Source organism: Nocardioides sp. SR21, from assembly GCF_022761125.1.
Lineage (GTDB): Bacteria > Actinomycetota > Actinomycetes > Propionibacteriales > Nocardioidaceae > Nocardioides.
On sequence record NZ_JAKWJR010000004.1, the window covers coordinates 55705 to 168810 of the forward strand.

103 protein-coding genes, 1 pseudogene and 1 riboswitch (2 of these 105 cut by a window edge) are annotated in these 113106 nt (G+C 71.9%); of the genes and pseudogenes, 70 read left to right on the forward strand and 34 right to left on the reverse strand.

Annotated features, from left to right (window positions below):
* Window positions 1-14 carry the 3' portion of a CbtA family protein gene (locus MJ604_RS08625; protein ID WP_243057927.1) on the forward strand. The gene continues 787 nt to the left of window position 1, outside the view, so only the last 14 of its 801 coding nucleotides appear in the window; the start codon falls outside the window, past its left edge; it ends in the stop codon at window positions 12-14.
* Between the two features lie 57 nt (window positions 15-71).
* Here MJ604_RS08625 and MJ604_RS08630 read toward each other — a convergent pair whose 3' ends face one another.
* The 4 genes from MJ604_RS08630 to MJ604_RS08645 form a co-directional block, all read right to left on the reverse strand.
* Window positions 72-797: a cobalt-precorrin-6A reductase gene (locus MJ604_RS08630; RefSeq protein ID WP_243057928.1), complete on the reverse strand. Its 726-nt coding sequence runs from the start codon at window positions 795-797 to the stop codon at window positions 72-74.
* The gene (gene cobF / locus MJ604_RS08635; RefSeq protein ID WP_243057929.1) at window positions 794-1519 is read right to left on the reverse strand and encodes a precorrin-6A synthase (deacetylating); all 726 of its coding nucleotides are present in this window, start codon (window positions 1517-1519) and stop codon (window positions 794-796) included. The genes MJ604_RS08630 and cobF overlap by 4 nt, the downstream gene beginning before the upstream one ends.
* Window positions 1516-5115, reverse strand: coding sequence for a cobaltochelatase subunit CobN (cobN, locus tag MJ604_RS08640; protein ID WP_243057930.1), 3600 nt, complete (start codon window positions 5113-5115; stop codon window positions 1516-1518). The genes cobF and cobN overlap by 4 nt, the downstream gene beginning before the upstream one ends.
* A gap of 38 nt (window positions 5116-5153) precedes the next feature.
* Window positions 5154-5277, reverse strand: a riboswitch (cobalamin riboswitch).
* Window positions 5259-6158 carry a LysR family transcriptional regulator gene (locus MJ604_RS08645; RefSeq protein WP_243057931.1) on the reverse strand — a complete coding sequence of 300 codons (900 nt, stop codon included), beginning with the start codon at window positions 6156-6158 and terminating at the stop codon, window positions 5259-5261. It overlaps the preceding riboswitch by 19 nt.
* Window positions 6159-6239: 81 nt before the next feature.
* Here MJ604_RS08645 and MJ604_RS08650 point away from each other — a divergent pair, with 81 nt between their 5' ends.
* The 5 genes from MJ604_RS08650 (at window position 6240) to MJ604_RS08670 (ending at window position 9138) form a co-directional block, all read left to right on the forward strand.
* Window positions 6240-7364 carry a nuclear transport factor 2 family protein gene (locus MJ604_RS08650; protein ID WP_243057932.1) on the forward strand — a complete coding sequence of 375 codons (1125 nt, stop codon included), beginning with the start codon at window positions 6240-6242 and terminating at the stop codon, window positions 7362-7364.
* Between the two features lie 67 nt (window positions 7365-7431).
* Complete coding sequence (locus tag MJ604_RS08655; protein WP_243057933.1) at window positions 7432-7863, forward strand: hypothetical protein; 432 nt, start codon at window positions 7432-7434, stop codon at window positions 7861-7863.
* A gap of 132 nt (window positions 7864-7995) precedes the next feature.
* The gene (locus tag MJ604_RS08660; protein WP_243057934.1) at window positions 7996-8394 is read left to right on the forward strand and encodes an SHOCT domain-containing protein; all 399 of its coding nucleotides are present in this window, start codon (window positions 7996-7998) and stop codon (window positions 8392-8394) included.
* A gap of 44 nt (window positions 8395-8438) precedes the next feature.
* The gene (locus MJ604_RS08665; protein ID WP_243057935.1) at window positions 8439-8933 is read left to right on the forward strand and encodes a DUF6325 family protein; all 495 of its coding nucleotides are present in this window, start codon (window positions 8439-8441) and stop codon (window positions 8931-8933) included.
* 1 nt (window position 8934) lies between these two features.
* Window positions 8935-9138, forward strand: a complete 204-nt coding sequence (locus MJ604_RS08670) for a hypothetical protein (RefSeq protein ID WP_243057936.1) — start codon at window positions 8935-8937, stop codon at window positions 9136-9138.
* Between the two features lie 4 nt (window positions 9139-9142).
* On the opposite strand, the gene MJ604_RS08675 is transcribed toward MJ604_RS08670, so the two are convergent.
* The 3 genes from MJ604_RS08675 to MJ604_RS08685 form a co-directional block, all read right to left on the reverse strand.
* The gene (locus MJ604_RS08675) at window positions 9143-11767 is read right to left on the reverse strand and encodes a LuxR C-terminal-related transcriptional regulator (protein WP_243057937.1); all 2625 of its coding nucleotides are present in this window, start codon (window positions 11765-11767) and stop codon (window positions 9143-9145) included.
* A 78-nt stretch (window positions 11768-11845) separates the two neighbouring features.
* Complete coding sequence (locus tag MJ604_RS08680) at window positions 11846-12157, reverse strand: SHOCT domain-containing protein (RefSeq protein WP_243057938.1); 312 nt, start codon at window positions 12155-12157, stop codon at window positions 11846-11848.
* A gap of 20 nt (window positions 12158-12177) precedes the next feature.
* A complete protein-coding gene (locus MJ604_RS08685) occupies window positions 12178-12612 on the reverse strand; it encodes a DUF6325 family protein (RefSeq protein WP_243057939.1) in 435 nt (144 codons plus the stop codon).
* Window positions 12613-12786: 174 nt separating this feature from the next.
* On the opposite strand from MJ604_RS08685, the gene MJ604_RS08690 reads away from it, so the two are divergent.
* Genes MJ604_RS08690 through MJ604_RS08700 form a run of 3 tightly spaced genes read left to right on the forward strand, consistent with a single transcriptional unit; the run spans window position 12787 to window position 16397 of the window.
* Complete coding sequence (locus MJ604_RS08690; protein ID WP_243057940.1) at window positions 12787-15543, forward strand: cation-translocating P-type ATPase; 2757 nt, start codon at window positions 12787-12789, stop codon at window positions 15541-15543.
* Between the two features lie 19 nt (window positions 15544-15562).
* Window positions 15563-16051 (forward strand): DUF1269 domain-containing protein, encoded by a 489-nt coding sequence (locus MJ604_RS08695; protein ID WP_243057941.1) that lies wholly within the window; start codon window positions 15563-15565, stop codon window positions 16049-16051.
* 19 nt (window positions 16052-16070) lie between these two features.
* A complete protein-coding gene (locus MJ604_RS08700; RefSeq protein ID WP_243057942.1) occupies window positions 16071-16397 on the forward strand; it encodes a plasmid stabilization protein in 327 nt (108 codons plus the stop codon).
* Between the two features lie 35 nt (window positions 16398-16432).
* Here MJ604_RS08700 and MJ604_RS08705 read toward each other — a convergent pair whose 3' ends face one another.
* Window positions 16433-17299 carry a crotonase/enoyl-CoA hydratase family protein gene (locus MJ604_RS08705; RefSeq protein WP_243057943.1) on the reverse strand — a complete coding sequence of 289 codons (867 nt, stop codon included), beginning with the start codon at window positions 17297-17299 and terminating at the stop codon, window positions 16433-16435.
* Window positions 17296-18519: an LCP family protein gene (locus MJ604_RS08710; RefSeq protein ID WP_243057944.1), complete on the reverse strand. Its 1224-nt coding sequence runs from the start codon at window positions 18517-18519 to the stop codon at window positions 17296-17298. The genes MJ604_RS08705 and MJ604_RS08710 overlap by 4 nt, the downstream gene beginning before the upstream one ends.
* A gap of 146 nt (window positions 18520-18665) precedes the next feature.
* On the opposite strand from MJ604_RS08710, the gene MJ604_RS08715 reads away from it, so the two are divergent.
* The 9 genes from MJ604_RS08715 to MJ604_RS08755 all read left to right on the forward strand — a co-directional run bounded on the left by MJ604_RS08715 (window position 18666) and on the right by MJ604_RS08755 (window position 30946).
* Window positions 18666-20090: an LCP family protein gene (locus MJ604_RS08715; protein ID WP_243057945.1), complete on the forward strand. Its 1425-nt coding sequence runs from the start codon at window positions 18666-18668 to the stop codon at window positions 20088-20090.
* A 194-nt stretch (window positions 20091-20284) separates the two neighbouring features.
* A complete protein-coding gene (locus tag MJ604_RS08720; protein ID WP_243057946.1) occupies window positions 20285-20713 on the forward strand; it encodes a hypothetical protein in 429 nt (142 codons plus the stop codon).
* 287 nt (window positions 20714-21000) lie between these two features.
* Window positions 21001-21894, forward strand: a complete 894-nt coding sequence (locus MJ604_RS08725) for a glycosyltransferase (protein ID WP_243057947.1) — start codon at window positions 21001-21003, stop codon at window positions 21892-21894.
* Window positions 21891-22790 (forward strand): glycosyltransferase family 2 protein, encoded by a 900-nt coding sequence (locus tag MJ604_RS08730; protein WP_243057948.1) that lies wholly within the window; start codon window positions 21891-21893, stop codon window positions 22788-22790. Before MJ604_RS08725 ends, MJ604_RS08730 begins: the two co-directional genes overlap by 4 nt.
* 6 nt (window positions 22791-22796) lie before the next feature.
* Window positions 22797-23987: a UDP-galactopyranose mutase gene (glf, locus tag MJ604_RS08735; RefSeq protein ID WP_243057949.1), complete on the forward strand. Its 1191-nt coding sequence runs from the start codon at window positions 22797-22799 to the stop codon at window positions 23985-23987.
* Window positions 23984-26026: a glycosyltransferase gene (locus tag MJ604_RS08740; RefSeq protein WP_243057950.1), complete on the forward strand. Its 2043-nt coding sequence runs from the start codon at window positions 23984-23986 to the stop codon at window positions 26024-26026. Before glf ends, MJ604_RS08740 begins: the two co-directional genes overlap by 4 nt.
* Complete coding sequence (locus MJ604_RS08745) at window positions 26019-26900, forward strand: ABC transporter permease (RefSeq protein ID WP_243057951.1); 882 nt, start codon at window positions 26019-26021, stop codon at window positions 26898-26900. The genes MJ604_RS08740 and MJ604_RS08745 overlap by 8 nt, the downstream gene beginning before the upstream one ends.
* Entirely contained in the window at window positions 26900-27679 is a 780-nt protein-coding gene (locus MJ604_RS08750; RefSeq protein ID WP_243057952.1) for an ABC transporter ATP-binding protein, read from the forward strand. The genes MJ604_RS08745 and MJ604_RS08750 overlap by 1 nt, the downstream gene beginning before the upstream one ends.
* A 417-nt stretch (window positions 27680-28096) precedes the next feature.
* Entirely contained in the window at window positions 28097-30946 is a 2850-nt protein-coding gene (locus MJ604_RS08755) for an FG-GAP-like repeat-containing protein (protein ID WP_243057953.1), read from the forward strand.
* Window positions 30947-30977: 31 nt separating this feature from the next.
* Here MJ604_RS08755 and MJ604_RS08760 read toward each other — a convergent pair whose 3' ends face one another.
* Complete coding sequence (locus MJ604_RS08760; RefSeq protein ID WP_243057954.1) at window positions 30978-31691, reverse strand: TIGR03089 family protein; 714 nt, start codon at window positions 31689-31691, stop codon at window positions 30978-30980.
* A 17-nt stretch (window positions 31692-31708) separates the two neighbouring features.
* Between MJ604_RS08760 and MJ604_RS08765 the strand changes: the two genes are divergently transcribed.
* Entirely contained in the window at window positions 31709-32779 is a 1071-nt protein-coding gene (locus MJ604_RS08765; protein ID WP_243057955.1) for a mannose-1-phosphate guanylyltransferase, read from the forward strand.
* 59 nt (window positions 32780-32838) lie between these two features.
* Here MJ604_RS08765 and MJ604_RS08770 read toward each other — a convergent pair whose 3' ends face one another.
* From MJ604_RS08770 to cofD, 3 genes are read right to left on the reverse strand one after another with little or no spacing between them, the layout of a single operon-like run.
* Window positions 32839-33600: a DUF3105 domain-containing protein gene (locus MJ604_RS08770; protein ID WP_243057956.1), complete on the reverse strand. Its 762-nt coding sequence runs from the start codon at window positions 33598-33600 to the stop codon at window positions 32839-32841.
* 41 nt (window positions 33601-33641) lie between these two features.
* Window positions 33642-34604 (reverse strand): coenzyme F420-0:L-glutamate ligase, encoded by a 963-nt coding sequence (gene cofE, locus MJ604_RS08775; RefSeq protein ID WP_243057957.1) that lies wholly within the window; start codon window positions 34602-34604, stop codon window positions 33642-33644.
* Complete coding sequence (cofD, locus tag MJ604_RS08780) at window positions 34601-35614, reverse strand: 2-phospho-L-lactate transferase (RefSeq protein WP_243057958.1); 1014 nt, start codon at window positions 35612-35614, stop codon at window positions 34601-34603. The genes cofE and cofD overlap by 4 nt, the downstream gene beginning before the upstream one ends.
* Window positions 35615-35809: 195 nt before the next feature.
* Here cofD and MJ604_RS08785 point away from each other — a divergent pair, with 195 nt between their 5' ends.
* From MJ604_RS08785 to MJ604_RS08795, 3 genes are all read left to right on the forward strand, one after another.
* Window positions 35810-36100 carry a WhiB family transcriptional regulator gene (locus MJ604_RS08785; protein ID WP_243057959.1) on the forward strand — a complete coding sequence of 97 codons (291 nt, stop codon included), beginning with the start codon at window positions 35810-35812 and terminating at the stop codon, window positions 36098-36100.
* Between the two features lie 181 nt (window positions 36101-36281).
* Window positions 36282-39125, forward strand: a complete 2844-nt coding sequence (locus tag MJ604_RS08790; RefSeq protein WP_243057960.1) for a glycosyltransferase family 2 protein — start codon at window positions 36282-36284, stop codon at window positions 39123-39125.
* Complete coding sequence (locus MJ604_RS08795) at window positions 39125-40537, forward strand: DUF5719 family protein (RefSeq protein ID WP_243057961.1); 1413 nt, start codon at window positions 39125-39127, stop codon at window positions 40535-40537. Before MJ604_RS08790 ends, MJ604_RS08795 begins: the two co-directional genes overlap by 1 nt.
* Window positions 40538-40869: 332 nt before the next feature.
* Here MJ604_RS08795 and MJ604_RS08800 read toward each other — a convergent pair whose 3' ends face one another.
* A complete protein-coding gene (locus tag MJ604_RS08800; protein ID WP_243057962.1) occupies window positions 40870-41301 on the reverse strand; it encodes a metallopeptidase family protein in 432 nt (143 codons plus the stop codon).
* 78 nt (window positions 41302-41379) lie between these two features.
* On the opposite strand from MJ604_RS08800, the gene MJ604_RS08805 reads away from it, so the two are divergent.
* The 18 genes from MJ604_RS08805 (at window position 41380) to MJ604_RS08890 (ending at window position 63209) form a co-directional block, all read left to right on the forward strand.
* Window positions 41380-41739, forward strand: a complete 360-nt coding sequence (locus tag MJ604_RS08805) for a DUF3499 domain-containing protein (protein WP_243057963.1) — start codon at window positions 41380-41382, stop codon at window positions 41737-41739.
* 20 nt (window positions 41740-41759) lie between these two features.
* The gene (locus MJ604_RS08810; protein WP_243057964.1) at window positions 41760-43133 is read left to right on the forward strand and encodes a phosphomannomutase/phosphoglucomutase; all 1374 of its coding nucleotides are present in this window, start codon (window positions 41760-41762) and stop codon (window positions 43131-43133) included.
* Window positions 43130-43303 carry a Trm112 family protein gene (locus tag MJ604_RS08815; protein ID WP_243057965.1) on the forward strand — a complete coding sequence of 58 codons (174 nt, stop codon included), beginning with the start codon at window positions 43130-43132 and terminating at the stop codon, window positions 43301-43303. Before MJ604_RS08810 ends, MJ604_RS08815 begins: the two co-directional genes overlap by 4 nt.
* Before the next feature lie 9 nt (window positions 43304-43312).
* Window positions 43313-44344 carry an SIS domain-containing protein gene (locus tag MJ604_RS08820; RefSeq protein ID WP_243057966.1) on the forward strand — a complete coding sequence of 344 codons (1032 nt, stop codon included), beginning with the start codon at window positions 43313-43315 and terminating at the stop codon, window positions 44342-44344.
* 28 nt (window positions 44345-44372) lie between these two features.
* Window positions 44373-45464 carry an acyltransferase family protein gene (locus tag MJ604_RS08825; RefSeq protein ID WP_243057967.1) on the forward strand — a complete coding sequence of 364 codons (1092 nt, stop codon included), beginning with the start codon at window positions 44373-44375 and terminating at the stop codon, window positions 45462-45464.
* A gap of 9 nt (window positions 45465-45473) precedes the next feature.
* A complete protein-coding gene (locus MJ604_RS08830; protein WP_243057968.1) occupies window positions 45474-46409 on the forward strand; it encodes a DUF808 domain-containing protein in 936 nt (311 codons plus the stop codon).
* Window positions 46410-46445: 36 nt separating this feature from the next.
* Window positions 46446-47186, forward strand: a complete 741-nt coding sequence (locus tag MJ604_RS08835) for a hypothetical protein (RefSeq protein WP_243057969.1) — start codon at window positions 46446-46448, stop codon at window positions 47184-47186.
* A 91-nt stretch (window positions 47187-47277) separates the two neighbouring features.
* Entirely contained in the window at window positions 47278-49479 is a 2202-nt protein-coding gene (helR, locus tag MJ604_RS08840; RefSeq protein WP_243057970.1) for an RNA polymerase recycling motor ATPase HelR, read from the forward strand.
* A 17-nt stretch (window positions 49480-49496) separates the two neighbouring features.
* Window positions 49497-50924 (forward strand): adenosylhomocysteinase, encoded by a 1428-nt coding sequence (ahcY, locus tag MJ604_RS08845; RefSeq protein ID WP_243057971.1) that lies wholly within the window; start codon window positions 49497-49499, stop codon window positions 50922-50924.
* A gap of 142 nt (window positions 50925-51066) precedes the next feature.
* Window positions 51067-51792 (forward strand): MtrAB system response regulator MtrA, encoded by a 726-nt coding sequence (gene mtrA / locus MJ604_RS08850; protein ID WP_243057972.1) that lies wholly within the window; start codon window positions 51067-51069, stop codon window positions 51790-51792.
* Window positions 51793-51800: 8 nt separating this feature from the next.
* Window positions 51801-53426, forward strand: coding sequence for an MtrAB system histidine kinase MtrB (mtrB, locus tag MJ604_RS08855; protein WP_243057973.1), 1626 nt, complete (start codon window positions 51801-51803; stop codon window positions 53424-53426).
* Window positions 53423-55159, forward strand: a complete 1737-nt coding sequence (locus MJ604_RS08860) for an LpqB family beta-propeller domain-containing protein (RefSeq protein ID WP_243057974.1) — start codon at window positions 53423-53425, stop codon at window positions 55157-55159. Before mtrB ends, MJ604_RS08860 begins: the two co-directional genes overlap by 4 nt.
* A gap of 57 nt (window positions 55160-55216) precedes the next feature.
* A complete protein-coding gene (locus MJ604_RS08865; protein WP_243057975.1) occupies window positions 55217-55957 on the forward strand; it encodes a ComF family protein in 741 nt (246 codons plus the stop codon).
* 392 nt (window positions 55958-56349) lie between these two features.
* Entirely contained in the window at window positions 56350-56970 is a 621-nt protein-coding gene (hpf, locus tag MJ604_RS08870; protein ID WP_243057976.1) for a ribosome hibernation-promoting factor, HPF/YfiA family, read from the forward strand.
* Window positions 56971-57073: 103 nt separating this feature from the next.
* Window positions 57074-57757: a response regulator transcription factor gene (locus MJ604_RS08875; protein WP_243057977.1), complete on the forward strand. Its 684-nt coding sequence runs from the start codon at window positions 57074-57076 to the stop codon at window positions 57755-57757.
* A gap of 178 nt (window positions 57758-57935) precedes the next feature.
* Entirely contained in the window at window positions 57936-59117 is a 1182-nt protein-coding gene (locus MJ604_RS08880; protein ID WP_243057978.1) for a winged helix-turn-helix domain-containing protein, read from the forward strand.
* Window positions 59118-59200: 83 nt separating this feature from the next.
* On the forward strand, window positions 59201-59863 hold the full coding sequence (locus tag MJ604_RS08885; RefSeq protein WP_243057979.1) for a hypothetical protein: 663 nt from the start codon (window positions 59201-59203) through the stop codon (window positions 59861-59863).
* Between the two features lie 43 nt (window positions 59864-59906).
* Window positions 59907-63209 (forward strand): AfsR/SARP family transcriptional regulator, encoded by a 3303-nt coding sequence (locus tag MJ604_RS08890; RefSeq protein ID WP_243057980.1) that lies wholly within the window; start codon window positions 59907-59909, stop codon window positions 63207-63209.
* Window position 63210: 1 nt separating this feature from the next.
* On the opposite strand, the gene MJ604_RS08895 is transcribed toward MJ604_RS08890, so the two are convergent.
* From MJ604_RS08895 to MJ604_RS08905, 3 genes are read right to left on the reverse strand one after another with little or no spacing between them, the layout of a single operon-like run.
* Window positions 63211-63888 carry a hemerythrin domain-containing protein gene (locus MJ604_RS08895; protein WP_243057981.1) on the reverse strand — a complete coding sequence of 226 codons (678 nt, stop codon included), beginning with the start codon at window positions 63886-63888 and terminating at the stop codon, window positions 63211-63213.
* A 50-nt stretch (window positions 63889-63938) separates the two neighbouring features.
* A complete protein-coding gene (locus tag MJ604_RS24215) occupies window positions 63939-65063 on the reverse strand; it encodes a glycosyltransferase (protein WP_243057982.1) in 1125 nt (374 codons plus the stop codon).
* Window positions 65060-65635, reverse strand: a complete 576-nt coding sequence (locus MJ604_RS08905) for a TetR/AcrR family transcriptional regulator (protein WP_243057983.1) — start codon at window positions 65633-65635, stop codon at window positions 65060-65062. The genes MJ604_RS24215 and MJ604_RS08905 overlap by 4 nt, the downstream gene beginning before the upstream one ends.
* A 162-nt stretch (window positions 65636-65797) precedes the next feature.
* Between MJ604_RS08905 and secA the strand changes: the two genes are divergently transcribed.
* Window positions 65798-68593, forward strand: a complete 2796-nt coding sequence (gene secA, locus MJ604_RS08910; RefSeq protein WP_243057984.1) for a preprotein translocase subunit SecA — start codon at window positions 65798-65800, stop codon at window positions 68591-68593.
* Between the two features lie 685 nt (window positions 68594-69278).
* Here secA and MJ604_RS08915 read toward each other — a convergent pair.
* From MJ604_RS08915 to MJ604_RS08930, 4 genes are all read right to left on the reverse strand, one after another.
* Window positions 69279-69788, reverse strand: a complete 510-nt coding sequence (locus tag MJ604_RS08915; protein WP_243057985.1) for an Rv3235 family protein — start codon at window positions 69786-69788, stop codon at window positions 69279-69281.
* Between the two features lie 14 nt (window positions 69789-69802).
* Window positions 69803-70399: a LysM peptidoglycan-binding domain-containing protein gene (locus MJ604_RS08920; RefSeq protein ID WP_243057986.1), complete on the reverse strand. Its 597-nt coding sequence runs from the start codon at window positions 70397-70399 to the stop codon at window positions 69803-69805.
* Window positions 70400-70497: 98 nt separating this feature from the next.
* The gene (locus MJ604_RS08925) at window positions 70498-71640 is read right to left on the reverse strand and encodes a hypothetical protein (protein ID WP_243057987.1); all 1143 of its coding nucleotides are present in this window, start codon (window positions 71638-71640) and stop codon (window positions 70498-70500) included.
* Complete coding sequence (locus tag MJ604_RS08930) at window positions 71637-72359, reverse strand: bifunctional 2-polyprenyl-6-hydroxyphenol methylase/3-demethylubiquinol 3-O-methyltransferase UbiG (RefSeq protein ID WP_243057988.1); 723 nt, start codon at window positions 72357-72359, stop codon at window positions 71637-71639. The genes MJ604_RS08925 and MJ604_RS08930 overlap by 4 nt, the downstream gene beginning before the upstream one ends.
* Before the next feature lie 125 nt (window positions 72360-72484).
* On the opposite strand from MJ604_RS08930, the gene MJ604_RS24220 reads away from it, so the two are divergent.
* Together MJ604_RS24220 and MJ604_RS08940 are read left to right on the forward strand one after the other, a co-directional pair.
* A complete protein-coding gene (locus MJ604_RS24220) occupies window positions 72485-73225 on the forward strand; it encodes a response regulator transcription factor (protein ID WP_243057989.1) in 741 nt (246 codons plus the stop codon).
* A gap of 9 nt (window positions 73226-73234) precedes the next feature.
* Entirely contained in the window at window positions 73235-73768 is a 534-nt protein-coding gene (locus MJ604_RS08940; RefSeq protein ID WP_243057990.1) for a hypothetical protein, read from the forward strand.
* A gap of 14 nt (window positions 73769-73782) precedes the next feature.
* On the opposite strand, the gene MJ604_RS08945 is transcribed toward MJ604_RS08940, so the two are convergent.
* Genes MJ604_RS08945 through MJ604_RS08960 form a run of 4 tightly spaced genes read right to left on the reverse strand, consistent with a single transcriptional unit; the run spans window position 73783 to window position 77130 of the window.
* Complete coding sequence (locus tag MJ604_RS08945; RefSeq protein ID WP_308194125.1) at window positions 73783-74112, reverse strand: sec-independent translocase; 330 nt, start codon at window positions 74110-74112, stop codon at window positions 73783-73785.
* Between the two features lie 17 nt (window positions 74113-74129).
* The gene (locus MJ604_RS08950) at window positions 74130-75290 is read right to left on the reverse strand and encodes an Mrp/NBP35 family ATP-binding protein (protein ID WP_243057991.1); all 1161 of its coding nucleotides are present in this window, start codon (window positions 75288-75290) and stop codon (window positions 74130-74132) included.
* A gap of 11 nt (window positions 75291-75301) precedes the next feature.
* The gene (locus tag MJ604_RS08955; RefSeq protein ID WP_243057992.1) at window positions 75302-75850 is read right to left on the reverse strand and encodes a DUF1003 domain-containing protein; all 549 of its coding nucleotides are present in this window, start codon (window positions 75848-75850) and stop codon (window positions 75302-75304) included.
* The gene (locus MJ604_RS08960) at window positions 75847-77130 is read right to left on the reverse strand and encodes a magnesium transporter MgtE N-terminal domain-containing protein (protein WP_243057993.1); all 1284 of its coding nucleotides are present in this window, start codon (window positions 77128-77130) and stop codon (window positions 75847-75849) included. Before MJ604_RS08960 ends, MJ604_RS08955 begins: the two co-directional genes overlap by 4 nt.
* Before the next feature lie 30 nt (window positions 77131-77160).
* Between MJ604_RS08960 and MJ604_RS08965 the strand changes: the two genes are divergently transcribed.
* Genes MJ604_RS08965 through MJ604_RS08990 form a run of 6 tightly spaced genes read left to right on the forward strand, consistent with a single transcriptional unit; the run spans window position 77161 to window position 82895 of the window.
* Window positions 77161-78183: a hypothetical protein gene (locus MJ604_RS08965; protein WP_243057994.1), complete on the forward strand. Its 1023-nt coding sequence runs from the start codon at window positions 77161-77163 to the stop codon at window positions 78181-78183.
* 3 nt (window positions 78184-78186) lie between these two features.
* Window positions 78187-78582, forward strand: coding sequence for a hypothetical protein (locus tag MJ604_RS08970; protein WP_243057995.1), 396 nt, complete (start codon window positions 78187-78189; stop codon window positions 78580-78582).
* Window positions 78583-78625: 43 nt separating this feature from the next.
* The gene (locus MJ604_RS08975; protein ID WP_243057996.1) at window positions 78626-80032 is read left to right on the forward strand and encodes a phospholipase D-like domain-containing protein; all 1407 of its coding nucleotides are present in this window, start codon (window positions 78626-78628) and stop codon (window positions 80030-80032) included.
* Window positions 80029-81591, forward strand: a complete 1563-nt coding sequence (locus MJ604_RS08980) for a bifunctional 2-polyprenyl-6-hydroxyphenol methylase/3-demethylubiquinol 3-O-methyltransferase UbiG (RefSeq protein WP_243057997.1) — start codon at window positions 80029-80031, stop codon at window positions 81589-81591. Before MJ604_RS08975 ends, MJ604_RS08980 begins: the two co-directional genes overlap by 4 nt.
* Complete coding sequence (locus tag MJ604_RS08985; protein WP_243057998.1) at window positions 81588-81797, forward strand: DUF6752 domain-containing protein; 210 nt, start codon at window positions 81588-81590, stop codon at window positions 81795-81797. The genes MJ604_RS08980 and MJ604_RS08985 overlap by 4 nt, the downstream gene beginning before the upstream one ends.
* Before the next feature lie 12 nt (window positions 81798-81809).
* Window positions 81810-82895 (forward strand): hypothetical protein, encoded by a 1086-nt coding sequence (locus MJ604_RS08990; protein WP_243057999.1) that lies wholly within the window; start codon window positions 81810-81812, stop codon window positions 82893-82895.
* On the opposite strand, the gene MJ604_RS08995 is transcribed toward MJ604_RS08990, so the two are convergent.
* Window positions 82826-83869, reverse strand: coding sequence for a hypothetical protein (locus tag MJ604_RS08995; protein ID WP_243058000.1), 1044 nt, complete (start codon window positions 83867-83869; stop codon window positions 82826-82828). The genes MJ604_RS08990 and MJ604_RS08995 overlap by 70 nt on opposite strands.
* Window positions 83870-83957: 88 nt before the next feature.
* Between MJ604_RS08995 and MJ604_RS09000 the strand changes: the two genes are divergently transcribed.
* The 9 genes from MJ604_RS09000 (at window position 83958) to MJ604_RS09040 (ending at window position 94032) form a co-directional block, all read left to right on the forward strand.
* Entirely contained in the window at window positions 83958-85058 is a 1101-nt protein-coding gene (locus MJ604_RS09000) for an endonuclease/exonuclease/phosphatase family protein (protein WP_243058001.1), read from the forward strand.
* 27 nt (window positions 85059-85085) lie between these two features.
* Window positions 85086-86150: a hypothetical protein gene (locus MJ604_RS09005; RefSeq protein WP_243058002.1), complete on the forward strand. Its 1065-nt coding sequence runs from the start codon at window positions 85086-85088 to the stop codon at window positions 86148-86150.
* Between the two features lie 128 nt (window positions 86151-86278).
* On the forward strand, window positions 86279-87631 hold the full coding sequence (locus MJ604_RS09010) for an endonuclease/exonuclease/phosphatase family protein (protein WP_243058003.1): 1353 nt from the start codon (window positions 86279-86281) through the stop codon (window positions 87629-87631).
* Between the two features lie 60 nt (window positions 87632-87691).
* Window positions 87692-88792 (forward strand): hypothetical protein, encoded by a 1101-nt coding sequence (locus MJ604_RS09015; protein WP_243058004.1) that lies wholly within the window; start codon window positions 87692-87694, stop codon window positions 88790-88792.
* A gap of 94 nt (window positions 88793-88886) precedes the next feature.
* Window positions 88887-90092 (forward strand): acyl-CoA dehydrogenase family protein, encoded by a 1206-nt coding sequence (locus tag MJ604_RS09020; RefSeq protein WP_243058005.1) that lies wholly within the window; start codon window positions 88887-88889, stop codon window positions 90090-90092.
* Window positions 90093-90102: 10 nt separating this feature from the next.
* Window positions 90103-91275, forward strand: a complete 1173-nt coding sequence (locus MJ604_RS09025) for a hypothetical protein (RefSeq protein ID WP_243058006.1) — start codon at window positions 90103-90105, stop codon at window positions 91273-91275.
* A gap of 47 nt (window positions 91276-91322) precedes the next feature.
* Entirely contained in the window at window positions 91323-92321 is a 999-nt protein-coding gene (locus tag MJ604_RS09030) for a hypothetical protein (protein ID WP_243058007.1), read from the forward strand.
* Window positions 92322-92331: 10 nt separating this feature from the next.
* Complete coding sequence (locus tag MJ604_RS09035; RefSeq protein ID WP_243058008.1) at window positions 92332-93240, forward strand: glycosyltransferase family 2 protein; 909 nt, start codon at window positions 92332-92334, stop codon at window positions 93238-93240.
* Window positions 93241-93249: 9 nt separating this feature from the next.
* On the forward strand, window positions 93250-94032 hold the full coding sequence (locus MJ604_RS09040; RefSeq protein WP_243058009.1) for a sulfotransferase: 783 nt from the start codon (window positions 93250-93252) through the stop codon (window positions 94030-94032).
* A 3-nt stretch (window positions 94033-94035) separates the two neighbouring features.
* Here MJ604_RS09040 and MJ604_RS09045 read toward each other — a convergent pair whose 3' ends face one another.
* Complete coding sequence (locus MJ604_RS09045) at window positions 94036-95721, reverse strand: MFS transporter (protein ID WP_243058010.1); 1686 nt, start codon at window positions 95719-95721, stop codon at window positions 94036-94038.
* 139 nt (window positions 95722-95860) lie between these two features.
* Between MJ604_RS09045 and MJ604_RS09050 the strand changes: the two genes are divergently transcribed.
* Window positions 95861-96025 carry a hypothetical protein gene (locus MJ604_RS09050; RefSeq protein WP_243058011.1) on the forward strand — a complete coding sequence of 55 codons (165 nt, stop codon included), beginning with the start codon at window positions 95861-95863 and terminating at the stop codon, window positions 96023-96025.
* A 7-nt stretch (window positions 96026-96032) separates the two neighbouring features.
* Here MJ604_RS09050 and MJ604_RS09055 read toward each other — a convergent pair whose 3' ends face one another.
* Window positions 96033-97046, reverse strand: coding sequence for an endonuclease/exonuclease/phosphatase family protein (locus MJ604_RS09055; protein WP_243058012.1), 1014 nt, complete (start codon window positions 97044-97046; stop codon window positions 96033-96035).
* A gap of 126 nt (window positions 97047-97172) precedes the next feature.
* Here MJ604_RS09055 and MJ604_RS09060 point away from each other — a divergent pair, with 126 nt between their 5' ends.
* The 3 genes from MJ604_RS09060 to MJ604_RS09070 all read left to right on the forward strand — a co-directional run bounded on the left by MJ604_RS09060 (window position 97173) and on the right by MJ604_RS09070 (window position 99604).
* Window positions 97173-97355 (forward strand): DUF5302 domain-containing protein, encoded by a 183-nt coding sequence (locus MJ604_RS09060; protein ID WP_243058013.1) that lies wholly within the window; start codon window positions 97173-97175, stop codon window positions 97353-97355.
* Between the two features lie 116 nt (window positions 97356-97471).
* The gene (locus MJ604_RS09065; protein WP_243058014.1) at window positions 97472-98005 is read left to right on the forward strand and encodes a MaoC family dehydratase; all 534 of its coding nucleotides are present in this window, start codon (window positions 97472-97474) and stop codon (window positions 98003-98005) included.
* Between the two features lie 132 nt (window positions 98006-98137).
* Window positions 98138-99604: a peptide MFS transporter gene (locus MJ604_RS09070; protein ID WP_243058015.1), complete on the forward strand. Its 1467-nt coding sequence runs from the start codon at window positions 98138-98140 to the stop codon at window positions 99602-99604.
* Here the strand turns inward: MJ604_RS09070 and MJ604_RS09075 are convergent.
* Window positions 99576-100763, reverse strand: coding sequence for a sugar MFS transporter (locus tag MJ604_RS09075; RefSeq protein WP_374458342.1), 1188 nt, complete (start codon window positions 100761-100763; stop codon window positions 99576-99578). The two genes, MJ604_RS09070 and MJ604_RS09075, sit on opposite strands and share 29 nt — an antisense overlap.
* Window positions 100764-100873: 110 nt before the next feature.
* On the opposite strand from MJ604_RS09075, the gene MJ604_RS09080 reads away from it, so the two are divergent.
* From MJ604_RS09080 to MJ604_RS09090, 3 genes are all read left to right on the forward strand, one after another.
* A complete protein-coding gene (locus tag MJ604_RS09080; protein ID WP_243058017.1) occupies window positions 100874-102838 on the forward strand; it encodes an NAD-binding protein in 1965 nt (654 codons plus the stop codon).
* Between the two features lie 578 nt (window positions 102839-103416).
* The gene (locus MJ604_RS09085; protein WP_243058018.1) at window positions 103417-104034 is read left to right on the forward strand and encodes a DUF6758 family protein; all 618 of its coding nucleotides are present in this window, start codon (window positions 103417-103419) and stop codon (window positions 104032-104034) included.
* Between the two features lie 10 nt (window positions 104035-104044).
* The gene (locus MJ604_RS09090; protein ID WP_243058019.1) at window positions 104045-104905 is read left to right on the forward strand and encodes a PHP domain-containing protein; all 861 of its coding nucleotides are present in this window, start codon (window positions 104045-104047) and stop codon (window positions 104903-104905) included.
* Here the strand turns inward: MJ604_RS09090 and MJ604_RS09095 are convergent.
* A complete protein-coding gene (locus MJ604_RS09095; RefSeq protein ID WP_243058020.1) occupies window positions 104856-105617 on the reverse strand; it encodes an SDR family oxidoreductase in 762 nt (253 codons plus the stop codon). The two genes, MJ604_RS09090 and MJ604_RS09095, sit on opposite strands and share 50 nt — an antisense overlap.
* Before the next feature lie 61 nt (window positions 105618-105678).
* Here MJ604_RS09095 and MJ604_RS09100 point away from each other — a divergent pair, with 61 nt between their 5' ends.
* Both MJ604_RS09100 and MJ604_RS09105 read left to right on the forward strand, forming a co-directional pair.
* Window positions 105679-106509 carry a ParA family protein gene (locus MJ604_RS09100; RefSeq protein WP_243058021.1) on the forward strand — a complete coding sequence of 277 codons (831 nt, stop codon included), beginning with the start codon at window positions 105679-105681 and terminating at the stop codon, window positions 106507-106509.
* The gene (locus MJ604_RS09105; protein ID WP_243058022.1) at window positions 106506-107183 is read left to right on the forward strand and encodes a L,D-transpeptidase; all 678 of its coding nucleotides are present in this window, start codon (window positions 106506-106508) and stop codon (window positions 107181-107183) included. The genes MJ604_RS09100 and MJ604_RS09105 overlap by 4 nt, the downstream gene beginning before the upstream one ends.
* Before the next feature lie 6 nt (window positions 107184-107189).
* On the opposite strand, the pseudogene MJ604_RS09110 reads toward MJ604_RS09105, so the two are convergent.
* Window positions 107190-108524, reverse strand: a pseudogene (locus tag MJ604_RS09110) (DEAD/DEAH box helicase); the annotation flags it as partial.
* 223 nt (window positions 108525-108747) lie between these two features.
* Between MJ604_RS09110 and MJ604_RS09115 the strand changes: the two are divergent.
* Window positions 108748-109437, forward strand: a complete 690-nt coding sequence (locus tag MJ604_RS09115; RefSeq protein ID WP_243058024.1) for a ferritin-like fold-containing protein — start codon at window positions 108748-108750, stop codon at window positions 109435-109437.
* Between the two features lie 41 nt (window positions 109438-109478).
* On the opposite strand, the gene MJ604_RS09120 is transcribed toward MJ604_RS09115, so the two are convergent.
* The 3 genes from MJ604_RS09120 to MJ604_RS09130 all read right to left on the reverse strand — a co-directional run bounded on the left by MJ604_RS09120 (window position 109479) and on the right by MJ604_RS09130 (window position 110664).
* On the reverse strand, window positions 109479-109748 hold the full coding sequence (locus MJ604_RS09120; RefSeq protein WP_243058025.1) for a hypothetical protein: 270 nt from the start codon (window positions 109746-109748) through the stop codon (window positions 109479-109481).
* Between the two features lie 77 nt (window positions 109749-109825).
* Complete coding sequence (locus MJ604_RS09125; protein WP_243058026.1) at window positions 109826-110047, reverse strand: DUF3107 domain-containing protein; 222 nt, start codon at window positions 110045-110047, stop codon at window positions 109826-109828.
* Between the two features lie 35 nt (window positions 110048-110082).
* On the reverse strand, window positions 110083-110664 hold the full coding sequence (locus MJ604_RS09130; protein ID WP_279235715.1) for a TetR/AcrR family transcriptional regulator: 582 nt from the start codon (window positions 110662-110664) through the stop codon (window positions 110083-110085).
* Window positions 110665-110932: 268 nt separating this feature from the next.
* Here MJ604_RS09130 and moeZ point away from each other — a divergent pair, with 268 nt between their 5' ends.
* On the forward strand, window positions 110933-112132 hold the full coding sequence (gene moeZ / locus MJ604_RS09135) for an adenylyltransferase/sulfurtransferase MoeZ (protein WP_243058028.1): 1200 nt from the start codon (window positions 110933-110935) through the stop codon (window positions 112130-112132).
* A 48-nt stretch (window positions 112133-112180) separates the two neighbouring features.
* Window positions 112181-113106 carry the 5' portion of a hypothetical protein gene (locus tag MJ604_RS09140; protein ID WP_243058029.1) on the forward strand. The gene runs 334 nt beyond the window's last position, so 926 of the gene's 1260 nt are visible here — the first part of the coding sequence; it begins with the start codon at window positions 112181-112183; the stop codon falls past the right edge of the window.

Consider the following 113106-nt stretch of genomic DNA (forward strand, 5'->3'; position numbering starts at 1 on the left):
CCGCCAGCCTCTGACGGGGCGAAGCGGCGACACGACCCCGATGCCCAGCGCACGCGCCGCGGCCAGGACCGTCAGGCGCGCTCCGTCACCCAGGCGACCGCCTCGTCGACGGTGCTCACCGTGGCGACGCCCTCGGGGCCGGCAGGCCGCCGGACGACGACGACCGGCACCCCGAGGTAGGCGGCGGCCTGCATCTTCGGCCAGGTGAAGGTGCCGCCGGAGTCCTTGGTGACGAGCACGTCGCTGCCGTGCTCGCGCATCAGCGCCTCCTCGCCGTCGAGCGTGTAGGGGCCGCGGCTCGTGACCAGCCGCCACGCGGACGGCAGCGCTAGGTCCGGTACGTCGACCACGCGCGCCAGCGCCGGCCGGTCGGCGAGTGCCGGAACGAACCGGGCCAGCTCCTGGCGACCGACCGTGAGGAACGGCCGCGCGCCCAGCGACGCTGCCAGGGCGGCGGCGTCCTCGTGGGTGTCGACGTAGCGCCAGGCCGGGTCGGGCGCCCACCCGGGACGCTCCAGCCGGAGCAACGGGACGCCGTCGAGCCCGCAGGCCGCGGCGGCGTTGGCGGTCATGCCGAGGGCGAACGGGTGCGTCGCGTCGACGACCGCGTTGAAGTCGGCGAGGGCCGCGCGGAGACCGTCGACGCCGCCGAAGCCGCCGATGCGGACCGGGCCGACGGGCAGCCGTGGCCGGGCCACGCGGCCGGCCAGCGAGCTGGTCACGTCGACGCCGTCGTCGACCAGCCGGGCCGCGAGATCACGGGCCTCGCTGGTGCCGCCGAGCAGGAGCAGCCTCATGCCGGCGCCCGGAGCAGGTACACGTCCATCACCCAGCCGGCCGTCTCCTTGGCGGTCGCCCGGGCCGCCTCGATCGCACCGAGCACGTCGCCGACGCGACCTGCGACGAGCACCTCGTCGACCGTGCCGAGGTTCGCGCCCCACCAGATCGACCAGTCGTCGAGCCCGTCGAGGTCGAGCCGCGCGCCGAGCATCACGCAGAGGTTGGTCTGCCCGGCGGCGATGTCGTCGCGCAGCCGCCGCGCGGTGGTGACGTGCACCGCCATGCCGACGCCGTGCAGCACGATCCGGTGCCGGGCGGCCAGCAGCTGCGGCGCGCTGATGCCCGGAAGCACGTCGTAGTCGACCCCCAGCCGCTCGACGATGCGGATCGTCGAGTCGTACAGCGACGGGTCGCCCCACACGAGGAACGCCGCCGTACCCCCACGCTCGCGCAGCACCGTCTCGTACGCCGCCACCCGCGCCTCGTGCCAGTCCGCGACCGCGCGCTGGTAGGCGGCATCCTCGTTGGTCGATCCTGTCGAGACCCGGTCGCGCTCCGGGTCGGGGACCGCGACCACCTCGAGGCCGTACGCGTCCGCGATCGTCCGCCGGGCGGCGAGCAGGTCGTCGTCGGCGGACTTGGCCGCGGCGATCACGTAGTCGCAGGTGCGCAGCGCCTCGGCCACCTCGGCGGTGACGTGGTGGGCGCCCATGCCGACGCCGAGGACGCGGACCCTCACGCCTCGACGCCGTCCTCCAGGTCGCCCTCGACCTCGAGGTAGACCTGCTGCATCGCGGCCAGGGTGTCGGCGTCCGGCTCGGCCCACAGCCCGCGGTCCGCTGCCTCGTGCAGCCGCTCGACGATGCCGCGCAGGGCCCACGGGTTGGAGGTCCGCAGGAACTGCTGGTTGGTCTCGTCGAGGACGTACTCCTGGGCGAGCTTCTCGTACATCCAGTCGTGCACGACCCCGGCGGTCGCGTCGAAGCCGAACAGGTAGTCGACGGTCGCGGCCAGCTCGAACGCGCCCTTGTACCCGTGCCGCTGCATCGCCGAGATCCAGCGCGGGTTGACCACGCGGGCGCGGAAGACACGGGCGGTCTCCTCCGACAGCGTGCGGGTGCGGATCGCGTCCGGGGACGTGGAGTCGCCGACGTACGCCTTCGGGTCCGAGCCGGTCAGCGCGCGGACCGTCGCGATCATGCCGCCGTGGTACTGGAAGTAGTCGTCGGAGTCGGCGATGTCGTGCTCGGCCGAGTCGACGTTCTTCGCGGCCACCTTGATCCGGCGATAGTTGCTGCGCATGTCGTCGGCGGCCGGTACGCCGTCGAGGCCGCGGCCGTAGGCGAACCCGCCCCAGGCGGTGTAGACCTCGGCGAGGTCCGCGTCGTCGCGCCAGGTCCCCGACTCGATGACCTGGAGGATGCCCGCGCCGTACGAGCCCGGCTTGGAGCCGAAGATCCGGGTCGAGGCGCGGCGGGCGTCGCCGTGCTCGGCGAGGTCGGCGAGGTAGCTCGCGCGGACGTAGTTCACGTCCTCCGGCTCGTCGAGCTCGGCCACCATCTTCACGGCGTCGTCGAGCATCGCGACCACGTGCGGGAACGCATCGCGGAAGAAGCCGGAGATGCGGACCGTGACGTCGATGCGCGGACGGCCGAGCTCCTCCAGCGAGATCACGGTCAGCCTGCTGACCCGGCGGGACTCGGCGTCCCACTCCGGGCGGACGCCGAGCAGCGCGAGCACCTCGGCGACGTCGTCGCCCGACGTGCGCATCGCGGACGTGCCCCACACCGACAGGCCCACGGAGGTCGGGTAGTCGCCGGTCTCGGCGAGGTACTTGGCGACCAGCGAGTCGGCCATCCGCTGACCGGTCTCCCAGGCGAGCCGGGACGGTACGGCGCGGGGGTCGACGGTGTAGAAGTTGCGCCCGGTCGGCAGCACGTTGACCAGGCCGCGCAGTGGCGAGCCCGACGGGCCCGCGGGCACGTAGCCGCCGTCGAGCGCGTGCAGGACGGCGTCGAGCTCGTCGGTGGTGCGGGCCAGCCGGGGCACGACCTGGGTCGCGGCGAACGCCAGGACGCGGCGGACGTCCTCGTCGTCGTGGAGGTCGGCGACGAGCGCCGGGTCCCAGTCGGCCTTCTCCATCGCTTCGACGAGGCCACGGGCCTGGGCCTCGACCACGTCGGTCTCGGCCGAGGTGGCTCCCTCGGTCAGGCCGAGTGCCGCGCGCAGCCCGGGCACGGCGTTGCCGACGCCGCCCCACACCTGCGCGGCGCGCAGGATCGAGAGCACCAGGTTCACCCGCGCCTCGCCGGCGGGCGCGGCACCGAGGACGTGCAGCCCGTCGCGGATCTGGGCGTCCTTGATCTCGCAGAGCCAGCCGTCGACGTGCAGCAGGAAGTCGTCGAACTCCTCGTCCTCGGGTCGTTCCTCCAGGCCGAGGTCGCGGTGCAGCTGGGCCGCGTGCATGAGCTGCCAGATCTCGCCGCGGATCGCCGGCAGCTTGGCCGGGTCCATCGCCGAGATCTTGTCGTACTCCTCCAGCAGGCCCTCCAGCCGCGCGATGTCGCCGTACGACTCCGCGCGCGCCATCGGCGGCACCAGGTGGTCGACGATCGTGGCGTGCGCGCGGCGCTTCGCCTGCGCGCCCTCGCCCGGGTCGTTGACCAGGAACGGGTAGATCAGCGGCATGCTGCCGATCGCGGCGTCCGGGCCGCAGGACGCCGACAGCGCGGCGTTCTTGCCAGGCAGCCACTCCATCGAGCCGTGCTTGCCGAGGTGGACGACGGCGTCCGCCTCGAAGCCGTGCTCGAGCCAGCGGTAGGCGCCGAGGTAGTGATGGCTCGGCGGCAGGTCCGGGTCGTGGTAGATCGCGACCGGGTTCTCACCGAAGCCGCGGGGCGGCTGGATGAGGATGACGACGTTGCCCGCGCGGAGCGTGGCGAGCACCAGCTCGCCCTGGTCGTTGACGAACAGCGAGCCCGGGGAGGCGCCCCACTTCTCGGCCATCGCCTCCCGCAGGTCGGCGGGGAGGTCGGCGGTCCAGGCGTCGTACTCCGCCTTGGTGATGCGGACGTGCGCGTCGGTCAGCTGCGCCGACGTCAGCCACTCCTCGTCCTGGCCGCCGGCCGCGATCAGCGTGTGGATCAGCGCGTCGCCAGCGGCGGTGTCGTCGAGGTCGAGGAACGGCAGGTCGCCGACGTCGTAGCCCGCCTCGCGCAACCGGCGCAGCATCCGGATCGCCGAGACCGGGGTGTCGAGACCGACCGCGTTGCCGATCCGCGCGTGCTTGGTGGGGTACGCCGACAGCACCAGCGCCAGCCGCTTCTCGGCGTTCGGGATGTGCCGCAGACGGGCGTGGTTGACAGCGATCCGCGCCACGCGCGAGCAGCGCTCGGGGTCGGCGACGTACTGGGGGAGGCCCTCGTCGTCGATCTCCTTGAACGAGAACGGCGCCGTGCTGATCCGCCCGTCGAACTCGGGGATCGCGACCTGGCTGGCGTAGTCGAGGGGGCTGACCCCGTCGTCGGACTCCTCCCAGTCGGCGCGGCTGCTCGTGAGGCACAGCCCTTGCAGGACCGGGATGTCGAGCGCGGCCATCCGCTGGACGTCCCACGCCTCGTCGTCGCCACCGGCGCTGGCGCCGGCCGGCACCGAGCCGCCTGCGGCCAGTACGGTGACGACCAGGGCGTCGAGCGTGGCGAGAGCGGCGTACAGCTCGTCGGGCGCGGAGCGCAGCGAGCCCGCGAAGATCGGGACTCCTGTCGCCTGGCCGGTCGCGTCGATCGCGTCGCAGAGCGCGTGGGCGAAGGCGTTGTTGCCGCTGATCTCGTGAGCCCGGTAGTAGAGCACCCCGACGCGGACATCGGTGGTCGAGGAAGGCGCGCTGGCGCCTGTCTCGAGACCACCTTCGCGCTGTGAGAACCCCCAGACGGGCACGACCGACGGTGCCTCGAACCCCTCGCCGGTGAGCAGCACCGTGTCGGAGAGGAACGCGTGCAGCTGGCCGAGGTTCGCCGGCCCGCCCTCGGCGAGGTAGCGGTGGGCCTCGGCGGCGACGCCGATCGGCACCGTCGACAGCTCCATGAGCTCGGCGCTCGGCTGGGTCTCCCCGCCGAGCACCACGACCGGGCGGTCGCCGGCGAAGATCGCCGTACGCCACGGGTCGAGGTCGTGCGGCGACCCGAGCAGGCGGACGACGACGAGGTCGACGTCGTCGAGCGCCGGGATCGAGCGGGCGGGGTTCGCCCAGACCCAGTCGGCGCCGCTGGCGCGGGCGGACAGCAGGTCGGTGTCGGACGTGGACAGCAGTGCGATGCGCGCAGACGACGCGGCCATGGCCGGGTTTCCTCCTCCGGGGTTCTCGCCCCGTCAATCGGTCGGACTCACCCGTGAGCAGTGTCTGGCTGGTCGGAAGACATCACAGTGGCGGAACCGCCCCGGAATCGCACCGGGTTCCTGGTCCACAGGCAGGGCTGAGCCTACGGGACGGCGATGCGACCTTCGAGGGCGAGTCCGAGCTCGGCGACGAGGCCGTCGACGACCGGGTCCGGGTCGGTGCCCTCGAGCCGGCTCGCGTAGACGGTGCGCGCCGGGCCGTCGGCGAGCGTGCGTACGGCGACGCCGGGCGGCAGCGCGGCCACCAGCAGGCCCGGCACGAGCGCGACCGCGTGCCCCGCCGCGACCAGGGCGACCTTGCCCATCAGGTCGCCGGCCTCGAGGTCGACCCGCGGGGTGAAGCCGACCGCGGCCGCGGCCCGTTGGAGCACGGCCGCCGAGCCGGCGTTGTCCTCGACCCACGTCTCGTCCCGCAGCGCGGCGAGCTCCAGCGGGCCCTCGTCGGCTGCGAGCGGATGGTCGGCCGCCACGATCACCGACATCGGGTCGCGCAGCAGCGCGGTCCGGGTGATGCCTGCGCGCACCGACAGCCCGGGCGGGTAGTCGCTGATCACCGCGAGGTCGAGCAGTCCGGCCTCGAGCCGGTCCTCCAGCTCGGCCGACGAAGCGGAGCGCAAGGTCAGCTGCACGTCGGGGTGCGTGGCGCGGAGCGCGCGGAACGCCTGGGGGAGCAGCCACCCGGAGGCCGAGGGGATCGCCCCGATCGAGAGCCGGCGCCGGTCGCGCGCGTCGGTCGCCGCGCGCCTGGCCTGGGCCTCCGCGTGGACCATCGTCTGCGCGTGCCGGAGCACCTCGCGCCCGGCTGCGGTCGGCCGCACGCCGCGGGGCCGGCGCTCGAGGAGCTCGACCCCGAGGTCGCGCTCCAGCCCGGCCAGCTGCCGCGAGACCGCGGACTGGCTGTAGCCGAGCGCGGCACCGGCGGCCGAGAACGAGCCGAGCCGGCAGACCTCGACGTACGTCTGCCAGGCCGCGATCGTCGCCATGGTCGAAGTATGCACGTTCCGCATAGGTGACCGGCAAGACTTGCGCTTGTCGCACATCGCCGCCCCACCTACGGTCGCCGCATGACCAACGCAACGGTGGCCGTCGTCGGACTCGGCCGGATGGGGGCCGCCCTCCGGGACCGGCTCGTCGAGCAGGGCTTCGACACGGTCGGCTGGACCCGGTCCGCGGCGGGCGCCTCGCTCGCCGACACCGTGCGCGGCCGCGACGTGGTCGTGCTCGCGGTGTTCGACGCGGAGGCCTGCCGCGACGTGCTCGCCGAGATCGCCGACGTCGGGGTCGTCGTGAACACCGCGACCGTCGGACCGGAGGAGGCCACCGAGCTGGCGGCGAAGGCGAACGCCCCGTACGTGCACGCCCCCGTCCTGGGCTCCGTCGGCGCGGTCGCCGCCGGCACCCTCACGGTGATCGCGGGCGGTGACCTCGACGCCCCGGGAGTCGCGGCCGTGCTGGGCGGCATCTCGGCACGCGTCGTCACCGCGCCCGGCGTCGCCGAGGCCGCGGCGATGAAGCTGGTCGGCGCCGCCGCCCTGGCGAGCGCCCTCGACGGGATCCGCACCGCCTGGTCCGCCGCCCGCGCCCTGGGCGTGCCCGACGCCGACGCCGTCGAGGTCCTCTCGCACACGGCGTTCGGCGGGCTGGTCGCGGCCAAGCGGGGACAGCTCCTCGGCGATGCTCGAGAAGGGGAGGTGCCGGGCCGCGCCGACTTCGCGGTCGGTGCGCTCGCCAAGGACCTGGGGCTGATCCGCGCCGCGGCCACGGGTACGCCGCCCACGCTCGCGGCGGTGCTCGAGCGGGCGCCCGCCGGGTCCGACGAGGACGTCGCGGTGCTGGCGCTGCCGGGGACCGGCGTGACCGCGCCGCTCGAGGACTACGCGCGCGGCCACGCGACGCGCGACCCGGCGTACTTCCGCCGCGCGTTCCTGCCCACCGCGCACATCGAGGGCATCCGCGACGGGGCGTTCGCCTCGTGGAGCCTGGACGAGTTCACCGCGCTGTTCGACGGCCGGCCCGACCCGCGGGAGCCGGAGTTCTCGCGGACCATCGACGAGGTCCGCGTCGACGGGTCGGTCGCCACCGCGACGATGTCGCTGGACCACGGCGAGAACCGGTTCACCGACATGTTCGTGCTGGTGCGCACCGCCGACGGCTGGCGGATCGCGAACAAGGTCTACCACCGGCACTGAGGCGCCGGCGGGGCCCACCCCGCCCGGGGTGATGTGGCGCCACCCGCGGCGCGCGCAGCATGGCGTGATGAGCACTGACCCGTTCGACGGCCGGCCCGGGGGGTTCGAGTACTCCGCCAAGGGCGCCTTCACCGACTTCACGACGATGTTCGCGGGCGTGCTGATGCTGATCAGCGCGTCCTTCGAGATCCTGCAGGGGCTGTCCGCGATCGCCAACGACGACCTCTACGCCGCCGGGAGCGACTACCTCTACCGGTTCGACATGACCGTGTGGGGCTGGGTCCACCTGGTCGTCGGCGTGCTGACGGCCGTCGTCGCCGTCGGGATCCTGGCCGGCCGGTCGTGGGCGTGGCTCTGCGGCATCATCGTCGTCAGCCTCGCGATGCTCACCAACTTCGCCGCGCTCCCGAACTACCCGCTGTGGGCCCTGATCGTCATCGCGTCCAACGCGCTGATCATCTGGGCGCTCTGCCTGCAGATCGCGCACCGCCGGCCCTGACCAGCGGGTTCTACCCCGGCCGGGGTGGTGCGGACCTACCCGGACCGTCCCGAGGATGAGCCCACGCTGCCGTAGGAACGGCAGCCCCCGATGTCGGCGCGAGCGCCGACTGACAACGCTTGGAGGCGCAACGTGATCACTGCATGGGAGTTCGGCAACGGGGACGTGTTCCTGTCCATGCTCTGGTTCTTCCTGTTCTTCATCTGGATCTGGCTGCTCATCGCGGTCTTCAGCGACATCTTCCGCAGCGACGACCTGTCCGGCTGGGGCAAGGGCCTCTGGACGGTCTTCGTGATCGTGCTGCCGTACCTCGGTGTGTTCGTGTACCTCATCGCCCGCGGCAAGAAGATGGGTGAGCACGCGGTGCGCGATGCACAGGCGAGGGACGACCAGATGCGTGCGTACGTCCAGAACGTGACCGGTTCGTCGACGAGCACGGCCGAGGAGATCGAGAAGCTCCACGGGCTGCAGCAGAGCGGCGCGATCAGCGCCGAGGAGTTCGCTGCGGCGAAGGCCAAGCTGCTCGCCTGAGCGGCGTACGCCTGGGACAGGAGCAACGAGGGACGGGGGCGGGCATGGCTGACGACGACGCCGGAGTACGACGCGCTGTCGGCCTGCCCGCACCGGACCTCGACCTGGTCGAGTACGTCGTGATCACCCTGGGCGGTCTCTCGGGGGCCGTCACGGTGGCCCGCGCGCTCAAGGAGCTGGTCGAGGCGTCCCGGCTCCGGATCCTCGACCTGGTCGCCGTGGTGACCGACGCCGAGGGCCACTACACCTCGATCGAGCCGGAGTCCGTGCCCGGTCTCGCGGCGCTGCACGGCGTGGACGGCGAGGTGGGCGGCCTGCTGAGCGAGGACGACATCGCCCTCGCGTGCGGTGCCCTCAAGCCGTCGACCTCGGCCCTGATCCTCGTCGTCGAGGACCGCTGGGCCCAGCTGCTGTCCGACGCCGCTCGGGAGGGCGGCGGCCGGATCGTCGGGGGCGAACGGATCCCGCGGCACCGGATCGCGCAATCTCTGCGCGCGGCTGGGTACCGGACGGCAGACGTGTACCAGGAAGGGGTCTGACATGGAGCGGGTCGCGGCCTCTCGAGCCCAGCTGCTGGGCGTGCTGCGCCGTCGTCCCGTGGTGGACGTGACGGCCGACCAGTTCATGCCCGAGATCGACGTACGGCGTACGAACCAGGTCCGCGAGCTGCTGACGCTCGTCGACCGGGGGCTGCTCTCCGAGGAGGAGTTCGAGCAGCAGCAGCGCCGGCTGCACGGCAGCTAGGGCACTAGCCGATCGCGCTCCTGGGCAGCAGCCGCAGCTGTCGGGCCGCCTCGACGGCCTCGGCCCGGGAGTTCACGCCGAGCTTGCGGTAGATCACCCGCAGGTGGAACTTCAGCGTGTTCTGCGAGACGAACAGCTCGGCCGCGATCTCTCGCAGCGACAGCCGGCTGGGCAGCAGCCGCAGCACGTCCCGCTCCCGGTCGGTGAGGTCCTCGACCAGGCCGGTCCGGGGCGCCTGCACCTCCCACGAGGAGACCAGCAGCCGCCGGAGCCGGTCCATCCAGCCGTCCGGCACCGCCCACGCGGCGAGCTCGATCAGCTCGAGGACCGCGGCGCCCTCCGACGCCACCGACTGGAGCATGCCGTGCTCGGCGGCGAGCTCGACCGCGACCGCGACCGACTTGGCGGCGTCCTCGCGGCTCACCTCGGCGACCGCCTGGGCGAGCACCAGGTCGTGGAGGACGTGGTGGCGTACGCAGCGGGGGAGGGCACGGGCGAGCACCTCGACGGCGTCGGCGTTGCGGCCGTGCGCGATCTCGACCTTCGCCAGGCACCACGGCCCCCAGAACGGGTCGTCGACCCGGCCGGCCCACTGCCCGGCGGCGTCGAGGTCGTCGGTGGCGAGGCTCAGCAGCATGCCGGCCCGGGCCAGCCGTCCGGTGAGGCGCGACGGGCCGGGCTCGGGGCCGCCGTACTGCTCCTCGTGGGTGACCGTCGCCGCGGCGAACGCCGCCTGCGCCTCGGCCCGGCGCCCGTCGCCGAGCCGCATCTCGACCAGCTCGAGCTGGGCGAGGAGCGGGACGAACGAGAAGGGGTGGTTCTGCTGGGCTGCGAGGTGCGCCAGGCTCTCCTCGGCGCGCCGGTGGTCCCCGACCTCACGGGCGACGATCGCGTCAGCGAGGGCGAGCTCGGTGCGCAGCGTGGCGAGCGCGGCCGAGTCCGCGAGGTGGCGTACGCCGGCCGCCGACCGCAGCTCGTCGAGCGGGTGGCCGCTGAGGGCCAGGCCGAGCGCGCGCGTGCCCTCGAACGCCATCCGCCGGCCGGGGTCGTTGCTCACCGCGATCCGCGCCTCGCCGACCTGGTGCCCGGCGTCGTTCCAGCCCTCGTCGAGCGCGAGGCCGTGTGCCACGAGACTCCAGCCGGCCCGCCCGATCGGGTCCTGCCAGACCCGGTCGCCGAGCCCCTGCAACCCCTGCCGGGCCAGCGCCTCGCACCCGGGCCAGTCGCCGGCGAGGAAGCGCTCCGCCGCCGCCAGGATCAGCAGCCGCGGCCCGTCCATCGCCGACTGGGCGGCCGCGAGCGCGTCGAGGAACCCGGCCCGTTCGACGAACAGCCGACACCACGCGTACAGCACCAGGGACTCGGGATCGGCGCTGCTGACCTCCGCGGGGACGGCGTCGAGCACCCGGGCGATGGTGCCGGACCGGCCGCTCTCGGACAGGTCGATGGCGATCTCGGACAGCAGCCGCAGCGCGGCCCGGGCGTCACCCGCCGCGAGCCAGTGCTCCACCGCGGTCGGCCCGTCGCCCATGCTCTCGAACCACCGCGCCGCGCGGGTGTGCTGCTCGCGCAGCGTCTCGGGGGACCGGCGCTCGAGCTCGGCGAGCAGCATGTCGCGGACCAGGCCGTGCACCTCGAACCAGCCGCCCGCGTCGAGGCTGGTCACGAACAGCCCGCGCGCCCGCGCCTCCTCGAGCAGGTCACCGGCGTCCTGCCGGGCGGTCAGCGCCTCGGCGAGGCCGTAGTTCACGCGGTCGACGACCGCGATCGCGAGCAGCAGGCTGATCAGCTCGCGGCGCTCGGTCCGCAGCACCTCGCGCCAGACGTACTCGTCGACCAGCCGGTCGGACGCGCTCGTGGGGGCCGCCTCGGCCACCGCGAGCTGCCGGCCGCGCCGCGACCGGATCGAGAGCGCGGTCAGCTGCAGGGCCGCTGCCCAGCCACCGGCCCGGGCGGCGAGCCCCGGCAGCATCTCGGTGGGCGCGTCCGGGCAGAGCCGCGTCAGCATCGCCGTGGCCTCGTCGTCCTGGAAGCGCAACAGGTCGAACTCGACATCGGCCAGGACCCCCGCGGCGCGCAGCCGCTCGACCCGCAGCGGCAGCCGACGACGGCTCAGCAGCAGCACGTGGAGCCAGTCGGGCTTGTGCTCCACGAACGACGCGAGCGCGGCCTGGCTGTCCGGCTCGCCGTCGAGGAGGTGCACGTCGTCGACCACCAGGACGCTCGGCGTCGCGTCGACCTGCTCCAGGTCGTCGGCCAGCGCCCGCCCGATCTCGTCGAGCCCGGTGGCACCGATCACCGTGCCGATGCCGGGGGCGAGGGGTTCGAGGGCCGCCGTCAAGGCGGTCCAGAACTGCGCCGGGTCGCCGTCGGCCTCGTCGAGGGCGAGCCAGGCGCTGGGCCGGCGACCGCGGCGTACCCAGTCCGAGGCCAGGGCGGTCTTGCCCGCACCGGCCGGGGCGACGACCGCGGTCACGGCGTACCCGGACAGGTCGTCGAGCAGCTCGACCAGCCGCTCGCGCGGGACGAAGTGGTCGGGGACGGTCGGCACCCGGAACTTCGAGCGGAAGAACGGCGAGGCGACGCGCGCACCGGGAGACCCCGAGGGTGCCCGCCCAGCCTTCCGCATGACGAGAACGTAGAGCGGCGTGCGAACGGCTGTCGTCACCCGGATCGGGTGACGACAGCCGTTCGGTGCCTCGAGGTGCTACCCGTTCAGCAGCTTCGCCTTCTCGGCGTCGAACTCCGCCTGGGTGAGGATGCCCTTGTCGCGCAGGTCGCCGAGCTTCTCGAGCTGGGCGATCAGGTCGTCACCGCTCGGGGCGGCCGCCGCGACGGGTGCCGGCGGCGGCGGGGCGTACTGCTGCGGCGGCGGGGCGAACTGCTGTTGCTGGTAGGCCTGCGCGTCCGCCTGGTCGGCCCAGCGGCCGGCCTGTCGGCGCGAGACGCGGTTCGACACGGCGGTCGCCGTACCCGCCACGACGGCGGTGCGGGCCACTCCACGGATGAGTCCTGGCATGGTGCACTCCCTTTCTGGTGTCAGGCGTTCTCGAGGGCGTCGAGCGCCGCGATGACCTCGTCCGCGGGGATCCGGCCGCTCGCGATCACCTCCGCGTCCGCGCGGCGCAGGGCCGACACGAACGGGCCGGCCCAGGTGTTCTCGTAGACGAGCATCGCGACAGCGCCGCCGGCGCCGACGAGCGCGGCGCTCTCGGCGATGTCCTCCTCGCTCAGCAGCCCCGAGGACACCCCCTCGAACACCGCGAGGTCGAGCTCGCCGTCGCCGTCGAGGTCGGTGATCTCGACGACGGTGAAGTCCCCGTTGTCGCCGACCACGGCGACCGCGAGGTCGAGGATCCGGACGATGCCCCGCTCCACGAGGTTGACGAGCTCGGCCAGCGCTTCGCCCTTGAGCTGGGCTCCCGGGAACTCCACGACCAGGTAGTCGATGGGCCCCACGTCTTGCTCGGTCATCTCTCCCCTTCCACAGCTGTCAGGTCTGAGCCTCGAACGTGTCACGGGGGAGGGTGGTTCGCATTCACCCCGGACGGGGTGGGGTTGGAAACCCACCCTGAATCGGGTGAGGCGCCACCACCCGTGCAGTCCCAGAATCGGATCAGCCAGACAAGGACCCGACAGGAGCCGCCGATGACGCAGGACGCTGTCGCCACACCAGGACAGGTGGCGAACCCGGTAGCCGTCCCGGCCGACGAGGTCGCCCGCGGCCTCGGCGTCGACCCGGCCCAGGGGCTCTCGGCCGCGGAGGCCGCGTCCCGGCTCGCCTCGCACGGGCCGAACCAGCTGGCCGCCGCCAAGAAGGAGCCCGGCTGGAAGGCGTTCCTGCGTCAGTACCAGGACTTCATGCAGCTGATCCTGCTCGGCGCCGCGGTGGTCAACCAGGTCGTCGTCCAGGAGGTCGCCACCACGGTGCTGCTGGCCGGCCTGACGGTCTTCAACGCGGTGATCGGCCTGCGCCAGGAGGCCAAGGCCGAGGAGAGCGTCCAGGCCCTCGCCCAGATGATGAAGACGATCGCGCGGGTTCGCCGCGGTGGCCAGGCGGTCGAGATCGACGCCGGCGAGCTGGTGCCCGGCGACGTCGTCCTCGTCGAGGCCGGCAACCTCGTGCCCGCTGACGGGCGGGTGATCCTGGCGGCGACGCTGGAGATCGAGGAGGCCGCGCTCACCGGCGAGAGCCTCCCGGTCGGCAAGTCCGTCGACCCGGTGCCAGGTGACGACGTACCGCTCGGCGACCGCACCTGCATGGCGTACATGAACACCTCGGTCACCCGGGGCCGCGGCGAGCTGATCGTGACCTCCACCGGGATGGGCACCGAGATCGGCCACATCGCCGACATGCTCGCGAACACCGAGACCAGCAAGACGCCGCTGCAGCGCCAGCTGGACTCGCTCTCGAAGATCATCGCGTCGATCGCCGGCGTCGCGCTGGTGCTCGTCGTGCTGCTGGGCAGGGCCCAGGGGCTCGACTTCGACACCCTCTTCATCACCGGCGTCGCCCTCGCGGTCGCCGCGATCCCGACCGGCCTGCCCGCGGTCGTCACGGCGCTGCTGTCGATGGGGACCCGGGAGATCGCGAACCGCGGCGCGATCGTGAAGCGACTGCCTGCGGTGGAGACGCTGGGCTCGACCTCGGCGATCTGCTCGGACAAGACCGGCACGCTGACGCTCAACAAGATGACCGCCCGCGAGCTCGTGATCCCGGGGCAGAACCGCTACACCGTGACCGGCGAGGGCTACAGCACCGTCGGCGAGCTGAAGCACGTCGGTGGCCAGCGCATCGACCTCGACCCGTACCTGCTGCCGATGGTGCTCTGCGCGGACGCCGTGCTGGACGGCGAGGCACTGATCGGCGACCCGACCGAGGGCGCGTTGATCGTGCTCGGCGCCAAGGGTGGGCTGAACATCACCGAGACCCGCGCCGCGCTGCCGCGCGTCGCCGAGGTCCCGTTCGACTCCGACTACAAGTTCATGGCGACGTTCCACGAGATGACCGCGGACGACGGCCGCCCGGTCGTGCGCTGCTACGTCAAGGGAGCGCCGGACGTGCTGATCGCGCGCGCGACGACGTTCCGGCACCCCGACGGGTCGCTCATCCGGATCACCGAGGAGAACCGGCACCTCGCGCTCGAGGCGAACGACGCGATCGCCAACGCCGGCGAGCGGGTCATGGTGGTCGCCCAGCGCGACTTCGAGCCGGGCGTCGTACGAGCCGGGGGAGACCTGCTGCCTCTCGTGCAGGAGCTGACGCTGCTCGCGATGGTGGGCATCGTCGACCCGCCCCGACCCGAGGCGAAGGCCGCGATCGCCGAGTGCCGTACGGCCGGCATCCGGGTCCGGATGATCACCGGGGACCACGCCACCACCGCCGGCGCGATCGCGACCGAGCTCGGCATCGAGGGGCGCGCGATCACCGGAACCCAGTTCGCTGCGATGAGCGACGAGCAGCTGCGCACCGAGATCGACGACATCGGCGTCGTGGCCCGGGTCGCGCCCGAGGACAAGGTGCGCCTGGTCCGGATCCTCAAGGAGAAGGGCAACATCGTCGCGATGACCGGCGACGGCGTGAACGACGCGCCCGCGCTGAAGTCTGCCGACATCGGCGTCGCGATGGGCATCACCGGCACCGAGGTCTCCAAGCAGGCCGCGGTGATGATCCTGACCGACGACAACTTCGCGACGATCGTGGGCGCGGTCGCCTACGGCCGGACGCTGTACGACAACCTGCTGAAGTACCTGCGCTTCCAGATGTCCACGCTGGTCGCCTACATCGCGATCTTCATCGGGGCCGGGATCCTCGGCATCGCCAGCGGAGCGCCGCTCAACCCGTTCCAGATCCTGTGGCTGAACATGGTGGTCGACATCCCGCTGGCGATCGCGCTCGGCTTCGACCAGCCCGCGCGCGGCCTGATGAGCCGTCAGCCGCGACCGGTGAGCGCCCCGGTGCTGTCGCGCAACAACTGGATCCGGCTGTGCGTCCAGGGCGCGGTGATGACGGTCGGTGCGTTGATCGCCTACCAGATCGGCGACGGCGCGATCGGCGACATCGACGGCGATGCGGTCCTCGCCAGCACGATGCTGCTCACCACGCTCTCGGTGTTCCACCTGGCCGCGGCGCTGCTCAGCCGCGACCAGCGCAACACGATCTTCGACCGGGACGCCGTACCGGGGCTGGCCCAGCTGCGGCGCTACGGCATCGCGGTCCTCGCGATCATCGCGGTCACCGGCATCGACTTCCTGGCCGAGATCATGGGCACCACCTGGCTGACCTTCAACCAGTGGTGCATCTGCATCGGCATCGCGCTGTCGATCGTCGTCGTCGAGGAGCTGATCAAGGTGTTCGTGCGCCGCGCGGACCCCGACCCCGAGTCCGAGGCCGTTCCGGCCTGACCTGAGCAAGGAGCGCATCATGACCACGTTCACCGTCTGGAAGTTCGACGACCCCGCCGGCGCCGAGCACGCCGAGTCGATCCTGGAGGACGCCGCGGCCGACGGTCTCGTGAAGGTCGTCGACCACGCGATCGTCACCTGGCCCGTCGGGGAGTCGAAGCCGACCACCCACCACAAGCACGACGACCCGAAGCGCGGCGCCGGCTGGGGCGCCCTGTGGGGCGTGGTCGCCGGGTCGCTGTTCCTGGTCCCGGTCGTCGGCGGCGTCGTCGGTGCCGCGATCGGCGCGCTGAGCAAGGCCACCGACGGCACCGGCATCACCAAGGGCGACCTCGAGCGGATCCGCAAGGAGGTCGTGGAAGGGACGTCGGCGCTGTTCCTCGTCACCGACGAGGGCGAGCTCGACCGGCTCGGCGAGCGGTTCCGCGGCGTCGACAAGACGCTGGTCAGCACGAACCTCACCGAGGCCGAGCGCGAGACCCTGATGGAGACGTTCGGCGGTCAGTGAACCCGGGTACCGCTCGTGCATGCCTCAGCAACAGTGGTCGAAGAAGCGCGAACGGCAGTACGAGCACATCAAGGAAGGCCTCGAGGACCGCGGCCGCAGCGAGGACGTGGCCGAGGAGATCGCGGCGCGCACCGTGAACAAGGAGCGGGCGCGCCACGGTGAGGCCAAGCAGAGCAGCCGCACCTCGACCGACGACATCTCGTCGGGCCGTCGCGGTGGGCTGCGCTCGCACCAGGGATCGGGCGGCCGCACCCGTGACCAGCTCTACGAGGAGGCGCGCCGCAAGGGCATCAAGGGCCGCTCGAAGATGAACAAGGCCCAGCTCGAGAAGGCCGTCGGGCGCTGACGGTCGACCGGCGTGTCGAGACCCGGTCGTCCCCGCTAGAACACGTCAGGCAGGTCCGACGCGCGGCCGGTGAACTCCGGCGCCCGCTTCTCGAGGAACGCCGCGACGCCCTCCTTGCCGTCGCCGAGCGAGGACCAGTACATCGCCAGCGAGTCGGACAGGTGCGCCTCGAGCGGCTCCGCGGCCGCGCTGTTGCGATAGACCAGCCGCTTCGCGAGACCGAGCGCGGTCGCCGAGCGCCCGACGACGAACGACCGGGCCAGCTCCTGCGCCGCGGGCACCAGCTCGTCGGGCTCGTGCAGGCTGCGCACCAGCCGTCCGGCGAGCGCGGCCTCGGCGTCCAGGATGTCGGCGGAGTAGATCCACTCCAGCGCCTGCTGCACGCCGACGATGCGGGGGAGGAACCACGTCGACGCGGCCTCGGGCACGATGCCGAGCCGTCCGAACACGAACCCGATCCGCGCCTTCGTCGACGCCAGCCGCAGGTCCATCGCGAGCGTCATGGTCGCGCCGATCCCGACCGCAGGCCCGTTGATCGCGGCGATCACCGGCTTCGGCAGCGCGTGGATCGCGAGTGTCACCTTGCCGCCGGTGTCGCGGACCCCTGAGTCGTACGGCGCCTCGTCGTACGACTGCCGGAACTCGGCGACCGTCGGGCGCAGCGACTCGTCCAGGCCGAACACGTTGCCCTCGGCCGACAGGTCCATCCCGGCGCAGAACGCCCGGCCCGCGCCGGTGACCACGACCGCGCGGACGTCGTCGGCGTGCGCGTCGGCGCGGAAGACCTGCTCGAGCTCGCCGGCCATCGTCAGGTCGAAGGCGTTGAGCTGGTCGGGCCGGTTCAGCGTGAGGGTGGCGACGCCGTCGGCGTCGACGGTCCAGTCCAGGGTCTGGTAGCTCATCCCGTGACGCTCTTCGGCAGACCGGTCGGGGTGCAGAGGGCCTTGGGGATGTCGCCGGTCTTGTCCTCGCGGATGAAGCCGAACATCTGCTCCGAGCGGTCCGGGTCCCAGTGCACCGCGAGGTCCGAGATCGGGACGACGCAGCTGAGGTCGACGTTGGTCATCGCGAGCGCCCAGGTGCCGGCCTTGAACGGGCCCATGCCCTCGCCGAACGCGAAGAAGTCGGGCACCGCGTTCCAGAGCCGCCAGTAGCGGACCGGGTTGATGAACGTCCACGGCGAGAGCACCTCGTCGCCGACGGCGGCCACGACCTCGCGCTGGTGCTTGACCCGCGTGATGTCGCCGTACCGCGGGTCGGAGTGCCGCGAGCGGGCGTAGCCGAGCGCGACCTCGCCGTCGGCCTGCTGGCAGCCCTTCTCGATGTCCAGGTTCGCCAGCGGGTCCTTCATGTCGAACGTCGGGCAGATCTCGATGCCGCCGACGGCGTCGACCACGCCCGCCAGGCCGCCGAGGCCGATCTCGATGTACTCGTCGATCCGGATGCCGGTGTTGTTCTCGATCGTCTTCACGAGGAGCTTCGGCCCGCCGAAGGCGTACGCCCCGTTGATCTTCGTGGTGCCGTAGCCCGGGACGTCGACCAGCGAGTCGCGCGGGATCGACATCAGCAGGTTCGGGCCGTCACCGGTGTGCAGCAGCATGATCGTGTCGGTGCGCTGGCCCGAGGCGTTGCCGGTGCCGTACTTCTTGCGCTCCTCGGCCGAGAGGCCGGCCCGTGAGTCGCTGCCGACCATCAGGTACGTCGTACCCGGCTGATCGTCGGGGCGCTGGCCCTTGGGCTCGAACGCGACGCCGTCGACCTTGGTCCACGCCCAGAACGGCACCGCGACCAGGTAGACCAGCCAGGCGACGAGCAGGATCAGCAGGATCCGGACGACGCGCTTGACGCCCCCGCGGCGCCGCGGCGGGCGTGGCGCGCCGCCCGGCGTCGGACCCGGGGGCTGGCTCGGAGGCGGCGGCGGGAGCGGCGGCGGCTCGTACGTCGGCGCGGTCACGGCGGGGTCCCCCTGGGGCGACTGGTCGGGGCGCGGCTGCACCGGCATCATCCGGGTCTCGTCGGGACGCGGCTCGGACGGGGGCGTGCCGCCCTCGCTGCCGTACAGCCAGTGGAAGTCGGGCGACCCGTCCTCGGGCGTGCCGTCTCCCCGAGGACGATCGGTCATGGCGGTGACGGTACCGCGCGGCCGGGAACGCGATCCGGGGAGGGCTCCCCGGCGCGTCGCGCCCGGATGTGACGGGTGTGACTGGTGATACTGGCGGTCAGCACCACCACTTCCCCGTTCGGCATCTCTTGCATGGAGGCATCTCGATGCCACCCGTACCTTCCCCCGGGTCACCCCTCACCGCCGGCGACCGCGCCGCCCGCATCCGCTTCCGGCGCGCGATGGCGCTGATGCTCGCGACGCTCGTGCTGCCCGGCTCCGCGCAGATCGTCGCCGGCAACCGCCGGGTGGGCTGGATCGCGCTGCGGACGTGGTTCGTGGTCGTCGCGGCGTTCCTGGTCACGATGGTGGTGGGTCTGTTCGACCACCAGTTCCTCTACGGGCTCGGCACCGACCCGTCGACGCTGCTGTGGATGCGACTGGTCCTGATGGCGCTCGCCATCGGCTGGGCGCTGCTGTTCTTCGACGCCTGGCGGATCGGCCAGCCGCTCTCGCTCGCGATGGGCCACCGCCGCGCAGTCGTCGGGGTGAACGGCGTGCTGTGCCTCGCGGTCGCCGGCTCGCTGCTCTTCGGCGCCCACCTGGTCGGCGTCCAGCGCGACCTGATGCTGACGATGTTCGGCGACGGGCAGGCCTCCGACGCCCACCACGGCCGCTACAACGTGCTGCTGCTGGGTGGCGACTCCGGCGCCGGGCGCTGGGGGCTGCGCCCCGACTCGATGACGGTGGCCAGCATCGACGAGGAGACCGGCAAGACGGTCCTCATCTCGCTGCCGCGCAACATGCAGAACTTCCCGTTCGCCAAGGGCTCGGTGATGGCCGAGCAGTTCCCGGACGGCTTCGACGCCGACTACCTCAACGGCGTCGCCACCTGGGCCGGCGACAACACCGAGCTGTTCCCGGACTCGGAGAACCCGGGCATCGACGCGACGGTCATGGCGATCGAGGGGATCACCGGCCTGAAGATCAACTACTGGGCGATGGTGAACCTCGAGGGCTTCAAGGACCTCGTCGACGCCGTGGGTGGCGTGACGCTCAACGTCCGGCAGAGCATCCCGGTCGGCCTCCCGCACGACTCCTTCTACAGCCACATCGAGCCGGGCGTTCAGAAGCTCGACGGCTTCGAGACCCTGTGGTTCGCCCGGGCCCGCTACGACTCCGACGACTACTCGCGGATGGCGCGGCAGAAGTGCGTGATGAACGCGATGCTCCAGCAGATCAGCCCGCAGACCGCCGTACGCAACTTCCAGAAGATCGCCAAGGCGAGCTCGGCGATGATCTCCACGAACATCCCCGCCAGCGAGGTCGACCGCTTCATCGACCTCGCGCTGAAGGCCCGCGGCCAGAAGATCGCGACGCTGTCGCTGGTGCCGCCGATGATCAACACGGCCGACCCCGACATCCCGCTGGTCCGCGGCAAGGTCGCCGAGGCGATCGACCGGGCCGAGGGCGACCCCGCAGCGACCAAGAAGAAGCGCAAGGGCAGCGACAGCGTCACCGGGGGCTCGCTCGGCTCGCTCAGCGAGGGGTACGCCGCCAACCAGTCCGACGACCTCGGCACCGCCTGCTAGCGAGGACGCGACAGCGGACTCGCTGATGGTGGTCGAGCGAGCGGCGCGACTGAGCTCGCGAAGTCGCGACCCGCGTGTCGAGACCCAGTCGGATACGGATCGCCCCGTGGCTGCGGGGGTCTCGACAGGCTCGACCGACGGCGACTGGTCTCGACAGTCTCGACAGCCGGCGGTCCGTCCGGTTACGTGGACCCATGAAGCGATCCCTGCTGCTCGTGCCCGCGCTGGCCCTCTCCTTCGGCTTCCTCGCCGGGTGCGGCGGCTCCGACGAGGAGCCACTCAGCTCCGAGGAGTTCGTGAAGCAGGCCGACAAGATCTGCGCCGACGGCAACGCCGAGCTCGAGGAGGCGGCCGGCGACATCGACCCGAACAACGCGGAGGACGTCGAGGGGTTCGTCCAGGACGTGCTGGTCCCGAACATCCAGGGCCAGCACGACGACCTCGAGGAGCTCGTGCCGCCCGAGGACGACCAGGACACCTTCGACGACATGCTCGCCGCGCTCCAGGAGGGCCTCGACCAGCTGTCCGACGACCCGTCGCTGATCACCTCCGACTCCGACATCTTCGGCGACGCCAACGAGGAGGCCCAGGAGCTCGGCCTCACGGAGTGCGGCTCGTCCTGACGGATCCCGTGGTGGTCGAGGTGCGTGCGGAGCGAGCCTCGAGACCGCCGCGCTCGTCGGACGGTCCGGCTGGGTGTCGGTGGGACGCCGAGCTGCGGGCGGGTGCTGGGTGTCGCAGGTTCACCATGTGATGCAGACGAACCTGCACTTCTCACGGTGTGCACGCCATGAGAAGTGCAGGTTCACCTACATCACATGGTGAAACCGCGCCACAGGATCCCGGCGGGACCGGCCCCCCACCAGATCCCTCCGCGATCCACGTCGGGCCTCCCCCTAGGGTGGTCGCCGTGCGTGTCGCGGCGGTGGTGGTCACCTTCAACCGGCTCGAGCTGCTGCAGCGGCTGCTCGAGCGCCTGGGTGACGTCGCCGAGCTGACCGAGGTCCTCGTCGTCGACAACGCGTCGACCGACGGCACGGGGGAGTGGCTGGCCGGCCAGGGCGGGAGCGTCCACGCCCGCACGCTCACCGAGAACCGTGGCGGCGCCGGCGGGTTCCACGACGGTCTCGCGTGGGCGATGGAGCGCGGCGCCGACCTCGTGTGGCTGATGGACGACGACGGGCTGCCCGACGCGGGCTGCCTGGCGACCCTGCTGGAGCACGACGACCTCGACTTCTGGGGGCCGCTGGTCGTCGACGAGGCGCAGCCGGACCGGCTGGTGTTCCCGATCCGGCTCCCCGGCGGTACGTCGGTGGTGCACCGGCTGGCCGACGTGGAGGCGGCTGCCCGGAACGGGCGCATCGACGACATCGTGATCCCGTTCAACGGCGTGCTGGTGACCCGGGAGCTGGTCGAGCGGATCGGGCTGCCGCGCGCGGAGTTCTTCATCTGGGGCGACGACCACGAGTACCGGCTGCGGGCCGAGGCGGCGGGGGCGCGGATCGCCACGATCGTGGGCGCGCAGGTCCGGCACCCGTCCGTGGGCGACCTCGGGACGCCGATGATGTTCGGGCGGACGACGTACAACCACAGCCCGAGCGAGCTCAAGGCCTACTGCATGGCCCGCAACAACACCGTGAACCTGCGCGACTACCGCGGCTGGCCGCACGTGCTGATGTTCTGGGCGAAGACCATCTGGTTCTACCTGTTCACCCGGCGCCAGCCCGGCCGGATCGCGCTCAGCGCGCGCGGTGCGTACGCCGGACTGCGCGGCGACTTCACCGGGCACAGGAGGTTCCTGTGACCGAGACCGTCGCGGTCGTCGTCGTGACCTACAACCGCGCCGACCTGCTCGAGCGGATGCTGGCCGGCCTGCAGGCGCTGGACCGGCAGCCGGACGCCGTGATCGTCGTCGACAACGCCAGCTCCGACCACACCTCCGAGGTGCTCGCGGCGGCGACCAATCCCGGTCTCGACGTGATCCGCACCGCCGACAACCTCGGCGGTGCTGGGGGCTTCCAGGTCGGGGTGCGGGCGGCGTACGACGGCGGCTTCGACCGGATCTGGCTGATGGACGACGACGTCGTCCCCGCGCCGGACTGCCTCGACGTGCTGCTCGCCCAGGACGAGCCCTGCCTCACCGCGGTCCGCGAGGACCTGCGCGGGCGCCTGGTCGAGAAGGCCGCGACCCGCTTCGACCTGCGCAACCCGCTGGCGATCCGGCCCAAGACCGAGTCGGTCGAGTCCAGGTACGGCACCCGGGCGGCGATGCCGGCGCGGGTCGAGGTGCAGAACGTCGCCTTCGAGGGCTTCATGGTCCGCCGCGAGGTCGTGGCCGCGATCGGCCTGCCCGACCCGACGTACTTCATCTTCTACGACGACGTCGACTACGCGGTCCGCGCCCAGCGCGCCGGCTACCGCATCTGGGCGGTGCGTGACGCCGTCCTGGTCCGCCAGCTCGACTTCGACCAGCAGCACGACCTGAGCGGCTGGAAGGGGTACTACATGTACCGCAACCTGTTCGTCGTGCACCTGCGGTACGGCGAGAACGCGCTGGTCAGGCTCAAGCCGTGGCTCGTGACGGTCGCCGTCGTGCTGCTCAGCCCGGCCCGCGGGGGACGCGCCGAGGCGAGCAATGTGATCCGCGCCATGCGCGACGCGCGGGGAATGCGGGTCGGACCGTCTCGATCCGTAGACTGACCGATCGTGTCGTCCCTTCCCAAAGATGCCATTCAGCTCGTCGTCGTCGGGTCCGGTTTCTTCGGACTCACCATCGCTGAGCGCTGCGCCACCGAGCTCGGCCTGAAGGTCCTCGTGCTCGAGCGCCGCTCCCACCTCGGCGGGAACGCCTACAGCGAGTTCGACGAGGAGACGGGCATCGAGGTGCACGTCTACGGGACGCACCTGTTCCACACCTCGAACAAGAAGGTCTGGGACTACGTCAACCAGTTCACGGACTTCACCGGCTACCAGCACCGGGTCTTCGCGAAGTACGAGGGCCAGGTCTACTCGTTCCCGATGAACCTGGGTCTGATCAACCAGTTCTTCGGCAAGAGCCACACTCCCGACGAGGCGCGCGCGCTGATCGCCGAGCAGGCCAGCGAGATCGCCACGGCGGACGCGCAGAACCTCGAGGAGAAGGCGATCAGCCTGATCGGCCGCCCGCTCTACGAGGCGTTCGTGAAGGGCTACACCGCCAAGCAGTGGCAGACCGACCCCAAGGAGCTGAGCGCGGACATCATCACGCGCCTCCCGGTCCGCTACAACTTCGACAACCGCTACTTCAACGACACCTACGAGGGGCTGCCGGTCGACGGCTACACCGCGTGGCTGGAGAAGATGGCGGCGCACCCCAACATCGAGGTCCGGCTCGACACCGACTTCTTCGACGTGGCCGGCGAGTTCAAGGGCCAGGTCCCGATCGTCTACACCGGCCCGGTCGACGAGTACTTCGGCAACTCCGAGGGTCGCCTGTCGTGGCGCACGATCGACCTCGAGCGCGAGACCGTCGACGTCGACGACTACCAGGGCACCGGCGTGGTGAACGCCAACGACCAGGACCTTCCGTACACCCGTACGCTCGAGTTCAAGCATCTCCACCCGGAGCGCACGTACCTCCCGGGCAAGACGATCGTCGTGCACGAGTACTCCCGCTTCGCGGAGGAGGGCGACGAGCCGTACTACCCGATCAACACCGCCGAGGACCGCGAGAAGCTGCTGAAGTACCGCGAGCTCGCGAAGAAGGAGCCGATGGTGCTCTTCGGCGGCCGGCTCGGCACCTACAAGTACCTCGACATGCACATGGCGATCGGCTCGGCCCTCTCCATGTTCGAGAACAAGCTCCGGCCGCACTTCGCCGAAGGCGCGGCCCTCACCAGCGGAGGCGTCGACGAATGAGCGTCACCCACACCCTCGTCGAAGGGCAGCCTGAGGAGACCGCGGGTCTGGCCCGGGTGCTGCTGCAGCGCCAGATCATGCCCCAGGGCCGCGACACCGATGTCATCAAGCTGTACATCGACCCCGACCCCGCCGCGCTGGACGCCGACAAGTTCGAGATCGGGCACACGCGCGCCGCCCAGGAGGCGAACTCGATCACCCAGCGGATGCAGAACGCCGCTCGCGGGATCTCGAAGATCCACCCCGACCAGATCGAGTCCCGCACGGCCTTCCGGGTCGAGCACGGTGACAGCGTCTCGTTCGGGACCTACTTCAACGCCTTCCCGGCGTCGTACTGGCGTCGGCACACCATCGTCAGCGCGGTCCGGCTGACGGTCCGGCTGCGCGGTGACGGTGCCACCGTGACCGTCTACCGCTCGATGTCCGACGGCCGCTCCCAGCGCGTCGACTCGGCCACCCTCGACCAGGGACCCGGCGAGTTCTCGTTCGAGCTGTCCCTCAAGCCGTTCACGGACGGTGGCTGGTACTGGTACGACGTCGTCGCTGCGGACGAGGACGCGGTCGTCGAGTCCGCCGAGTGGACCGCCGAGGTGCCGCAGGAGAAGGCGACCCGCGGGACCGTCACCATCGGCATCACCACCATGAACCGGCAGGACTTCTGCGCCAAGCTGCTGGGCCAGCTCGGCGACGCCGACCAGCTCGACGGGGTCCTCGACGAGGTCGTCGTGATGGAGCAGGGCAAGGACAAGGTGGTCGACTCCACCTTCTTCGCCGATGCCCAGAAGGCCCTCGGCGACCGGCTCCGGATCATCGAGCAGGGCAACATCGGTGGCTCGGGCGGCTTCGCGCGAGCGCAGTACGAAGGCCTCCGCGCCGGCCGCTCGACGTACGTGATGATGCTCGACGACGACGTCGAGTGCGAGACCGAGAGCGTCCTGCGCGCGGTCACCTTCGGCGACCTGTGCCGGAAGCCGACCCTCGTCGGCGGCCACATGTTCAGCATCTACCGCAAGACGCAGCTCCACTCGTTCGGTGAGCGCGTCTCGCCGTGGACGTTCTGGTGGGGCTCGGCGCCCGGCGTGTTCGGCAACTGGGACTTCGCCGACCGGAACCTCCGCTCGACCCGGTGGCTGCACGCCCGGGTCGACGTCGACTACAACGGCTGGTTCATGTGCCTGATCCCTCGGGCCGTGATCGCCGACATCGGCCTCTCGCTGCCGATCTTCATCAAGTGGGACGACGCGGAGTACGGCCTGCGCGCCAAGGATGCGGGCTACCCGACCGTCAGCCTCCCCGGCGCCGCGGTCTGGCACGTGCCGTGGACCGACAAGAACGACGCCCTCGACTGGCAGTCGTACTTCCACGTGCGCAACCGCTTCATCTCGGCCCTGCTGCACTCGCCGTACCCGCGCGGCGGGCGCTTGGTCCGCGAGAGCTTCAACCACCAGATCAAGCACATGGTGTCGATGCAGTACTCCACGGTGGAGCTGCGCCACAAGGCGCTCGAGGACGTCCTCGCCGGCCCCGAGCTGCTGCACCCGTCGCTGCCGACGACGCTGCCCGAGATCCGGGAGATGGTGAAGGGGTACGACGACGCGACCTACCTCAGTGATCCCACTGAGCTGCCCGAGGTGAAGCGGCACCGGCTGCCGCGCAAGGGCAAGGACCCGTCGCCGGTCATCTCCGGCAAGGCGGCCACCCTGCAGGCACTGCTGCAGCCGCTGCGTCAGCTCCGCAAGCCGCGCGAGCTGGCACAGACCCACCCGGAGGCCGAGATCATGGCCCAGGACGCCAAGTGGCACAAGGTCGCCCGGTACGACTCGGCGCTCGTGACGCTGCCGGACCAGAGCTCGGCCGCGTTCTACCGCCGCGACCGCGACCGCTTCGTCGACCAGATGAAGCGGACGGTGGACATCCACCGCACCCTGTACACGCAGTGGGACGAGCTGGCGGAGCGCTACCGCGCTGCGTTGCCGCAGATCACCTCCCCGGAGGCATGGGAGGAGACCTTCCGGCCGTGGATGGACGCCGATGACTGAGGCGGGTCGACAGCACCTCGTCGACGCACCGCTGGTCTCGCCGGCGCCCAAGGCCGGGCTGATCGACGTCTTCCGGCGTCGGTACCTGCTCCGCATGCTGGTCCAGCGCGAGATCAGCGCGCGCTACCAGGGCTCGTTCCTCGGCCTGCTCTGGTCCTACATCAACCCGCTGTCGCAGCTGTTCATCTACTGGTTCGTGATGGGCAAGATCATGAACCGCGGGACCGAGAACTTCGCGATCCACGTGTTCTGTGGCCTGATCATCGTCCAGTTCTTCATCGAGACGTTCAACGCCGGCACCCGCTCGATCGTGCGGAACAAGGGTCTCGTGCAGAAGATGGCCGTCCCGCGGGAGATGTTCCCCGTCGCCTCGATGCTCGTGTCCTTCTACCACATGGGCCCGCAGCTGGTGATCCTCACGATCATCTCGCTGATCTCCGGCTGGACGCCGAACCCCGAGTACCTCGCCGGCGTCGTCCTGGCGATGATGATCATCGCCCTGCTCGGCACCTCGCTCGCGCTGATGTTCAGCGTCGCCAACGTCTTCCTGCGCGACGTCAGCAGCTTCGTCTCGATCCTGACGAACTTCGTGCGCTTCGGCGTCCCGATGATCTACCCGTACATCCTGGTCGACGCCCGCTTCGGCTGGTTCGCGCAGTTCTACCTGCTCAACCCGATCGCGGACGCCGTGCTCCTCATGCAGCAGGCGTTCTGGGTCGGTACGACGAACGACCCGGAGCTCATCCACGCGACCCACATCCCGGGCAACCTGTGGGCGTTCAGCTTCCTGGCGCTCGGCGTCTCGGCGGTGATGCTGCTGCTGGGGCAGTACATCTTCAAGCGGTTCGAGAACCGGATCCCGGAGCGCCTCTGATGACCTACCCGCCGAGCACCTCGATCGTGGTCGAGGACGTCACCAAGTCGTTCACGCTGCGCTACCACCGCACGCTGAAGCAGATGACCGTCGCCAAGATGCGCGGCCAGGAGATCAGCAACGAGTTCAACGCGCTCGACGGCGTCTCCTTCACCGTCGAGCAGGGCGAGTCGATCGGCCTGATGGGCCTGAACGGCTCCGGCAAGAGCACGCTGCTGAAGCTGATCAACGGCGTGATGCGGCCCGACGGGGGACAGGTGCTCACCCGCGGCCGGATCTCCGGCCTGATCGCCACCGGCGCCGGCTTCCACCCGCAGCTCACCGGCCGGGAGAACGTCTTCCTCAACGCGGCCGTCCTCGGCATGAGCGACGCCGAGACCCGCCGCAAGTTCGACGACATCGCGGACTTCGCCGACCTCGGCAAGTTCCTCGACTCCCCGGTCGGCCACTACTCCTCGGGCATGACCGCCCGCCTCGGCTTCTCGGTCGCGATCCACGTCGACTCCGACATCTTCCTCGCCGACGAGGTGCTCGCGGTGGGGGACAAGCCCTTCAAGAAGAAGTGCCTGGAGAAGATGCAGGAGATCCGCGACGGCGGCCGCACGCTCTTCTACGTCAGCCACGCCGCAGGCGCGGTCCGCCGGATGTGCGACCGCGTGCTCGTGCTCGAGAAGGGCAAGCTCGCCTTCGACGGCGGCGTCGACGAGGGCATCAAGTTCGTGAAGTACGACGGCGGGCCTGACGAGGAAGAGAACGTCGACGACGAGCAGGGGATCTGAGCTGCCTTGCGGGCCGAGCGGAGCTCGGATCGGAAGACGCTGCAGCCAGGTCGAGTAGCGGCGCGAGCGAGGGACGAGCTCGCGACCCGCGTACCGAGACTGAGTCGTGTCCGCGGTCAGTTCTCTGCAGCCGTGGCCGTTGTGTCTCCTGAGCGGACTGGGTCTCGATACGCCGGTCGCGGCCTCGTTCCTCGGCCGCGCGGCTACTCGACCTCGCCGCGGTCACCGGTCCGCGCAGGCTCGGCCCGGTGGCAGCAGAAACTACACGCGTGAAGTTTCTTGACAAATCTCGAGATCATCGGCGTGTCGAGTAGAAATTACACTCTTGTAGTTACTCACGAACTCTTCCGTGGTCGCTGTGACTCGTGTGAAAGTTGCGCTCTCGTGTGAACTTCCCCCACACATGGAGAACGACCAATGCCTCCCAGCAAGACCAGCTTCGTCACCGGCTGCCAGCAGATCCTGGCGCTCGGTGTCGTGCTCGCCGCACTCGCGCCGGCCGCGAGCGTCGTCAGCCTCGACGTCGTCCGTGAGACCCCCGGCACCGCTCCGTCGACCGTGGTCCAGGGCGACCTGGCCGCGTACACGCGGGTCGCCCGCCAGACGACGAAGGTGCCGACCGCGCCGGTCGACCCGATCGTCGACGAGTACGCGCTCACCGCCCCCGCGACGCCGGGCAACGCCCGAGGCAAGGTCGGCGCGCTGCCGAAGACCGTCACCAGCGCCCCCGAGGACGTCACGGGCTTCGGCGCCGTCGGCGTGACCTGGGCGCACGGGAGTGCGGAGGTCGAGGAGTCGGAGATCTCCTTCGAGGTGCGCACGATCACCGACGGGACCTGGAGCGACTGGACCGAGCTCGAGTACCACGACGACCACGGCCCCGACGCGGACAGCGCGGAGGCGCGGCACGCCCGCCCCGGCACCGACCCGCTGCTCGTCGGCAAGGTCGACCAGGTGCAGGTCCGCGTGGCCGGCACCGAGGCGCTGCCGGGCGACATGAAGCTCGCGGTCATCGACCCGGGCAAGGAGACCCAGACCGCCGAGGAGCGCCCGGCGCTCGACACGACGGCGATGGACGGTACGCCGGGCGACGCGGTCGCCCTTCCGGCCGCGGAGGTCGAGGGCGAGGAGCCCGAGGGTGACGAGCCCGAGGGCGAGATCGAGCTGTCGGCGGCGACGTACACGCCCAAGCCGCAGATCTTCTCCCGCTCGCAGTGGGGCGCCGACGAGAGCATGCGCGAGAAGAGCTCGCTGCACTACTACGAGGTGCACGCCGGCTTCGTCCACCACACGGTGAACGCCAACAACTACACGCGCCGCGAGGTGCCCGGGCTGCTGCGCAGCATCTACGCGTACCACACGCAGTCGCGCGGCTGGTCCGACATCGGCTACAACTTCCTCGTCGACCGCTTCGGCCGCATCTGGGAGGGCCGGTACGGCGGTGTCGACCGCCCGGTCGTCGGCGCGCACACGCTGAACTACAACGACTACTCGTTCGCGATGTCGGCGATCGGCAACTTCGAGCTGGTCCAGCCGTCGAAGGCGATGATCCAGGCGTACGGCGCGCTGTTCGCGTGGAAGCTCTCGCTGCACGGCGTCGCCGCCTCCTCGACCAAGCAGTGGGTCGGCTCGAAGGACTTCCCGGCGATCAACGGCCACCGCGACGCCGCGTCCACCGCGTGCCCGGGCAAGTACCTCTACGCCAAGATCCCCGAGATCCGGAAGCTCGCCGCGGAGGCGCAGCGCGGCTGGGACGGGCGCGAGCTCGAGTCCAACCTCGCGGGCACCCCGCATCCCGACCTGGTGGTCCGGCGCGCCAGCGACGGCAAGGGCTACATCATCCCGACCGGCGGCCTGACCGCGTTCGCCCCGGGTGTGTCCGCGCTGGCCGACGTCGACGAGGCCCAGATCGCGGTCGCGTCCCCGGACCTGACCGGCGACGGCGTCGGCGACCTGCTGATCCGCGGTGGCGGCGGCTCGGCCGTGGTCCGGCCCGGCACCGACACCGGCACGTTCGGCGCCAGCATCAAGCCGACCAAGGCGTTCAGCGGCCGTGACCTCATCACCGCCGTCGGCGACCTCAACGGCGACAGCCGCAACGACCTCGTCGCCCGCTACACCGCGACCGGCCGGCTCGACGTCTACCTCGGCCGCGGCGACGGCACGTTCCGCCTCAAGAAGCAGGGCACGACCTGGGCCGGCTACACGCTGCTCGTCGGACCCGGCGACGCGAACGGCGACGGCAAGACGGACCTCCTGGCGCGGGACAAGGCCGGCGCGATGTGGCTGTTCCCCGGCACCGGCAAGGGCGGCTTCGGCGAGGCGGTCTCGGTCTCGGGCAACTGGAAGCAGTACTCCGCGATCACCGGCGTCGGCGACTTCAACCAGGACGGCCGCTCCGACCTGTTCGTCCGCAGCACGTCGTCGAAGTACGGCTACGTGCTGCCCTCCAACGGCAACGGCAGCTACGGACACGCGCTCGGCCCGGTCACCCGGCTCGCCGTCGTGGGCGACCTGGTCGGCGCGACCAGCATGACCGGCGCCGGCGCCCCGGACCTCGTGACCCGCAGCGGCGCCCGGATCTCGGTGCTGCCCAACAGCGGCACGTACGAGACCGGCCGGCCGATCGCCACCGGCGCCGACTTCCGCCGGATGAACCAGGTCCTCAACGCGGGCGACTGGGACCGCGACGGCTTCGGCGACGTGATCGCCCGCCACAAGTCGACCGGCGCGCTGTTCCTCTGGCGCGGCGACGGCACCGGCAAGCTCGCGGCGCCGGTCAAGCTCGCCACCGGGTTCGGCAAGGTGGCGCTGCTCGCGGCGGTCGGCGACATGACCGGCGACGGCTTCCCGGACCTGATGGGCCAGCCGTCGGGCAGCTCCATGCGGATCTACCCGGGTCGCGGCCTGTCCGGGCTGGGCACGTCGTACGTCGCCTTCAGCCGGATCGAGGCGGCCCGCCAGATCGGCGTCGGCCGGTGGAACGCCGACGGCGCGCCGGACTCGCTGTTCCGCGTCGGCTCGAAGCTCTCGCTGTACCCGGGCAACGGCCCGGGCGGCCTGACGCGGCCGAAGAGCCTGGGCGCGAACCTCGCGCAGTACGACTGGGTGATCGGCGTCAGCGACGCGACGCTCACCGGCCACGCGGACGTGATCGTCCGCGAGAAGGCCACCGGCGACCTGTGGCTGCTCCAGGGGACGTCGACCGGCTTCCTGCCGCGCCGCTTCCTCGCCGAGGGGATGGGGGTCTACGACCTGGCTGGCTGAGAAGCCCGAGGACTGGCTGGTTCCCTCGTGATCAAGGGAAGCGGGCCGTGACGCGCTCGGCGACAGCTGTCGCTTCGAGACGCCCCGGCCCGGCGTGGGTGACCAGGACCAGCGAGCCGCCGCGAACGAGCGGCTCGGTGAAGGTGGCGATACCTGGTGGGGAAGCCGGGTTCGCCTCCGAGAGGAGGCGGCCGCCGTCGGTGAGGAGGCTCCCGGCGGCGGCCGCTCTCCACAGGTCTCCCTGGGTGGTCCCCGGCAGTGCCAGGTCGTCCGGCCCCGGCGGGTCGTACGCCGCGAACGCGTCCGGCTGCGACCAGACCTCGACGCCGACGTCGTGGACGCCGGCCGGCAGCGGGTCGGCGAAGCGCACGCCCAGCGGCAGCAGCGAGCACGCCAGCACCGGGACGTCGTCGGCCAGGGGCGCCCAGCGCTCCAGGCCGTCCGGGCCGCACACGACGGCGTCCGGGGCTGACCCCTCCGAGTCGTCCACCACCAGGCCGACGGACCACGCGGCGCCCAGGAACACCGGTCCGAGCCAGTGCGCCGGCAGGTCGACGCACAGCGTCTGGCCGCGCTCGAGGTCGTACTCCTCGACGAGGAGGCTGGACACCTTCGCGACCCAGTTCGCGTACGTCGTCACGGACAGCTCGACCCGCTCGCCGGTCGCGTCGTCGTAGAACGTGACGAACGGCCGGCCGGCATCGGACCTCAGCTGGCGAGTCAGGACCTCGGAGAACGTCTGCACGCCGCTAGCCTCGCAGCATGTCCTCGATCGACCACTTCTGGGCCGTCATCCCGGCCGGCGGGGCGGGGACGCGGCTGTGGCCGCTGTCGCGCCAGACGTCGCCCAAGTTCCTCCACGACCTCACCGGGGGCGGTCGCACGCTGCTCCAGGACACCGTGGACCGGCTCGCGCCGCTCGCCGAGGACCGGTTCGTCGTGGTGACCGGACGCGCCCACCGCCCGGCGGTCGTCGAGCAGCTCCCCGAGGTCGACGCGGGCTCGGTGCTCGCCGAGCCCTCCCCGCGCGACTCGATGGCCGCCATCGGGCTCGCCGCGGCGATCATCGAGCGCCAGGACCCCGACGCGGTGATGGGCTCCTTCGCCGCGGACCACGTGATCCCCGACCCGGGCGGCTTCGCGGACGCCGTCCGCCTCGCGGCCGAGGTCGCCCGCGACGACTGGCTGGTCACGCTCGGCATCGAGCCCGCCTTCCCCTCCTCGGCGTTCGGCTACATCCACCTCGGCGACGAACTCGAGGGCCACCCCGGCGCGCGGACCGTCCAGGAGTTCGTGGAGAAGCCGTCGGTCGCGGTCGCCACGGAGTACGTCGCGACCGGCCGCTACCGCTGGAACGCCGGCATGTTCGTCGTCCGCCCGACCGTGCTGCTCGACCTGCTGCACCGGTGGCACCCGGCGTTCGCGGACGCGCTGCGCGCGATCGCCGCGGCCCCGGACCGGCTCGACGAGCTGTGGCCCGACCTGCCGAAGATCGCGCTGGACCACGCGATCGCCGAGCCCGCGGCCGACGCCGGCCGGGTCGCGTGCGTGCCGTCGTCGTTCCACTGGGAGGACATCGGCGACTTCGACTCGCTGGCCGCGCTGCTCGGTGGGGACACCGCCGTGCTCGGCGACGCGGGTGACGTGCTCGCCGTCGACAGCACCGGACTCGTGGTGCCGTCGTCCGGACGCGTCGTCGCGGTGATCGGGCTGGACGACGTGGTGGTCGTGGACACCCCGGACGCGCTCCTGGTCACCACCAGGGCGCGCGCCCAGGACGTCAAGCAGATCGTGAACGACCTGAAGGAGAGTGGTCGCACCGAGCTCACGTAGCGCGGCTCCTCGACCTGGCCCCTGGTCATCTCTCCGAGCGAGCTCGGGGAGACGGGGACTCACATGGCAGACGGCTCCGGGGAGTCGAAGTACGGGTACTGCTTCATGAACTCCTGCAGCGCCTCGCCGCTGGGAGCCGAGCAGTACTGGAACGCACCGACCTGCTTGGTGGTGTCGGTCTCGCCCTCGCCGCCGATGGACCAGTGCGTGAACGCGACGTGCTGGCCGTCGGGGAACGCCTTGCCGTTCTCGTCGTCCGAGGTCCACGGCGCCGCGATGAACTTGTCACGCATGTTCGTGTCGGACTCGTCGAACTTCTCCGCCATGTCGCGGATCTCGGAGACCTGCGCGTCGGAGAGGGTGTCGTCGTACCAGAGGATCGTGTAGCCGTGCTCGAGGTTGTGCACCAGCGACTCGAGCGCCGGCCGGTCCGCCTCGGAGTAGAACTTCCGGTCGAACGGCGCCGGCGCGACGCCGGCCTCGTTCCAGTGGGCACCGAACGCCGGCGGGGCGGTGGTGTACTCGACCGGCGTGCCGGTGGGCACGTGGTTCTGGTTGCCGTCGGCCTTCTCGGTGGTGATGTCCTGGCACACCGAGGCGGCGGAGCCGATGTCGCTCAGCGCGAGCTTCTCGACCTCGCGGCCGTCCCACCAGTCCTTGATCGGCTTGTACGCGGCAGCGCCGATGATGACGACGGCGACCAGGACGCAGACACCGACGATGGCGAAGCCGCGCTTGCGCTCGGCGCCCTTCTGCTCCTTGCGGAGCTTGTCGATGACCGCCTGGCGGTCGGACTTCACGGTCTTGGAGGACTTGGCCACAGGTTCGGCTTTCCCTTGCTTCGGGTTACGACCGGGAGAGTCTACGGGCGCGCTGGTCGCAGCCGGACATCGCTGGCCGAATCCGTGTCGAACACGTCCCACCCGTGGGCGAAGGCGAGCGCGGCCAACGGGCGCTTCAGGCCGGGTGGCCGGGTCACGAGCAGCTCCTCGCCGTCCCGGCCGGCTCGGGACGCGATCAGCCCGATCGCGCTGGTGATCGCGGCGGCCAGGTCGGCCGCCGAGGCGGGTGCCCCGAACGGCAGCCGGTCGCCCGGGTCACCCCGCAGGGCGCGTACGACGGCCTCGCGGGCGCCGTACCCGAACAGGTCCGCGCCGTCGGCCCGGACCAGCGACCGTGCGCCGGGGCCGTTCACCTCGGCGGGCAGCACCAGGTCGCCGCGGCCGCGGATCACCGCGAACGGGCGGCCACCGAGCTTGCCCTGCGCGAGCTCGGCGGCGCCGGCGAGCTCGTCCGCGACGGCCGGCAGCGTCACCTCGAGCAGGTTGCCGTAGGCATCGACCCGGCCGGCGAAGTCCTCGGCCACCAGCAGCCCGGAGGCGCCGATCGCGATGTCGGTCTGGCCCTCGCGCCAGGCCCGGCCGGCGGTGTCGGTGACGATCACCGCGACGTTGCGGCTGGTCCGGTGCCGCAGCCCGGTGCGCAGCCCGCGCGCGGAGGCGTCGGGGTCCAGGGGCAGCAGCACGATGCTGCCGGCCTCGACGTTGGAGGCGTCGATCCCGGCCGCGGCCATGGTGAGTCCCTGCCGGGTGCGCACGATCGCGGTCTCGCCGCGGCGGGCGACGACCCGCACGGTCTCCTCGGCGAGCGCGGCGTCGCGGGTGCCGGACCGGACCCGGCCCTCGGCCTTGCTGATCACCTTGCTGGTCACCACGACGATGTCGCCGTCGGCGAGCTCCACCAACGGCACGACCATCTCCACCAGGTCGTCGCCCGGACGGATCTCCGGAGCGCCGTCGGGGGCGAAGACCTCGATGCGGCTCATGCGCGGGCGAGCTCCACGGCGGCGGCCGCCATCGCCGCGGTCGCGTCGACGTCGGTCATCATCAGGGGGACGGCGACGCAGGCGATGCCCGCCGCGGTCACCCGGTCCACCTCGGCGGCGTCGACGGTGTCGAGCAGCCAGCCGTCGAGGACCCCGCCGTTCGAGCGGGCGCCGTAGTGCAGGGCGACGCCGGAGGCGCTGACCTCCACGCCGATCGAGGTCAGCATCTGCTCGGCCATGCCGCGCACGTGCGTGCCGCCGACGATGGGGGAGAGGCCGACGACGGGCGCCTTCGTGGCCGCCAGCGCCTCGCGCACCCCCGGCACGCCGAGGATGGTGCCGACCGACACGACCGGGTTGGACGGCGGGAGCAGCACCAGGTCGGCGTCGGTGATCGCGTCGAGGACGCCGGGGCCGGGTGTCGAGTCGTCGAGGCCGACCACGACCACGGTCTCGGCCGGGACCTCGGCGCGCAGCCGCACCCAGTACTCCTGGAAGTGCACGACCCGGCGGCCGCTCGGCGCCTCGGGGTCGGTGATCGCGATGTGCGTCTCGACGCGGTCGTCGGTCATGGGAAGGAGGCGAACGCCCTGGCCGAGGGTCGGGGCCAGCCAGCGCTTGCAGAGGGCCTCGGTCACCTGGGAGAGCGGGTAGCCGGCGTCCAGCATCTGCGTGCGCACGAGGTGGGTGGCGATGTCCCGGTCGCCGAGGCCGAACCACGTCGGCTCCACGCCGTACGTCGCCAGCTCCTCCTTGACGCTCCACGTCTCGTCGCGCCGACCCCAGCCGCGGCCCGGGTCGATGCCGTCGCCTAGCGTGTACATCACGGTGTCGAGGTCGGGGCAGACCTTGAGCCCGTGGATCCAGAGGTCGTCGGCGGTGTTGGCGACCACCGTCACCGCTGCATCGGCCGCCACGCCGGGCAGTCGACCGGTCGCGATCGCGTGCAGGAGACCCTGGAGGAAGCGGGCGCCGCCCATGCCTCCGGAGAGCACCGTGATGTTGTGCATGCGAATACCTTGCCCCACCGGGGTCGCCTGCCGATGAGGGGGATGACCCGGCCGCCTATCTAGCCACGCTGCGCCCATAGCAGATCCGGGGTTGACTTCCGGGGTACGACAGGCATGTAATTCCCACAGTGTCGTTCGCGAGTCTTCACGGGGAACCAGGTCAGATCCGCTAGGGCCTCCCGTGCAGGTTCGGGGATGTGGGAGCAATACCGGGTCGAAAGGGCGAGTGCCGTGAGAGAACTCTTTCTCCTCGACGGGGACGCCGAGGAAGCGGGTTGGCAGGACCGTGCGCTGTGCGCACAGACCGACCCCGAGGCGTTCTTCCCCGAAAAGGGAGGGTCCACGAGGGAGGCCAAGAAGGTCTGCCTCACCTGTGAGGTGCGCGACGACTGCCTCGAGTCGGCCCTCATGAACGACGAGCGCTTCGGCATCTGGGGCGGTCTCTCCGAGCGAGAGCGCCGCAAGCTGAAGAAGCGGGCTGTCTGAGAATCGGGCAGCCGGCTCGAGGAGCCGCGCGACCGACGTACGAGGTCGCGACCGGCGTCTCGAGATCGATCAACCCATCGGCGTGGGCGCCCCGTAGGTCATCTTCCGACCGAGGGGCGCCCCGCCGGGATGGGTCTGCTTCACCGAGTCCCGGTTAGTGTTCGGGATCGTGGTTTCTTCGGTGTCGGCTCTGCTCGTCAGTCACGACGGCGGGCGCTGGCTCCCCGCCGTCATCGACGGCGTGCGCGCTCAGCGCACCCCGGTCGATGCGGTCGTCGCTGTCGACACCGGCAGCAAGGACGAGAGCGCCGACCTCCTCGACGCGGCCTTCGGCGCCGACTCCGGCGGGGTCCTCCGCGTCTCCAGCTCGACCTCGTTCCCCGAGGCGGTCGGGCTCGGCCTCGAGCGGCTGCGCCTGCAGGGCTCCACCAGCGAGTGGGTCTGGATCCTGCACGACGACGCGAACCCCGAGCCCGGCGCGCTCGCCGCGCTGCTCGCGGCCGCGGAGGCCGACCCCGGCGCCGACATCCTCGGCCCCAAGCTGCGCGAGTGGCCGTCGCTGCGCCGCCTGCTCGAGCTCGGCGTCACGATCTCCGGCACCGGCCGGCGCGAGACCGGCTTGGAGCGCGGCGAGTACGACCAGGGGCAGCACGACGAGGTCCGCGAGGTCCTCGCGGTGAACACCGCCGGCATGCTCGTGCGGCGGACCGTCCTGGAGGAGCTCGGCGGCTTCGACGCCCAGCTGCCGATCTTCGGCAACGACATCGACTTCGGGTGGCGAGCCGCTGCGGCCGGCCACCGCACGCTGATCGTGCCGGACGCGGTCGTCTTCCACGCCGAGGCGGCCCACCGGGGCGTACGCCGCACCGCGCTGACCGGACGCCACACGCACTACCAGGAGCGCCGGGCCGCGCTGTACACGCTGCTCGCCAACGCCCGCGGCCGCGCCCTGCCGTGGCTGGTCGTGCGGCTGGCGTTCGGGACCGTCCTGCGGATGCTCGGGTTCCTCGTCGTCCGCTCACCGGGCGAGGCGCTCGACGACCTCGCCGCGCTGCTGAACCTCTACGCCCACCCCGGCCAGGTCCGCGCCGCCCGCCGCGCGCGGCGCGAGCAGCGGCCGGCCGAGGAGCACGCCCGCTCGCTGCTGTCCCCGTGGTGGGTGCCCTACCGGCACGGGCTCGACTTCCTCGGCGACCTGGTCGCCGCGGCCACCAACCAGGCGCAGGACGTCGCCGAGCGGCGCCGGGTCGCAGCCGCCGCCGTGGCGCCCGCGAGCGCCGTCGCCCGGCCGCGGTCGGACGAGGACGAGCTGGTGGAGGACACCGGCATCGTCGCGCGGTTCCTGACCAACCCGGTCGCACTCGCGCTCGCCGCGTTCGTCCTGATCGCCCTGGTCGGCGCCCGCGACGCCTTCGACTCCCTGGCCGGCGGCGGCCTCTCGCCGGCACCGGCCGGGGTCGGCGACTGGTGGCGGCTCCAGGTCGACACCTGGCACCCGCTCGGGACCGGGACCGCGGTGCCGGCGCCGCCGTACGTCCTGCCGATGGCGCTGCTCGCGACCCTGCTCGGCGGCAGCCCGTCGCTCGCGGTATCGGTGGTCATGCTGCTCGCGGTGCCGTTCGGGCTCTGGGGAGCGTGGCGCTTCCTGCGGGTCGTCGGCCGGCTGGTGACGCCCACCGGTGCGCCGCGCAGCGCGCTGCTGTGGGGCGCCACGACGTGGGCGCTGGTGCCGGTGGTCAGCGGCGCGTGGAGCGACGGCCGCTTCGGCGCCGTCGTGGTCGCCGCGACCCTGCCCTGGCTCGCGCACGCCGCCCTCGGCTTCGCCGACCCGGCCGCCGACCGGCGCTGGCGCGCGGCCTGGCGCACCGGTCTGCTGCTCACGCTCGCCACTGCCTTCGCCGCCGTGCTGTGGCTGTTCGCGGCGTTGCTCGGTCTCGTGGTCGTGGCCGCCGCGCTCCTCATCGTGCGGGGCGCGGTCCGGGACCGCTCGATCTGGGGGCCGCCGGCCACCGCGCTCGCCGTGGTGCCCGCGTTGCTGTCGCCGTGGTGGATCCCGGCGGTGCAGCGCGGGGCGGCCGAGGGTCTGCTGCTCGACGTCGGCCGGCTCCCGTCGCCGGTGGCCGACGGCCTCGACCTCGCGACCGGCCGGCTGGCCGACCTCGGCGCGCCGTGGTGGCTGGGCGCGATCCTCGCGGTGCTGGCGCTGCTCGCCCTGGTGCCGCGGTCGACGCGGATCCCGGTCCTGGTGTGCTGGGTGATCGCCCTGGTCGCGGCCGTGCTCGCGCTCGTCCTCGGTGCCGGATCGCTCGCGCTCGCGGCGACCACGGTCTCGACCGGGCTCGCCGCGCTGGTCGTCGTCCTCCAGGGCGCGTTCGTCGTCGCCGCCACGATCGGCGCGATCGCGCTGGTCCACGACCTCCACTCCTGGCGCCGCGCGGTGGCGGCGGTCGTCGCCGTCGCTGCGGCCGTGGTGCCGATCGGCGGGCTCGCCTGGTGGCTGGGCGCCGCCGACAACACCGTCGCGGAGGGCATCGACACCGACATCCCGGTCTACATGGTCGAGAGCTCGCAGCAGGGCCCCGAGCACGGCATCCTCGTCGTCCGCGGCTCGATCGACGACGGCCTCACCTACTCCGTGCGCCGCGGTGACGGCGTGACGATGGGCGAGGACGAGATCCTCGGGCTCACCGCCGAGGACGAGGACTTCAGCGCCCAGGTGCGCGAGCTCGTCTCGCGCCCGACCCCGGAGGTCATCGACGCGCTCGGACAGAGCGGCATCGAGTACGTCGTGCTCCCGGCTCCGGCCGACGGTGGCGTCGCCGGCGTCCTCGACGCGGCGACCGGGCTGATCCAGGCGAGCGCCATCGCGCCGACCCGCGCGTGGGAGGTCGACCGCCCGCTGGACGCGTCCGGCCTCGAGGGACCGGCGTCGTGGCTGCGGATCGCGCTGCTGGTCCTCGCCGGGCTCGGGACCCTGGTGGTCGCCGTGCTCTGCCTCCCGACGAGCAGCAGGAGGAGGTCCTGATGAGCCACAGCGCACCCCCGGCCCCCGGCCGCCGCAGCGCCCGCGCGCCGAAGCGTCGCCTCGAAGTCACCGTGCTGCTCGCCGTGCTGCTGCCGCTGCTCGCGCTCGGCGCGCTCGCGCTGGTCGACCAGGGCGCCGCCACCGACCCCGTCGAGCCCCCGACCCGTACCGAGCTCACGCGGGCGACGCTGGTCTGCCCGACCGCGCCGGCCGAGGACGCCCGGGAGGTGGCGATCACCAGCGCCACCGAGGACGTCGACGGCACCGTGCAGGTCGGCCTGGGCGAGACCCAGGAGCCGGCCGACCTCGCCTCCGGCAGGGTCACGTTCGTGCCGGACCAGCCGGACGCGGTCGCGATCCTGGGCGAGGACGACACCGCCCCCGGCCTGGTCGCCGCCCGGTTCGGCGGCACCGAACCCGCCGCCCTGAGCTGCCCCGCCCCCATGCCGGTCACCTGGTTCACCGGCGTCGGCGCCGGCGCCGGGCACACGTCGGTGCTCGAGCTGATCAACCCCGACGCCGGCACCGCGATCGCGAACATCACCGTCTACGGCCGATCGGGCATCGTCGAGGCCGAGCGGCTGCGCGGCATCTCGGTGCCGGGCGGCACGAGCGTCCGGCTCGACCTCGCCACGCTGGTCCCGCGCCGCGACGAGCTCGCGCTCCAGGTCGCGACCGTGCGCGGCCGGATCGGCGCCGTGGTGCAGGACCGCTTCGACGGCATCGGCTCCGCCGAGCCGACCGCGGACTGGCTCCCGGACCAGCCCGAGCCGTCCACCTCCAACCTGCTGATGGGTCTCGCGCCCGGCGCCGGCCGGCGGACGCTGGTGATCGCCAACGGCGGCGACGACGAGGTGCGCGCCGACGTCAAGGTGGTCACCCGCCGCTCGGTGTTCGTCCCCGAGGGTGTCCCCGAGCTCCGGGTCGCCCCGCACAGCGTCCAGCGGATCGCGATCTCCAGCGCCCTCGAGGCCGCGCTGAAGGGCGGCGCGAACGGCCTGCTCGTCGACGCCACCGGCCCGGTCACCGCCACGGTCCGGTCGTACGTCGAGGGCGACCTCTCCCATGCCGTCCCCAGCGACCTCGTCGAGTCGTCGGCGACCGCGCTGCTGCCGGACATCCGCGAGGAGAAGAGCGTGCAGCTCGCCGGCGCCACCGGCCAGGGCGTGGTCACCGTCGTCGCCCGCTCGGCGTCGGGGGAGGAGCTCGACCGGACCGAGACCGAGATCTCTCCCGACCTCGGGGTCAGCGTGAAGGTGCCCGCCGACACGGTCCTGGTGACCGTCACGGTCGCGCGCACCACGGTCTCCGGCGCGGCGATGATGGCCGGCGAGGACGGCGCGGCGGTCGTCCCGCTCACGGTGCCGGCCTCCAACGGCCTGGTGCCGGCCGTGCGACCCGGGCTTCCCTAGCCGTGCTTCGCAGCCCTCGCAGGCTGGGTTGTGAGTCCCTCGATCTCGATACGCCGGTCGCGGCCTCCTTCGTCGGCCGCGCGGCTACTCGATCCAGCGCGTGCTTCGCAGCCCTCGCAGGCTGGGCTGTGAGTCCCTCGATCTCGATACGCCGGTCGCGGCCTCCTTCGTCGGCCGCGCGGCTACTCGATCCAGCGCGTGCTTCGCAGCCCTCGCAGGCTGGGCTGTGAGTCCCTCGATCTCGATACGCCGGTCGCGGCCTCCTTCGTCGGCCGCGCGGCTACTCGATCCAGCGCGTGCTTCGCAGCCCTCGCAGGCTCGGGCTGCGCGCCCTAGTCGGACTCGTAGCGCGGGTCGACCTGCTCGGCGTCGATGCCGAGCAGCTCGGCGACCTGCTCCACCACGATCGTGAGCACCAGCGCCTCGAGGTCGGTGCGGGTCTCGCAGCGCCGCTCGATCGGCCGGCGGAACAGCACCAGCCGGGTCGGCGTACCCCCGCTGCCACGCACCAGCGAGGACAGCGGCACGGTCGCCGAGCTCCAGTCGTCGGGGATCTGCGGGGTGTCCTCGACGGCGTACTCCACCAGCCCGAGCCGGTCCTGCCAGCGCGCGTCGATGTCGGTGACGATGCCGAGCGCGAGGTCGTCGAAGCGCTCGCGTGCCGTCCTCAGCGCGGGACGTCCGGGCGCCTCCGGGAGCACTGCGGGGCCGCGCATCCCGCGTCCGCGCCGGTCCCGGAGCCTGGGGCGCGTCTGGCGATTCATGGGCGGCGCCACCGCCGCGTGTCATCCACGCCGCGAGCCTAATCCGGACCGGGTCGAGCGCCGGGTACCGTCTGCCGCGTGAGTCCTGCCCGCCGGTGTTCGCGTACCGCCTGTAGCCGTACCGCGGTCACCACCCTGACCTACGTCTACAGCGACCAGACCGCTGTCCTGGGCCCGCTCGCGACGTACGCCGAGCCGCACGCCTACGACCTGTGCGACGTGCACAGCGAGCGGCTCTCGGCCCCGCGCGGCTGGGAGGTCCTGCGCCTCGCGACCGGCCCCGTCGACCAGGGCCCGTCGGGCGACGACCTGCTCGCGCTCGCCGACGCGGTGCGCGAGGCCGCCCGTCCGGCCCCGCCGGCCCGGGTCTCGCCCGCCGAGGAGACCGGCCGGGTCACCACGCGACGCGGCCACCTCCGCTCGCTGTCGACCGACTGACTGCTACTACGCTCGCCTCCATGGCCGACACCCTCGACCCGGCGAACCTGCGTGCGGTCTTCAAGGCGTACGACGTCCGCGGCACCGTCCCGGACCAGATCGACGACAACCTCGCCCGCGCCACCGGCTGCGCGTTCGTGCGCGTGACGGGTGCCGCGACCGTGGTCGTCGGCCACGACATGCGGCCCAGCTCGGCCGGCATGGCCGCCGCGTTCGCCGAGGGCGCCAGCACCGCCGGCGCCGACGTCGTGATGATCGGGCTGGCGTCGACCGACCAGCTCTACTTCGCCTCCGGTCACCTCGGTCACCCGGGCGCGATGTTCACCGCGAGCCACAACCCGGCGCAGTACAACGGCATCAAGATGTGCCGCACCGAGGCCCAGCCGATCGGCATGGAGACCGGCCTCGCCGACATCCGCGACCTGGTCGAGGAGGGCGAGCCGCCGCACGGCGCGGCGCACGGCGAGATCACCGAGCACGACGTGCTCGACGCGTACGCCGCCCACCTGCTCGGCCTCGCGCCGGTGACCGGTCGCCGGCTCAAGGTCGTGGTCGACGCCGGCAACGGGATGGCCGGGCACACCGCCCCCGCCGTCTTCGACCGGCTCGGCGACGCCGTCGAGCTGGTGCCGATGTACTTCGAGCTCGACGGCACGTTCCCGAACCACGAGGCCAACCCGATCGAGGCCGAGAACCTCCGCGACCTGCAGGCCAAGGTGCTCGAGGTCGGCGCGGACGTCGGGCTCGCCTTCGACGGCGACGCCGACCGCTGCTTCGTGGTCGACGAGCAGGGGCGGGCGGTCTCGCCGTCGACCCTCACCGCGCTGATCGCCACCCGCGAGCTGGCCAAGGAGCCCGGCGCCACGGTGATCCACAACCTGATCACCAGCCGCGCCGTACCCGAGATCGTCGTGGAGCAGGGCGGCACCGCCGTCCGCACCCGGGTCGGCCACTCCTACATCAAGGCGACGATGGCCGAGACCGGCGCGATCTTCGGCGGCGAGCACAGCGGTCACTTCTACTTCCGCGACTTCTGGCGCGCCGACTCCGGGATGCTCGCGGCGCTGCACACGCTCGCGGCGCTGGCCGAGACCGAGCGGCCGCTGTCGGACCTGCTGGCGGAGTACGAGCGGTACGTCGTCAGCGGCGAGATCAACAGCACCGTCGCCGACCAGCAGGCCGTGATGGCCGAGATCGAGGCGGCCTACGCCGGCACCGACGGCGTCACCACCGACCGCCTCGACGGGCTCACCGTCAGCCACGACGACTGGACGTTCAACGTCCGGCCGTCGAACACCGAACCGCTGCTCCGGCTCAATGCCGAGGGCCGCGACGACGCCACCATGGCCGAGGTGCGCGACCGCGTCCTCGCCGAGATCAGGAGAGACCGATGAACGCCCCGAACCTCGACCCCGCACTGCTCGCGATCATCGTCTGCCCGGCCTGCCGGTCCAGCCTCGACCTCGTCGCCGAGGAGCTGGTCTGCAGCGGCTGCGGTCTCGCCTACCCGGTCCGCGACGACATCCCCGTGCTGCTCGTCGACGAGGCCCGCAAGCCGGCCTGAGGCACGACGATGGCGACCTGGTTCGACGAGTCCCGTCTCGACGACGCGACGGTCCTGGAGTCCGTCGACGGTCCGCTCCGCGTGCTCGCGGAGTCCGGTGCCCGGGTCCGCCGCGCCGCGGGTGACGCCGCCGAGGCGACCGCCGCCGCGGTGACCCGCGCCGAGGAGCTGGCCCGCCCGCGCGCGGTGATCGCGGCCGGCCCCGACTCCCGCCTCCTGCGCGCGGTGCTGGAGCCGTGGTGCCCGGTGCCGTTCGTCGCCTGGCCCGGCCCCGCGCTGCCCGGCTGGGCGGGCAGCCTCGACCTCGTGGTGGTGCTCGCGCCCGAGGGCTCGGACCCCGGCACCGCCTCCGCCGTCGCCGAGGCGGTACGCCGCGGCTGCCAGGTCGTGGTCGCCTGCCCGCCGACCTCGATGGTCGCCGAGCACGCCGCCGGCCGGTGGACCACGATCCTCCCGACCACGACGCAGGACCAGCTCGCGACCGCCGTGGTCGTGCTCGAGTACCTCGACCGGGTCTCGCTCGGCCCCCGCGCCGACGCCGAGCAGGTCGCCGAGGCCCTCGACGCGGTGGCCATCGCCTGCTCGCCGCACCGCGACCTCGCCGTGAACCCCGCCAAGATGCTGGCGATCGCGCTGGCCGACACCAACCCGATCGTCTGGGGTGGCTCCGTGCTGGCGGCTCGGGCCGCACGCCGGGTGGCCGAGTCGGTCCGCCGCTCCAGCGGCCGCTCCGCGCTGGCGGGCGACGCCGAGCACCTGCTGCCGGTGCTGGAGGCGGCCCGGGCACGCGACGTGTTCGACGACCCGTTCGCCGAGGGCAGCGGTGAGCGCCGGCCGATGCTGCTGGTGCTCGACGACGGCGCCGAGGAGCACGTGGTGCGCGAGCAGCGCGGCCGGCTCCAGGCGGCCGCCGCGGCCCGCGGGCTGCGCGTGGAGACCGTCACCACCGACGCCGCCACCGAGGTCGGCCGGTACGCATCGCTGCTGCTTAGCGGCACCTACGCCGCCGAGTACCTGCGGATCGGGCTCGTGGAGGACTAAGGCGCCGTGCACCCGGGTAGGGTCCTGCGTGCCGACCTCCACCCGCGATCCCTGGTTCGACAACGCCAAGATGGCCCTGGTCACGCTGGTCGTGGTCGGCCACGCCTGGACGCTGCTTCCCCAGACGGGCATGGTCGAGCACCTCTACGACTTCCTCTACGCCTGGCACGTGCCGGCGTTCGTGTTCGTCACCGGCTACCTCTCCCAGCGCTTCGCCTACACCAAGGCGCGCACCTGGCAGCTGTTCCGCACCATCGTGGTGCCGTACATCATCTTCGAGACCGCGCTCGGCCTGTTCCGCGTGTACGTCGGCGGCGAGCAGCTCGACGATCTCTTCCGCGACCCGCACTGGCCGATGTGGTACCTCGCCGCGCTGTTCTTCTGGCGGCTGCTGACCCCGATCTTCCGGCCGATGTGGGGCGGCGTGGTCGTCGCGGTCGCGATCAGCCTGGTCGCCGGGATGTACGCCGGCGACACCCTCGACATCGCCCGCGTCCTGGGCCTGCTGCCGTTCTTCGTCATGGGTCTGAAGGCGACGCCGGAACGGCTCGAGTGGCTGCGCCGCAAGCCCGCCCAGGCGGCTGCTGCCTGCGTGCTGCTCGCGCTGTGGGTGCTGACCACGTGGACGGACGTCTGGGCGAGCACCGAGTGGCTCTACTACCGCTCGCGCTACGACGAGATGGGCTACGCCGACGATCTCAACGCGCTGCTCACCCGGGCGCTGGTGCTCGCGATCGGCACGCTCGGGGCCGCGGCGTTCCTCTCGCTGGTGCCGCGCACCTTCACCTGGTTCACCAAGCTCGGCGCCGCGACCCTGGTCGTCTACCTCTTCCACGGCTTCTTCGTGAAGGGGACGTCGTACGCCGGCTACGGCGACTGGGCCGACGAGCACGCCCTGCTCGCGTTCGGCGTGACCACGCTGGCCGCGCTGCTGCTGGCGCTGGGCCTGGCCTGGAAGCCGGTCTCCTCGCGCCTCGTCGACCTCGTCGACCCGTTCGGCTACGCCGAGCGCCACGTCCAGCACGCGGTCGACCTGACCGTCGCGAAGGACCAGGTCCAGCCGGAGGTGCAGGCCGAGGTCGAGGCGGCCGTGCGCGAGGAGCATCTGACCTCCCGCTAGCCTTCGGGCATGGCTGGAGGTCTGTTCGCGCTGCTCGACGACGTCGCCGCGCTCGCGCGGCTTGCCGCCGCCTCGGTGGACGACGTGGGGGCGGCCGCGGGCCGCGCGACCACGAAGGCCGCCGGTGTCGTCGTCGACGACACCGCGGTGACGCCGCAGTACGTCCACGGCGTCGCCGCCGAGCGCGAGCTCCCGATGATCCGCAGGATCGCGTGGGGCTCGATCCGCAACAAGCTGCTGTTCATCCTCCCGGCGGCGATGCTGCTCAGCCAGTTCCTGCCGTGGCTGCTGACCCCGATCCTCATGGTCGGCGGCAGCTACCTCTGCTACGAGGGTGCCGAGAAGATCTGGGGCCGGATCCGCGGGCACGACGACCACGGGGTGGTGCTCGCCGGCACCGGCGAGGAGGCCGAGAAGCAGATGGTCTCCGGCGCGATCCGGACCGACTTCATCCTGTCGGCCGAGATCATGGTGATCGCGCTCAACGAGGTCGCCGACGAGTCGTTCCTCAACCGGCTGCTGATCCTCGTCGTGGTCGCGATCGTCATCACCATCGCGGTGTACGGCGTGGTCGGCGTGATCGTGAAGATGGACGACGTCGGCCTGCACCTGGCCGGCCGGAGGTCGGCCGCCGCGCAGGCGATCGGCCGCGGCCTGGTCGCCGCGATGCCGCGCCTGCTCGCCGTGATCTCGGTGGTCGGCATCGCCGCGATGCTCTGGGTCGGTGGGCACATCCTGCTCAACGGCATGGAGGAGCTCGGCTTCCATGCGCCGTACGACTTCGTCCACGACCTCGAGCACGACGTCGAGCGCGCCGTGGAGAGCGGGTTCGGCAGCGTCCTGGCCTGGCTCACCAACACCGTGTTCTCGGCGATCCTCGGCGTGGTCGTCGGCGCGATCCTGGTCGCGGTCATGCACCTCGTGCCCAAGCGCGCCAAGCACTGACCGGAACCGGTCCCGGCCGGTCGTCGTCCGACCGGCATGCGCGTCGCCCTGCTCGCCCTGGTGCTGCTGCTCGTCGGCTGCACCCATGACCCCGGGGTCGTCATCGACGACCCGGTGCTGGAGCCGTACGACGGACCGCTGCACGTCGCGTTCGACGACGCTGAGTACGGCGCTGCCGGCCTCGCCCTCGGCTGCCAGTGGAACCCGCAGGACGGGGGCGTCCTCGACGTCTCGGCCACGGGGGACGACCCGGAGGCGGCGTTCGCCGCCTGGCTCGGTGCCGAGGCCCCGGTCGTCCCCGACAGCGGCTACCAGCTGGAGCAGGTCGAGAACGGGCGAGCGCTGTTCTCGTTCGTGCAGGTGCTCAGCCGGGTGGTCGTGGTGATCCTCGCGGAGGTCGAGTCCGGCTGGGGTGTGGAGTCCTGGGCGGCGTGCGACCCCTCCGAGCTCGGCGTCGACACCGCGGAGTCCCTCGGTGTCGGGGTGTGGACCGGCCCCGGCAGGCCCCAGGTCACCTCCGAGGTCGTCACGTTCCGCGGCTCGGAGTCCTGCGGCATGCAGGGGACGCCGATCCTGCGCGTGGGTCTCGACGAGTACGTCAGGGACGGCTCGTCCGGCCTGCCCGCCGGCGCGGTCAACCGCGAGCTCCAGCGCGACGGCCGGACGCTCTGGCTCGGGGAGCACCCGCGAGCGGCGTACCTGGTGCCGGGGAGCGGCAGCGAGGTCCAGCGGTGGCCGGCGCTCGACGGGCCGACGGGCTGCGACTTCCGGAAATGACGAAGGCGAGGGGAACCCCTCGCCACTACCAAGGTATAGCGGACCCCGGGGCTTGCGGCAAGGCCCCCGGGCTGCCTCAGAATCGCCCATCGTGACGTCTGCTTTCGCGCTTCCGGACCACCTGACCGCCAAGGCCGAACCGGCCCTGATCGCCGCCGACGAGCGGCACTTCGCGGCGATCGCCGACAGCCTCGAGCACGCGACCGCCGACCTCACCGAGCGGCTCGACGCGGCCCGCCGCGCGCCCGGCGGGACCGGCCAGGAGGCGATGGACCGCGACCAGGAGGTGCACCGGCTGACCGCCCGGCTGCGGGCGCTGCGCCGCTTCGGCCTCGACCTCTGCCTCGGCCACATGGTGGGGGAGGACGGGGATGCGGTGTACGTCGGCCGCCTCGGCCTCACCGACAGCGACGGGCACCGGCTGCTCGTCGACTGGCGCTCGCCGGTCGCCGAGCCGTTCTTCGGGGCCACGCACGCCGACCCGATGGGCCTGACGTTCCGCCGCCGCTACCGCTGGACCGGCGGACGGGTCAGCGACTACTGGGACGAGGTGTTCACCGCCGACGGGTTCGAGGGCCACGCCGCCGCACTCGACGACCAGTCCGCGTTCATCGCCAGCCTGGGCAGCAGCCGGTCGCCGCGGATGCGCGACGTGCTCGGCACCATCCAGGCCGACCAGGACGCGATCATCCGCGCCGGGTCGCGCGGCACCCTCGTCGTCGACGGCGGGCCCGGCACCGGCAAGACCGTGGTCGCGCTGCACCGCACGGCGTACCTGCTCTACTCCGACCCACGGCTCGGGCACCGGCGTGGTGGCGTGCTGTTCGTCGGGCCGCACCAGCCCTACCTCGCCTACGTCGCCGACGTGCTGCCCAGCCTCGGCGAGGAGGGCGTGCAGACCTGCACGCTGCGCGACCTGCTGCCCGAGGGCGGGGACGCGGTCGCCGAGGCCGACCCGGAGGTCGCGCGCCTCAAGGCGACCGCGGAGATGGTCCGCGCGATCGAGCCCGGGGTCCGGCTCTACGAGGAGGTGCCGACCGAGGGCATGGACGTCGAGACCCCGTGGGGCGACGTCTGGCTGGGCACCGCGGACTGGGCCGAGGCGTTCGAGGCGGCCGACCCCGGCACACCCCACAACGAGGCGCGCGACCAGATCTGGGACGCGCTGCTGACGATCCTGGTCGACAAGCACCACGCCGATCACGGGGACGAGGAGGCGTCGCCCGACCTCCTGCGCCGCTCGCTCGCGCAGAACCGCGAGCTGGCCACGGTGTTCGACAAGGCCTGGCCGCTGCTCGACCCCACCGAGGTCGTCGAGGACCTGTGGTCGGTGCCGGCGTACCTGCGGCTCTGCGCGCCCTGGCTGGCACCCGAGGAGGTACGCCGGCTCCAGCGCGCCGAGCCGCGCGCGTGGACCCTGTCGGACCTGCCGCTGCTCGACGCGGCGCGGCTGCGCGTCGGCGACCCCGAGGCGTCGCGCCGACGGCGCCGGCAGGAGGCGGCGATCGCGGCGGAGCGTCAGCGCATGGACCAGGTCGTCGACGAGATGCTCCAGCTCGACGACGAGGACGGGATGTGGGCCCAGCTGCGCCAGGAGGGCATCCGGGACGCGCTCGTCGACCCCGATGCCGTGCCCGCCGGCGACCCCGACCTGCTCGCCGGACCGTTCGCGCACGTCGTCGTGGACGAGGCCCAGGAGCTCACCGACGCGGAGTGGCAGATGCTGCTGCTGCGCTGCCCGTCGCGCAGCTTCACGATCGTGGGGGACCGCGCCCAGGCGCGGCACGGGTTCACGGAGACGTGGGAGGAGCGCCTCGCGCGGGCCGGCCTCGACCGGGTCACGATGGCGTCGCTGAGCATCAACTACCGGACGCCGGAGGAGGTGATGGCCGAGGCCGAGCCGGTGATCCGTGCCGCGCTGCCGGACGCCAACGTGCCGACCTCCGTGCGCAGCAGCGGCGTACCGGTCCACCACGGCTCGGCCGCCGAGCTCGACGCGATCCTCGAGGGCTGGCTCGCCGAGCACGTCGAGGGCACCGCCTGCGTGATCGGCGACCCGACGTTCGTCGCGACCTCGCGCGTCCGGTCGCTGCCCCCCTCCCTCGCCAAGGGGCTCGAGTTCGACCTCGTCGTGCTCGTCGACCCGGAGGCGTTCGGGGAGGGCATCGAGGGAGCCGTCGACCGGTACGTCGCGATGACCCGCGCGACCCAGCGGCTCGTGGTTCTTCGAGGATTCTCAGATTCCGCGAGGCAAGACCTACGCTCGGATTCCGCAGCCAGCACTTGTCGATGAGACCCGCAGGAGCAGACATGGACTACAAGGTCGCCGACCTCAGCCTGGCCGACTTCGGCCGCACCGAGATCCAGCTCGCCGAGCACGAGATGCCCGGCCTGATGGCGATGCGCGAGCGCTACGGCGCCGAGCAGCCCCTCAAGGGCGCGAAGATCGCCGGCTCGCTGCACATGACCATCCAGACCGCGGTGCTCATCGAGACCCTGGTCGCGCTCGGCGCCGAGGTGCGCTGGGCGTCGTGCAACATCTTCTCCACCCAGGACCACGCCGCCGCGGCCATCGCCGTCGGCCCGAACGGCACCGTCGACGACCCGCAGGGCGTCCCGGTGTTCGCGTGGAAGGGCGAGACCCTGGAGGAGTACTGGTGGTGCACCCGCCAGATCCTCGACTGGGGCACCGACCAGCCGAACATGATCCTCGACGACGGCGGCGACGCGACCCTGCTCGTCCACCTCGGCGTCCAGGCCGAGAAGACCGGCACCGCGCCCGACCCGGCCACCGCCACCAGCCACGAGCAGAAGGTCATCTTCGAGGTGCTCAACGAGCAGCTCGCGGCCAACGCGTCGTACTGGACCCCGAAGGCCAACAGCATCAAGGGCGTGACGGAGGAGACCACCACCGGTGTCCACCGTCTCTACGAGATGATGAAGGAAGGCTCGCTGCTCTTCCCGGCCATCAACGTCAACGACTCGGTCACCAAGTCGAAGTTCGACAACAAGTACGGCTGCCGCCACTCGCTCATCGACGGCATCAACCGCGCCACCGACGTCCTCATCGGCGGCAAGGTCGCGGTCGTCTGCGGCTACGGCGACGTCGGCAAGGGCTGCGCCGAGTCGCTGCGCGGCCAGGGCGCTCGGGTCATCGTCACCGAGATCGACCCGATCTGCGCGCTGCAGGCCGCGATGGACGGCTACCAGGTCACCACGCTCGAGGACGCCCTCCCGGTCGCGGACATCATCATCACCGCCACCGGCAACAAGGACGTCGTCACCGTCGACCAGATGTCGCGCATGAAGCACCAGGCGATCGTCGGCAACATCGGCCACTTCGACAACGAGATCGACATGGCCGGCCTCGAGGCGCCGGGCGTCGCCGAGCGCAAGAACGTCAAGCCGCAGGTCGACGTCTGGACCTTCCCGAAGGGCAACTCGATCATCGTGCTGTCCGAGGGCCGCCTGATGAACCTCGGCAACGCGACCGGCCACCCGTCGTTCGTCATGTCGAACTCCTTCACCAACCAGGTCCTCGCGCAGATCGAGATCTTCACGAAGCCCGAGGAGTACCCGGTCGGCGTCTATGTGCTGCCCAAGCACCTCGACGAGGAGGTCGCGCGCCTGCACCTCGACTCGCTCGGCGTGAAGCTCACGACGCTGACCGGCGACCAGGCGTCGTACCTCGGAATCGACGTGGCCGGCCCGTACAAGCCCGAGCAGTACCGGTACTAGGGCGCTCGGCCCGAGCTTGCGGGGCTGAGAGTCACGCGCTGGATCGAGTAGCGACCGGCGTATCGAGATCTGAGTGGTCTCGATACGCCGCTCGTTCCTCGCAGGGCCACTCGACCACCGATCACCTGTCACTATGGACGACATGAGCGAGCCCGTCGGCGCCCCCAGCGGCCCACCCGCCGAGACCGCCGGCAAGGGCCGGATCCTGGTCGTCGACGACGACGCCTCGCTGGCCGAGATGCTCACGATCGTCCTGCGCCAGGAGGGCTTCGACAGCCGGATGTGCGGTCGCGGCGACGAGGCGATGGACGAGTTCCGCGACTACAAGCCGGACCTCGTGCTGCTCGACCTGATGCTCCCGGGCAAGGACGGCATCGACGTCTGCAAGGAGATCCGCGCGGAGTCCGGCGTCCCGATCGTGATGCTGACCGCCAAGGGCGACACCGTCGACGTGGTCGTGGGTCTCGAGTCCGGCGCCGACGACTACGTCGTCAAGCCGTTCAAGCCCAAGGAGCTGATCGCCCGGATCCGCGCGCGGGTCCGCCGCTTCGACACGCCCTCGCAGGAGACGCTGACGATCGGCGACCTGGCGATCGACGTCGCCGGCCACGCGGTCACCCGTGCGGGCGCGCCGATCAGCCTGACGCCGCTCGAGTTCGATCTGCTGGTCTGCCTGGCCCGCCGGCCGTGGCAGGTGTTCACGCGCGAGGTCCTCCTCGAGCAGGTCTGGGGCTACCGGCACGCCGCCGACACCCGCCTGGTGAACGTGCACGTGCAGCGGCTGCGCTCCAAGGTCGAGCACGACCCGGAGAACCCGGAGATCGTCGTGACCGTGCGCGGCGTGGGGTACAAAGCCGGAACGGCGTAGGTTCGCGGATGGTCCACCTGGCCAGGCTCCCGCGGCTCCCGGAGCCCACCCGCCGGGCGCTCACCTTCTGGCGCCGCTCGATCCAAGCCCGCGTCGTGATCAGCACCGTCGTGCTGTCCGCGGTGGTGTTCAGCGTGGTCGGGTGGTTCCTGCTCCAGCAGACCCGCGACGGCCTGCTCGAGAACCGCGTGGACGCGGTGGTCACCGAGGCCAACGGGGGTACGGCGGCGGCCCGCAACCTCCTCGACTCGGCGGTCGGCACCGACAGCGACGCCGACACCCAGCGCCAGCAGCTCGCGGCGACGATCATCCAGCGCGGCGAGACCCGCGGCTTCTCCGCGGTGCTGTTCGGCCCGTCGGAGCCGGGCAGCCGGATCACCGACGGTGGCGCGACGTTCACGCCGGGCCTCGACACCCACAGCGTTCCCGAGGACCTCCAGGCCCACTTCGACCACGACACCTCGACGGCGTGGACCTACACGAACATCGAGACCACCGACAGCGACGGGTCCACGTCCGAGGAGCCCGGCATCGTGGTCGCCTCCCAGGTGACGCTGCCGGCGGACTCCGAGACCTACACGCTCTACTACCTCTTCCCGCTCGACGAGCAGGCGCAGACGCTCGCGCTGGTGACGCGGGCGCTGCTCACCGCCGCGGTGCTGCTGCTCGTGCTGGTGGCCGGCATGACCTGGCTGGTGACCCGGCAGGTGGTCACCCCGATCCGGCTGGCCCGCCGGGTCGCCGAGCGGCTCGCGGCCGGCCAGCTCCAGGAGCGGCTCAAGGTGGCCGGCGAGGACGACCTCGCCCGTCTGGCGACGTCGTTCAACCAGATGGCCAGCAACTTGCAGCGCCAGATCCGCCAGCTCGAGGAGCTGAGCCGAGTGCAGCGCCGGTTCGTCTCCGACGTCTCGCACGAGCTGCGCACCCCGCTCACCACGGTGCGGATGGCCAGCGACGTGCTGCACGACGCCCGCACCGACTTCGACCCGGTGACCGCCCGGGCCGCGGAGCTGCTGCAGACCGAGCTCGACCGCTTCGAGACGCTGCTCGCCGACCTGCTCGAGATCAGCCGCTTCGACGCCGGCGCCGCCGTGCTCGAGGTCGACAACCTCGACCTGAGCGCGGTCGCGCGCCGCGTCGTCGAGGCCACCGCGCCGCTCGCCCACCAGCGCGGGGTCCAGGTGGTCGTGCGCGCCCCCGACGAGCCGTGCCTGGCCGAGGGCGACGTACGCCGGGTCGAGCGGATCGTGCGCAACCTGGTCACCAACGCCATCGACCACGCCGCCGTCGACGGCGAGGACGCCGGGATCGTCGTCCAGGTCGCCGGCGACGACCACGCCGCCGCGATCGCGGTGCGTGACCACGGCATCGGCCTGGCGCCGGGGGAGTCCTCGATGGTGTTCAACCGGTTCTGGCGCGCCGACCCGGCCCGCGCCCGCACCAGCGGCGGCACCGGCCTCGGGCTGTCGATCGCGCTCGAGGACACCCACCTGCACGGCGGCTGGCTCCAGGCCTGGGGTCGCCCGGGCGAGGGTGCGCAGTTCCGCCTCACCCTGCCCCGGCACGCCGGCAGCGTCCTGCGCCACAGCCCACTGCCGCTGGTCCCGGCCGACGTCGCGGAGCCGGTCTCGTGAACCGCACGATCGCGACCGCGCTCGCCGCCGCCTGCCTGGTGCTGGTGTCCGGCTGCGTCCGGGTGCCCACCGGCGGGCCGGTCGAGGAGACCAGGTCGGAGGGCAAGGTCAGCTCCGACCCGGGCGTCTTCATCGACCCGCGACCGCCCCAGGACGGCGAGGGCCCGGTCGAGATCGTCGACCACTTCCTCGACGCCATGCAGGCCACGCCGATCCAGACCCAGACCGCGCGCCGGTTCCTCAGCGAGGACGCCGACGCCGCCTGGGACCCCGGCCTCGAGACCATCACGTACGCCGAGCCGCCCGCGCCCATCGAGACGCCGGACGGAGTCCTGGTGACGCTGACCGGGGCCGACCGGCTCGACGAGCGTGGTGCCTGGCAGGGCGCGCTGCCCGCCGACCAGCGCGACATCACGTTCCCGATGGTCATGGAGGACGGCGAGTGGCGCATCGACGCTGCGCCCGACGCGCTGATCGTCCCCGAGGACTGGTTCGAGTCCCGCTACGTCCCCGCGTCGCTGTACTTCTTCGACCCGACCCAGAGCATCCTCGCGCCGGAGCCGATCTACGTGCCGAAGGGCGAGCAGCTCGCGTCGTCGCTGATCAAGAAGCTCGTGAAGGGCCCGGGCGACCAGCTGCGCCGCGTCGTGCAGAGCGCCGTACCGGCCGGCCTGGAGGTCGTGGTCGGCGTCCGGGTCTCGGGCGAGGGCGAGGCGGTCATCCCGCTCGCAGGCGAGGCCCAGCTGACCGCCGCGACCATCGAGCTGATGATGGCCCAGTTCGCCTGGACGCTCCGCCAGGACGCTGCGATCGAGACCATCCGGGTCACGCTGAACGGGGACGCGGTGCCGCTCCCGGGCGGGGTGTCGGCGTACCGCGTCGACGGCGGCGACGAGTACGACCCCGCGGGCTTCCGGGCCAGCCCGCTGCTCTACGGCCTCCGCGACGGCAGGGTCGTCTCCGGCACCCCGAGCGGGCTCTCGCCGGTCGCCGGGCCGCTCGGCTCCCGCGACCTCGGCCTCCGTTCGATCGGCACCAGCCTCGACGCGACCGCCGTGGCCGGCGTCGGCGCCGAGGGCACCTCGCTGCTCATGGGCGAGCTCGGTGACAGCGCGGACTCGAACCGCGTCGAGACGATCGTCTCGAGCGCCACCGACCTGCTCCGGCCGTCGTGGGACTTCGCCGGCCGGACCTGGCTCGTCGACCGCACCACCGCGGGCGCCCGGGTGCTGTACGTCTACGAGGACCGGGTCCAGGGACTGCGCATCCCCGGGCTCACCGGCACGAACGTCCGCTCGTTCCAGGTCTCGCGCGACGGCACGCGGCTGGTCGCGGTCGTGCGCCGCGACGGCAGCGACCTGCTCGTGGTCAGCCGGATCGAGCACTCCGGGACGGGACGGGTCGTCGGCGCGACGCGCACCGAGCGGATCGGCACCGGCGGCGAGGCCAACCTGCCGATCCGGTCGATCACGTGGGCCTCGCCCGAACGGCTGGCGATGCTGATCCCGTTGACACCGACGCTGACCCACGTGCAGCTGGTCTCGGTCGACGGATCGCCCGCCGTACCGGAAGCCGCCTCGGTCTCGCTCGAGGAGCGGCTGCACTCGCTGGCCGGGTCGCCGTACCCCGACGAGCCGCTGTACGGGCTCGCACGCGACACCCTCGTGCGCGTCGTCGACCAGGACTCGACGTCGATCGACCCCGGCATCACCACGCTCGTGTACGTCGGCTGATCCACAGGCCGCGCCCACCGGGTTGAGCCGGCCCGGCCGGTGGGCTGCGATCGGTGCATGCTCCTCGACGGTGCCCTCGACCTGCTGCTCGGCGGTGCCTGCGTCGGCTGCGGCCGCCCGGGCCGGTCGCTGTGCCGCGCGTGCGCCGTCCTGCTCCGCGCGGAGCCGCGCCCCGCGTGGCCGGACCCGGTGCCGGCCGGCCTGGCCGTGCCCTGGACGGCGGGGGAGTACGACGGCGTCGTGCGCGCGCTGCTCCTCGCGCACAAGGAGCACCGGGTGCTGGCGCTGCGCCGCCCGCTCGCGGGGCTGCTCGCCGACGCGGTCGCAGGCCTGCTCGGCGAGACACCGCCCGGCCCGGTCGTGCTGGTCCCGGTGCCCTCGCGCCCGGGCGTGGCCCGCGCCCGCGGGCACGAGCCCACGACGGCGCTGACCACGACCGCCGCGGGCCTGCTGCGGGGGGCCGGCGCCGACGCGGTGGCCCGCTCGCTGCTGCGCAGCAGGCGGGGTGTCGCCGACCAGGCCGGACTCGGCGCCGGCGACCGCGCGGCGAACCTCGCCGGCTCCATGCGGTGCCCGCCCGGCCCGCTGCGCCGGCTCGCGAGGACCCGCCCGCGGGCACGGTTCGTGGTCTGCGACGACGTGCTCACCACCGGTGCGACCGCCCGCGAGGCCCAGCGGGCGCTGGAGTCGATGGGCCTCGTGGTGGCCGGCGTGGCGACCGTGGCGGCGACGCGCCGGCGGCTTCCGGGCCGCGCAGCGGCCGTGTCTGGAAGGTCACCCGAATCTGGTCCCACCTGACCCTTTTGTGAGTGACGGCAGGGGACTAACGTCTGTGCATGGAGTCCGTCCGGGTCCGTGGTTGCGTCGTCGGGACGCCCGAGCGGGAGCCCGAACGGCAAGCCGATGCCAGTCGCAGGCGAAACGGTCCACGTAACCACGTCCTGCTCACGCAGGCCGTGGGATCACGGTGCGGCTTAGTGGTAAGTCCTGCCTCGTCCCCGTCGCCAGATGCGACGACGGTCGGGAGAAGGCCAGTAGTGGCATGCAAGCTGCGAACGTCTCAGCAGGCGATTGTGGGGTCGAAGACCAGGTCGGCCGGACGGACTCCGCTCTCTCTCGTGACCTGTCCCGAGGAGGGCATGGCCGAGAGCTGAGGCATCGAGAAACCAACTGTTCAACGGGAGGTTCACATGGAAGTTGTCGTCACGGGTCGTCACTGCGAGCTGTCTGACCGGTTTCGCAGTCACGTCGAGGACAAGCTCACCAAGCTCGAGAAGCACGATCACCGGATCATCCGGGTGAACGTCGAGGTCGAGAACGAACGCAACCCGCGGCAGGCCGATCGCGCCGTACGCCTCCAGCTCACCGCACTCTCGAAGGGACCCGTGATCCGGGCCGAGGCCTGTGCCGCCGACAAGATGGCCGCACTGGACCTCGCTCTCGACAAGATGGCCGCGCAGATGCGCCGGGCCTCCGACCGGAGGCGCGTGCACCACGGCCGCCACACGCCTGTCTCCGTCGGCGAGGCGCTCGCCGCCACCGCCACGGTCGAGGAGACCGAGGACGACGTCACGACCACCGAACGCCGCGTCGGCCCGATCGACGTGACCGGTGACGGTCCGCTCGTGGTCCGGGAGAAGACCCACCCGGCCACGCCGATGACGCTCGACCAGGCGCTCTACGAGATGGAGCTCGTCGGGCACGACTTCTACCTGTTCGTGGACAAGGAGAGCGAGCGTCCGTCGGTCGTCTACCGCCGCCGCGGCTACGACTACGGCGTGATCTCGCTGGACCTCGAATCCGGGCTCTGAGCGCAGAGCGCAGCAGTGGGGGTGGCCCGAACGGGCCACCCCCACTGTCTTGCCACCACCCGCCTGGGAGCCATCCGGGGTCCGTTCGTGCCATGATGCCCACGTGGCCGACGCGACGACCGACGCCGAGCGCGAGCCGATCCGTGTGCTCGTGGTCGACGACCAGGAGTTGTTCCGTCGCGGCCTGACGATGCTGCTGACCGTCGAGACGGGCATCGAGGTGGTCGGCGAGGCCGGTGACGGCGTCGAGGGGACCAACCTCGCGACCAGCACCACCCCGGACGTCGTACTCCTCGACATCCGGATGCCGAAGCGCTCCGGCATCGAGGCCTGCCGCGCCATCAAGGACGCCGTGCCGTCCACCAAGATCATCATGCTCACCGTCTCCGACGAGGAGGCCGACCTCTACGAGGCCGTGAAGAGCGGGGCCGCCGGCTACCTGCTCAAGGACTCCTCGATCGAGGAGGTCGCCCAGGCGGTCCGCGTGGTCGCCGACGGGCAGTCGCTGATCAGCCCGTCGATGGCGGTGAAGCTGATCGACGAGTTCAAGCAGATGTCACGCCCCGAGCGCGACCACGTCCCCGGCCTCCGGCTCACCGAGCGCGAGCTCGAGGTGCTCCGGCTGGTCGCCAAGGGCATGAACAACCGCGAGATCGCGCGCGACCTGTTCATCAGCGAGAACACCGTCAAGAACCACGTGCGCAACATCCTCGAGAAGCTGCAGCTGCACTCGCGGATGGAGGCGGTCATGTACGCCGTCAAGGAGAAGCTGCTTGATCTGCCGTAGTCCGACCGAGGAACGAGGTCGGACCACGAAGCAGCAAACAGTCGAGTAGCCGCGCGATCGAGGAACGAGGTCGCGACCGGCGTATCGAGACCAGATCGAGCGCAGCGGTCTCGACGACGCTCGCTGGCGCTCGCTGCTCGACCAACGTCGTGTCGGTGACGCCCACTAGCCTCGCCGCATGGAGTCGCTGAGCGTCGCGCAGGCGCGCCGGATCGCGCTGGCCGCCCAGGGTTTCCTCGACAAGCGGCACGCGGTGCCCACGATGCGCACCTTCCAGCGCACGCTCGAGCGCACCGGCGTCCTGCAGGTCGACTCGGTCAACGTGCTGCAGCGCGCGCACTACATGCCGCTCTACTCCCGGATGGGCCCGTACGACGTCGACCTGCTGCGCCGTGCCGGCGAGCAGCGGCCGCGCCGGATCGTGGAGTACTGGGCGCACGTGCAGGCGTTCATGCCGGTCGAGCTGTGGCCGGTGATGCAGCACCGGATGGACGACTACCGCGCCAAGCGCGGCAAGTGGGGCTTCGTGCAGGCCGACGACGAGCTCGAGCAGCGCCTGCTCGCCGAGCTGGGCGAGCTGGGCGCCTCGACCGCGCGCGACCTCGACGACGGCCTGCCGCGGGCCAAGGACAACTGGGGCTGGAACTGGTCGAAGACCCGCCGCGTCCTCGACTACCTCTACACCTCCGGCCAGGTGGCGATCGCCGGCCGCAACTCCCAGTTCGAGATCCGCTACGACCTCCCCGAGCGGGTGATCCCGCCGGCGGTGCTCGCCCTGCCCGTGCCGTCGCGGGCCGACGCGGCCCGCGAGCTGGTCCGCCGTGCCGCCCGGTCCCACGGCGTCGCGACGGTCCAGGACCTGCGCGACTACTACCGGATGGAGGTCGTCGACACCGCGACCGCGGTCGCGGAGCTGGTGGAGTCGGGGGAGCTGCTCCCCGTGGCCGTGGAGGGCTGGAAGCGCCCCGGCTACCTCCATGCCGAGGCGCGACTGCCGCGGCGCGTGAACGCCCGGGCGCTGCTGAGCCCGTTCGACCCGGTGGTGTGGGAGCGGGCGCGCACGGAGTCGCTGTTCGACTTCCACTACCGCATCGAGATCTACGTGCCCGCCGAGAAGCGCGTGCACGGCTACTACGTGCTGCCGTTCCTCCTCGGCGACCGCGTCGTCGGGCGGGTCGACCTCAAGGCGGAGCGCAAGGAGAGCCGGCTGGTCGTCAAGGGTGCGTACGCCGAGCCGACCGCTCCGCCGGAGACCGCCGAGGAGCTGTCGGCCGAGCTGCGCCAGCTCGCGGACTGGCTCGGCCTCGCGACGATCACGGTCGAGCCGCGGGGCGACCTGGCGCCGCTGCTCCGTCCGTGAGGCCTCCCGCTTCCAGCGCACGTCAAGAGGGCTGCAAGCCGTCGGGACCACCGTGGGTCCACCCACCACGGAAAGGTTCTGACATGTTCACGTTGCGCACCCACGGCTGGCGCCTCGCCCTGATCGCCTCCGGGATCCTGCTCGTCCTCGGCGGCCGGCTGCACCCGAGCGCCGACGCGGAGGACAGCCTGGCCGAGGAGCTGGCCACGATGGCCGCCGACGACCGCTGGATCCCGGGCCACGCCCTCATCGCGGCCAGCGCCGTGCTCCTCGCGGTGGGGCTGTGGGCCGCGTGGGGCTCCCGGGCGTGGCCGGCGCGGGTGCAGCTCCCGCTCGCGTTCGCCGCCGCGGCGTTCACCGCCTACGTCTTCGAGACCATCGCCCACCTGTCGGCCGGCGCCGACGCCGCCGACCTGGCGGCCGGTGAGACGGCTCCGGTGGCGATGACCCACATCGGCCTCTCGATCGTGCTCTACCCGATCACCGGGTGGGCGCTGATCCTGCTCGCCTGGTCGTTCGGTCGTGCGTGGCGTGGCTGGCGGCGCGGCGTCGCCGTCGTCGGGGTGGTCGCGGGCGTGCTGCAGACCTTCTCGGTCCCGCTCAGCATCCTGCTCCCGGATGCCGAGCTGAGCCCCGTGTTCGCCGGTGCGGCGATGCTGCTCGCGGTGTTCTCGATCGGCACCGGGCTCGTCGGCGCGCCTCGGCGTAGCGTGACGACGCCGGTCCCGCAGCCCGCGGCCGTCTGAATTACCCGGGCCGGCCGGCCCGAACCCGTCTAGTGTCCTGCGCGTGCAGATCCAGGTGCTGGGCGACCTCGAGGTCCGAGTCGCGGGTGACGCGGTCGACCTCGGCGGACCGAAGCCCCGGGCCCTGCTGGCGCTCCTGGTCGCCGCCGGGGGCCGGCCGGTCCCGGTCGAGCAGCTCATCGACCAGATGTGGGGCGAGGAGCCGCCGGCGCGGGTCGAGGCCTCGCTCCAGTCGTACGTCGCCCGGCTGCGACGGGTGCTGGAGCCCGACCGCAACCCGCGGAGCCCGGCTCGACGCCTGCGCACCCATGCCGGCGGCTACTCGCTGGACCTGACCGACGTCGACGTCGACGCGCGTCGGTTCGCCGAGCTCGTCCGGAACGCCCGGGCGACGGCGACCACCGATCCCGGCGGCGCGGACGAGGGGCTCCGTGCCGCGCTGGCGATGTGGCACGGGGAGCCGTACGCCGGGTACGACAGTCCGTCCCTGCGGGCCGAGGCCACCCGGCTCGACGAGCTCCGGACCGGGGCGGTCGGTGACCTGTGGGAGCTGAGGCTCGCGGGTGGCGAGCACCCCGAGGCGGTCGCCGAGCTCGAGCAGCTGGTCCGGCTCTACCCGCTCCAGGAGCGGCTGTGGGGCCTGCTGGCGCTGGCGCTCTACCGGTCGGCTCGCCAGGGAGACGCGCTCGCAGCCCTGCGCCGGGCCCGCGACCACCTCGCCGACGAGCTCGGCGTCGACCCCGGCCCCGAGCTGCGACACCTGGAGGAGCAGGTGCTGCGGCAGGACCCGGCTCTCGACCGCGCGGTCGTGAGCACCCCGGCGCCGGAGCCGGCGCCCGCGGCCGGACCCGGCCCGGCGTCGCCCGGCCTCCCGGGCCGCGAGGACGCGCTGGCCGCCGTCGACGAGGCGCTGACGGAGGCCGCCGCCGGTCGCGGTGGCGTCGTGCTGGTGACTGGCGAGCCCGGGATCGGGAAGACCCGGCTCGCGGAGGCGGTCGTCGACCTCGCCCGCGAGCGGGGACTGCGCACCGGCTGGGGCGGGTGGGACGCCGACGCGGCCCCGGCCCTCCACGGATGGACCCACGCGCTGAGGGAGCTCCTCGGACGCGACGTCCTGACCGACGGCTCCACCGGCCCGGCGGGCGACGCGGCCGCGGCGAGCTACCAGCAGGCGGACCTGGTGCTCGACGCCCTGGACGACGGCAAGCCGTCGCTGCTGGTCCTCGACGACGCCCACTGGGCCGACCACGAGAGCCTGCGCCTGCTGCGGCGGATCGCGGGCCAGCTCGGTCGGAGGCCGGTGCTGCTGCTCGTGACCACCCGCCGGGCGGTGGCCGAGATCGACGACACCTGGGCCGAGGTGCTCGCCACGATCGCCCGGCTGGGACCGCTGCGGCTGGACCTCGCTGGCCTCACCGCCGCGGACGTGGCCTCCTGGGTGTCGGCGCAGGCCGGTCGGGACGTGCCCGACGAGGTGGCCGGTGAGCTGGTACGCCGCACGGACGGCAACCCGTTCTTCGTCAGCGAGCTCGTGCGCCTGCTCGTCCGCGAGGGCTCGCTGCTCGACCTGGCCGCCGAGGCCTGGCGCGCCGTTCCGGGTGGGGTCCGGGACGTGGTCCGGCAGCGCTCCCGGCTCCTGAGCGCACCGGCGGCGGACCTCCTCGCGAGTGCCGCTGTGGTCGGGCGCAGCGTGGACCTGGCGGTCCTGGACGTCCTCGGCCGCTCGGCGGAGAGCGACGTGGACCTGGCCGAGGCGATCGAGGACGCCCAGGTCCTCGGCCTGGTCGAGGAGGACGGGCCAGGCCGGGTCCGGTTCACGCACGCCCTGGTGCGCGACGCGCTCTACGAGTCCCTGCCGGCGCCGGTGCGGGTGCGGCGGCACGCTGAGGTCGGTGCCGCGCTCGAGACGACGTACGCCGGCCGGATCGCCGAGCACGCCGCCGAGCTCGCCGAGCACTACCGGCAGGCGGGGCCGGCGCACGTGCGGTCGGCATGGGTCTTCGCGCGCCGGGCCTCCGACGTGGCCGCCGAGCAGGCGGCGTACGACGAGTCGGCGCGGCTGGCGCGGCTGGCCGTCGAGCTGCAGGGCGACGACCCGACCGTCATCGTCACCGAGCGGGAGGACGCCCTGGTCGCCCAGGCCCGCTCCCTGAACCGGATCTCGCGGCCCATCGAGGCCTGGCCGCCCGCCGAGCGCGCGTGCCGCTCGGCCCTGGACCGGGGCGACGCGGCGGCCGCGGCCGCCTGCCTGTGCGAGGTGACCGACGGGCTCGGCTGGGGCTGGCGCACCGACGCCGCCTACGACGACGACGCGATCGCACTGTGGCGACGGGTCCTGGACCTGCAGCCCGAGGACGCCGTGCTGACGCGGGCCCACCTCACCGCAGGGCTGGCCTTCGAGCACCTCCAGCGGCCGGGCGACTCCACGGAGTCGACCCGGCTGGCCGACGAGGCGGTGGCGATGGTCCGCCGGGCGGGCCGGACGGGGGCAGAGGAGCTTCCGGTGCTGAGGCTGGCGCAGCAGGCGCTGCTCCGCCCCGAGCTGCTCCACCACCGGATCCCGCTGGCCGACGAGATCGTCGAGGCCGCGGCCCGCGCCGGTACGCCGCACGACCTGGCGGCGGCGCTGGTCGGTCGCGCCCAGGAGCGCGGCGAGCTCGGTCGGTTCGAGGACGCGCGGTCGGACCTGGTCCGCGCCCTGGAGCTGGCCACCCACCACCACCTCCCGGAGGTGAAGGTGATCGGCGGTTGGTCGGAGGCGGTGCTCCTGCTGCTCGCCGGCGACCTCGAGGGGTCGCGGCAGGCGACCGACGCCAACGAGCAGCTCCAAGCGAGCCTGGCGGTCTCGGGGGAGGGCATCGCGGTCGCGCACCGCGTCTTCCTCAGCGACGTCCAGGGACGGCTGCCGGAGCTGGAGCCACAGCTGCGCCAGCTGCGGCTCTTCCACCCGGCACTCCTCGAGGTGCACGCACTGAGCATGGTCCGGGCCGACCGGCTGGACGAGCTGCGCTCGATGCTGGGTGGATGGAGCGAACAGCAGCCGGTGCTGCGCGACTACCAGTTCCTGCTCATGAGCAGCGTGCGCGCCGAGACCTGGCTCGCCCTCGGCGACCAGGCGGCCGCCGCCGACCTCTACGCCGACCTGCTGCCGTTCGCCGACCGCCTCGCGATGACGATGCCGGTCGGCTTCCGCGGCAGCATGCGGCTGACGCTCGGCCGGCTGGCGGCGGCCTTGGACGACGACGACGCCGCCCGCGAGCACCTCGAACGGGCACGCGCGCGCCACGACGAGCTCGGGCTGCCGTACTGGGTCGAGGTCGCGGAGAGCGAGCTCGCCGCCCTCTGAGTCAGGGGGTCGGGGTGCCGTGCACCCGGACGGCGTACTGCCGGAACGTGCGCCGGGCCAGCTTCGGCACCAGCCACCGCACCGGGCGGGGGGCCTCCGCCAACATCAGCGCGGGGCCGTCCGGGCCGCCGTCGTGCAGGAACATCCCCATCACCAGCAGGCCCCGGCCCTTGGGCGCGGTGGTCCGGCCGATCTCTCCGAGCCGGTTCCACTCGGCCTGCGACAGGGTGCGGGCCGCGATCGGCAGCAGCCGCTGCTCCTCGGCGTCGAGGTGCTCGGCGAGGTGCACGTACAGCGTGTCGACGAGGTCCGCGAGCCGGTCCCGCACCTCCGGGTCCGCGGTGTCCCGCAGCCGCGGCGTCAGGTCGTCGATCTCCTCGATCAGCCCGTCGACCCGGGCGTGCTGCGACTCCATCAGGTGCACGATCGGTGCCAGCTCCTCGGGCACCCGCTCCAGGAGCAGCGGCCACAGGTAGTCGTCCTCGGTCGTGTGGTGGTGGTGCAGGGCGAGGGTCAGGAAGGCGAGGTGGTCGGCGACGACCTCGGCCCGGGCCCGGTCGCCGGCCGGGACGCAGCGGACGACGCCGCCCGCCAGCCGGAACTCGCGGCGGAAGAAGGTGTGGATGGTGTTCATCGCCCGGGTGTCGACGAGTGACTCGGGTGAGGGCGTGGTGGTCATGGTGGCTCCAGGTCGATCGCAGGGGTCGGATGCTGGTGCCCAGGCTGGTTCTAGGTGCTTGCAAAGGGCTTGGGGTCTGGTTGCACCCCGGCTGCCGCCGCTCCGTCCGTGAGCGCCTCGAGCGCGCTCGCGCCGTCGGCGACGGCGTCGGTCGCGCGGATCGCCGCGCCCAGCCGGGCGGCCGCGGTCCGGTAGGACGGCTGGTCGAGGAGCGCGGCGAGCGCCGTACGGAAGTCGTCGGCGGAGCCGCGCCGCGACACCATCCGCCCGGCGCCGGCGGCCTCGACGCTGCGCCCGACCACGACGTGGTCGGCCTTGCCGTCGAGCGGTACGACGAGCAGCGGCACGTCGTGGGCGAGACCGGCCATCGTCGAGCCGTGGCCACCGTGCGTGACCAGCACCGAGGCGCCGGGCAGCGTGTTCGCGTGCGCCAGCCAGCGGTGCACCTCGGCCCCGGGCCGGGCCGTCAGGTCGGTGGGGTCGATGGTCGGTCCCGTGGACACCAGCACCCGTGCCGGCAGCCCGTCGGTGGCGTCGACGAGGCGCTGCAGGACGGAGGCCATCCCCGGGTAGCCGAAGGTGCTGAGCCCGACCACGATCGTGGGCTCGCGCTCGTCGCGCGGCGACCAGGTCGCCAGCGGACCGACCTGGAGCAGGTTGGCCGCGGCCGGCGCCGGGTCGACCTCGGCCAGCGTCATCAGCAGCCGCAGCTCGGCGGAGTCGAGGGCTCGCTGCGGCGCCAGCCGGCGCAGCCGGAGGTTGAGGCCCATCGGTCCGCCGAGGATGCCCTGTCGGTACGCCGCGGCGTACATGTGCTCGAGGACGGCGTACCGCACCCCGGCGCGGCGCACGGCGTCCATCGCGCCGAACATGAACGAGTCGACCACGACCAGGTCGGCCGGCTCGGCGGCCAGCGCGTCCAGGAGATCGCGACCCATCCCGGCGTCGGCGAACACGCCGAGCATCCGCAGCGGTGTGTAGTCGCGGGTGGAGTCGAAGCTCCGCGCGTGCCGCGGTCGTACGAACGTGAAGCCCGCGCCGGCGAGCGCCTGCTCCTGCGACGGGTGGCCGAGGAACCGGACGGTGTGCCCGCGCCGCACCAGCTCGCGGGCGAGTGCGGTGGCCGGCGGCACGTTGCCGCCGCCGTCCCAGGTGACGAGGAGGAAGTCGCTCACAGCAGTGCTCCCACCAGCGCGCGCACTCGTTGCTCCGTGGCGGCCAGGCTCAGGCCGCGGTCGCGGCGCAGCTGCTTCCACGTGTAGACGTCGGTCGCCACGGCCAGCAGGTCGACCAGCTCGTCGCGCTCGGCCCCGGGGGAGGGGAGCATCGGCTCGAACACCGCCACCACCCAGGAGCGGTGGAACGCCCGCCCCGCGTCGGTGACCTCCTTGGTGGCCGGGTCGACGTGCTCCTGGGCGAGCATGCTCAGCACGGTGTCGCCGCGGCGCTCGTAGTGCTGGAGCACCGTGCGGACGGCCGCGTCCGGATCGCCGACGGGGGTACGCCGCTCCTCGCCGACGGTCGTCAGCGCGTGCTGGCGGGCCGCGTCGATCAGGCCGGCCCGGTTGCCGAAGTGGCGCAGCAGCGTCTGCACGCTCACGCCCGCGGTGGCTGCGATGTCGTCGAGCGAGATCTGCGAGACCAGCCGGGTCTCGGCCAGCGTGATCGTCGCGTCGAGCAGCCGCAGCCGGGTCCGCTCCACGGCCTCGGCCCGGGCGGTCATCGTGTAGCGGCGCGTCGTTTTCATGACAGTACGAGTTGACACGAACCTGCGGGTTCATGTCAACGGTCGTTCACGCGAATATCTGGACCGGTCGCAAACCGTCGCGCGGGTTAGGGTGGGTTCAGGCCCCTGGGTAGAGTGGCGCCGCCCCTGCCTTCAGGCTGAACACCCAGGAGTTGTGCCCACGTGCCTGCCATTCTCGACAAGATCCTCCGCATCGGCGAAGGCAAGATCCTCCGACAGCTCGAAGCGATCGCGAAGGCCGTCAACGCCATCGAGGACGACTTCGTCGCGATGAGCGACGCCGAGCTCCAGGGCATGACCGTGGAGTTCAAGGAGCGGCTCGCCAACGGCGAGTCCCTCGACGACATCATGCCGGAGGCGTTCGCGACCGTCCGCGAGGCCGCCCGCCGGGTCCTGGGCCTGCGCCCGTTCGACGTCCAGATCATGGGTGGCGCGGCGCTGCACCTCGGCAACATCGCCGAGATGAAGACCGGTGAGGGCAAGACCCTGGTCGCGGTCGCGCCGTCGTACCTCAACGCGCTCTCGGGCAAGGGCGTCCACGTCGTCACCGTCAACGACTACCTGGCCAAGTACCAGTCCGAGATGATGGGCCGCGTCCACCACTTCCTCGGGCTCGAGGTCGGCGTGATCCTCCCGGAGATGCGCCCCGACGAGCGCCGGGTGGCCTACAACTGCGACATCACCTACGGCACCAACAACGAGCTCGGCTTCGACTACCTGCGCGACAACATGGCCGGCTCGATCGAGGAGTGCGTCCAGCGCGGCCACAACTTCGCCGTCGTCGACGAGGTCGACTCGATCCTCATCGACGAGGCGCGGACCCCGCTCATCATCAGCGGCCCGACGCAGGACGAGGTCAAGTGGTACGGCGAGTTCGCCAAGATCGCGCGCACCATGACCATCGACGTCGACTACGAGATCGACGAGAAGAAGCGCACGATCTCGGTCCTCGAGCCCGGCATCACCAAGGTCGAGGACTACCTCGGCATCGAGAACCTCTACGACTCGGTGAACACGCCGCTCATCTCGTTCATGAACAACTCCATCAAGGCCAAGGAGCTGTTCCGCAACGACAAGGAGTACGTCGTCATGAACGGCGAGGTGCTCATCGTCGACGAGCACACCGGCCGCATGCTCGCGGGTCGCCGCTACAACGACGGCCTGCACCAGGCGATCGAGGCCAAGGAGGGCGTTGAGGTCCGCGAGGAGTATCAGACCCTCGCGACGGTCACGCTGCAGAACTACTTCCGCCTCTACGAGAAGCTGTCCGGCATGACCGGTACGGCCATGACCGAGGCCTCCGAGTTCGACAAGATCTACAGCCTCGGCGTCGTCCCGATCCCGACGAACAAGCCGATGGCGCGCATCGACCAGCCCGACCTCGTCTACCGGACCGAGGAGGCCAAGTACGACGCGGTCGTCGAGGACATCGCGACCCGGCACGAGAAGGGCCAGCCGGTCCTGGTCGGCACCGTCTCGGTCGAGAAGTCCGAGCACCTCTCGGCCAAGCTCAAGAAGCGCGGCATCCCGCACACCGTCCTGAACGCCAAGGTGCACGCGGACGAGGCCAAGATCGTCGCGCTCGCCGGTCACAAGGGCGCGGTCACCGTCGCCACCAACATGGCCGGTCGTGGTACCGACATCATGCTCGGTGGCTCGGTCGAGTTCCTCGCCGACGCCGCGCTCCGCAAGGAGGGCCTCGACCCCGCCGGCGAGACCGCCGAGGCCTACGAAGCCGCCTGGCCGGCCGCCCTCGAGCGGATCCGCGGCCAGGTCGCCGCGGAGCACGACGAGGTGCGCGAGATCGGCGGCCTCTACGTCGTCGGCACCGAGCGCCACGAGTCGCGCCGCATCGACAACCAGCTGCGTGGTCGCTCCGGCCGTCAGGGCGACCCGGGCGAGTCCCGGTTCTACCTGTCGCTGCAGGACGAGCTGATGCGGCTGTTCAAGTCCGACTGGGTCGACCGCGTGCTCCAGGTGCTGAAGATCCCGGACGACGTCCCGATCGAGAACAAGCGGGTCACCAGCGCGATCGCCAACGCGCAGGGGCAGGTGGAGTCGCAGAACTTCGAGTCCCGCAAGAACGTCCTCAAGTACGACGACGTGATGGACCGCCAGCGCAAGGTGATCTACGCCGAGCGGCGCGAGGTCCTCGAGGGCAAGGACCTCGAGGAGCAGATCCGCACGTTCCTCGACGACACCGTGGACGGCTACGTCAACGCGGCCACCGACGGCTTCTCCGAGGAGTGGGACCTCGACGGCCTCTGGACCGCGCTGCGGCAGATCTACCCCGTCGGTCTCGACACCGAGGCGGTCGTGGAGGAGGCCGGTGGCCGGGAGACCCTCGACCGCGGCCTGCTGATCGAGGCGATCAAGGCCGACGCGCACACGGCGTACGACCGTCGCGAGGAGGGCGTCGGCGAGGTCGTCATGCGCGAGCTCGAGCGGCGCGTGGTGCTCTCGGTGCTCGACCGCAAGTGGCGCGAGCACCTCTACGAGATGGACTACCTGCGTGAGGGCATCTCGCTGCGCGCCTACGCGCAGCGCGACCCGCTGGTCGAGTACCAGCGCGAGGGCTTCGAGATGTTCACCACGATGATGGACGGCATCAAGGAGGAGACGGTCGGCTTCCTGTTCAACCTCGACGTCCAGGTCGAGGTCGAGGAGGAGGACGAGGAGGTCGAGGAGGCCTTCGAGCCGATGCGCCAGGCCGTCCCGACCGCCGACGCCCCGCAGATCCGCGCGAAGGGTCTCGACGCTCCCAAGAAGCCGCAGAACCTCTCCTACTCCGCTCCCAGCGAGGACGGCGAGGTCGAGGTGCGCGCCGAGGCCGAGGCGGCGGACGAGTTCGCCGGCACCGGCCGCAACGACAAGTGCCCCTGCGGCTCGGGCAAGAAGTACAAGCAGTGCCACGGTCGCCCCGGCGGTCCGACGGGACTGACTGCTCGGATCTCGTAAGACCTTCGGTGGTCGAGTAGCGGGCGCCAGCGACCGTATCGAGACCTTCCGAAGCTCAGGGCGGTGGCCAGGTGGTCACCGCCCTGAGTCGTCTCACCGGGTCTCGACACGCGCCCCGGCGGTCCGACGGGCCTGACGGCTCGCATCTCGTAACACCTTCGGTGGTCGGGCAGCGAGCGCCAGCGAGCGTCGCCCCGGCGGTCCGACGGGCGTGACGGCTCGCATTTCGTAACACCTTCGGTGGTCGAGTAGCGAGCGCCAGCGAGCGTATCGAGGCCCCCGATGCCCCGGGCGGCGACCTTCTTGTCGCCGCCCTGGTTCCTCTCACCGGGTTTCGACGCGCCCCGGCGGTCCGACGGGCCTGACGGCTCGCATCTCGTAACACCTTCGGTGGTCGAGTAGCGAGCGCCAGCGAGCGTATCGAGACCCCCGATGCCCCGGGCGGCGACCTTCTTGGTCGCCGCTCTGGTTCCTCTCACCGGGTTTCGACGCGCTCGCGCGGCTTCGTCCCTCAGTCGCGTCGCTTGCTCAACCTCGTCTCGCGACGCGCGCCGCTCCTTCGTCGCGGCGCGCTGCTCGCTTGATCTCGACGCGCTCGCGCGGCTTCGTCCCTCAGTCGCGTCGCTTGCTCAACCTCGTCTCGCGACGCGCGCCGCTCCTTCGTCGCGACGCGCTGCTCGCTTGATCAAGCGAACTCCAGTGCGGTGCAGCACCAGCGCTGCTGGCGCTCCTCGAAGCGGGCGGCGAGCGCGCGGGAGTGCTCGCCGTACCGCACGTGCGCGCTGACCTCGACGACCTCGCGGGCCAGGAAGCACAGGTGCACGCCGAGCACCTTCGGGCGGACCGGCTGCACCCGGCCCAGGCCGGCCGTGTGCCGACCGGCGCGCGCGACCAGCTGGGCGCGGCGCTCGAGGTCGACGTAGACGTCGCGCGAGCTCCAGCGCAGCAGCTGGGTGACCGGCCGGTCGCCACCGACGATCTCGACCGCGGCCTGGGTGTAGCGCCGCGCCCACTGCTCCAGGCCGCGCCGGCGTGGGTCCTCGATCGAGATCACGTCGGCCCACGGCCGGCTCGTGTGCCCGCCGGTGACGACGGGCGGGTCCTGGCGCGGCTGCAGGTCGAGCGCGAGGGTGCCCTGGACGCTGGCCACGGGTGCCGGCGGGTGGAGCTGGACGACGTTCTGCGGCTGGGACATGGATGCCTCCTGGATCACTGGTCGTGGTGCGCCGGGAGGCGCAGCCGTTGGGCGGGCTCGATGAGGTCGGGGTCGGGGCCGATGACGGACCGGTTCCGCGCATAGATCTCGCGCCACCGGGCGTCGATCTCCACCGGGTCGGCGCCTGGACCCAGATCGGCGGCGGCGAGCTCCCAGAGGGTGTCCCCGGGGCGTACGACGACCTGCTCGGCGGTCCGGACGTGGACCGGTGCGCCGAGGGCCCGGTCGGGGAACGGCAGGCCGGCCACCGACGGCTGCCGGTCGCGGTGGACCTCGCCCGGCGTCGCCTGGGCCGGCACGGCGAGCCCGGCGACGACCGCCGCGCCGCAGGCGAGCAGCACCAGGCGGCGCAGTGGTGCCGGGACGCCGGGAGCGGTGGCCCCGGTGACGGCCTCCGCCACGACGGCCGTGGTCACGACCCACAGCCAGGCGGCGGCGACGCACCCGGCGCCCGCGCAGAGGCGGACCAGGACGTCGTCGAAGCGGGTGGCCGGTGCCAGCGCCTGCGGCAGCAGCCAGGCGACGAGAGCGGCGCCGGCCGCGGTGGCGGCCAGCCAGACGACGAGGCAGCGGTGGACCGGAGCGTGCATCCCGAGAGCCAATCTATGCGTTTGCTTCCGTTTGCTTCACGATGCGCTTTTTTGCGCGCATGGTCAACCGGTTGTCCACAGCAGGTCGAGAGCCCGCCTCAGGACGCGAAGAGGTGCGCGAGCAGGTCGGGCGTGCGGAGGTCGCGCCAGCTGTCGCCGCCGTCGTACGAGATCAGGCGCCGCCCGTACTGCCGGTGCGGGGCCACCAGAGCGCCCTCGACGGAGTACGGGTGCATCGTCCCGGTGGGGTGGTCGGCCAGCTCGAAGGCGGTGTGGTCGGGGCTGGTGGCGACCGCGAGGCCGAAGTACTCCAGGACCAGGCGACCGTCCGCCAGGCTGGTGACCCAGGTGCAGTTCGGGAACGAGCCGCCGTCGCCCTGGTGGGCTCCGACGAGCTCGAACGGAAGGTCGACGTCGCGCCAGGTGCGGCCGCGGTCGGCGCTGAGGTCCGCGCGCCAGAGGCCGACCACCACGTGTCGGCCGAGGACCGCAACGCGGGCGCCGGTGGTACCACCGTCGCAGTACTCGAAGTGGCTGGTGGCGAGCCGGTGCCTGCTCCAGGTCCGTCCGTCGTCGGTCCACGACAGGGTGCGGCGGCGCGGGTCCAGGCACCACGTGCGGCCGCGGAGGTCGGTCAGGGCGCCGGGGGTGGAGCGGGAGCGGGCGCAGCGCGAGCGGGGGAGGTCCTCCTTGGTGACCGTGCGGCGGGCCGGGTCCAGGAGCCAGCCGTGCCCGAACCGGACGTCGCTCTCGCGGTACGGCCGGTAGCCACGCTCCTCGGTCAGGGGCACGACGCCGCGGGCGCGCAGCAGCACGGGTTCGCGACGGCTCCACGAGGGTGCCATCCCGACGAAGCCGCCCCCGGCGGGCCACCACTCCAGGTCCAGGCCGCCTCCGGGAGCCCACCTGCGGAGGACGTGCGCGCTGCGGTCCACCAGGGCGACGGCCGACTGGCCCATCTCCGGATCCGGCCACCAGCGGGAGCGCATCTGGAAGTAGAGAAGCAACGCGCGGCCGTGGCCGCGGACCCACGCGTACGGGTCGCCGGCCGCGGTGATGATCGGGAGCGGGTTCGGCCCGGGTGCCGGTCCCGGTGCCGCGACGGGCGCCGTGGCCGGTGCCGTGGCCGGTGCCGTGGCCGGCGGCGGGGTGGTGTCGCTGGGCTCCTCGGGAGCGCTGACGAGCGCGCCGACGCAGGCGGCCGCGACGACGGCCGCCGCTGCCGCGGTGAGGAGGCTCATGGTCGCCTGGCGCGGAAGGTGAGGTGGCCCATCAGCCCCGGCTGCCCGACGCGATACGCGAACGACGTGTAGGCGGACGGCAGCCGCTTGAGCGGGTGGGGCAGGTACCACGCGTACCGGTCCGCGGCGTCGTACACGCGGAACTCGAGGTCGGTGAAGCCGGCCCGCCCGGCGACGCGCTCGACGGTGTGGCGCGAGTTGAGCCGGTACCGGGTGGGGAACCGGTGGTCGTGGGCGGCGGCGTCGCCCTTGAGCCGGTGCAGGACGGCCGGCTGGATGCCGAGGCGGTTCGTGGCCCAGGCGGTCGCGCCGAAGTAGTGGTGGACGTTGAGGGTGAGCGCGAACCAGGACCCGCCGGGACGGAGCAGCCGGTGGCACGCCTGGGCGAACGCGTCCGGGTCCTCGACGTGCTCGAGCACGAAGATCGCCAGGACGACGTCGTACCGGCCGGGATGCTCGGCCGCGAGCTCCTCGGCGGTGAGCCGGTGCCGCTCGTCGAGGGTGCGGTTGTTCTCGATGGCGTGGTCCGGGTCCGTGCCGACCAGGTACGGAAGCCGCTGGAGGAGCGGGCCGAGGTCGCCGGAGGCGTGCTCGCCGGCACCGATGTCGAGGACGGTGCCGTGCACGGGGCAGCGGCGCGAGGCCCAGCGCGCCAGGTCGCGGGCCGGGTTGTCGGGCGCCCGCACGATGCGGGTCGGCGCCGGCGCAGTCCTGGTCATGGCTCCTCCCTTCCTCCGATGGTGGGGGAGGTGCAGGGGCTGCGCGACGGAGGCGAGGCGGGTGGCAGGTTCTACCCAACGGACGTGCCAGGTCGTAGCCTGGAGGATCGGCTCAGGAGGTCCGCGTGGGAGCTGTGGAGCGTCGCACCAGCGAGTGGGTCGATCTCGTCGGAGACCTGCTCGCCCGGCCGCTCGCGGCCTTCCCCCGGCGGTGCGTCTCCGCGCGGCTGTCCGAGACCTTCGGGTGCCAGGTGAGCTGGAGCTGGGTGGACGGGCCCGGTCGCGCCGGGTTCGAGCTGCACCAGCCGGTGCCCGGCTTCCCGACGCCCGAGGCGCTACGGGTCCTCCGGGAGACGTCGACCCAGCATCCGGTGCTGCGGTGGTACGCCCGGACGGGCCGGCTCACCCCGACGACCGTGGAGCGGGTGCCGAGGTCCCTGCACAGCCACGTCAGCCGGGCCGTGCTCGCCGAGCACTTCGCGCCCTTCGAGCTCGAGCACCAGCTGGTGATCACCTACCGGGTCGAGAAGGCGGGAGTCCGCGCGTTCGTGCTGGCGCGGGGCCGACGGGACTTCCCGGACGAGGACGTGCGGGTCGCGACCGCCGTACAACCGCTGCTGATGCTGCTCGACCGGCAGGCATCGGTCCCCGGCGGCCCGGCCGCCGAGGAGTCCGGGTTCACGGGCCGGGAGCTGGCCGTCCTGGGGCTGCTCAGCGAGGGCCGGACCGCGGCCGCGATCGGGACCGGGCTGGCGATCTCGGAGCGGACGGTGCACCGGCACCTGCAGCGGGCCTACCGGAAGCTCGGCGCGCACGACCGGGTGAGCGCGGTCCTGCGGGCGCGGGAGGCCGGGATCATTCCGTAGGGTGCGGTCATGTCCTGGGAGGACGACCTCTTCGCGCTGCTCGACGACCTCGAGCAGCAGGCCGAGGCGCTCTACGCCGCCGACCGGGACGCCGAGCTCGCCGACCGCAGCAGGGCGGCGTACGGCGCGGTCACGCTGGCCAGCCGGCTGATGGCCTCGCTCGACACCGATCTCCGTCTCGAGGTCCAGGGGGTCGGCACCGTCGCGGGTGGGCTCGAGCGGGTGGCCGACGGCTGGTGCGTGCTGCGCGGGCCGGCCCAGGACTGGGTGGTCTGCCTCCCGGCGATCTCGGCCGTGCACGGCGCCTCGGACCGCTCGGTCCCGGAGGTCGCCTGGTCACCGGTCGCGAGACTCGGCCTCGGCTCGGCGCTGCGGCGGCTGGCCGACGCGGGGGAGCGGTGCGTGCTGCACCTGCGCGACGCGACGTCGTACGACGCGCTGCTGCGCCGGGTGGGCGCCGACTTCGTCGAGGCGACGGTCGGCGAGGGCCGCAGCGTGCTGGTCGCGTTCAGCGCCCTGGCGGCCGTGCAGTCGCGCGAGTAGGTGCCGCTCGGCGCTCAGGTGGCCTCGGAGTCGTACGGCGGGACCTCGCCGGTGCCGAGCGGACGCTGGCCGCGCCGGGTCGGGCGGACCGGCTCGTCGTCGTCCTCCTCGAGGACCTCGGCGATGTGCTTCTTCACGATCGTGCGCGGGTCGAGGTCGCGCAGCTCGAGGTCGGCGTACTCCGGCCCCAGCTCGGAGCGCAGCTCGTCGCGGGCGGTGTTGGCCATCCGGCGGACCTGCTTGACCAGCTGGGCCGCCTGCTTGGCGAACTCGGGGAGCTTGTCCGGTCCGAAGACGAGCACCGCGACGAAGGCGATCACCGCGAGCTCGGGCAGACCAGGCACGGGCAGAACCTACTTGATCAGAACTTGCTGGTCGGCGTCAGGCCGAGCTGCATCCCCGCGAGGCCCCGGCCACGGCCGGCGAGCTTCGAGGCGATCTCGGTGAGCACCGTGGCGCCCGGAGAGGTCGGGTCGGAGTCGACGATCGGCTTGCCGGCGTCGCCGCCCTCGCGCAGCGAGACGTCGAGCGGGACCTGGCCGAGCACGGGCACGTCGTACCCGAAGCGGCCCGACAGCGTCGCGGCGACGCGGGCGCCGCCGCCGCTGCCGAAGATCTCCAGCCGGTGGTCGGCGGAGGCGTCGCAGTGGGGACAGGGCAGGAAGCTCATGTTCTCGACGACGCCCACGACGCGCTGGTGCATCATCGAGGCCATCGTGCCGGCCCGCTCCGCGACCTCGGCCGCGGCCTCCTGCGGGGTGGTCACCACGACGACCTCGGCGCCGGGCAGGTGCTGGCCGAGCGAGATCGCCACGTCGCCGGTGCCCGGCGGCAGGTCGAGGAGGAGTACGTCGAGGTCGCCCCAGTAGACGTCCGCGAGCATCTGCACGAGGGCCCGGTCGAGCATCGGGCCGCGCCAGGCGACGACCTGGTCGCGGCGCGGCTTCAGCATGCCGATCGAGATCACCGACACGCCGCTGGCGGTGGGCACCGGCATGATCAGGTCGTCGACCTGGGTCGGGCGGCTGTCGGCCACGCCGAGCATCGCCGGGACCGAGTGGCCGTAGATGTCGGCGTCGACGACGCCGACCCGCAGGCCCTGCTTGGCCATCGCGAGCGCGAGGTTGACGGTGACCGAGGACTTGCCGACACCGCCCTTGCCGCTGGCGATCGCGAACACCTTGGTCAGCGAGCCCGGCTGGGCGAAGGGGATCTCCCGCTGCGCCTGGCCGCCACGCAGCGTCTCCTGGAGGCCCGAGCGCTGCTCCGCGGTCATCACGCCGAGCTGGAGGTCGACGCCGGTGACGCCGGCGACCTTCGAGACGGCCGCGGTGACGTCGCGGTTGATGGTGTCCTTCAGCGGGCAGCCGGCGACCGTCAGCAGCACGGTCACGTGCACCAGCCCGGCGTCGTCGATCTCGACGGACTCGACCATGCCGAGGTCGGTGATCGGGCGCTTGATCTCGGGGTCGTTGACGGTCGCGAGAGCGGCGTTGACCTGCTCGAGAGTGGGGGTGCTCATGATCCCCGAGTCTAGGTGGTGGGTGGCTCGACTTCCGCCTCGGCGGCGTGACCCTCAGCACGCTCGTGGGCACGCTCGTCCCGCTCCTCGAGGTCCTGCAGCAGCGACCGCAGCTCGGAGCGGAGGAAGTCCCGGGTCGCCACCTCGCCGACGGCCATCCGCAGCGACGCCACCTCGCGGGCCAGGAACTCCATGTCCGCGTGGGCGCGGGCGTTGGCCTGCCGGTCCTGCTCGGCGATCACCTTGTCGCGCTGCTCCTGCCGGTTCTGCGCGAGCAGGATCAGCGGCGCGGCGTACGACGCCTGGAGGCTGAGCACCAGCGTCAGGAAGATGAACGGGTAGTCGTCGAAGCGCACGCTCTCCGGCGCCAGGGTGTTCCAGAGCACCCAGAACACGACGACCGCAGTCATCCAGATGAGGAAGCGGGCGGTGCCCATGTACCGCGCGAAGCCCTCGGCGAAGGAGCCGAACGCGTCGGAGTCGTACGCCGGGCGCCGCAGCAGGGGCTGTCGGCGCAGGTCCTTGGGCGTGTCCAACCGCGCGCCGCGAGGCTCGGTCATCCGGTCACCTCCTCGCGGTCGTCACGGAGCCGGGCGCGGTCGCGCCAGCCCTCGGGGAGCATGTGGTCGAGCAGGTCGTCGACGGTGACGGCACCGATGAGGTGGCCGTTCTCGTCGACGACGGGAGCGGCGACGAGGTTGTACGTCGCCAGGTGGGCCGCGACCCCGTCGATCGACGCCTCGGGGCGCAGCGTCGCCATCGTGTCGTCGAGCGCGCCCGCGACCAGCGACGAGGGGGGCTCGCGCAGCAGGCGCTGGATGTGCGCGACGCCGAGGAACCTGCCGGTCGGCGTCTCCAGAGGCGGGCGGCACACGTAGACGAGCGCGGCCAGCGCCGGCGTCAGCTCCGGGTTCCGCACGTGCGCCAGTGCGTCGGCGACGGTCGCGTCCGGGCCGAGGATCACCGGCTCGGGCGTCATCATCGCGCCCGCGGTCTCATCGGCGTACGACATCAGCCGCCGGACGTCCTCGGCCTCCTCGGGCTCCATCAGGTCGAGCAGCGTGGCCGCGGTCTCCGGCGGCAGGTCGGCGATCAGGTCGGCCGCGTCGTCGGGCGACATCTCCTCGAGGACGTCGGCGGCACGCTCGGAGTCGAGGTTCGCGAGGATCTCGACCTGGTCCTCCTCCGACAGCTCCTCGAGCACGTCGGCCAGCCGCTCGTCGTCGAGCGCGGCGACCACGGCGCTCCGGCGCTCGGGCGGCAGGTCGTGGATCATGTTGGCCGCGTCGGCGGGCCGCATCTCGTTGAGCGCCGCGATCAGGTGGGTGGCGCCCTGCGCCTCCTCGCGCTTGCTCAGGCCCTCGACGTCGCGCCACTCCACGACGTGGGTCTGGCTCCGGCTGCTCCGCCGGCGCAGGCCCTTCGCGCCGACGACCTCCTTGACCGCGACGCGGCTGACCACCCAGTCCCGGTTGCGCGCCTGCTCGATGCCGACGTCGTACACGGTGCCGGTGACGTCGCTGCCGGAGATGCGGACCGTGCGGTCGAGCATCTGGCCGATCACCATCGTCTCGCTGGGGCGCTGCTCGAAGCGGCGCATGTTCAGCAGGCCGGTCGTGTACACCTGGCCACTGTCGATGTTCGTCACCCGTGTCATCGGCACGAAGATCCGGCGCCGGCCGAAGACCTCGGCCACGAGGCCGAGCACGCGCGGCTGGTGGACCTCGGTGCGCACGGCCACGACGAGGTCGCGGACCTTGCCCACCTGTTCGCCCACCGGATCGAAGATCGGGAGGCCGACGAGGCGAGCGACGAAGACGCGCGCGGGGGTGGTGCTCACGTGCGGACACGCTACCGCTCCGATGGGAGCATGGGCGTCGTGTCGGCGTCGGAGCAGCGGGTGGTTCTGCACGTCGGCCTGCCCAAGAGCGGGACGACGTACCTCCAGGGCCTGCTGGCGCCCAGCCGGGACCGGCTCCGGGAGGCCGGGATCCTCTACCCGTTCGTCCGGCCGGGAGCGCAGTTCCACGGCGCGGTCGAGATCCGCGGCAGCCACGACAAGTTCGGGCTCAGCGCGGCCGACGTGGCCGGCACCTGGGCCGCGCTGTGCGCGCGGGCCCGCGACTTCGCGGGCACGACGATCATCAGCCACGAGGTGCTGGCCGGGGCGAGCCCCGACCAGGTGCGGACGGCGCTCGAGCCGCTCGCCGGGGTGGACGTGCACGTCGTCGTCACCGCGCGCGACCTGGGGCGGCAGGCGGTCGCGCACTGGCAGGAGGAGGTCAAGCTCGGCGCGACGTACTCCTTCGCCGACTTCGAGCGCACGCAGCTGCGCGCGGACGCCGGTCCCGGCGGCGACCGCCCGCACTTCTGGCACGCCCAGGACTTCGCCGACTGCCTGCGGCGCTGGTCGCCGGGCCGGTCCCACCTCGTCGTCCTGCCGCGCCCGGGCGCCGAGCCCGCGGAGCTCTGGAACCGGTTCGCGGCGGCCGCCGGCATCGACGCCGCCGTCATCGACCCGGCCGGACAGGCCCCGGCGAACCCCTCCCTCGGCGTCGCCGACATCGCGCTGCTGCGCGCCGTGAACGCCGGGCTCGACGGCCGCCTCGATCGCGGCGACTACCTCCGGCTGGTGAAGCGTGAGTACGCCGAGGGCGTGCTCGCCCGCCGACCGGGTCCGCGGCCGCGAGCGCCGTACGACCTCCGCGAGGTCTTCGAGCCCGCCACCGCGGCCTGGCTCGCGCAGGCCGAGCGCGACGGGGTCGAGATCCACGGCGACCCCGGTGACCTGGCGCCCGTGCTCGCCGCGCCCGGCGACCGGCGCCCCGACGACGTCGAGCTCGCGGAGGACCCCGCGGACGTGATCCGCAGGTTGGCCCCGCGGCTACGATGAAGCATGCTCCGGCGCTGGGTGCCCGCGGTCGTCGCGGTGGTTGCCGTGCTCGCTGCCGGCTGCGGCAGCGAGAGCGGTGGTGACTCCGCCGACACCTCGCCCGACCGCGCGACCGACACGGCGACGCCTTCTGAGACGGCCGAGCCGCTGCCCGCGGGGACGCTCCCGTGCGCGGTGGTCTGGGAGGAGCGCGCCACGCTGCCGCGCGGGTACAAGGGGTGCGCCGAGGATGCCGGGACCTACGTCCCGGCGGACCCGCTGGCCTGCGAGTCGGGGCAGAAGATCATCCGGTACGACGACCGTTTCTACGCGGTGCCGGGCGGCGTGGTCCACGCCGCCGATGCGCCGTTGAGCGAGGACCCGGAGTACCGTGCAGCAGCACTGCGATGCCGCGCCTGAGCGCTCGCACGACCATCCAGGACCGTTGAGAGGGAGTTCCGGCGTGGCCCGATTCCTTGCGCTGCTCGTCGCCGTCTCGTGTCTCGTGATGCCCTCCGCCGGGTCTCCGGCGACCGCGGCCCCCACCGTGGCGACGGCGGCAACGACCGCTGCCGCCGCTGCGCCGGACCGCTACAAGCCGCGCCCCGGGCCGACGTTCAACAGCCCGCTCGGTGACACCAACGCGCGGCGGATGATCTTCCACAAGATCATGCGGTCCATCAACTCGTCCCCGCGGGGCAGCGAGATCCAGATCCTCACGTGGAACTTCCTCACCAGCGCCGGCACCGACGCGCTGCTGGCCGCCCAACGCCGCGGCGTGAAGGTCATGGTCCTCATGGACGCCACGAACAACGACGAGGACCTCGTCAACGGGCCGTTCCGCCGGCTGCGCTACGAGCTGCGCGAGGGCAACGAGAAGGCTCCCAAGGGCCGGAAGAGCTGGGCCCGGATGTGCGCCAACTCCTGCCGCGGCCCCGGCGGCGCCGCGCACGCCAAGCTCTTCATGTTCTCGAGGGTCGGCGACACCAGGCGGGTCGTGATGCAGGGCTCGGCGAACTTCACGCTCGCCTCGACCAACAACCAGTGGAACGACATCTACACCCACACCCGCACCCGCTCGGTGTGGCGGTTCTACGACCGGGTCTTCCACCAGGCCGCGCTGGACAAGAAGGCCAGGCGCCCGTACGTCTCGCAGGACTTCAAGGGCTTCCGGCTCATCATGTTCCCGCTCGCCGCGCAGCGGGACCCCGTCATGGACCTGCTGAACAAGGTGAAGTGCTGGGAGGCGACCAACACGCCGAGCGGACGCACCATCATCCGGATGGCGCCCGACGTCATCCGGCAGTCGCGGGGACTCGCGCTGGCCCGGAAGGTCCGCGAGCTCTGGGACCGCGGCTGCGACATCAAGATCGGCTACACCGTCGTCGGCATCGACGTCGGCCGCGTGCTGCGCAACCCGGCGGGCCGCGGCCCGATCCCGATGAAGCACCTGACGCAGGACTTCGACGAGGACGGCGCGTTCGACAACTACTTCCACCTCAAGGCGATGTCGATCGTCGGCAACGTGCGTGGCGACCGGTCCGGCTACGTCGTGCTCAACGGCTCCGCCAACTGGTCGAGCCTGGCGAAGAACAGCGACGAGAACCTCGGCATCTACTGGAGCAAGCACCGCACGCTCCAGTACCAGCAGCACATCGACTACTGGTACACGAACTTCCCCAAGCCGCCGGTGAACGACAACACCAACGACCCGACGACGGACCCGAACAACGCGCGCCGGATGCCGACGACGCGCGTCGCCGGACCGGACGACCTGGTCTTCGGCACCGGCGCGAACGCCGTCTTCGAGGACGGCACGCCGTACTCGCGGACCGGCGTGGACCCCTACGCCAACCTCGACCTGCAGTGAGCGCGCCGCGTCCGGTGTGGGTGCGGAGCGCCGACGACAGCGGCTTCGCCGTCGTCACCGCCTCGGACCGGCCGGTCGACGTCCGCATCGACGGCCGGCGGGTCTGGACGTTCTGGACCCACCGCGACACGGTCCCGACGGCGTTCCCGCTCGACCGCGGGCCGTGGCCGATCCGCAAGGCGCACTGGCCGACGCCGCTGCGCCGGCACCTCGACGGACGCGCCCGGATCAGCGTGGTCGACTCGGCCACCGGCGCGACGTACTTCGACCGTGACGTGGCGCTCGGCGGCGGCGAGGGCGAGATCCGGGTGCGGAACAAGAAGGGCGTCGACCTCGGCATCGACAAGTCCGGGCGGCTGGTGCCGACGTTCGCCGGCCGGTCCACCCGCGACATCTCCGCGCTGCTGGACGCGACCGAGTCCGTCATCGAGGCGCTGCGCTCGGCCGGCGTCGAGCCGTTCGTCGCGTACGGCACGCTGCTCGGCGCGGTCCGTGAGGGCAAGGTCCTCGGCCACGACTCCGATGCCGACCTCGGCTACGTCAGCCGGTACTCCGACCCGGTCGACGTCGCGCGTGAGTCGTTCGAGGTCCAGCGACGGCTGGCGCAGGACGGCTGGGAGATCTCGCGCTACAGCGGGGCCTCCTTCAAGATCTACGTGACCGAGGCCGACGTACGGCGTGGCCTCGACGTGTTCGGCGGCTTCCTCGACGCCGGTCGCCTCTACCTGATGGGCGAGATCGGTACGCCGTTCGAGCGGGACTGGATCTACCCGCTCGGGACCGCCGAGCTCGACGGCCGCCCGGTGCCGGTCCCGGCCCGGCCGGAGAAGCTGCTCGAGGCGACGTACGGCCCGGGGTGGCAGACGCCGGACCCGGCGTTCAAGTTCACGACGCCCGACCGCACGATCCGCGCCTTCGACGACTGGTTCCGCGGCGTGCAGCCCGGCATCCGGCACTGGGACCGCAAGGCCGCGCACGCCTCGTCCGGCTCGGCGCTCAAGAAGCCGTCGTTCCTGGCCAAGCGCGCCGCCAAGCTCGCGCGCACGCTCGACGCCGAGGTCCTCGACATCGGTGCCGGCAGCGGCACCGACAGCCTGTGGCTGGCCAAGCAGGGCCTCGCGGTGACGGCGTACGACTACGCGGTCCGTGGCCTCGCGCCCGCCCAGGAGCACGCGGCACAGGAGTCGCTGCCGCTCGACGTCCGCTACCTCAACCTCGCCGACCGGCGCTCGGTGCTGTCCGAGGGTGCGCGCCTCGCCAGCCGGCCGCGGCCGCGCGTCGTGCTGGCCCGCCACGTCGTCGACGCCACCTCCGGCCTCGGCCGGGAGTCGCTGGCGCGGCTGTGCTCGATGGCGCTGCGCGACGGCGGGCAGCTGCTCGCGGAGTTCTACACGGCCGACGCCGGCACCGAGGGAAGGCTCCCCGACTGGGTGCTCGGCAAGGTCGACGCCGACGCGTTCGCTACGCTGCTGCGCGGTGCCGGGGCCTCCCAGGTCGACGTGCAGGAGCTGGAGCGCAAGGGCCGGCCGATCGTCCGAGTGGTAGGGGTGTGGTCATGAGTTCGCTGCTTCCGGGATCGCGGTCCACCGTACGACGCCTCGAGGAGCGCGTCGCGGACCTCGAGGCCGACGTGGCGGAGATGCGCCGGCACAACGTCCGGCTCGCGGAGCTCGTCGACGTCGTCCAGGAGCTGCTCGTGCCGGTGGCGTCGCGGGACGAGGCGAAGATCCAGGAGGCGATCGCGCGCTTCCAGGAGTCGCTCTAGTGGTCGCCGCTGATGGTTGAGCGCACCTTCGTCCACATCGGGCTGCCGAAGACTGCGACCTCGTACCTCCAGACGATCATCTGGTCCAACCGCGAGCAGCTGCGCGAGCGGGGGATCGTGGTGCCGGGCGCCGAGCGGCGCGACCACCTGTGGGCCTCGCGCACGGTGCGCGAGCAGCGCAGCCACCAGCGGGCGCCCGAGCACCAGCAGACCGCGTGGTCGCGGATCTGCGCCGAGCTCGCGGGCGCGAGCGGCACCGGCCTGATCAGCCACGAGTTCTTCGCTGCCGCCAGCGCCGAGCAGGCCGTCGCCGCGGTCGACGCGCTGGGCTCGACCGAGGTGCACCTCGTGGTGACCGCGCGCGAGCCGCTCGGGCTGTTCACCGCCAGCTGGCAGGAGAGCCTGAAGAACGGCTCGACGACCGCGATGCCCGACTACGCGCGCGAGGTGTCGGAGAAGCCCACCGACATCTGGAACTGGCGGACCCTCGACCTGCGGCTGGTGCTGGAGCGGTGGACCGCCGCGGTCCCGCCCGAGCGGGTGCACGTGCTGGTGCTCGACCCGGACGCGCCGCGCGAGGACGTCTGGCACCGCTTCGCCGGCATCGTCGGCTTCCCGACCGAGGGCATCGACCTGTCCGGGTCGTTCCCGAACACCTCGATGGGCGTCGCGGAGGCCGAGACGCTGCGCCGGGTCAACGCCCGGCTCACCGGCTTCGACAAGGCCTTCGACAAGGGCGTCTACCTGCGCACGTTCCTCGCCGACGAGCGGCTGGTGCCGCGCCGCGGCGAGCGGTTCTGGCCCGAGCCCGACCAGGTCGAGGACTGCCGGCGCCGCGCCGTCGAGGCCGTCGACCACCTGGGCGGAGCGCCGTACGACGTCGTCGGGAACCTCGACCAGCTGCTGGTCCCCGACGTGCTCGAGGAGCGCCGCAGCACGTTGTCGGTCACCGACGAGGAGGTCGCCGACGTGGCCGTCGACCTGGTGGCGACGATGCTCGGCGACGTGCGGGAGCTCCGGCAGTCGCGTCAGGACCGGCCGACGAACCGCTTGAGCCGCTTGTTCCGGTCACGCGGCGCCGACGACTCCTCGACGTAGAAGCCGGCCTTCGGCTCTGCCGAGAGCTCGGCGACCCGCGCGGCGAGCTGCTCGGCCGCACCCACCGGGAACGGCCGCGGCGTCGCGCCCGCCTGCAGCGGGTCGTGCTCGACGAGCAGCCGGAGGTCGGCCAGCGTCTCTACGTCGTCGCGGGTGGTGAGGTCGTAGATCCGGCGCAGGTACGTCGCTCGCACGTCGTCGGGGAGGTCGCCGGCGGTCAGCGCCCGGAGCGCGCGGGCCGCCGGGGCGCGGTCGGGGCGGTAGCGCGCCGGTCCCGCCTGCGCCAGCGCGGTCCACTTGCGCACGAACTCCTCACCGGACGGCGCGTCGTAGTGCAGCACGCTCAGCCGGTCGTCCTCGTGCCGCGGCTGCCGCTCGCCGTCGGCCGAGATCGCCTCGTGGAGGGTGAGCGCCAGCCCGGAGCCGGGCCGCACGCCGGACTTGCCCATCACGTGGCCGTGGAAGTACGCCTGGTTGGTCGGCTCGCCGATGGTGCCGAGCACCTGCAGCAGGTTCAGGTCGCCGTCGTCGAGGAGGCGCTTGAAGCGGGTCGGCCGCTCGGGCTGGCTCCACTGGCTGACCGCCTCCCACGGGGGGAGCCGGACGGCGTCCACGCCGGCCGGGACCTCGGCGAGCGCCTCGCGGTCCACGCGGGCGACCTCGTCGCCGTCGACGTGGAACAGCCACTCGGCCCAGTCGAAGGGCTCCAGCACCCGGCGTACCCAGTTCGCGTTGATCCGCTGCCGCACGTTGAGGCTCTGCGGGCGCCCGTCGGTCCACCAGGTCTTGCGGCCCGTCGGGATGCAGGTGACGTGGGGGTGCGCGGCCAGCTCGGCCGCGATCTCCGGCTGCCCGGGCTCCTTGGGAGCGTCCAGGAACACGACCATGTGGTCCACGCCGGACGCCAGGTTCGCCGTGACGAAGAACCGCACGTTCTCGGGGGAGTCCTTGATCGTCGACGCCGTCAGGATCATGGCCGAAGGGTAGCGACGGTCCCCGCCTTGCCCGGGACAAGGCTCCGAAGAAGCCACTGGCGGAGCGCTCGGGTGTTAACCTCCTGCGGTGCCCCGCCATGCGCTCCGCAAGCGGCTGCCGGGCGGGCGACTCGCCCGGACGGTGCTCGGAGTGCTGCTGGTCGTGACTCTCGGACTCTCGGTCTTCGCGGCGGTCCGGGCGTCGCTGATCGACCTCGATCCGTCCGTCTCCTCGGAGGACCTCGCCGGGCAGGTCGCCGCCGACCTGAGCAGCCGCGCCGACGACCCGACCCCGGGTGCGGTCCTGCCTGCCCAGACACTGGTCAAGGCGCCACCCACCAAGGCCGAGATCCGCGCGCGTCAGGAGGCGCTCGCCGAGAAGCGGGCGAAGGCCAAGGACCGCGCGCTGGCCCGTGAGGCCGGCCGGCTCTCGCGCTCCGAGGAGGCCGCGCAGCCGTTCTCGCTGCGCATCGGCTCGTTCAACGTCCTCGGCAGCCAGCACACCGCCCCGGGTGGTGACCGCCGCCGGTACCCGCCCGCCTCGGTCCGTTCGCCGAAGGCGGCCGCCCTGATCGGCAAGCACGGCGTCGACATCGTCGGCACCCAGGAGCTCCAGACCGACCAGCTCGCCGCGCTGCAGTCGCGCACCGGGCTGGCGGCGTACCCCGGCACCGCCTGGGGGAGCGCCGAGACCGACAACTCGATCCTGTACGACGACTCGCGGTTCCAGTTCGTCAGTGGCAGCAAGTTCACGATCACGTTCATGGGCCGCGCGCGCCCGCAGCCGATCCTGCAGCTGCGCGACATCGCGACCGGCCGCGAGTTCTACGTCGTCAACACCCACCCGTCTGCGGGCGGTGGCCGGTACGCCACCGAGCGGCGCTCGGGCCAGCAGACGCTGGTCGGCATCGTCAACCAGCTCAAGGCCACCGGCCTGCCGGTGCTGGTCACCGGCGACATGAACGACCGCGAGCTCTTCTACTGCAACGTCGTGCCGGCCGCGGGGATGACCGCGCCGAACGGCGGCAGCTACGCCTCCGGCTGCGTGCCGCCCCCGAGCCCGATCCCGGTCGACTGGGTCGTCGGGGCGGGCCAGATCGCCTGGTCGAGCTACTGGCGCGACACGTCGCCGATCACCAGCAAGGTCAGTGACCACTTCTTCATCAGCGCGACCGCCCAGATCAGCTGAGCCGGTGGTTAGGGATACCCTCGCCCCGTGAGTGCTCGCCGTCCGGTCTTCGTCCACGTCGGCTCGAGCAAGACCGGGACCTCCGCGCTCCAGCACGGCCTCTGGGAGTCGGTCGACGCGCTGGCCGCGGCCGGTGTCGGCGTGCCGTTCGTCGGACGCCAGGAGCACATCCAGAAGCTGCTGCGCCCGCTCGGCTGGGTCGGGGGACAGGGGTTCACCAAGGACGTCGACCTGCCGCGGGTGAAGAGCCTGGTCGACCTGCTCCGGTCGACGCCGGGGGACCGGCTCCTCATCAGCAACGAGGACCTCGCCGAGTGCACGCCGGCGCAGGTGACGGCGTTCTCGGAGGTCGCCGACGCGGCCGGCCTCGACGTGCACGTCGTGCTGACCGCGCGCGACTGGGCCAAGCAGCTGCCGTCGGAGTGGCAGCAGTTCCTCAAGCACCGGCTGACCACCGACTACCCGACGTTCCTCGACGAGGTGCGTGAGCGTTCCAGCGTGAGCGCCGAGCAGTACTGGATGCGCCAGGACGTCCTCGACATCTGCACCCGCTGGGGGGCCGGCATCGACCCGGCCCGGGTCAACGTGATCCCGGTGCCGCCGATGCGCGTCGACCCCGACCACGTGTTCCGCTCGTTCGGCTCGGTGGTCGGCTACGACCCCGCCGTCATCACGCTGCCCGGCTTCGACGTCAACGCGTCGTTCGGGTACGTCGAGGCCGAGGTCCTGCGCCGGCTGAACCTGGCGCTCGGCAAGCGGCTGCCCGACTACCGCGCCGACTACCTGCCCGCGATCCGGCGGACCCTGGTCCAGAAGGTGCTCGCCCGGCAGGCGAGCGCGCGGCTGACGCTGCCGCCGGAGCACCTCGGCTGGGTCCGCGAGCTCGCGCAGGAGCGGATGGAGGCGGTGCGGGCGCGCGGCTACTCGATCCACGGCGACCCCGCGATGCTGGTGCCCGGCCCGGACGCCGCGGCGCCGGTCCCGGCGCTGGACGAGGCCGAGGTGGCCGCCGCGGCGATCAAGACGCTCGCCGACTTCGCGGTCCGGATCCACAAGAGCAGGCCGTCCGCGGGCCCCGGGAACGACGCCTGAACGACCTCCGGAGAACTACACGCGTGTAGTTGTTTCGAAGCGGTTGTCAGTGACGCATGGGGATGTTGTGATTGGTGTGACTTGGCCCGGAGGGCCTTTCTTCCCCAGTGTTTCAAGGAGTCCGGGCGATGCGTAGACGACTGTTCGCGACCGGTGTCGCGGTGCTGGCGACTCTCGCCGGCGTGGCCCTCAGCCCCGTGCACGCGGGTACCGGCGACCGCGCGAACGGCAGCGTCCCGAGCGACCCCGGCGGCGTACCTCCCACCAGCGACATCCGGATGGTGCAGGCCAACATCTACACCGGCCTGAGCACCGAGCGGTTCCAGGCGGACGTGAAGAAGGTGCTCGCGGTCCAGCCCGACTTCGTGACCTACAACGAGGTCCCGTTCCGCAACGACGCCGTGATGGCGCCCGACGGCTACGGCATCTACCGCGACATGACCGACCGCTTCACCGCCGCGACCCCCGTCGCGTGGCGCGAGGACCGCTGGACCCCGATCGGGCAGGGCAGCTGGATGATCTCGAACTGGCGCGGCAAGCCGCCGGGCAAGGTCGTCGAGCTCGGCCGGCGCTGGGCCAACTGGGTGACGTTCCAGGGCGTCGACGGCCGCGTGCTCTCCGTGGTGTCGGTGCACGTCGCCCCGGTCACCAAGGGCATGCCCGACCTGCTGCGCAAGTCGATGAACCGGCTCGAGAAGCTCGTCGCCCAGCTCGCGCCGTCCGGCCCGGTCCTCGTGGGCGGCGACTTCAACGTGGCGTACACCGGCCCGCGCTACCCCCGCGACATCCTCACCCGCAGCGGCCTGATCCCGACGTACGACAACCTCGCCTCGCACTTCTCGACGGGCGACCACCACGGCTACACGATCGACTACGTCTTCGGCACCCGCGCCGACGAGCTGCCGCCGGTCAACCACTACCCGATCGAGCTGAAGTCCGACCACGACGCGGTGGTCGCGGAGTTCACCTGGACGGTGGATGCGCCGTCCGAGACCACGATCGTCAGCAACAACCCCGCGGGCACCCGTCCGGAGCGCCGCGCCGCGCTGACCAGCCTGCTCACCGGCATCCAGGCCGTGGAGCCGGGCGCCACGATCGCGCTCGCGACGACCAGCCTCGAGGCCCCGGCCGTCGCGCGCCAGCTCATCCTCGCGCTCGGCCGCGGCGTCCACGTACGCGTGGTGGCCGCCTCCGCCCAGCCGACCTCCGCCGAGAAGCGCCTGACGAAGGCGATCGCGGGGAGCGGCGACGCCCTCAGCTCGGTGCGCCGGTGCAACGCCGCGTGCCAGGGCGCCTGGACCGGCGCCGGGCTGCCGCGCACGCTGATGATGGTCAGCGACGCCAGCGGCGAGTGGGTCACCCGGTACGACGTCGCCCGCAAGCTCGGCAAGGCGCTGGTGTCCTCGCCCACGCGGGTGACGGTGCGGGTCGGCCAGTACGCGCTCGAGGACGGCCAGCGGATGCTGGAGTCGCTGGGCTGACGCTGGGCTGGTCCCTGGGCTGAGTTGCGCCGTCGGCCGGCGATGCAGTGGAGTGACCCCATGTCGCGCCGGCTCTACGTCCACGTCGGCCTCCAGAAGACGGGGACGTCGTACCTCCAGGCCGCGCTGCTGAACAGCACCGAGCAGCTGACGGCGCAGGGCCTGGACCTGGTGCCGCCCACGAAGCGTGAGTGCTTCGAGCTGATGGTCGTGGTCCGCAACCGCTACGAGGCACGCCGCGACGAGGCGTCCGACCGGGCGACGGTCGACCGCTTCACCTCGCAGCTCGACAAGGCCTCCGGCTCCCGCGCGGTGTTCAGCCAGGAGTCCCTCGCCGCGGCCGGTCCCGGCCAGATCGAGCGGCTGCTCGCGGCGTGCGGCGACCGCGAGGTGCACGCGGTGATCACGGTCCGCGACCTCGCCCGGCAGCTGCCGTCGATGTGGCAGGAGGACCTCAAGGCCGGGGGCACCACCGGCTTCGGCGCCTACGTGCGCGGCCTCCAGGAGCAGGAGCGTGCCGGGAAGGCGAAGGCGCCCTGGATCCACCTCGACCCGCCGACGGTCGCCGCCCGCTGGGCCGGCGCGCTCTCGGCCGACCGCGTGCACGTGATCACGGTGCCGCCCGCCGGCAGCCCGACCGGTCTCCTGCTGGAGCGGTTCGCGAGGGTCCTCGACGTCGACCCGGCCCGCCTCGAGCCGGAGGACCGGCCCAGCAACTCCAGCCTCGGCCAGGTGCAGGCTGAGGTGCTGCGGCGCGTCAACGCCGAGCTGCCCGAGGAGGTGCACCGGCGCTACGTGTACGGCGACGTCGTGAAGCGCCAGTTCGGCGCCCAGGTCCTCGGCGCCCAGGAGAAGCAGCGGATCCTCGTGCCCGCCAAGTTCCGGCCCTGGTGCGAGGAGGTGTCCGAGCGGCAGGTCGCCGAGCTCGTGACGGGCGGCTACCGCATCGAGGGGTCGTGGGACGACCTCCGCTGCACCGAGTCGGCGTTCGCCGAGGGCAGCACCCGGCCCAGCGAGCGTGAGGTCGCCGCGGCATCGGTGACGGCCCTCGCCGCCATGCTCGCCGCCCGCGGGACGGCCGAGGCGGAGCGCCGTACCGGCGAGATCCGCGTCGCTGACGATGGCCTGCTGACCAAGGTCAAGCGCAGGCTGGGTAAATAGCGCCCGTGGCACATGTCACCGGTCGCGCAGGTCTCAGGACGCGTTCCGGCGGATAGCATCCTGGCGTTCCTGCACGCCCATGGAAGGTTCCACCATGCCTCGACTCGCTCAGACCGACGGCCTCACCGAGGACCAGCAGGAGATCCTCAAGGCCGTACGCCGCTTCGTCGACGAGAAGATCCTGCCGGTCGCGACCGAGCTCGAGCACGCGGACGAGTACCCGCAGGAGATCGTCGACGGGCTCAAGGAGCTCGGCATCTTCGGGCTGATGATCCCCGAGGAGTACGACGGTCTCGGCGAGTCGCTGCTGACCTACGCGCTGTGCGTCGAGGAGATCGCGCGCGGCTGGATGAGCGTCTCCGGCGTCATCAACACGCACTTCATCGTGGCCCACATGCTGATGCAGCACGGGACCGAGGAGCAGAAGAAGAAGTACCTCCCGCTGATGGCTGCCGGCGAGGTGCGCGGCTCGTTCTCGATGAGCGAGCCCGGCCTCGGCTCCGACGTCGCCGCCATCAAGACCAAGGCGGTCAAGGGCGACGACGGCAACTACACGATCGACGGCCAGAAGATGTGGCTGACCAACGGCGCCACGTCGACCCTGATCGCGCTGCTGGTGAAGACCGACGAGGGCTCGGACTCGGTCTACAAGAACATGACGACGTTCCTGGTGGAGAAGGAGCCCGGCTTCGGCGAGACCGCGCCGGGCCTCACCATCCCCGGCAAGCTCGACAAGATGGGCTACAAGGGCGTCGAGACCACCGAGGCGGTCTTCGAGGGCCACCAGATCTCGGCCGACCAGATCCTCGGCGGCGAGCCCGGCAAGGGCTTCTACCAGATGATGGACGGCGTCGAGGTCGGCCGCGTGAACGTCGCCGCCCGCGCCTGCGGCATCGCGCTGCGGGCCTTCGAGCTGGCCATCGACTACGCGCAGCAGCGCGAGACCTTCGGCAAGCCGATCGCCGAGCACCAGGCGATCCTGTTCCGGCTCGCGGAGATGGCGACCAAGGTCGAGACCGCGCACTCGATGATGGTCCGCGCGGCCCGCACCAAGGAGCGGGGCGAGCGCAACGACGTCGAGGCGGGCATGGCGAAGATGCTGGCCGCTGAGTACTGCAACGAGGTCGTCCAGGACTCCTTCCGGATCCACGGCGGCTACGGGTACTCCAAGGAGTACGAGATCGAGCGCCTCTACCGCGAGTCGGCGTTCATGCTGATCGGCGAGGGCACCTCCGACATCCAGAAGATGATCATCGGGCGTGCCCTGCTCAAGGAGTACGCCAACGGCTCTGGGTCCTAGGCTCTTTCCCGTGTCCGACTCCGAGGCGGTCCCGGAAGGGGAGCCGCGCCCGCGGCTCTACCTGCACATCGGGCTGCCGAAGAGCGGATCGACGTTCCTCCAGTCGCTGCTCGGCGGCAACCGGTCGGCGCTGAAGGAGAGCGGGTACATCTACCCGTACGTCCGCCAGGAGGGCATGTTCCATGCCGCCCTCGAGATGGCGGGCAAGCCGGCGGCGTGGGGCCTGACCCCGGAGGCCGTCGAGGGCACGTTCGCCGACCTGCTGAGGCGCGGTCGCGGCTTCGGGGGCCGGGTGGTGATCAGCCACGAGATCTTCAGCGCGGCCAACGCCCAGCAGGTCGAGGTGATCGCCGAGCGGCTCGTGGACTTCGAGGTGCACCTCGTCGTCACCGTGCGCAACCTCGGCCGCGTCGTCACCGCGCAGTGGCAGGAGCGCGTGAAGAACGGCCACCCCGACTCGTTCGCGGAGTACTCCGACGCCGTCCTCGCCGACCTGCCGGGGGAGGGCGAGGACCAGGGGACGTCGGTGTTCTGGCGCGGCCAGGACCTCGCGGCGCTGCTCGCCCGGTGGGCGGTGGTGGCGCCGCCGGAGCGGACCCACGTCGTCGTCACGCCGGGTGCCGGTGCCGGCCCCGACGGTCTGTGGAACCGCTTCGCCACCGCGATCGACCTCCCTCCCGGCCTGGTCGACCCGGCCACCGCCCCGCAGGGCAACGAGTCCCTCGGCGCCGCGCAGGTCGCGTTCCTCCGCCAGACGCTCGGCGCCCTGGACGGCCGCCTCGAGCAGCCGTGGTACTCCGTGGTCGCGAAGCGCTGGTTCGCCCAGACGGTCCTGGGCACCGTGCGCGGGCGCAAGGCGGTCGCGCCGGCGCCCGTCGCCGAGCGGCTCACGGTCGTGGCCCGTTCGTGGATCGACCTGGTGAGCACCGGCGGCTACCAGGTGTACGGCGACCTCGCCGAGCTGGTGCCCGACGTACCCGCGCCGGGGACGCCGCCCCCCGACGAGGTCACCACCGCCGAGATGCTGGAGGGGCTGCCCGACGCGGTCGCGCTGATGCTGCTCCGGGCGCGCGACGACCGGGCCGCGATCCAGGCGCTGGAGGCGGAGAACGAGCTGCTCGCCGCCCAGGTCGCCGGGCTCACCGAAGCCGCGGAGCGCCGGCGTTGGTGGCACCGACGCTAGGTCGCCCTAGGCTGGGCCGTCGTAGTCGAGTGAGGACAGGAGCGGGTGTGGCGCAGCGGGTGATCCTGCACGTCGGGGCGATGAAGTCGGGGACGAGCTACCTCCAGCGCCTCCTCTTCCTCAACCAGGAGCGGCTGTCCACGCAGGGCGTGCTGGTGCCCGGCCAGGGCTGGCCCGAGCAGGTCCGCGCCGTCTCCGAGGTGCTCGAGCGCAAGCGGGTCGTGTCCGCCCCGCCCGAAGGTGCCTGGCAGGCACTCGTCGACGAGATCGCCGCCTGGACCGGCACGGCCGTCGTCTCGATGGAGTTCCTCGGCCCGGCGGCCGCGGCCAAGATCGAGAAGGTCGTGTCGTCCTTCCCGGCCGGCAGTGTCGAGGTCGTCGTCACCGCGCGCGACCTCGGCCGCAGCATCCCGGCGATGTGGCAGGAGACGGTCAAGAACGGGCGGTTCCTGCCCTACGACGAGTACGTCGCCGCCATCGCCGACCGCGAGGGCCTGGGCCGCCGCTTCTGGCGCGAGCAGGACGTCGCCGGCATCTGCGAGCGCTGGGCCGCCGCGGCCGGAGCCGAGCGGATGACCCTGGTGACCGTGCCGACGCCGGGCGCTCCGAGCACCCAGCTCTGGGAGCGGTTCGCGACCACGATCGGCGTCGACCCGGCGGGCTTCGCCGAGCCCGGCCCTACCAACGAGTCCCTGGGCGCCGCGTCGGCCGAGGTGCTGCGGCTGCTCAACGAGCGCGTCGACGGGATGGCGTACGGCGAGTACGCGCGCAAGGTCAAGCAGCAGCTGGCCAAGCGGGTCCTCGCGAAGCGTCGTGGCGAGGAGCCCGGTGTCGGCTACGAGCCGTCGAAGGGGGTGCGCGAGCGGTCCGCCCAGATGGTCGAGCAGCTCCGCGGCTCCGGTATCCGGGTCGTCGGCGACCTCGCCGAGCTGACCCCGCTGGCCGTGTCCGGCGCCCAGCCCGGTGCGCTGCCCGCCGAGGAGCAGCTGGCCGCCGCGATCGCCGCGATCGAGGGGCTGGTCCGTGGCTCGGGCGGTGCCAACTAGAGTGCCGGGCATGCCGCTGTTCCGTCGACGTACCTCTGAGGAGTCGGCGGGGAACCCGCAGGTCCTCGTGATGACGATGGCGCGCGACGAGGCCGAGATGCTGCCGCGCTGGGTGAAGCACTACGCCGAGCAGGTCGGGATCGAGAACCTCGTCGTCCTCGACGACAACAGCACCGACGGCTCGACCGACGACCTCGGCTGCACCGTGCACCGGCTGCCGCAGCTGCCCGGCCCCGGGTACGAAGGCGTCCGGATGCAGCTGCTCAGCGGGCTGGCCAGCGGCTTCCTCGCGCTCTACGACTACGTCGTCTTCGTCGACGCCGACGAGTTCCTGGTGGCCGACCCGACGAAGCACGCCGACCTCCCGAGCTTCCTCGCCACGCGGCGTGACCGCGACGTGATCGCGCCGGTGGCGCTGAACGTCGTGCACGTCGCGGACCTCGAGGGGCCGCTGGACGCGGACGAGCCGGTGCTCGGCCAGCGCCGGTTCGCGAAGTTCGCGCCGCTCATGTGCAAGCCGCAGGTCAAGCAGGTGCCGGCCGCGTGGAAGTGGGCGTCGCACGGCATCGAGGCCCCGTTCGCCATCGACACCGAGCTCTACATGCTGCACCTGAAGTTCGCCGACCGCGAGGCGCTCCGTCGGGTCGCCGCGCACCGTCGTGCGCTGGTCGAGGCCGACGGCCGGGCGATCAAGTCCAGCTGGTCCCGCGAGGCCGAGGAGATCGTCGCCGTCCTGGATCGTGCGACCGCCGGCGTCGACCCGGACCGGGTGGCCGAGTTCAACCCCGCCGAGGTCGACCTCAGCGGGATCGTCGAGCACAAGGGCGGCTGGTACCGCAGCGTCGGCCGCGGCCAGGTCGCCGCGCTCGAGCAGCAGCCGCTGCGCCGAGTGCCGAGCGCGCTGCTCGGGAAGGTCTGAGGAGGACACGTGCTGAGCAAGATCCGGGGGCGCAAGCAGCCCAAGACGTACGGCTACGTCTTCGTCGTGACCTACGGCCGCTCCGGCTCGACGCTGGTGCAGGGGCTGCTGAACACGCTGCCCCGCACGCTGGTCCGCGGCGAGAACAACATGTACGTCCTGCACCTGTTCCGCGCGATGCACTCGGTGCAGTCGTTCCGCAAGACGCACCTCAAGCACAACCCGAAGGCCAGCCACTCGGCGTTCTTCGGACTGAACGAGATCACCCCCGCGAGCTTCGTGGAGAGCACCCGCACCCTCGTCACCGGGCACCTGCTCGGGTCGGTGGCGCCGGACGAGGTCGACCGGCTCGGGTTCAAGGAGGTGCTCTGGCACAGGATCCGTCCGGCGGAGACCGAGGCGTTCTTCGACTTCCTCGACAAGGCCTTCCCCGGCGCGCAGTACGTCCTCAACGAGCGCAACCACGACAAGGTGGTCGGCTCCGGGTTCTGGCAGGGGCAGGACCAGGACGAGGTCATGCAGGCGATCACCCGGGTCGAGGAGATCCAGGCGTTCCTGCGCGAGACCCGCTCCGACCGGGTCCTCGACCTGCGCTACGAGCTGCTCACCAGCGAGGACCAGCCGACGTCCGACGCCCAGCTCCGCTCGATCGCCGAGTTCGTCACCGGCTCCTGCGACGACGCGCTGCTCGGACAGCTCCAGGAGACCCGCAAGACCGGCCACGGCCCGTACCCGTTCGGCAAGAGCCGCGACCGCGACAAGCGCCGCGCCGAGGCGGACTCGAGCGAGTAGCCGTCAGCGCGGCGGCTGCTCGACGTCGCCACGCGGCGTGAAGCGGTCGAGCATCGAGTCGACGACGGTTCCGGCTTCGCGGGCACTCGGCGGGTAGCCGAGCACGACCGGCAGGAAGTGGTCGGAGCCCAACGACAGGAGCCGGAGGTCCGTGCCTGCCCGCACGGTCGCCGTGCGACGGGTCCGCCGCAGCAGAGCGACCTCGCCGAAGCCGTCGCCGGGGCCGAGCGTGGCGACGACCTGTCCGTCCCCGATCACGGTGGCCTCGCCCGACTCGATCACGAAGTAGTGGTCGCCGATGTCGCCCTGGTCGAACAGGGCCTCGCCGGCGCGCACCTCCACGGTCTCCAGGCCACGCGCCAGCCTCTCGATGGCGGGCAGCGGCAGGACGCTCAGCATCGGCACCGACTGCAGCATCTCGATCTCGTGGTCGCGCACGTCGACGGATCGATCCATCCGGCGCAGCCGTCGCCACGAGGCCGCGGCCAGGACCGGGCACAGCAGACCGACGGCCACCAGTGCGGGGCGTACGCCGTACAGCTCGACCAAGCCCGAGGCCGCGATCGCGCCGATGCCGATCGCCAGGGCGACCACGCTCTCCAGGACTCCGAACACCCTGGCCAGCACCTCCTCCGCGGCGAGCCGTGCGAGGAGCGTGAACCCGCCGAGGTCGATCAGCGCGTTGCCGACGCCGACGCACGCCAGCATGCAGAGCGCCACGAGCTGCTCCGGCGCAAGACCGATCAGCGTGACCGGCAGTCCCCACAGCGCCACGCCGACGGCGAACCAGGCCCCGAGTCTCCGGGTGCCGAGCAGCAAGGCGGCAGCGAACGACCCGAGCACGGCGCCGGCCCCGATCGCCGCGGTGAGGACGCCGACACCCGGTTCGCCGGTCCCGAGCAGGTCGATGGCGACGACGACGGTGAGCACGGTCAGTGCGCCCCGGGTGAATGCCTGCGCTGCCGCCAGGCCCATGATCAGGGCGAGGTCGCCGTCCCGGCTGACGACCCGGATCCCTTCGGCCGCCGATCGGAGCAGGTCGGCCTCCATCGGTGCGGACGGTCGAGGCGGGGCGTCGTACCGCAGCCGCAGCAGCAGCGCCGCCGCCCAGAGGGAGGCTGCCGCCGCGACGGTGAAGACGACGGTGACGCCCGTGAGCTGGAGCAGCAGGGCGGCCAGGATCGGTCCGACCAGGGTGGCCGCGGAGTCCAGGAATCCTCGGACCACGTTGGCACTGGCGAGCTCGTAGCCGGTGTGGCACAGCGACGGCAGCAGTGCCGAGTGGGCAGGTCGGTACAAGGTGGCGGCGACCGTCGACAGCACCGCGAGTCCGTAGACGACCAGCGTCGAACCGCCCACGCCGACGACAACGGCGGCCGCGCCCGTCGCGGTACCGCGCAGCACCGACACCAGGACCAGCACGCGCTCCCGGCGTCCCCGGTCGGCCAGCGGTGACAGCAGTGGCGCCAGCAGCGCGGACGGCACCATCCGCAGCAGTCCGACCAGCCCGACGGCGGTCGCCCCACCGTCTCGGTAGGCCACGATCCCGAGCCCGACCGTGAACGCCCACTCCGCCGTCCACGCACCGAGGAAGCTGAGCTGGGCACGCCGGAGGTTGGGATTGCGGGCATTGCTGGTGAACGCGCCGGCGGCCTTGCCGACACTCGCCCGGAGTCGCTCACCCGCCATCCCGTGACGGTACTGCCGCCAGGCCCCGTGGAGGTTTGTCCAGACCGGCCTGGAGGTCGCGTACACCAAATGGGGGAAGTGGTGGAGTCACGCGTCACGCGTCAGGCGGCGAGCAACATCCGCCCCCGCTACCGTCGCGGTGCTCTCGACGCTCCGCCTGACGTCGAGCACCGCAGGGGCCATGCACGTCCGGCTCTCCCGGGCGGCGCCAGGCGTCAGCTACCGGTTCGTCGTGACGTTCACAGGCGACGCGTACGGAAAGCCGTCGTCGGCGACCAGCGCGACCGTCGTCATCAGCCGGTGACGTAGCGCTAGCCCTGCTCCGGCACGACCGGCACGCACACGGCGGTGTCGCTGCCGCTGGTGAGCTCGTACGTCGCCCATACGGCGCGGTGGTCGGACACGTTCGAGGCCAGCACCTGGGCGGCGAGCGGGGCCAGCTCGGCCGCGGAGCCGTCCCCGTGCATCAGGTAGTCGATCCGGTGCTGCGGCACGCCTGCGGGATGGGTCAGCCCGGCACCGTCGCCGATGGCCTGCCAGGTGTCGCGGACGGAGGAGCCGGCGGCGAGCAGGACCGGTGAGCCCGGCCGGGCGTTGAGGTCGCCGCCGAAGACCTTGGGGCGCGGGTCGGCGGCCAGGATCGGGGCGATCGCCCGCATCTGCTGCACCCGCGCGTCGGCGGAGGTGTGCTCGAGGTGCGTGCCGTAGACGCTCATCTCGGTCCCGTCGACGTCGACGACCGCGTTCAGCAGCCCGCGCTGCTGGGTGCCGGGCGGCGCCGGCAGGGCGGTGTTGGTGTACGACTCGATCGGGAAGCGGGACAGGATCGCGGTGCCGTAGAGGTTGGTCGCCGAGCGCCGTACGTTCGTCCCGAACGCCCAGGCCAGGCCCAGCTGGTCGGCGAGCACGGCCGGCATGTCGACCCCGCCGGTCCAGGCGCGACCCCGGTCGACCTCCTGGAGCAGGACCACGTCGGCGTCCCAGGTGGCGAGCTCCGAGGCGATCTCGCTGAGGCGGACGCTCCCGTCGGGGGTGCGCGCGGAGTGGATGTTGAACGTGAGGACGGTGAGCCGGGACCGGGTCCCGCCGTCGACGCACGTCTCCCGGTCGCCGGGGGACCGGGTGGGCCGGGGTGGCTTGGTCTGACCGGTCGCGGACGCCTCCGCGGTGGGTGTCGCGGTGGGTGTCACGGAAGGCGACGGGCTGGTGCGCGCGGCGGGCTGCTGCGGCTCGTCGGTCACGACCAGCAGGGCGGTGATGACCACGATCAGGAGGCCGACCATGACCGCCGTCAGCGCAGCGGTGTCGGAGATCCTCGAACGCACCCTGACTTCCCCCTCGATCTGCGGCGTCAGTCTAGGGCGCGCCCTCGGCGCGTATTACCGGTGGCCGATCTTGGACCTCCGTGCGAGGGTGGTTGGAACGTCCAGACCGTTCACGCAGGAGGAACCATGACCGACTCCCACGCCAACGACGACCTGAAGGCCAAGATGCGGGAGGCGCTGGACAAGAAGAACAACCACGAGCAGGGCGTGCACCAGGACGGTCCGGTGAAGGAGAAGGCGCACGGGTCCGAGGTCGTCGGCGGTGCTCCGAAGATGCACCGCCGGAAGGCCGGGGGCGGAGGGTCCTGAACCCGGGGCGGCGCGGGCCGCTCGCACGGACGGGTAGGCCCGCGTCGGCTCGGCCGTGAGATTACCCACAGGTAACCACGGGTGCGCCGAAGCGGATCGGCGGGCAGCATGGGCGCATGCAGTTCGGACGCAGCTATGAGGAGTTCGAGGTCGGCGCGACGTACAAGCACTGGCCCGGCAAGACGGTGACCGAGTACGACGACCACCTGTTCAGCCTGCTCACCATGAACCACCACCCGTTGCACATCGACGAGAACTACGCGGTGGAGACCACCCAGTTCGGCAAGAACGTCGTGGTCGGCAACTACATCTACTCGATCCTGCTCGGCATGAGCGTCCCGGACGTGTCCGGCAAGGCGATCGCCAACCTCGAGGTCGAGTCCCTGCGCCACGTCGCCCCGACGTTCCACGGCGACACGATCTACGGCGAGACCACCGTGCTCGACAAGTTCGAGTCGAAGTCGAAGGACGACCGCGGCGTCGTGTACGTCGAGACCATCGGCTACAAGCAGGACGGCACCGTCGTCTGCATCTTCCGCCGCAAGGTGATGGTGCCGAAGAACAGCTACCTCGAGGCGCGCGGCGGCGAGCAGCCCGGCCGCCCGACCCCGGTCCCCGACAAGAACTGGAGCGGCCCCGCCCCGAGCTAGCGAGGTGCGGGACCAACCGCGAGCGTCGAGGAGCGACGGGATGACCGACGCGTCTCGACACCGAGGACCCATCACCTGACTCACCCAGCCCGGGGGATGCGTCCCCGGTTCGGCCGGAGGCACGGTGGTCCGATGACCACCACGACGCAGGGCGAGGAGCCCGCGCAGCTCGACCGGGGCTTCTTCGGGCAGCCACGCCCGCTCGCGAACCTGTTCGGCGTCGAGATGTGGGAGCGGTTCAGCTTCTACGGCATGCAGGGCATCCTGCTGATCTACCTGTACTACTCGGCGTCCGAGGGCGGCCTCGGCATCGACAAGGCCACCGCGACCGGCATCGTCGGCGCGTACGGCGGCACCGTCTACCTGGCCACGATCCTGGGCGCCTGGATCGCCGACCGGGTGCTCGGTCGCGAGCGCACGCTGTTCTACGCCGCGAGCATCGTGATGCTCGGCCACATCGCGCTGGCGGTCGTGCCGGACATCGCCGGCATCGCCATCGGCCTACCGCTGATCGCGCTCGGCAGCGGTGGCGTCAAGGCGAACGCGACCTCGATGGTCGGCGCGCTCTACGCCCCCGAGGACGAGCGCCGCGACGCCGGCTTCTCGCTGTTCTACATGGGCATCAACATCGGCGCCTTCTTCGGCCCGCTGCTGACCGGCTGGTTCCAGGAGAACAAGGGCTTCCACTACGGCTTCGGGCTCGCCGCGATCGGCATGTTCTTCGGGCTCGTGCAGTACACGATCGGCCGGCGCCGGCTCCCCGAGTCGACGCGGGTCGTGGCGAACCCGCTGGATCCATCCGAGAGGCTCAAGTACGGCGGCGCGCTGGTGGCGTTCGTGGTCGTGCTGGCCGCGCTCCTGGCGACCGGTGTGGTCAACTCCGGCAACCTGTCCGACTGGGTCATCGGGGTGACTGTGGTCGCCGCGCTGGCGTACTTCGTGCTGATGCTGACCAGCTCGCACGTCACCGCGCTCGAGCGCAGCCGGGTCTGGGCGTTCGTCCCGCTGTTCATCACCAACGCCGTGTTCTGGTCGCTGTACCAGCAGCAGTTCACCGTGGTGACCGTCTACTCCGACGAGCGGGTCGACCGGGTCTTCGGCGACTGGACGATGCCGGTGTCGTGGGTGCAGTCGATCAACCCGGTCTTCATCATCCTGTTCGCGCCGGTGTTCGCGGCCGTGTGGACCAGGATGGGGTCTCGGCAGCCGTCGACACCGGTGAAGTTCGGGGTGGGCACCGTGCTCATGGGCGCGGCGTTCCTGCTGTTCCTGCTCCTGCCCTCCGGGGAGAACACGGTGTCGGTGTTCGCGCTGGCCGGGGTGCTGCTGGTGTTCACCCTCGCTGAGCTGTTCATCTCGCCGCCCGGGCTGTCGGTCACGACGAAGCTGGCGCCGCAGCAGTTCAACACCCAGATGGTCGCGCTGTACTTCCTGTCGATCGCGCTCGGGACCGCGATGTCGGGACGGCTGGCCGAGTACTACGACCCCGACGACGAGACCGGCTACTTCCTGATCATCGGGTTGGTCGCGATCGCGGCCGGCGTGGTCCTGCTGCTCTGCACCAGGCCGATCAGGAAGCTGATGGCCGGGGTGCACTGACCGCGGCCGCGATCCGCGGCGCGAACGCCGGCGCCAGCGGGATGATCCCGAGGACCAGCACCATCGGTACGGCGAAGCCGAGCCGCAGGTTGTCCGCGCCGACGATGCCGGTGAGGACGGAGCCGAGCAGCGCGCCCACGTAGTTGAACTGGTTGAACCGGGCGATCACCGCGTCCACGCGGGCCTGCCGCTGCGCCGGCTCGAAGCCCTCGCCGCCCGCGATCTTCGCCGCGGCCGAGAAGCTCAGCGGAGCGACGACCGCGACGCCGGCGCCGAGGATCGCGAAGCCGACGACCGCGACCTGCCAGGTGGACGAGAACACGACGATCGCGAGCGCGCCGGCGCCGACCAGTGCCCCGACGCGGAGCACGACGACCGGGCCGAACCGCGCGACCAGTCCGTCGCCGGCCATCCGGACGATGCCGCTGGCCAGCAGGTAGGCCATCGCGGAGAGGGCGACGTACCGCTCCGGGGTGTCGAAGGTGTGGTCGAGGAACAGCGGGCCCCAGGTCTGCACGGCCGTGTCGACCATGTAGAAGAGCACCATCGCGACACCGACCAGCAGGATCGGCCGCCAGGGCACCGCGACCTCCGAGGCGAGCTCGGTCGGACCGTGGTCGCGGGGGAGGAACGGGCCGAACGCCACGAGCAGGGGGATCACCGCGACCGCCGCGCCGACCTCGAGGGGCAGGTCGGTGGTGGCGAGCGTGACGCCCGCTCCGATCACGCCGCCCAGGGTCCACGCGCCGTGGAACGACGGCAGGATCGGCCGCTCGTAGCGGTGCTCGAGTGCCACCGCCTGCATGTTCGTCGAGGCGTCGACGACACCGAGGCCGAGGCCGTAGAGCGCGATGCCGCCGATGTAGAAGCCCATCGCCTGGGCGGTGCAGAGCATCGCGACTCCGACCGCCACGACGATGAGGCCGGTGCGCAGCAGCAGCGCGCTGTCCTTCCGCTTCGCGAGCGCCTCGGCCACCACCGAGCCGGCGCCGGCGAGCAGGATCATCATCAGCAGGATCAGCGACAGCTGGACGTCCGAGATGTCCCACCGGTCCTGGAACTCCGGCAGCCTGGTCGTGAGGCTGAGCAGGATGAGGCCCTGGGTGAGGAAGCCGGCCGCGACGGCGACCCGGCAGCGGGTGATGTCCACGGCCCGCATGGTGCCATGCGCCACGTCCGCAGGGCGGCCGGTTCCCCGAAAAGGCGTGTCGAGGGCCTCCGACTACGAAACGATGCCCCGAGGGTGCTCGACCGAGTGGGAGATGAGAGATGGCGCGGACCGGCCAGCAGATGCGGCAACGGACGGCGAGGGCGATGGCCCAGCCGAAGGGCGCTGCCGGCCCCAGCAACGTGAGGACGGTCGCCGAGCCGAGGTCGAGCCTCGGGGACCGGTTGCGCTACCGCTTCGACAACAGCATGTCGCGGGGCACGCCGGCGTTGATCGCATGGCTGTCGGTCGTGACGTTGCTGCTCATCATGCTCTTCACCGTCATCGTCCAGGTCTTCAACCTGCGTGACGACAGCGAGGACGTCGGGTTCTTCCGGGAGATCTTCCAGAACCTCTTCCACGCCCTCGACCCGGGCACCGTCGCGGGCGACGGGTTCACCTCGTGGCAGTTCCTGATCACGATGCTGGTCCTGACGATCGCGGGCCTCTTCATCGTGAGCGCGCTGATCGGCGTCATCGCCGCCGGCATCGACACCAAGCTCGCCGACCTGCGCCGCGGTCGCTCGATCGTGCTCGAGCAGGACCACACCGTGATCCTGGGCTGGTCGGACTCGATCTTCACGATCGTCCGCGAGCTCACCATCGCCAACGAGAGCCGCAGGAAGCCGGTGATCGTGATCCTCGCCGACCGCGACAAGGTCGACATGGAGGACGAGCTGCGCGCCAAGGTCGACGACTTCCGCGGCACCCGCGTGATCTGCCGCAACGGCTCGCCCATGGACATCGACGACCTCCGCCTGAGCAGCCACACCACGGCCCGCTCGGTGATCCTGCTCGCGCCGCAGGAGTCCGAGGACCCCGACAGCGAGGTCATCAAGACCCTGCTCGCGCTGACCCATGCCGGACCGGACGGGCCGCGGATCGTCGCCGAGATCCGCAACCCCACCAACCTCGAGGCGGCCCGCCTCGTCGGCGCCAACCGCACCGTGCTCCTCGACATCCGCGAGACCGTCGCGAAGCTCGTCGTCCAGACGTCGCGCCAGTCCGGCGCCGCGGCCGTCTACACCGAGCTGTTCGACTACGGCGGCGACGAGATCTACTTCCTCGAGGAGCACCACCTCGACGGGAAGACGTACGGCGAGGTGCAGCTCGGCTTCGAGCAGGCCACCGTCATCGGCGTGATCGCCGACGGCGTACCGAAGCTGAACCCGACCACCGACACCGTCATCGCCGGCCACACGCTGATCGTCGTGGCCGAGGACGACTCGGTCCTCAAGGGCGACCCGGACGCGACGGTCGCGCCCGACCTGAGCCAGCTCGGCACCGGCCTGGGCCAGGACGACCAGGCGACCCAGGCGCTGCTGATCGGGTGGAACGAGCGCGCGCCGATCGTGCTGCGCGAGATGGACAAGTACGCCACGCCCGGATCGACGCTGACCGTCCTGACGTCGTTCGACGTCCGCGACGTGCCGCAGCTGAGCACCCTCCAGGTGACGGTGGCGCCCGGTCCCACGACCGACCGCAGGACCCTCGAGGAGCACGTGCGCCCGGACCTCGACCAGGTGCTGGTGCTCTGCTACTCCGACGACCTCGAGCCGCAGGCCGCCGACGCGAGGACCCTCGTCACGCTGCTGCACGTGCGCGACATCCTGTCCCGCTTCGACGCGACCACGCCGGTGGTCAGCGAGATGCTCGACGACCGCAACCGCGTGCTCGCCCAGGTCGCGCACGTCGACGACGTCGTCGTCAGCGGTGAGATCGTCAGCCTGCTGGTCACCCAGCTGTCGGAGGACCACCGCCTGGAGGCGGTCTTCGACCAGCTCCTCGGCGACGAGGGGAGCGAGATCTACCTCCGCCCCGCCGAGTGGTACGTCGAGCCCGGCGCCGAAGTCAGCTACGCGACGATCATTGCCGGCGCCTCCCGCCGCAACGAGACCGCGCTCGGCTACAAGTCCGCGGCCCTCGCCGAGGGCGAGGCGTCCTTCGGTGTCCGCGTGAACCCGCCCAAGTCCGAGACCTTCCAGGTCCTCCCCGGCGACCGGGTCGTGGTGCTCGCCGACGACTGAGGCACGGTGGTCGAGCAAGGCGCTCTGGCGCCTGTCGCGAACCACCCGACGCGCAGGTCGAACGGCGGGGCCGTGCGGGTCCGTCGTGGTCGGCCGCCGACAGGCTCTTCGCGGGTACGGCGGGCTTCGGGCTGGCGCTGGCGTGGTATCGAGGGTGGCTACGACATCGGCACGTCGTACGAGCCGGCCCCGCTGGTCATCGACCGCGTCTGCTGCTCCAGCTGGTTGACTTGACGGCCTGTTCTGTCGCTTGACGGCCGTTGCAACCCCCGACAAGCGACGGAATACCCGGTCGACCGGGTACTCCGACCGAATCAGGGCAGCAGAACGACCGTCTCGGCGCTCGCCGCCACCACCAGGACGTTCACCCGGACCGGCCCGACCGTCAGCACCTACGAAGTCCGAGCGGACCGACATCTCCGCTGACCACGACCCCGCCGACCACGGCCGGCGGGGCGACAGGCATGCAAGAACCGGTACCGCCCACGGACGCACAGGCCGCCGGGCCTCCCGAGTTCGCGCAGGCCATCGGGCGCCGCCTCTTGACGCGGAGCGCCGGGAACTTCACCGTGGAGCGCATGTCGCTGGCGGTGGGCTGCGTGCGGTGCACGGCACCGGTGCTGCCCTGCCCTGAGCACGGGGAGGGGCCGGCGCTCTGGCGGCCGACCGAGGCGACGTACGACGCGTTCGCGGAGCACCTGGGGGCGGCGCGGCAGTTCCCGACGTACCTGCCGTGGCCGATCAGCCCGGGTTGGACGGTGACGGACTTCGCCGCGGTGTCGGACGGTGACGGCCGGCCGCGGGCGACGCTGACCTGCACGTCGGGCACCAGCGAGCTGGACGGGCCGGTCGACGTGCTGGTGGTCGCGGAGGAGGCCGGCACCGGTCTCGGGGCGCGCTGCGCTCGCAGCCGGTACGACGACCCGGGCGCCGAGATCGGGGAGCGCGCGCCGACGGCGAAGGTGCGGATCGGGAGCCAGTCGGTGAACCTGTGGGACGTGTCGACGCACTCGTCCGACGGCGAGTTCGACCGGTCGGTCGTCGCCGGCGAGGCCGGCGGCCGGTGGCTCTGGATCGTGCTGCGCCCGGCGTCCGCGCTGCTGCTGCTCCGCGACGACTGGATCCTGCGTGACGTGTCCCACGTCGGCCCTCAGCTCGTGGAACTCCCGTTCGGCGCCCACCGACCGGCCTGGTGAAATCGTCCCCATGCGGATCGACCTGCACACGCACTCGCGCGCGAGCGACGGGACCGACACCCCGGCCGAGCTCGTGCGTGCTGCGGCCGCGTCCGGCCTCGACGTCGTGGCGTTGACCGACCACGACACCGCCGACGGCTGGGCCGAGGCGCAGGCCGAGGCCGACCGGGTCGGCATCGAGCTGGTGCCCGGCATGGAGATCAGCACCAACCACCGCGGCCGGGGCGTGCACCTGCTGGCCTACTACGTCGACCCGACGCACCCGCCGCTCGTCGCCGAGCTCGAGCGGATCCTGCACGGCCGCGCGGCCCGCGTGCCGACGATGATCGCCCGCCTCAACGCCCTCGGCATCGCCATCACCGAGGACGACGTACGGCGTGCCGCCGCCGGTGCCGTCGCGTCAGGCCGGCCCCACGTCGCGGACGCGCTGGTGACCAAGGGCGTGGTGCCCGACCGCACGGCGGCGTTCGACCGCTACCTCGGTTGGGGCAAGCCGGCGCACGTCGACCGGTACGCCGCGCCGCTCGAGGCGGCGGTCCGCGCGGTCGCCGGTGCCGGGGGAGTGTCGGTGGTCGCGCACCCGTGGGGCCGGGGCGGGTACGGCCGGCCCGAGGAGGCGACCCTCGCGGCGCTGAAGGAGGTCGGGCTGACCGGCATCGAGGTCGACCACCAGGACCACGACGCGGCCGACCGGGACGAGCTCCGCGCGATCGCGCGCAACCTGGACCTGGTGGTCACCGGGTCCAGCGACTACCACGGCTACGGGAAGCAGGACCACGACCTCGGCTGCAACACCACGGCGCCGGCGGAGCTGGAGCGGCTCACTTCCGCCCGAGCGACTGGAACTTCTGGAGCACGCCGGTCGGAATGATCCGCGCCGCGGTCGCGATCGTCTTGTACTGCGGGCTCGGGATCGAGAAGACCTTGCCCTTGGCGTGGTCCTTGAGCGCGGTGCGCACCAGCTCGTCGGCGTCGAGCCACATGAAGTCGGGCGCGGAGCCGCGGCCGACCTCCATCCGCTCGTGGAACTCGGTCTTCGTGAAGCCCGGGCACAGGCAGGTGACCGTCACGCCGCGGTCGGCGTACTCGTGCGCCGCCCACTCCGAGAAGCTGTTCACGTAGGCCTTCGCCGCGGAGTACGACCCGCGCGGCAGGAACGCCGCCACGCTCGAGACGTTGATGATGCCGCCGCTGCCGCGCTCCGACATCACGCCCAGGGCCGCGTGGCTGAGCCGCATCACCGCGGTGACCAGGACCTCGAGCATCGCCTGCTCCTGGTCGACGGTGTTGTCGAGGAACCGCTTCTTCAGCCCGAACCCCGCGTTGTTCACCAGCAGGTCGATCGGTCGGGCCGCGTCGGCCAGCCGCGCCTCGACGGTCGCGAGCTCGGCGCGGTCGGCCAGGTCGGCGGCCAGCACCTCCACGGAGACGCCGTACGTCGCGTGCAGCTCGTCGGCCTCGGCCTCCAGGCGGGCCCTGTCGCGGGCAACGAGCACGAGGTCGTAGCCCCGCTCGGCGAGCTGGTGGGCGAAGGAGCGGCCGATGCCCGCGGTGGGGCCGGTGACAAGAGCGGTCTGGGACATGGCGCAAGTCAAACAGGTGGGTACACGATCTGCGCACACCCGTCGGGCATGATGGGCAGCGATGACCACGACACTCGCGATCGCCAACCAGAAGGGCGGGGTCGCCAAGACGACCACGGTCGCCTCGGTGGGTGCCGCGCTCGCGGAGCTGGGCAGCTCCGTGCTGCTCGTCGACCTCGACCCGCAGGCGTGCCTGACGTTCTCGCTCGGCATCGACCCCGAGGACCTCGAGCTGTCGGTCCACCACGTGCTGACCAAGGGCCTCGACCCCACCGAGGTGATCCTCGAGACCGAGGACGGCGTCGACCTGGTGCCGGCCACCATCGAGCTCGCCCGCGCCGAGGCCGAGCTGCTCACCCGCACCGGTCGCGAGCACGTGCTCAAGACGATGATCGAGTCGCTCGAGGAGAGCGACCTCGAGTACGACTGGGTCCTGCTGGACTGCCCGCCCTCGCTGGGCGTCCTCACGGTCGCCGCCCTGACCGCGGCCGACGGCGTGCTGGTGCCGCTGCAGTGCGAGACCCTCTCGCACCGTGGTGTGGGGCAGCTGCTCGACACCGTCCACGACGTACGCCGCTTCACGAACCGCGGCCTCGAGGTCTGGGGTGTGCTGCCGACGCTGTACGACGGCCGCACCAACCACGCGCGCACGGTGCTCGAGACGATCTCGGACACCTACGACCTCGAGGTGATCGAGCCGCCGATCCCCAAGACCATCAAGTTCGCCGAGGCGCCGGCCGCCGGCCGCTCGATCCTCGCGACCAACCGCAGCAGCAAGGGCGCGCAGGCCTACCGCGAGGTGTCGGCGAACCTGGTGGAGCGCTCGAAGCGTCCGCAGAAGACGGCCCAAAAGAAGGCACAGAAGAAGGCGCAGAAGAAGGCCCAGCGATGAGCCAGCACCGCGGCGCCCCGGTGCGCCCCCGCTACGGCCGCCTGGCCGTCCTCGGCTCGTCCCTCGCGGTCACGATGATCGCGGTGCTCGGCGGCACCGGCGTGCTGTCGAGGACGACCGGTGGCGACGCCGGTGACGGGGGAGCGGCCGCGGCCGTCGCCCCGGTTGCCCAGCCGTCCGAGTCGCCGTCCGAGTCGCCGTCCGAGTCGCCCTCCGAGACGTCGACCACCGAGGTCGACCAGTCCGAGGAGCCGGTGGTCGAGGAGGACGCGCTGCCCGCGGACTCCGGGACCGGCCGGCGGATCGTGTTCAGCGAGAGCGAGCAGCGGGTCTGGCTGGTCAGCAAGGGCCAACAGGTGGACCGCACCTACCTCGTGTCGGGCAGCCTCACCGACAACCTCGACCCGGGCACCTACGAGGTGTACTCGCGCTCCGAGCAGGCGTGGGGGATCGACGACTCCGGCACGATGGAGTTCTTCGTGCGCTTCACCCAGGGCGACACCGGCGCCGCGATCGGCTTCCACACGATTCCCGTGGACGACGGCAAGCCGGTGCAGACCGCGGCCCAGCTGGGGACGCCGCAGTCGCACGGCTGCATCCGTCAGAAGCGGGCCGACGCGATCGCGCTGTGGGACTTCGCGCCCATCGGCACGACCGTCGTCGTCACCGCTTAGCGACTACTCCGCGGCGGGAGCCTTCGGGGCACCGCCACCGGAGCGACGGCGCCGGCTGCGGTTGCGCTTCGGGCGGGCCTCGCCGTCGGCGGCCGGCGCCGAGGTGCCGGGCGCACCCGACTCCGGGGCGACCTTCTCGCCGTTGCGGGTGCGGGTGCGGTTCCGGTTGCTGCGCTCGCGCGGCGCGCGCTCCTCGCGGGGCTTGCGCTCCACCGGCGCCGGGTCGACGACGCGACCCTTGGTGCCCGGCGGGATGCCCTGGTCGTGGAACAGGTGGTCGGACGTGGAGTAGGTCTCGACCGGCTCGTCGAACGGCAGGTCGAGCGCCTTGTTGATCATCTTCCAGCGCGCGATGTCCTGCCAGTCGACGAACGTGATCGCGATGCCGCTCGCGCCGGCGCGACCGGTGCGGCCGATCCGGTGGACGTAGGTCTTGTCGTCCTCGGGGCAGGTGTAGTTGATGACGTGCGAGACGCCGCGGACGTCGATGCCTCGCGCGGCGACGTCGGTCGCCACCAGCACCTGGATCTTGTCCTCGCGGAACTTCGTCAGCGCCTTCTCGCGGGCGATCTGCGCCATGTCACCGTGCAGCGGGCTGGCCTTGAAGCCGCGCTCGGTGAGGTCGTCGGCGACGCGCTGCGCCTGCCGCTTGGTGCGGGTGAAGACGATGATCTTCTCGACGTCCTCGGCCTGCAGCACCCGGCCGATGATCTCCGGCTTGTCCAGGTCGTGGCACTGGTAGATGAACTGCGCGGTCGCCGGCACGGTGGCGTTCTCGTACGACGACTCCGCGCGGATGTTCATCGGGTGGCGCATGTGCATGCGGGCCAGCGAGACGATCGCGGCCGGCATGGTCGCCGAGAACAGCATCGTCTGGCGGGTCTCGGGGGTCTTGCGCAGCAGCGTCTCGACGTCGGGCAGGAAGCCCAGGTCGAGCATCTCGTCGGCCTCGTCGAGCACGAGCGCGTGCACGTGCGAGAGGTCGAGGACGCGGCGGTTGGCGAGGTCGATCAGGCGGCCCGGCGTGCCGACGACGATGTCGACGCCGGTCTCCAGCGCCTCGATCTGACCCTCGTAGCCGACGCCGCCGTACACGGTGAGGACGCGGAGGCCGAGGTCCTTGCTGGCGAGGTGGAGGTCGTTGGAGACCTGGAGCGCGAGCTCACGGGTCGGGGCGACGATCAGCGCCTGCGGCTTGCCCTGCGGCAGGTCGGCGTACGCCGGGTCCGACGGCGTGACGCTGCGCTGCAGCACCGGGATGCCGAACGCGAGGGTCTTGCCGGTGCCGGTGCGGGCCTGGCCGATCAGGTCGGTGCCCAGGAGTGCGACGGAGAGGGTCATCTCCTGGATCGCGAAGGGCGTGGTGATGTTGGCGCGCTCGAGCGCGTCGCAAATCTCGGGGAGCACCCCGAGCTCTCGGAACGTGGTGATGGCTCTGTCGCTTTCGTGAGTCACTGCCGTCGGTTTGCGGCGGACTCAAGAGCGGTCTGCCGCGCACATACGCGGGTGCGCCCGGAGGTGGGCGCGACCTCGATCGCATCGAGTCTATCGGTAGGGTGCGCACGTGACCGCATCCACGCCCGTCGCCTTCGAGGATCCTCAGTACCGCGACGCGGTCGTGGACCTGCTCGGCGCGATCGCGTACGGCGAGATCTCGGCGTTCGAGCGGCTCGCCGAGGACGCCAAGCTGGCGCCGTCCCTCGAGGACAAGGTCGCGATCGTCTCGATGGCGACCGCGGAGTTCGGGCACGTGGCGGCGCTCAACGGACGGCTCACCCAGCTGGGCGTCGACCCGTTCGAGGCGATGGCGCCGTTCCGCGAGCCGATCGACCGGTTCCACGAGTACACCGCGCCCGCCGACTGGTACGAAGGCCTGATCAAGGCGTACGTCGGCGACGGCATGGCCAACGACTTCTACCGCGAGATCGCGGCGTACCTCGACCCCGAGACCCGCGACCTGGTGGTCGCGGCGCTGGAGGACGCCGGGCACTCGGCGTTCGTGGTGGACCGGGTCCGGGCGGCGATCGCCGCCGACCCGCGCCTCGGCGGCCGGCTGGCGCTGTGGGGCCGGCGGCTGATGGGGGAGGCCCTCACCCAGGCCCAGCGGGTGGCCGCCGACCGGGACGCGCTGTCCGCCCTGCTCGCCGGCGGCGTCGACCGCCCCGGCCTCGACCTGGCCGCGATCGGCCGGATGTTCACCCGGATCACCGAGCGCCACGCCGCGCGGATGTCCGAGCTCGGGCTCGACAGCTGACCGAGCGGCACTCCCGGCGCGTCGGCATGCCGGGGCTCAGGTCACGAGCGCGCGCGTCCGAAGCGGCCCGCGGCGAGCGAGACCAGGATCGCGGCGACCACGACCTGCCAGCCGTGGCGCCACCAGTCGAAGCCGCGGGTGTTGAGGTCGAAGAAGATCCCGTAGAGGAAGTTCCCGAGCAGCACGCCGCCGATGCCGCACAGCACGGTGAGCCAGAGCGGGATGTTGTCCCGGTCGCCGGGCGCCACCAGCTTGCCGAGCAGCCCGATGATCGTGCCGCCGATCAGCGCCCACAGCAGGGCAGAGAGCATGTCTCAGCCTTCCGTAGCAGGTCTCGACACGCCGGTCGCTCGCTCGCCCACCATCAGCGGGTCCTCTCCGCGTTCCGCTAGGAGCGGAAGCCGACCTGGCCGGCGGTGCCGTGGCCGATCTCGACGTACGCGAGCTTCGCGGCCGGCACGATGACCCGGCGACCCTTCGTGTCGGTCAGGGCGATGACGCCCTCGCCGGAGACGGCGTCCGCGACCAGCTTCTCGATGGCCTCGGTCGACTCATCGGTCTCGATGGTCAGCTCACGGGCGGCGTTCTGGACGCCGATCTTGACCTCCACGAGGTCCTCCTTCTAGTTCTGCGTTCGGGGGTGGATCAGTGCTCGAGCGGGTAGCCGCGGATGCCGCGCCAGGCCAGCCCGGCCACCAGGGCGGCGGCGTCGGACTTGGAGATCGCGCCCGGGTCCGAGAGCCAGAACCGGGCACTCACCTGCGCCATTCCCACCAGCGAGACGGCCAGCAGCCGCGACGCGTCGTCGGGCAGGCCGGTGTCGTCGTGGATGACGTGCGCGATCATCGCCGCGCACTCGGTGGTGACGCGGTCGACGTGCTCGCGCACGGCCGGCTCGTTGGTCAGGTCGGACTCGAACACCAGGCGGAACGCGCCGGTGTCGCCGGCGACGTACTCGAAGAAGGCGTCCATCGTGGCCGCGACGCGCTGCTTGTTCTCGGTCGTGGACTCGAGCGCCTCGCGGCAGCCGGCGATGATCATGTCGCAGGACTGGTCGAGCAGCGCGAGGTAGAGGTCGAGCTTGCCGGGGAAGTGCTGGTAGAGCACCGGCTTCGAGACGCCGGCGCGGTCGGCGATGTCGTCCATCGCCGCCGCGTGGTAGCCCTGGGCGACGAAGACCTCGAGCGCGGAGCTCATCAGCTGCGCGCGACGCTCGCGACGGGGCATCCGGCCTCCGCGCGGTCGCACGGCCGGGGCGTCGTACTGCTCTGCGGTCACGCGGCGAAGACTACCCGGGACGCGCAGCGGACCGGGTGAGGGTGGTCGAGCGAGCCGCGCGACCGAGGAACGAGGTCGCGACCGGCGTGTCGAGACGTGCCGCCGGTCACTCGCGTCCGGATGACGGGACGCCGCGACCCGCCGCTGAGATCGGCGGGGAACATGGGAGGACCTGAGGTTGTTCGAACCGTCGAACCGACCAGTCAAGGAGTAAGCCGTGTCCTTTCCCGCGCTCGTGGAGCCTGCGGACGAACTGACCATCGACGAGGTACGCCGCTACAGCCGGCACCTCATCATCCCGGACGTCGGGATGTCGGGTCAGAAGCGCCTGAAGAACGCCAAGGTGCTCGTGATCGGCGCCGGCGGTCTCGGCAGCCCCGCGCTGCTCTACCTGGCCGCGGCCGGCGTGCACACGCTGGGCATCGCGGAGTTCGACGAGGTCGACGAGTCGAACCTGCAGCGCCAGATCATCCACGGCCAGTCCGACATCGGGAAGTCCAAGGCGGTGTCGGCCAAGGAGTCGATCGCCGAGGCGAACCCGTACGTCAACGTGATCCTCCACGAGACGCGTCTCGACAACGACAACGTCATGGAGATCTTCAAGGGCTACGACCTGATCGTCGACGGCACCGACAACTTCGCGACGCGGTACATGGTCAACGACGCGGCGTACTTCCTGGGCATCCCGTACGTCTGGGGCTCGATCTACCGTTTCGACGGCCAGGCCTCGGTGTTCGCGCCGACGCTCGCCGACGACGCGCCGTGCTACCGCTGCCTCTACCCCGAGCCCCCGCCGCCGGGCATGGTCCCGAGCTGCGCGGAGGGCGGCGTGCTCGGCGTGCTCTGCGCCAGCATCGGCTCGATCCAGGTCAACGAGGCCATCAAGCTCCTGACCGGCATCGGCGAGCCGCTGGTCGGCAAGCTGATGATCTACGACGCCCTCGAGATGGAGTACCGCAAGCTCAAGGTGCGCAAGGACCCGAACTGCGCGCTGTGCGGTGAGAACCCGACCGTCACCGGCCTGATCGACTACGAGACGTTCTGCGGCGCGATCTCCGACGACGCGGCCGAGGCCGCTGCCGGCTCGACGATCTCGGTCGTCCAGCTCGAGCACATGCTGAAGGAGCGCGAGGAGGGCACCCGCGACTTCGTCCTGGTGGACGTGCGCGAGCCCAACGAGTACGAGATCAACCAGATCCCGGGCTCGGTCCTGATCCCCAAGGGCGACTTCCTCAACGGCAAGGCGCTGGAGCAGCTGCCGTCGGACAAGCAGATCGTCATGCACTGCAAGTCGGGCGTCCGCTCGGCCGAGACGCTCGCGATCGTGAAGGGTGCCGGGTACGCCGACGCCGTCCACGTCGGCGGCGGCGTGGTCGCCTGGGTCAACCAGATCGACCCCTCGCAGCCGTCGTACTGACCGCACGTGTGATTACGTGAAGACGTGAACTCGGGAACACGTCTGGTAGTGGCGGTGCTGGCGGGCCTTCTGGTGACCGCCGGCCCGCCGGCCGCCGCCCAGCCCGCCCTTGAGCGGAGCCAGGGCGTCACCACCCGCGCGTCGCTCGCGAGCGACGGGTCGCAGGCGGACGCGGCGAGCATCAATCCGGCCATCTCCGCGGACGGGCGGTACGTCGCCTTCTACTCGGAGGCGACGAACCTGGTGCCCGGCGACACCAACGGTGTCGGCGACGTCTTCGTCCGCGACCGCACGGGCGGGACGACCCAGCGCGTCTCGGTCGCCAGCACGGGTGAGCAGGGCAGCGGGCCGGCGATCTGGCCGTCGATCTCCTCCGACGGGCGGTACGTCGCCTTCGCGTCACCGTCCCCCGAGCTGGTTCCGGACGACACGAACGAGCGGTTCGACGTGTTCGTCCGCGACCTCAAGGAACAGACCACCGAACGGGTCTCGGTCGGCGACGACGAGCTCCAGTCCGAGTCCGGCGGGACGCTGCCGCAGATCTCCGGCGACGGACGGTTCGTGATCTTCGCGTCCGAGTCGGGCCTGGACCCCGACCAGCCCGAGGAGAGCCGGTCGCCGTACGCCGCCTTCGTGCGCGACCGGACTGCCGGGACCACGACGTGGGTTCCGGACGTGGAGCTCGCCTCTGCCTATCACGTGGGCCTTTCCGAGCACGGGCGGTACGTCGCCTTCGTCTCCGGCTCCCCGTTGACTCCGGACGACACGGGTTTCCTCGACGTCTACGTCCGGGACCGGCGCACCGGGACGTCGCGCCTGGTCTCGATCTCCAGCCACCGCGTCTCGGCGTCCGGCGTGTCGATCTCGGGGAACGGGCGCTTCGTCGCCTACACGGGCGTGCGGCGCCCCCGCACCGGCCCGCAGGTCTACGTCCGCGACCTGGCGCGCAACACGACCATGAACGCGTCGGTGAA

What these genes read in the sequence shown, in the direction of transcription:
- MJ604_RS08650 (WP_243057932.1), top strand. Translation starts at nt 6,240, where the DNA reads ATGACCAACGCAACGGTGGCCGTCGTCGGACTCGGCCGGATGGGGGCC.
- MJ604_RS08785 (WP_243057959.1), top strand. Translation starts at nt 35,810, where the DNA reads ATGTGGGAGCAATACCGGGTCGAAAGGGCGAGTGCCGTGAGAGAACTC.
- MJ604_RS08800 (WP_243057962.1), bottom strand. Translation starts at nt 41,301, where the DNA reads ATGAATCGCCAGACGCGCCCCAGGCTCCGGGACCGGCGCGGACGCGGG.
- MJ604_RS09045 (WP_243058010.1), bottom strand. Translation starts at nt 95,721, where the DNA reads ATGGCGGGTGAGCGACTCCGGGCGAGTGTCGGCAAGGCCGCCGGCGCG.
- MJ604_RS08995 (WP_243058000.1), bottom strand. Translation starts at nt 83,869, where the DNA reads ATGATCCTGACGGCGTCGACGATCAAGGACTCCCCCGAGAACGTGCGG.
- MJ604_RS08880 (WP_243057978.1), top strand. Translation starts at nt 57,936, where the DNA reads ATGGAGTCGCTGAGCGTCGCGCAGGCGCGCCGGATCGCGCTGGCCGCC.
- MJ604_RS08715 (WP_243057945.1), top strand. Translation starts at nt 18,666, where the DNA reads ATGCCACCCGTACCTTCCCCCGGGTCACCCCTCACCGCCGGCGACCGC.
- MJ604_RS09020 (WP_243058005.1), top strand. Translation starts at nt 88,887, where the DNA reads ATGCCTCGACTCGCTCAGACCGACGGCCTCACCGAGGACCAGCAGGAG.
- mtrA (WP_243057972.1), top strand. Translation starts at nt 51,067, where the DNA reads ATGAGCGAGCCCGTCGGCGCCCCCAGCGGCCCACCCGCCGAGACCGCC.
- MJ604_RS09120 (WP_243058025.1), bottom strand. Translation starts at nt 109,748, where the DNA reads ATGCTCTCTGCCCTGCTGTGGGCGCTGATCGGCGGCACGATCATCGGG.
- MJ604_RS08810 (WP_243057964.1), top strand. Translation starts at nt 41,760, where the DNA reads ATGGCCGACACCCTCGACCCGGCGAACCTGCGTGCGGTCTTCAAGGCG.
- MJ604_RS08630 (WP_243057928.1), bottom strand. Translation starts at nt 797, where the DNA reads ATGAGGCTGCTCCTGCTCGGCGGCACCAGCGAGGCCCGTGATCTCGCG.
- MJ604_RS08670 (WP_243057936.1), top strand. Translation starts at nt 8,935, where the DNA reads ATGGAGCGGGTCGCGGCCTCTCGAGCCCAGCTGCTGGGCGTGCTGCGC.
- MJ604_RS08690 (WP_243057940.1), top strand. Translation starts at nt 12,787, where the DNA reads ATGACGCAGGACGCTGTCGCCACACCAGGACAGGTGGCGAACCCGGTA.
- MJ604_RS09130 (WP_279235715.1), bottom strand. Translation starts at nt 110,664, where the DNA reads ATGCCCCGTCGCGAGCGTCGCGCGCAGCTGATGAGCTCCGCGCTCGAG.
- MJ604_RS08710 (WP_243057944.1), bottom strand. Translation starts at nt 18,519, where the DNA reads ATGACCGATCGTCCTCGGGGAGACGGCACGCCCGAGGACGGGTCGCCC.
- MJ604_RS08830 (WP_243057968.1), top strand. Translation starts at nt 45,474, where the DNA reads ATGGCTGGAGGTCTGTTCGCGCTGCTCGACGACGTCGCCGCGCTCGCG.
- MJ604_RS09015 (WP_243058004.1), top strand. Translation starts at nt 87,692, where the DNA reads ATGTCGCGCCGGCTCTACGTCCACGTCGGCCTCCAGAAGACGGGGACG.
- MJ604_RS08905 (WP_243057983.1), bottom strand. Translation starts at nt 65,635, where the DNA reads ATGAAAACGACGCGCCGCTACACGATGACCGCCCGGGCCGAGGCCGTG.
- MJ604_RS08655 (WP_243057933.1), top strand. Translation starts at nt 7,432, where the DNA reads ATGAGCACTGACCCGTTCGACGGCCGGCCCGGGGGGTTCGAGTACTCC.
- MJ604_RS08985 (WP_243057998.1), top strand. Translation starts at nt 81,588, where the DNA reads ATGAGTTCGCTGCTTCCGGGATCGCGGTCCACCGTACGACGCCTCGAG.
- MJ604_RS08695 (WP_243057941.1), top strand. Translation starts at nt 15,563, where the DNA reads ATGACCACGTTCACCGTCTGGAAGTTCGACGACCCCGCCGGCGCCGAG.
- MJ604_RS08765 (WP_243057955.1), top strand. Translation starts at nt 31,709, where the DNA reads ATGTCCTCGATCGACCACTTCTGGGCCGTCATCCCGGCCGGCGGGGCG.
- MJ604_RS09035 (WP_243058008.1), top strand. Translation starts at nt 92,332, where the DNA reads ATGCCGCTGTTCCGTCGACGTACCTCTGAGGAGTCGGCGGGGAACCCG.
- MJ604_RS08920 (WP_243057986.1), bottom strand. Translation starts at nt 70,399, where the DNA reads ATGCACGCTCCGGTCCACCGCTGCCTCGTCGTCTGGCTGGCCGCCACC.
- MJ604_RS09010 (WP_243058003.1), top strand. Translation starts at nt 86,279, where the DNA reads ATGCGTAGACGACTGTTCGCGACCGGTGTCGCGGTGCTGGCGACTCTC.
- MJ604_RS09095 (WP_243058020.1), bottom strand. Translation starts at nt 105,617, where the DNA reads ATGTCCCAGACCGCTCTTGTCACCGGCCCCACCGCGGGCATCGGCCGC.
- MJ604_RS09085 (WP_243058018.1), top strand. Translation starts at nt 103,417, where the DNA reads ATGTCGCTGGCGGTGGGCTGCGTGCGGTGCACGGCACCGGTGCTGCCC.
- MJ604_RS08925 (WP_243057987.1), bottom strand. Translation starts at nt 71,640, where the DNA reads ATGAGCCTCCTCACCGCGGCAGCGGCGGCCGTCGTCGCGGCCGCCTGC.
- MJ604_RS08930 (WP_243057988.1), bottom strand. Translation starts at nt 72,359, where the DNA reads ATGACCAGGACTGCGCCGGCGCCGACCCGCATCGTGCGGGCGCCCGAC.
- MJ604_RS08950 (WP_243057991.1), bottom strand. Translation starts at nt 75,290, where the DNA reads ATGAGCACCCCCACTCTCGAGCAGGTCAACGCCGCTCTCGCGACCGTC.
- MJ604_RS08990 (WP_243057999.1), top strand. Translation starts at nt 81,810, where the DNA reads ATGGTTGAGCGCACCTTCGTCCACATCGGGCTGCCGAAGACTGCGACC.
- MJ604_RS08915 (WP_243057985.1), bottom strand. Translation starts at nt 69,788, where the DNA reads ATGTCCCAGCCGCAGAACGTCGTCCAGCTCCACCCGCCGGCACCCGTG.
- MJ604_RS09100 (WP_243058021.1), top strand. Translation starts at nt 105,679, where the DNA reads ATGACCACGACACTCGCGATCGCCAACCAGAAGGGCGGGGTCGCCAAG.
- ahcY (WP_243057971.1), top strand. Translation starts at nt 49,497, where the DNA reads ATGGACTACAAGGTCGCCGACCTCAGCCTGGCCGACTTCGGCCGCACC.
- MJ604_RS08720 (WP_243057946.1), top strand. Translation starts at nt 20,285, where the DNA reads ATGAAGCGATCCCTGCTGCTCGTGCCCGCGCTGGCCCTCTCCTTCGGC.
- MJ604_RS08700 (WP_243057942.1), top strand. Translation starts at nt 16,071, where the DNA reads ATGCCTCAGCAACAGTGGTCGAAGAAGCGCGAACGGCAGTACGAGCAC.
- MJ604_RS08705 (WP_243057943.1), bottom strand. Translation starts at nt 17,299, where the DNA reads ATGAGCTACCAGACCCTGGACTGGACCGTCGACGCCGACGGCGTCGCC.
- MJ604_RS08970 (WP_243057995.1), top strand. Translation starts at nt 78,187, where the DNA reads ATGCTCCGGCGCTGGGTGCCCGCGGTCGTCGCGGTGGTTGCCGTGCTC.
- MJ604_RS09090 (WP_243058019.1), top strand. Translation starts at nt 104,045, where the DNA reads ATGCGGATCGACCTGCACACGCACTCGCGCGCGAGCGACGGGACCGAC.
- MJ604_RS09060 (WP_243058013.1), top strand. Translation starts at nt 97,173, where the DNA reads ATGACCGACTCCCACGCCAACGACGACCTGAAGGCCAAGATGCGGGAG.
- MJ604_RS08820 (WP_243057966.1), top strand. Translation starts at nt 43,313, where the DNA reads ATGGCGACCTGGTTCGACGAGTCCCGTCTCGACGACGCGACGGTCCTG.
- MJ604_RS08740 (WP_243057950.1), top strand. Translation starts at nt 23,984, where the DNA reads ATGAGCGTCACCCACACCCTCGTCGAAGGGCAGCCTGAGGAGACCGCG.
- MJ604_RS08680 (WP_243057938.1), bottom strand. Translation starts at nt 12,157, where the DNA reads ATGCCAGGACTCATCCGTGGAGTGGCCCGCACCGCCGTCGTGGCGGGT.
- MJ604_RS08675 (WP_243057937.1), bottom strand. Translation starts at nt 11,767, where the DNA reads ATGCGGAAGGCTGGGCGGGCACCCTCGGGGTCTCCCGGTGCGCGCGTC.
- MJ604_RS08965 (WP_243057994.1), top strand. Translation starts at nt 77,161, where the DNA reads ATGGGCGTCGTGTCGGCGTCGGAGCAGCGGGTGGTTCTGCACGTCGGC.
- MJ604_RS08955 (WP_243057992.1), bottom strand. Translation starts at nt 75,850, where the DNA reads ATGACCGAGCCTCGCGGCGCGCGGTTGGACACGCCCAAGGACCTGCGC.
- MJ604_RS08645 (WP_243057931.1), bottom strand. Translation starts at nt 6,158, where the DNA reads ATGGCGACGATCGCGGCCTGGCAGACGTACGTCGAGGTCTGCCGGCTC.
- MJ604_RS08795 (WP_243057961.1), top strand. Translation starts at nt 39,125, where the DNA reads ATGAGCCACAGCGCACCCCCGGCCCCCGGCCGCCGCAGCGCCCGCGCG.
- MJ604_RS09070 (WP_243058015.1), top strand. Translation starts at nt 98,138, where the DNA reads ATGACCACCACGACGCAGGGCGAGGAGCCCGCGCAGCTCGACCGGGGC.
- MJ604_RS08895 (WP_243057981.1), bottom strand. Translation starts at nt 63,888, where the DNA reads ATGACCACCACGCCCTCACCCGAGTCACTCGTCGACACCCGGGCGATG.
- hpf (WP_243057976.1), top strand. Translation starts at nt 56,350, where the DNA reads ATGGAAGTTGTCGTCACGGGTCGTCACTGCGAGCTGTCTGACCGGTTT.
- MJ604_RS08755 (WP_243057953.1), top strand. Translation starts at nt 28,097, where the DNA reads ATGCCTCCCAGCAAGACCAGCTTCGTCACCGGCTGCCAGCAGATCCTG.
- MJ604_RS08940 (WP_243057990.1), top strand. Translation starts at nt 73,235, where the DNA reads ATGTCCTGGGAGGACGACCTCTTCGCGCTGCTCGACGACCTCGAGCAG.
- MJ604_RS08665 (WP_243057935.1), top strand. Translation starts at nt 8,439, where the DNA reads ATGGCTGACGACGACGCCGGAGTACGACGCGCTGTCGGCCTGCCCGCA.
- cofE (WP_243057957.1), bottom strand. Translation starts at nt 34,604, where the DNA reads ATGAGCCGCATCGAGGTCTTCGCCCCCGACGGCGCTCCGGAGATCCGT.
- MJ604_RS08865 (WP_243057975.1), top strand. Translation starts at nt 55,217, where the DNA reads ATGCTCCTCGACGGTGCCCTCGACCTGCTGCTCGGCGGTGCCTGCGTC.
- MJ604_RS09080 (WP_243058017.1), top strand. Translation starts at nt 100,874, where the DNA reads ATGGCGCGGACCGGCCAGCAGATGCGGCAACGGACGGCGAGGGCGATG.
- MJ604_RS08815 (WP_243057965.1), top strand. Translation starts at nt 43,130, where the DNA reads ATGAACGCCCCGAACCTCGACCCCGCACTGCTCGCGATCATCGTCTGC.
- cofD (WP_243057958.1), bottom strand. Translation starts at nt 35,614, where the DNA reads ATGCACAACATCACGGTGCTCTCCGGAGGCATGGGCGGCGCCCGCTTC.
- MJ604_RS08685 (WP_243057939.1), bottom strand. Translation starts at nt 12,612, where the DNA reads ATGACCGAGCAAGACGTGGGGCCCATCGACTACCTGGTCGTGGAGTTC.
- MJ604_RS08885 (WP_243057979.1), top strand. Translation starts at nt 59,201, where the DNA reads ATGTTCACGTTGCGCACCCACGGCTGGCGCCTCGCCCTGATCGCCTCC.
- MJ604_RS08745 (WP_243057951.1), top strand. Translation starts at nt 26,019, where the DNA reads ATGACTGAGGCGGGTCGACAGCACCTCGTCGACGCACCGCTGGTCTCG.
- MJ604_RS09075 (WP_374458342.1), bottom strand. Translation starts at nt 100,763, where the DNA reads ATGCGGGCCGTGGACATCACCCGCTGCCGGGTCGCCGTCGCGGCCGGC.
- MJ604_RS09105 (WP_243058022.1), top strand. Translation starts at nt 106,506, where the DNA reads ATGAGCCAGCACCGCGGCGCCCCGGTGCGCCCCCGCTACGGCCGCCTG.
- MJ604_RS09065 (WP_243058014.1), top strand. Translation starts at nt 97,472, where the DNA reads ATGCAGTTCGGACGCAGCTATGAGGAGTTCGAGGTCGGCGCGACGTAC.
- MJ604_RS08835 (WP_243057969.1), top strand. Translation starts at nt 46,446, where the DNA reads ATGCGCGTCGCCCTGCTCGCCCTGGTGCTGCTGCTCGTCGGCTGCACC.
- MJ604_RS08750 (WP_243057952.1), top strand. Translation starts at nt 26,900, where the DNA reads ATGACCTACCCGCCGAGCACCTCGATCGTGGTCGAGGACGTCACCAAG.
- cobN (WP_243057930.1), bottom strand. Translation starts at nt 5,115, where the DNA reads ATGGCCGCGTCGTCTGCGCGCATCGCACTGCTGTCCACGTCCGACACC.
- mtrB (WP_243057973.1), top strand. Translation starts at nt 51,801, where the DNA reads ATGGTCCACCTGGCCAGGCTCCCGCGGCTCCCGGAGCCCACCCGCCGG.